This is a genomic window from Spiroplasma endosymbiont of Sarcophaga variegata (assembly GCF_965178695.1).
Classification (GTDB): Bacteria; Bacillota_I; Bacilli_A; order Mycoplasmatales; family Mycoplasmataceae; genus Spiroplasma; species Spiroplasma poulsonii.
Window position 1 is genome coordinate 692,055 of record NZ_CBCXVU010000002.1, and the last position, 115,343, is coordinate 807,397.

103 protein-coding genes, 1 other RNA gene, 13 pseudogenes, 2 riboswitches and 1 other annotated feature (2 of these 120 cut by a window edge) are annotated in these 115,343 nt (G+C 26.3%); of the genes and pseudogenes, 74 read left to right on the forward strand and 43 right to left on the reverse strand.

The annotated features are described in order from the left end of the window. The 10 genes and pseudogenes from ACOBME_RS05370 to ACOBME_RS05415 all read right to left on the reverse strand — a co-directional run. A protein-coding gene (locus ACOBME_RS05370) for an ABC transporter permease (protein WP_419334543.1) crosses the window boundary here: on the reverse strand, positions 1-3,513 show its 5' portion. It extends 648 nt beyond the left edge of the window; the window shows 3,513 of its 4,161 coding nt (coding positions 1-3,513); its start codon is at positions 3,511-3,513; the stop codon falls past the left edge of the window. 111 nt (positions 3,514-3,624) lie between these two features. Continuing rightward, positions 3,625-5,958 (reverse strand): lipoprotein, encoded by a 2,334-nt coding sequence (locus ACOBME_RS05375; RefSeq protein ID WP_338964587.1) that lies wholly within the window; start codon positions 5,956-5,958, stop codon positions 3,625-3,627. A 72-nt stretch (positions 5,959-6,030) separates the two neighbouring features. Beyond that, entirely contained in the window at positions 6,031-6,891 is an 861-nt protein-coding gene (locus tag ACOBME_RS05380) for a hypothetical protein (protein WP_338964590.1), read from the reverse strand. 91 nt (positions 6,892-6,982) lie between these two features. Continuing rightward, positions 6,983-7,348 carry a 50S ribosomal protein L7/L12 gene (rplL, locus tag ACOBME_RS05385; protein ID WP_338964591.1) on the reverse strand — a complete coding sequence of 122 codons (366 nt, stop codon included), beginning with the start codon at positions 7,346-7,348 and terminating at the stop codon, positions 6,983-6,985. A gap of 54 nt (positions 7,349-7,402) precedes the next feature. After that, positions 7,403-7,894 carry a 50S ribosomal protein L10 gene (rplJ, locus tag ACOBME_RS05390; protein ID WP_419334547.1) on the reverse strand — a complete coding sequence of 164 codons (492 nt, stop codon included), beginning with the start codon at positions 7,892-7,894 and terminating at the stop codon, positions 7,403-7,405. 20 nt (positions 7,895-7,914) lie between these two features. Continuing rightward, positions 7,915-8,073: a sequence feature (ribosomal protein L10 leader region), on the reverse strand. A 278-nt stretch (positions 8,074-8,351) separates the two neighbouring features. Then, positions 8,352-8,609 (reverse strand): hypothetical protein, encoded by a 258-nt coding sequence (locus tag ACOBME_RS05395; protein ID WP_338964596.1) that lies wholly within the window; start codon positions 8,607-8,609, stop codon positions 8,352-8,354. Between the two features lie 23 nt (positions 8,610-8,632). Beyond that, complete coding sequence (locus tag ACOBME_RS05400; protein WP_338964598.1) at positions 8,633-8,818, reverse strand: hypothetical protein; 186 nt, start codon at positions 8,816-8,818, stop codon at positions 8,633-8,635. Positions 8,819-9,002: 184 nt separating this feature from the next. Further along, a complete protein-coding gene (locus tag ACOBME_RS05405; RefSeq protein WP_419334549.1) occupies positions 9,003-9,494 on the reverse strand; it encodes a hypothetical protein in 492 nt (163 codons plus the stop codon). After that, positions 9,494-9,682 carry a hypothetical protein gene (locus ACOBME_RS05410; RefSeq protein WP_338964602.1) on the reverse strand — a complete coding sequence of 63 codons (189 nt, stop codon included), beginning with the start codon at positions 9,680-9,682 and terminating at the stop codon, positions 9,494-9,496. The genes ACOBME_RS05405 and ACOBME_RS05410 overlap by 1 nt, the downstream gene beginning before the upstream one ends. A gap of 480 nt (positions 9,683-10,162) precedes the next feature. Further along, positions 10,163-11,134: pseudogene (locus ACOBME_RS05415) on the reverse strand (IS30 family transposase). Between the two features lie 119 nt (positions 11,135-11,253). Between ACOBME_RS05415 and ACOBME_RS05420 the strand changes: the two are divergent. Both ACOBME_RS05420 and ACOBME_RS05425 read left to right on the forward strand, forming a co-directional pair. Next, entirely contained in the window at positions 11,254-11,361 is a 108-nt protein-coding gene (locus ACOBME_RS05420) for a lipoprotein (protein ID WP_338963303.1), read from the forward strand. Next, positions 11,342-13,081: a spiroplasma phage ORF1-like family protein gene (locus ACOBME_RS05425; RefSeq protein ID WP_419334551.1), complete on the forward strand. Its 1,740-nt coding sequence runs from the start codon at positions 11,342-11,344 to the stop codon at positions 13,079-13,081. Before ACOBME_RS05420 ends, ACOBME_RS05425 begins: the two co-directional genes overlap by 20 nt. 20 nt (positions 13,082-13,101) lie before the next feature. Here ACOBME_RS05425 and ACOBME_RS05430 read toward each other — a convergent pair whose 3' ends face one another. After that, positions 13,102-13,536 (reverse strand): lipoprotein, encoded by a 435-nt coding sequence (locus ACOBME_RS05430; protein WP_419334554.1) that lies wholly within the window; start codon positions 13,534-13,536, stop codon positions 13,102-13,104. 119 nt (positions 13,537-13,655) lie between these two features. Here ACOBME_RS05430 and ACOBME_RS05435 point away from each other — a divergent pair. Further along, positions 13,656-14,627 (forward strand): annotated as a pseudogene (locus ACOBME_RS05435) (IS30 family transposase). Positions 14,628-15,056: 429 nt separating this feature from the next. On the opposite strand, the gene ACOBME_RS05440 reads toward ACOBME_RS05435, so the two are convergent. Next, positions 15,057-18,545, reverse strand: a complete 3,489-nt coding sequence (locus ACOBME_RS05440; RefSeq protein WP_419334556.1) for an ABC transporter permease — start codon at positions 18,543-18,545, stop codon at positions 15,057-15,059. Between the two features lie 450 nt (positions 18,546-18,995). On the opposite strand from ACOBME_RS05440, the gene ACOBME_RS05445 reads away from it, so the two are divergent. The 10 genes and pseudogenes from ACOBME_RS05445 (at position 18,996) to ACOBME_RS05485 (ending at position 25,395) form a co-directional block, all read left to right on the forward strand. Then, entirely contained in the window at positions 18,996-19,151 is a 156-nt protein-coding gene (locus ACOBME_RS05445; protein WP_338966611.1) for a hypothetical protein, read from the forward strand. A 107-nt stretch (positions 19,152-19,258) separates the two neighbouring features. Further along, a pseudogene (locus ACOBME_RS05450) lies at positions 19,259-19,408 on the forward strand (hypothetical protein). Further along, positions 19,408-19,659, forward strand: a complete 252-nt coding sequence (locus tag ACOBME_RS05455) for a hypothetical protein (protein WP_419334557.1) — start codon at positions 19,408-19,410, stop codon at positions 19,657-19,659. Before ACOBME_RS05450 ends, ACOBME_RS05455 begins: the two are co-directional and overlap by 1 nt. Before the next feature lie 410 nt (positions 19,660-20,069). Further along, positions 20,070-21,032 carry an IS1/IS1595 family N-terminal zinc-binding domain-containing protein gene (locus tag ACOBME_RS05460; RefSeq protein ID WP_338963247.1) on the forward strand — a complete coding sequence of 321 codons (963 nt, stop codon included), beginning with the start codon at positions 20,070-20,072 and terminating at the stop codon, positions 21,030-21,032. Positions 21,033-21,129: 97 nt separating this feature from the next. Continuing rightward, a pseudogene (locus ACOBME_RS11690) lies at positions 21,130-21,267 on the forward strand (DUF3627 domain-containing protein); the annotation flags it as partial. Between the two features lie 151 nt (positions 21,268-21,418). Next, positions 21,419-21,622: a DUF2649 family protein gene (locus ACOBME_RS05465; RefSeq protein ID WP_338964616.1), complete on the forward strand. Its 204-nt coding sequence runs from the start codon at positions 21,419-21,421 to the stop codon at positions 21,620-21,622. Then, positions 21,622-22,634, forward strand: a pseudogene (locus ACOBME_RS05470) (hypothetical protein). The gene ACOBME_RS05465 and the pseudogene ACOBME_RS05470 overlap by 1 nt, the downstream one beginning before the upstream one ends. Further along, positions 22,627-22,887: pseudogene (locus ACOBME_RS05475) on the forward strand (hypothetical protein); the annotation flags it as partial. The pseudogenes ACOBME_RS05470 and ACOBME_RS05475, both read left to right, overlap by 8 nt. Positions 22,888-22,937: 50 nt before the next feature. After that, entirely contained in the window at positions 22,938-23,276 is a 339-nt protein-coding gene (locus tag ACOBME_RS05480) for a hypothetical protein (protein ID WP_338964619.1), read from the forward strand. Next, positions 23,191-25,395 (forward strand): annotated as a pseudogene (locus ACOBME_RS05485) (spiroplasma phage ORF1-like family protein). The gene ACOBME_RS05480 and the pseudogene ACOBME_RS05485 overlap by 86 nt, the downstream one beginning before the upstream one ends. Positions 25,396-25,740: 345 nt before the next feature. Here ACOBME_RS05485 and ACOBME_RS05490 read toward each other — a convergent pair. Beyond that, positions 25,741-25,848, reverse strand: a complete 108-nt coding sequence (locus ACOBME_RS05490; protein WP_338963303.1) for a lipoprotein — start codon at positions 25,846-25,848, stop codon at positions 25,741-25,743. Positions 25,849-25,967: 119 nt separating this feature from the next. Here ACOBME_RS05490 and ACOBME_RS05495 point away from each other — a divergent pair. After that, positions 25,968-26,939 (forward strand): annotated as a pseudogene (locus ACOBME_RS05495) (IS30 family transposase). 420 nt (positions 26,940-27,359) lie between these two features. Then, positions 27,360-28,577: an Mbov_0401 family ICE element transposase-like protein gene (locus tag ACOBME_RS05500; protein WP_419335372.1), complete on the forward strand. Its 1,218-nt coding sequence runs from the start codon at positions 27,360-27,362 to the stop codon at positions 28,575-28,577. 252 nt (positions 28,578-28,829) lie between these two features. Here the strand turns inward: ACOBME_RS05500 and ACOBME_RS05505 are convergent. The 3 genes and pseudogenes from ACOBME_RS05505 to mutM all read right to left on the reverse strand — a co-directional run. Beyond that, positions 28,830-29,337, reverse strand: a pseudogene (locus ACOBME_RS05505) (thiamine pyrophosphate-binding protein); the annotation flags it as partial. Positions 29,338-29,428: 91 nt separating this feature from the next. Further along, positions 29,429-30,319: a class II fructose-1,6-bisphosphate aldolase gene (gene fba / locus ACOBME_RS05510; protein ID WP_338964636.1), complete on the reverse strand. Its 891-nt coding sequence runs from the start codon at positions 30,317-30,319 to the stop codon at positions 29,429-29,431. A gap of 332 nt (positions 30,320-30,651) precedes the next feature. Then, the gene (gene mutM, locus ACOBME_RS05515; protein WP_338964639.1) at positions 30,652-31,485 is read right to left on the reverse strand and encodes a DNA-formamidopyrimidine glycosylase; all 834 of its coding nucleotides are present in this window, start codon (positions 31,483-31,485) and stop codon (positions 30,652-30,654) included. Positions 31,486-31,721: 236 nt separating this feature from the next. Between mutM and ACOBME_RS05520 the strand changes: the two genes are divergently transcribed. From ACOBME_RS05520 to ACOBME_RS05535, 4 genes are all read left to right on the forward strand, one after another. Further along, complete coding sequence (locus tag ACOBME_RS05520; protein WP_419334559.1) at positions 31,722-32,348, forward strand: DUF2278 family protein; 627 nt, start codon at positions 31,722-31,724, stop codon at positions 32,346-32,348. A 149-nt stretch (positions 32,349-32,497) separates the two neighbouring features. After that, positions 32,498-33,025, forward strand: coding sequence for a hypothetical protein (locus ACOBME_RS05525; RefSeq protein ID WP_419334561.1), 528 nt, complete (start codon positions 32,498-32,500; stop codon positions 33,023-33,025). Further along, on the forward strand, positions 32,964-33,383 hold the full coding sequence (locus ACOBME_RS05530) for a hypothetical protein (protein WP_419334563.1): 420 nt from the start codon (positions 32,964-32,966) through the stop codon (positions 33,381-33,383). Before ACOBME_RS05525 ends, ACOBME_RS05530 begins: the two co-directional genes overlap by 62 nt. A 76-nt stretch (positions 33,384-33,459) precedes the next feature. After that, positions 33,460-34,014 carry a GNAT family N-acetyltransferase gene (locus ACOBME_RS05535; RefSeq protein WP_419334565.1) on the forward strand — a complete coding sequence of 185 codons (555 nt, stop codon included), beginning with the start codon at positions 33,460-33,462 and terminating at the stop codon, positions 34,012-34,014. Between the two features lie 2 nt (positions 34,015-34,016). Here the strand turns inward: ACOBME_RS05535 and polA are convergent, their stop codons facing one another. The 4 genes from polA to rnmV all read right to left on the reverse strand — a co-directional run bounded on the left by polA (position 34,017) and on the right by rnmV (position 38,808). Continuing rightward, positions 34,017-36,623: a DNA polymerase I gene (polA, locus tag ACOBME_RS05540; protein WP_419334566.1), complete on the reverse strand. Its 2,607-nt coding sequence runs from the start codon at positions 36,621-36,623 to the stop codon at positions 34,017-34,019. Positions 36,624-36,690: 67 nt separating this feature from the next. Further along, positions 36,691-37,434, reverse strand: a complete 744-nt coding sequence (locus tag ACOBME_RS05545; protein ID WP_419334569.1) for a GHMP family kinase ATP-binding protein — start codon at positions 37,432-37,434, stop codon at positions 36,691-36,693. Continuing rightward, positions 37,434-38,285 carry a 16S rRNA (adenine(1518)-N(6)/adenine(1519)-N(6))-dimethyltransferase RsmA gene (gene rsmA, locus ACOBME_RS05550; RefSeq protein ID WP_338964653.1) on the reverse strand — a complete coding sequence of 284 codons (852 nt, stop codon included), beginning with the start codon at positions 38,283-38,285 and terminating at the stop codon, positions 37,434-37,436. The genes ACOBME_RS05545 and rsmA overlap by 1 nt, the downstream gene beginning before the upstream one ends. Before the next feature lie 4 nt (positions 38,286-38,289). Continuing rightward, positions 38,290-38,808, reverse strand: a complete 519-nt coding sequence (gene rnmV, locus ACOBME_RS05555; protein ID WP_419334571.1) for a ribonuclease M5 — start codon at positions 38,806-38,808, stop codon at positions 38,290-38,292. 127 nt (positions 38,809-38,935) lie between these two features. Between rnmV and mreB (ACOBME_RS05560) the strand changes: the two genes are divergently transcribed. The 4 genes from mreB (ACOBME_RS05560) (at position 38,936) to ACOBME_RS05575 (ending at position 43,380) form a co-directional block, all read left to right on the forward strand. Beyond that, positions 38,936-39,985, forward strand: coding sequence for a rod shape-determining protein (gene mreB, locus ACOBME_RS05560; protein WP_338964657.1), 1,050 nt, complete (start codon positions 38,936-38,938; stop codon positions 39,983-39,985). Between the two features lie 249 nt (positions 39,986-40,234). Then, on the forward strand, positions 40,235-41,293 hold the full coding sequence (gene mreB / locus ACOBME_RS05565; protein WP_338964659.1) for a rod shape-determining protein: 1,059 nt from the start codon (positions 40,235-40,237) through the stop codon (positions 41,291-41,293). A 102-nt stretch (positions 41,294-41,395) separates the two neighbouring features. Continuing rightward, complete coding sequence (locus tag ACOBME_RS05570) at positions 41,396-42,358, forward strand: IS1/IS1595 family N-terminal zinc-binding domain-containing protein (protein WP_338963247.1); 963 nt, start codon at positions 41,396-41,398, stop codon at positions 42,356-42,358. A 572-nt stretch (positions 42,359-42,930) separates the two neighbouring features. Beyond that, positions 42,931-43,380, forward strand: a complete 450-nt coding sequence (locus ACOBME_RS05575; RefSeq protein WP_419334574.1) for a type 1 periplasmic-binding domain-containing protein — start codon at positions 42,931-42,933, stop codon at positions 43,378-43,380. Positions 43,381-43,385: 5 nt separating this feature from the next. Here the strand turns inward: ACOBME_RS05575 and ACOBME_RS05580 are convergent, their stop codons facing one another. Further along, the gene (locus tag ACOBME_RS05580) at positions 43,386-44,348 is read right to left on the reverse strand and encodes an IS1/IS1595 family N-terminal zinc-binding domain-containing protein (protein ID WP_338963247.1); all 963 of its coding nucleotides are present in this window, start codon (positions 44,346-44,348) and stop codon (positions 43,386-43,388) included. A 238-nt stretch (positions 44,349-44,586) separates the two neighbouring features. Here ACOBME_RS05580 and mreB (ACOBME_RS05585) point away from each other — a divergent pair, with 238 nt between their 5' ends. Next, positions 44,587-45,633, forward strand: a complete 1,047-nt coding sequence (mreB, locus tag ACOBME_RS05585; protein WP_338964661.1) for a rod shape-determining protein — start codon at positions 44,587-44,589, stop codon at positions 45,631-45,633. Positions 45,634-45,703: 70 nt separating this feature from the next. Then, complete coding sequence (gene mreB, locus ACOBME_RS05590) at positions 45,704-46,762, forward strand: rod shape-determining protein (protein WP_338964663.1); 1,059 nt, start codon at positions 45,704-45,706, stop codon at positions 46,760-46,762. Between the two features lie 65 nt (positions 46,763-46,827). Here the strand turns inward: mreB (ACOBME_RS05590) and ACOBME_RS05595 are convergent, their stop codons facing one another. From ACOBME_RS05595 to guaB, 7 genes are all read right to left on the reverse strand, one after another. Then, complete coding sequence (locus tag ACOBME_RS05595) at positions 46,828-47,598, reverse strand: TatD family hydrolase (RefSeq protein WP_338964665.1); 771 nt, start codon at positions 47,596-47,598, stop codon at positions 46,828-46,830. Positions 47,599-47,607: 9 nt separating this feature from the next. Beyond that, on the reverse strand, positions 47,608-48,951 hold the full coding sequence (gene mnmE, locus ACOBME_RS05600) for a tRNA uridine-5-carboxymethylaminomethyl(34) synthesis GTPase MnmE (protein ID WP_338964667.1): 1,344 nt from the start codon (positions 48,949-48,951) through the stop codon (positions 47,608-47,610). Between the two features lie 54 nt (positions 48,952-49,005). Next, on the reverse strand, positions 49,006-49,422 hold the full coding sequence (locus ACOBME_RS05605; RefSeq protein ID WP_419334580.1) for a hypothetical protein: 417 nt from the start codon (positions 49,420-49,422) through the stop codon (positions 49,006-49,008). Beyond that, positions 49,422-50,699, reverse strand: coding sequence for a membrane protein insertase YidC (gene yidC / locus ACOBME_RS05610; RefSeq protein ID WP_338964670.1), 1,278 nt, complete (start codon positions 50,697-50,699; stop codon positions 49,422-49,424). The genes ACOBME_RS05605 and yidC overlap by 1 nt, the downstream gene beginning before the upstream one ends. A 15-nt stretch (positions 50,700-50,714) precedes the next feature. Next, positions 50,715-51,032: a ribonuclease P protein component gene (gene rnpA / locus ACOBME_RS05615; protein ID WP_338964673.1), complete on the reverse strand. Its 318-nt coding sequence runs from the start codon at positions 51,030-51,032 to the stop codon at positions 50,715-50,717. 42 nt (positions 51,033-51,074) lie between these two features. Beyond that, a complete protein-coding gene (gene rpmH, locus ACOBME_RS05620; protein ID WP_338964675.1) occupies positions 51,075-51,209 on the reverse strand; it encodes a 50S ribosomal protein L34 in 135 nt (44 codons plus the stop codon). Between the two features lie 148 nt (positions 51,210-51,357). Further along, positions 51,358-52,803 carry an IMP dehydrogenase gene (gene guaB / locus ACOBME_RS05625; protein WP_338964677.1) on the reverse strand — a complete coding sequence of 482 codons (1,446 nt, stop codon included), beginning with the start codon at positions 52,801-52,803 and terminating at the stop codon, positions 51,358-51,360. Between the two features lie 61 nt (positions 52,804-52,864). After that, positions 52,865-52,963: riboswitch (purine riboswitch) on the reverse strand. Between the two features lie 260 nt (positions 52,964-53,223). On the opposite strand from guaB, the gene dnaA reads away from it, so the two are divergent. The 18 genes from dnaA (at position 53,224) to ACOBME_RS05715 (ending at position 73,908) form a co-directional block, all read left to right on the forward strand. Beyond that, complete coding sequence (gene dnaA, locus ACOBME_RS05630; protein ID WP_338964680.1) at positions 53,224-54,576, forward strand: chromosomal replication initiator protein DnaA; 1,353 nt, start codon at positions 53,224-53,226, stop codon at positions 54,574-54,576. 159 nt (positions 54,577-54,735) lie between these two features. After that, positions 54,736-55,857, forward strand: a complete 1,122-nt coding sequence (gene dnaN / locus ACOBME_RS05635) for a DNA polymerase III subunit beta (protein ID WP_419334586.1) — start codon at positions 54,736-54,738, stop codon at positions 55,855-55,857. A 240-nt stretch (positions 55,858-56,097) separates the two neighbouring features. Beyond that, positions 56,098-58,020, forward strand: a complete 1,923-nt coding sequence (gyrB, locus tag ACOBME_RS05640; protein WP_338964684.1) for a DNA topoisomerase (ATP-hydrolyzing) subunit B — start codon at positions 56,098-56,100, stop codon at positions 58,018-58,020. Positions 58,021-58,035: 15 nt separating this feature from the next. Further along, positions 58,036-60,489: a DNA gyrase subunit A gene (gene gyrA, locus ACOBME_RS05645; RefSeq protein WP_419334590.1), complete on the forward strand. Its 2,454-nt coding sequence runs from the start codon at positions 58,036-58,038 to the stop codon at positions 60,487-60,489. Between the two features lie 54 nt (positions 60,490-60,543). Further along, entirely contained in the window at positions 60,544-61,773 is a 1,230-nt protein-coding gene (gene serS, locus ACOBME_RS05650; protein WP_419335373.1) for a serine--tRNA ligase, read from the forward strand. Positions 61,774-61,843: 70 nt separating this feature from the next. Next, an RNA gene (ffs, locus tag ACOBME_RS05655) (signal recognition particle sRNA small type) lies at positions 61,844-61,934 on the forward strand. Positions 61,935-61,950: 16 nt separating this feature from the next. After that, complete coding sequence (locus tag ACOBME_RS05660) at positions 61,951-62,394, forward strand: deaminase (protein ID WP_338964689.1); 444 nt, start codon at positions 61,951-61,953, stop codon at positions 62,392-62,394. A 60-nt stretch (positions 62,395-62,454) separates the two neighbouring features. Further along, complete coding sequence (gene dnaX / locus ACOBME_RS05665; RefSeq protein WP_338964691.1) at positions 62,455-64,530, forward strand: DNA polymerase III subunit gamma/tau; 2,076 nt, start codon at positions 62,455-62,457, stop codon at positions 64,528-64,530. A gap of 179 nt (positions 64,531-64,709) precedes the next feature. Then, positions 64,710-64,928 carry a toprim domain-containing protein gene (locus ACOBME_RS05670; protein WP_419334595.1) on the forward strand — a complete coding sequence of 73 codons (219 nt, stop codon included), beginning with the start codon at positions 64,710-64,712 and terminating at the stop codon, positions 64,926-64,928. 46 nt (positions 64,929-64,974) lie between these two features. After that, the gene (locus tag ACOBME_RS05675) at positions 64,975-65,937 is read left to right on the forward strand and encodes an IS1/IS1595 family N-terminal zinc-binding domain-containing protein (protein ID WP_338963247.1); all 963 of its coding nucleotides are present in this window, start codon (positions 64,975-64,977) and stop codon (positions 65,935-65,937) included. Positions 65,938-66,061: 124 nt separating this feature from the next. Beyond that, a complete protein-coding gene (locus tag ACOBME_RS05680; protein WP_419334598.1) occupies positions 66,062-66,268 on the forward strand; it encodes a toprim domain-containing protein in 207 nt (68 codons plus the stop codon). A gap of 21 nt (positions 66,269-66,289) precedes the next feature. Next, positions 66,290-66,934: a dTMP kinase gene (gene tmk / locus ACOBME_RS05685; protein WP_338964696.1), complete on the forward strand. Its 645-nt coding sequence runs from the start codon at positions 66,290-66,292 to the stop codon at positions 66,932-66,934. Next, complete coding sequence (locus ACOBME_RS05690) at positions 66,927-67,763, forward strand: DNA polymerase III subunit delta' (RefSeq protein ID WP_338964698.1); 837 nt, start codon at positions 66,927-66,929, stop codon at positions 67,761-67,763. The genes tmk and ACOBME_RS05690 overlap by 8 nt, the downstream gene beginning before the upstream one ends. Position 67,764: 1 nt before the next feature. Continuing rightward, positions 67,765-68,487, forward strand: a complete 723-nt coding sequence (locus ACOBME_RS05695) for a tRNA1(Val) (adenine(37)-N6)-methyltransferase (RefSeq protein ID WP_338964701.1) — start codon at positions 67,765-67,767, stop codon at positions 68,485-68,487. Positions 68,488-68,496: 9 nt separating this feature from the next. Next, a complete protein-coding gene (gene tilS, locus ACOBME_RS05700) occupies positions 68,497-69,804 on the forward strand; it encodes a tRNA lysidine(34) synthetase TilS (protein WP_338964704.1) in 1,308 nt (435 codons plus the stop codon). A 73-nt stretch (positions 69,805-69,877) separates the two neighbouring features. Then, positions 69,878-71,899: an ATP-dependent zinc metalloprotease FtsH gene (ftsH, locus tag ACOBME_RS05705; RefSeq protein WP_419334603.1), complete on the forward strand. Its 2,022-nt coding sequence runs from the start codon at positions 69,878-69,880 to the stop codon at positions 71,897-71,899. An 89-nt stretch (positions 71,900-71,988) separates the two neighbouring features. Next, a complete protein-coding gene (locus tag ACOBME_RS05710; RefSeq protein ID WP_338964709.1) occupies positions 71,989-72,858 on the forward strand; it encodes an Hsp33 family molecular chaperone HslO in 870 nt (289 codons plus the stop codon). A gap of 114 nt (positions 72,859-72,972) precedes the next feature. Then, positions 72,973-73,908, forward strand: a complete 936-nt coding sequence (locus tag ACOBME_RS05715) for an ABC transporter ATP-binding protein (protein WP_338964711.1) — start codon at positions 72,973-72,975, stop codon at positions 73,906-73,908. A 189-nt stretch (positions 73,909-74,097) separates the two neighbouring features. On the opposite strand, the gene ACOBME_RS05720 is transcribed toward ACOBME_RS05715, so the two are convergent. The 5 genes from ACOBME_RS05720 to ACOBME_RS05740 form a co-directional block, all read right to left on the reverse strand. Continuing rightward, positions 74,098-74,589 carry a hypothetical protein gene (locus ACOBME_RS05720; protein ID WP_419334608.1) on the reverse strand — a complete coding sequence of 164 codons (492 nt, stop codon included), beginning with the start codon at positions 74,587-74,589 and terminating at the stop codon, positions 74,098-74,100. A 569-nt stretch (positions 74,590-75,158) separates the two neighbouring features. Then, positions 75,159-76,121, reverse strand: coding sequence for a transposase (locus ACOBME_RS05725; RefSeq protein ID WP_419334611.1), 963 nt, complete (start codon positions 76,119-76,121; stop codon positions 75,159-75,161). Positions 76,122-76,208: 87 nt separating this feature from the next. Next, positions 76,209-76,775, reverse strand: coding sequence for a hypothetical protein (locus ACOBME_RS05730; RefSeq protein WP_338964714.1), 567 nt, complete (start codon positions 76,773-76,775; stop codon positions 76,209-76,211). 78 nt (positions 76,776-76,853) lie between these two features. Further along, the gene (locus ACOBME_RS05735) at positions 76,854-77,168 is read right to left on the reverse strand and encodes a hypothetical protein (RefSeq protein WP_338964716.1); all 315 of its coding nucleotides are present in this window, start codon (positions 77,166-77,168) and stop codon (positions 76,854-76,856) included. Between the two features lie 87 nt (positions 77,169-77,255). Then, complete coding sequence (locus ACOBME_RS05740) at positions 77,256-77,549, reverse strand: hypothetical protein (RefSeq protein WP_338964717.1); 294 nt, start codon at positions 77,547-77,549, stop codon at positions 77,256-77,258. Between the two features lie 244 nt (positions 77,550-77,793). On the opposite strand from ACOBME_RS05740, the gene ACOBME_RS05745 reads away from it, so the two are divergent. The 3 genes from ACOBME_RS05745 (at position 77,794) to ACOBME_RS05755 (ending at position 80,844) form a co-directional block, all read left to right on the forward strand. Then, positions 77,794-78,192: a hypothetical protein gene (locus tag ACOBME_RS05745; RefSeq protein ID WP_338964719.1), complete on the forward strand. Its 399-nt coding sequence runs from the start codon at positions 77,794-77,796 to the stop codon at positions 78,190-78,192. Continuing rightward, entirely contained in the window at positions 78,185-79,042 is an 858-nt protein-coding gene (locus tag ACOBME_RS05750) for a phage terminase large subunit (RefSeq protein ID WP_419334616.1), read from the forward strand. The genes ACOBME_RS05745 and ACOBME_RS05750 overlap by 8 nt, the downstream gene beginning before the upstream one ends. A gap of 131 nt (positions 79,043-79,173) precedes the next feature. Further along, on the forward strand, positions 79,174-80,844 hold the full coding sequence (locus ACOBME_RS05755; protein WP_338964725.1) for a hypothetical protein: 1,671 nt from the start codon (positions 79,174-79,176) through the stop codon (positions 80,842-80,844). Positions 80,845-81,531: 687 nt separating this feature from the next. Here the strand turns inward: ACOBME_RS05755 and ACOBME_RS05760 are convergent. Beyond that, positions 81,532-82,035 carry a lipoprotein gene (locus ACOBME_RS05760; RefSeq protein ID WP_338964728.1) on the reverse strand — a complete coding sequence of 168 codons (504 nt, stop codon included), beginning with the start codon at positions 82,033-82,035 and terminating at the stop codon, positions 81,532-81,534. Between the two features lie 441 nt (positions 82,036-82,476). On the opposite strand from ACOBME_RS05760, the gene ACOBME_RS05765 reads away from it, so the two are divergent. From ACOBME_RS05765 to ACOBME_RS05790, 6 genes are all read left to right on the forward strand, one after another. Then, positions 82,477-82,905 carry a hypothetical protein gene (locus tag ACOBME_RS05765; RefSeq protein ID WP_338964731.1) on the forward strand — a complete coding sequence of 143 codons (429 nt, stop codon included), beginning with the start codon at positions 82,477-82,479 and terminating at the stop codon, positions 82,903-82,905. Between the two features lie 52 nt (positions 82,906-82,957). Then, positions 82,958-84,322 carry a hypothetical protein gene (locus ACOBME_RS05770; RefSeq protein WP_419334621.1) on the forward strand — a complete coding sequence of 455 codons (1,365 nt, stop codon included), beginning with the start codon at positions 82,958-82,960 and terminating at the stop codon, positions 84,320-84,322. A 6-nt stretch (positions 84,323-84,328) separates the two neighbouring features. After that, positions 84,329-85,267 (forward strand): hypothetical protein, encoded by a 939-nt coding sequence (locus ACOBME_RS05775; RefSeq protein ID WP_338964734.1) that lies wholly within the window; start codon positions 84,329-84,331, stop codon positions 85,265-85,267. Further along, positions 85,257-86,468 carry a hypothetical protein gene (locus ACOBME_RS05780; RefSeq protein WP_338964737.1) on the forward strand — a complete coding sequence of 404 codons (1,212 nt, stop codon included), beginning with the start codon at positions 85,257-85,259 and terminating at the stop codon, positions 86,466-86,468. Before ACOBME_RS05775 ends, ACOBME_RS05780 begins: the two co-directional genes overlap by 11 nt. Positions 86,469-86,470: 2 nt before the next feature. Next, complete coding sequence (locus ACOBME_RS05785) at positions 86,471-87,160, forward strand: hypothetical protein (protein WP_338964740.1); 690 nt, start codon at positions 86,471-86,473, stop codon at positions 87,158-87,160. A 123-nt stretch (positions 87,161-87,283) separates the two neighbouring features. After that, positions 87,284-87,427: a hypothetical protein gene (locus ACOBME_RS05790; protein WP_419334625.1), complete on the forward strand. Its 144-nt coding sequence runs from the start codon at positions 87,284-87,286 to the stop codon at positions 87,425-87,427. Positions 87,428-87,543: 116 nt separating this feature from the next. On the opposite strand, the gene ACOBME_RS05795 is transcribed toward ACOBME_RS05790, so the two are convergent. Beyond that, on the reverse strand, positions 87,544-88,515 hold the full coding sequence (locus ACOBME_RS05795; protein ID WP_338964743.1) for an IS30 family transposase: 972 nt from the start codon (positions 88,513-88,515) through the stop codon (positions 87,544-87,546). Between the two features lie 119 nt (positions 88,516-88,634). On the opposite strand from ACOBME_RS05795, the gene ACOBME_RS05800 reads away from it, so the two are divergent. After that, complete coding sequence (locus ACOBME_RS05800; protein ID WP_419334628.1) at positions 88,635-88,760, forward strand: lipoprotein; 126 nt, start codon at positions 88,635-88,637, stop codon at positions 88,758-88,760. 329 nt (positions 88,761-89,089) lie between these two features. Here ACOBME_RS05800 and ACOBME_RS05805 read toward each other — a convergent pair. Continuing rightward, positions 89,090-90,472: pseudogene (locus ACOBME_RS05805) on the reverse strand (spiroplasma phage ORF1-like family protein); the annotation flags it as partial. An 81-nt stretch (positions 90,473-90,553) separates the two neighbouring features. Here ACOBME_RS05805 and ACOBME_RS05810 point away from each other — a divergent pair. Then, the gene (locus ACOBME_RS05810) at positions 90,554-91,516 is read left to right on the forward strand and encodes an IS1/IS1595 family N-terminal zinc-binding domain-containing protein (RefSeq protein ID WP_338963247.1); all 963 of its coding nucleotides are present in this window, start codon (positions 90,554-90,556) and stop codon (positions 91,514-91,516) included. Between the two features lie 95 nt (positions 91,517-91,611). On the opposite strand, the pseudogene ACOBME_RS05815 reads toward ACOBME_RS05810, so the two are convergent. From ACOBME_RS05815 to ACOBME_RS05845, 7 genes and pseudogenes are all read right to left on the reverse strand, one after another. Beyond that, positions 91,612-92,445: pseudogene (locus ACOBME_RS05815) on the reverse strand (spiroplasma phage ORF1-like family protein); the annotation flags it as partial. Further along, complete coding sequence (locus ACOBME_RS05820; RefSeq protein WP_338964619.1) at positions 92,360-92,698, reverse strand: hypothetical protein; 339 nt, start codon at positions 92,696-92,698, stop codon at positions 92,360-92,362. The pseudogene ACOBME_RS05815 and the gene ACOBME_RS05820, both read right to left, overlap by 86 nt. Positions 92,699-92,748: 50 nt before the next feature. Then, positions 92,749-93,009 (reverse strand): annotated as a pseudogene (locus ACOBME_RS05825) (hypothetical protein); the annotation flags it as partial. After that, positions 93,002-94,015, reverse strand: coding sequence for a hypothetical protein (locus ACOBME_RS05830; protein ID WP_419334631.1), 1,014 nt, complete (start codon positions 94,013-94,015; stop codon positions 93,002-93,004). The gene ACOBME_RS05830 and the pseudogene ACOBME_RS05825, both read right to left, overlap by 8 nt. Next, positions 94,015-94,218, reverse strand: coding sequence for a DUF2649 family protein (locus ACOBME_RS05835; RefSeq protein ID WP_338964616.1), 204 nt, complete (start codon positions 94,216-94,218; stop codon positions 94,015-94,017). Before ACOBME_RS05835 ends, ACOBME_RS05830 begins: the two co-directional genes overlap by 1 nt. Before the next feature lie 151 nt (positions 94,219-94,369). After that, a pseudogene (locus ACOBME_RS05840) lies at positions 94,370-94,804 on the reverse strand (DUF3627 domain-containing protein). Positions 94,805-95,126: 322 nt separating this feature from the next. Further along, a complete protein-coding gene (locus tag ACOBME_RS05845) occupies positions 95,127-96,089 on the reverse strand; it encodes an IS1/IS1595 family N-terminal zinc-binding domain-containing protein (RefSeq protein ID WP_338963247.1) in 963 nt (320 codons plus the stop codon). Between the two features lie 673 nt (positions 96,090-96,762). Here ACOBME_RS05845 and ACOBME_RS05850 point away from each other — a divergent pair. The 20 genes from ACOBME_RS05850 to ACOBME_RS05945 all read left to right on the forward strand — a co-directional run. Further along, on the forward strand, positions 96,763-97,725 hold the full coding sequence (locus ACOBME_RS05850; RefSeq protein ID WP_338963247.1) for an IS1/IS1595 family N-terminal zinc-binding domain-containing protein: 963 nt from the start codon (positions 96,763-96,765) through the stop codon (positions 97,723-97,725). Between the two features lie 127 nt (positions 97,726-97,852). Continuing rightward, entirely contained in the window at positions 97,853-99,256 is a 1,404-nt protein-coding gene (locus tag ACOBME_RS05855) for an ABC transporter permease (protein WP_419334634.1), read from the forward strand. 93 nt (positions 99,257-99,349) lie between these two features. Continuing rightward, positions 99,350-100,078, forward strand: a complete 729-nt coding sequence (locus tag ACOBME_RS05860; RefSeq protein ID WP_419334636.1) for an FtsX-like permease family protein — start codon at positions 99,350-99,352, stop codon at positions 100,076-100,078. A gap of 173 nt (positions 100,079-100,251) precedes the next feature. Then, positions 100,252-101,250 carry a tRNA dihydrouridine synthase DusB gene (dusB, locus tag ACOBME_RS05865; protein ID WP_419334638.1) on the forward strand — a complete coding sequence of 333 codons (999 nt, stop codon included), beginning with the start codon at positions 100,252-100,254 and terminating at the stop codon, positions 101,248-101,250. A 16-nt stretch (positions 101,251-101,266) separates the two neighbouring features. Continuing rightward, entirely contained in the window at positions 101,267-102,769 is a 1,503-nt protein-coding gene (gene lysS / locus ACOBME_RS05870) for a lysine--tRNA ligase (RefSeq protein WP_338964759.1), read from the forward strand. An 8-nt stretch (positions 102,770-102,777) separates the two neighbouring features. Then, positions 102,778-103,782, forward strand: coding sequence for an asparagine synthetase AsnA (locus ACOBME_RS05875; protein WP_338964760.1), 1,005 nt, complete (start codon positions 102,778-102,780; stop codon positions 103,780-103,782). After that, a complete protein-coding gene (locus tag ACOBME_RS05880) occupies positions 103,783-104,469 on the forward strand; it encodes an IspD/TarI family cytidylyltransferase (protein ID WP_338964762.1) in 687 nt (228 codons plus the stop codon). It abuts the gene before it with no gap. 113 nt (positions 104,470-104,582) lie between these two features. Further along, positions 104,583-104,972 carry a 30S ribosomal protein S6 gene (gene rpsF / locus ACOBME_RS05885; RefSeq protein WP_338964765.1) on the forward strand — a complete coding sequence of 130 codons (390 nt, stop codon included), beginning with the start codon at positions 104,583-104,585 and terminating at the stop codon, positions 104,970-104,972. A gap of 81 nt (positions 104,973-105,053) precedes the next feature. Further along, positions 105,054-105,497, forward strand: a complete 444-nt coding sequence (locus tag ACOBME_RS05890) for a single-stranded DNA-binding protein (RefSeq protein ID WP_040092439.1) — start codon at positions 105,054-105,056, stop codon at positions 105,495-105,497. Positions 105,498-105,512: 15 nt separating this feature from the next. After that, entirely contained in the window at positions 105,513-105,740 is a 228-nt protein-coding gene (gene rpsR, locus ACOBME_RS05895; protein WP_370281048.1) for a 30S ribosomal protein S18, read from the forward strand. An 85-nt stretch (positions 105,741-105,825) separates the two neighbouring features. After that, on the forward strand, positions 105,826-106,662 hold the full coding sequence (locus ACOBME_RS05900) for a YhgE/Pip domain-containing protein (protein ID WP_419334642.1): 837 nt from the start codon (positions 105,826-105,828) through the stop codon (positions 106,660-106,662). Positions 106,663-106,734: 72 nt separating this feature from the next. After that, positions 106,735-107,670, forward strand: coding sequence for an ABC-2 transporter permease (locus ACOBME_RS05905; protein ID WP_338964779.1), 936 nt, complete (start codon positions 106,735-106,737; stop codon positions 107,668-107,670). Positions 107,671-107,777: 107 nt separating this feature from the next. Further along, complete coding sequence (locus ACOBME_RS05910; RefSeq protein ID WP_338964781.1) at positions 107,778-109,319, forward strand: dicarboxylate/amino acid:cation symporter; 1,542 nt, start codon at positions 107,778-107,780, stop codon at positions 109,317-109,319. A 74-nt stretch (positions 109,320-109,393) separates the two neighbouring features. Further along, the gene (locus ACOBME_RS05915; RefSeq protein ID WP_338964784.1) at positions 109,394-110,737 is read left to right on the forward strand and encodes an FAD-dependent oxidoreductase; all 1,344 of its coding nucleotides are present in this window, start codon (positions 109,394-109,396) and stop codon (positions 110,735-110,737) included. Positions 110,738-110,848: 111 nt separating this feature from the next. Further along, positions 110,849-111,310, forward strand: a complete 462-nt coding sequence (locus ACOBME_RS05920) for a nitroreductase family protein (RefSeq protein ID WP_338966576.1) — start codon at positions 110,849-110,851, stop codon at positions 111,308-111,310. Continuing rightward, on the forward strand, positions 111,274-111,405 hold the full coding sequence (locus ACOBME_RS05925) for a hypothetical protein (protein WP_338964786.1): 132 nt from the start codon (positions 111,274-111,276) through the stop codon (positions 111,403-111,405). The genes ACOBME_RS05920 and ACOBME_RS05925 overlap by 37 nt, the downstream gene beginning before the upstream one ends. A gap of 84 nt (positions 111,406-111,489) precedes the next feature. Beyond that, the gene (gene rpmE / locus ACOBME_RS05930; protein WP_419334645.1) at positions 111,490-111,783 is read left to right on the forward strand and encodes a 50S ribosomal protein L31; all 294 of its coding nucleotides are present in this window, start codon (positions 111,490-111,492) and stop codon (positions 111,781-111,783) included. 81 nt (positions 111,784-111,864) lie between these two features. Next, a riboswitch (cobalamin riboswitch) is annotated at positions 111,865-112,055 on the forward strand. Between the two features lie 95 nt (positions 112,056-112,150). Beyond that, positions 112,151-112,603: a hypothetical protein gene (locus ACOBME_RS05935; RefSeq protein WP_338964788.1), complete on the forward strand. Its 453-nt coding sequence runs from the start codon at positions 112,151-112,153 to the stop codon at positions 112,601-112,603. Between the two features lie 52 nt (positions 112,604-112,655). Next, a complete protein-coding gene (locus ACOBME_RS05940; RefSeq protein WP_419334647.1) occupies positions 112,656-113,540 on the forward strand; it encodes a hypothetical protein in 885 nt (294 codons plus the stop codon). Between the two features lie 107 nt (positions 113,541-113,647). Next, positions 113,648-115,343 carry the 5' portion of a hypothetical protein gene (locus ACOBME_RS05945; RefSeq protein WP_419334649.1) on the forward strand. 230 nt of this gene lie beyond the right edge of the window, so only the first 1,696 of its 1,926 coding nucleotides appear in the window; the start codon lies at positions 113,648-113,650; its stop codon lies beyond the right edge, outside the window.

Below are 115,343 nucleotides of genomic sequence, written 5' to 3' on the forward strand. Positions count from 1 at the left end.
AAGAATTTTGTTAGCTAAAATTTGATTAACATATGCTCGTGGTACATCATAAGAATTTTGAATTCCAATGATTTGATACTTAACATTTTTGGTTGTGGTACCAATTTTTAACAAGCCCTGACGAAGTGCTTCACGATATCAATTAGTTGGAAATCCACTAGTTAAATCACCAATCCCATTAATCTCTTTATCAAATTTATTGTCAAATGGATGAATAACATAATAATCCCCAACTTGTTTCACTACCTGTTGGTCTTTTTGAACCGGATTAGGATCCAATAATCCTGGTAGAGTTCGTCCTGTTGTCGCTGAAGTTGTGGTGTTCATGAATTCACCGGGTTTAAAAGCATTTACTGGTAACTTTAACACAAAGTTTTTAAAATTATAATAGTCTTGCACTGTGCCATTTTTACCCACAAAACCAAACCGGTTTTGTTGCCCAATTGTCAATTTTGTTAAATCAAGGGTAAACGGATCAATGTTATCGTCAACAAAACCATTTGGAAGCTCATATCCTCAATTAGCGGTCGGAACAGCACATTCATTTGCATCTTCACAATACTGTAATTGTTTAACATTAGTTGTCGTATTAACTATGTTATTTACTTGTAAATTATATTTACTCTGGGCAGATTTATTAACAACCATAGGAATTGGATCTGATTTAATATTTAAGTTTTTACTATCATCCAATGCTTTTTTTAATTTTTGATTAGGAAAAACAATTGTTTTATTATTTTCATTAATTCCATATGTTGAAAGACTAAAACTTGAATCCAGTATTTTTGCCATATATCCTGTATAAACATCTTCATTTTTAGAATTATAAGTTGAAGTTCCAAAAGTAAAATTAAATTGTTCTTTTGCTAATTCATTTTTTAATCGCATTGCCCTAATTTTACCGGGCATAATATCACTTGTCGCATATTGTGCACAATAAGTTCAACGATCAACAATATTGGGGTCTGTTGGATGAACGGGTTGTTTTCCAAAAGCCCGTGGCATTGTTGAACATAATAATGTATCAATTTGATTTCGAATATCAACATTTTGACCATAACGATTGTACATATCATAAAAGGTTCCAATTGACAAACTAGATCCCTTCCCAACCATAAAATTAAAAATAATCATATTATTTAATTTTTGGGCATATAAGTTGGCATTATTAGCATTAATATCATTTGTTGTTGAGAGTCATTTCCCACTATCATACAAATAATCACTAACGAGAGAATTTTTTGCCAGTGGATATACTGAACTATTTGAATATCCTGGTCCATTTCAATCATACATTTCATACCGGCTAAACGGGATGTTCCCAACAACATTTGTATATTCGTATTCGTTGTTATAATTTAAATTAGTATAATAATCTTTACTAAACTTATTGATTGCTGTTGGAATTAAAGTTGCAAATGTTAACGAAAGACTAGCAATAAAAAACGTTAAGAAAAACCACCCAATCTTTTTCGTCGATACTGCCATCATAACAAATCGAAATTTAGTTGTAAATTTTTTAAATGAAAAACTATTACTAATTGAATTTACTAATTTTGAAGTTTTAACATTCTTATTTGGATTTAATAAATCTAATGGACTAATGATTAACTGACGAATTGCTGTTGTTAGAATTGATAAACTACTAACTAAACCAATAATTCCAAAACAAATTGCAAATGGAATTAATGAAAATGAATAATTTATTGGAATAACAAAATAGTTATTAAAAACACTCATAATCGGAAATTGCAAAACAACACCAATAATTCACCCAAGGGGAACCCCAATTCCCGTAACAACAATGGCGTGGGCCAAATAGGAACTAGCAATTGTTAAACCACTATAACCATTTGCTTTTAAAATTCCATTTTCAATTTTTTGTTGATTAATAATTTTTTTAATTAAAATTACTAAGGTAAAAATTAAAATAATCAAGAAAACTATTGATAAAACAATGGTAATTGTTCGATAAACATCAATTGTTCTTCCTAACAAACTATAACGAAGATAAACTAATCTTGTTGAATCGCGACTTTGTAAACCGGAATTTTTATCACTCGGTTCATCTAAACTTCGAAAATCAGTTGCTAAATATTTTTTAAAAGTTGCAACATCTGCTGTTTCATCTTTTCCTGTATGTGCAATATACAGCGTTGAACTCTCATCGATTTCGGCATTCGCAATAATACTTTCTCCCCGATAAACACTTTCAGAAACATAAATAATTCCATCTGTTTTTGGATCAGGAAAAATATCAGTATCATAAATTGTTGGATAGATATTCGCTGGATCACCACCAATTGCACCAACAAAGAAATTAGAATTTTCCCCAATTTTAATTGAATCCCCAACTTTTAACTTTTGACTACGGGCAAATTGTGGCGTTATAACAACATAAACATCATTAGTTGGGTTGGTTGGATCAAATGATGAATATTTTTCAATAATTTTTAATTGATTATTGTCAATTAATGGTTGTCAATTAATTATTTTATACTTAAGGTTAGAAATTAAATCTCAATATGCATATTGTTCACGCATTTGGTATGAAAAGTTAGAAACTTTTGCAACTAAAGCATAATAAGATTTTGTAAAGCCATATGGTCCATATGGTTGATTCTTAAAAACAGTATTATTATTTTGATTATAAAAATCATTAACACTAAAAACGGCGTTTTCAATATTATTATTATACACAACATCAACATTGTTATTAGTAGTTGGTGAATAATAAAGATTAATCTTAACTAAAGGTTGTGATATATCCTTTGTTAAAAAACTTAAATCACCATTTAAACCATTGTCAAACAATTCTTGCTCAATGTTTTCTCTTGTTGGAATATTAGACGGATCACCCTGTTGTAAATCAACATCTTTATCTCATTTTTTATTTCCCTCACTTACAAACTTACGAACTTCCTCTTTTAATTTTTTTGCACCCTCACTTTTAGGATCAACAAATTTTTTATTTAAATAAGCGATAATTAGATTTACTGTATTTTGTGAAATATCGCTATGCGTAAAATTATTCATAAATGATTCAATTAAACCTAAATTATTATAATCAAAAAGGTTACCATTTTGATCATATAATTGTCCAATTAAAGATTTTTGAAAAGCTTCGCTTTGATAATTAAAACGATATAATCCATTATTTCAAAAAACAGGTGCTTTAGAATCGAGGTTTTTAAATTCAATACCGTTAACTTTATTTGTTGATGCATAATTGAATGTAATTTCAACATTCTTATCATCTAATGCTTTTAAAGCACCATTTAAACCAAGATGCGCATAAGGCAGTGTTGTTTTTTCATCATTAACATCAGTAATCAAATGATAATCATTACTAAAAGCAAATCAGGGTGTAATTGTTTCAACATTAGACCCTGTTTTCTTTTTACCATTAAACTTTAATAAATAATCATAGTTAAAAGTTCCTTGTCCCATAAATGAATATGCATCTGTTAACCGTGTGTTAACAATTCATGATGAAGTGGCTAACAATGTCAAAAGAGCAGCCAATACTATAAAAATAGTTAGCTGTGCTTTTTGCTTAAACATACTTTTTAATGTTTGCCAAAATAGCAGCATTTTTTAACCTCTCCTTCTTTCATTTAACTATTAATAATAACGTGTGTTGTTATAATATCAGGCAAAATCACTTAATAAATATGAATTTTTTGTTAAATCATCTTTAATTCCTGGATTGTATAAAAAGCGGGCCTGATTATCAAATTCAACAACATAACTATATTTAATCTTTTCACTATTTTCTAAATAATTATCCCCTAGTCCGTCATAATCAAGCCAGTCCTGGTCAGTTCATGTTTGTCCCTCTGGCGCGATATTATGACGTTTTGTTGGATCGCTTTGCTGTTCAACCACATATTCTGGTGAATTTCCCGATGCTGGATCAGTATATCCTAACGGTTTTGTATGACGTGCTAATTTTGTTGAAGCGTCTTTTGGACCATAATAGTCTAATTGATATCTAACTCCCGTTACACGACCATTAGTGACTACTGCCCCCAGCGCTTTACCATCAACACCTTTGCCAGATGCTGTGATGTATCATTTTCGATCTAAGAATATATTATCAAACCAATCATTTGCCATAACTTGATTAATTTTATTTGTTAATATTCCAATATAACCATTTTGTGAATCCAGAATCTGAGTTATAAAGTCATGCATTGCTTCATAATCAGGATAAGTGTTATTTCCCCCATGTGTTCAAATATTAATTATGTCAAATAATGACCCCGATTCATATTGATTTTTTTGTTCATTAAAACCATAATTATCTAAAATAAATTTAGCATACTCACTTTTTGGATCAACAGCCATTAAGTCATCACTATAGCCAGCTTTCTCAGGACCTTTATTATAAACATCATCAATTTTTTGAACATTTTTGACATTTAAATTATAATGCCCTTCACCATCGCTAATATAGAATCAGTTTGCAAATCCAGCAACTCCTTTTAATAAACTAAACATATCAAAACCACCTGAGTTTAACATCTGTAATAGTGTTCGCATTAAAGCAACAACAGTATCTTCGGCGAACATTCCTATTAGTGTTTGTAATTTTGAAACACCTTCATAGATTGTTTCTGACATTACCTTGTTAAATTTCTCTTTATCAAATTTTAAACCTTCTTTTGCCAAAGCTGCTGTAAATCAATTACCTAATACTGAATATCATTTTAAAAAGGCATTTTTGTGGTCTTTGTTACTACTTGTTAAATCCAAATATTGTGGTTGTTGTTGTGTAATGACACTCATTGCTTTTGCCATTACAGGACTTGATAAAATACCATATAAATTCATATTTTCAATTTTTTTCGTAGGATTTGCAACCTCTCCATCGCTTTGGTCTTCGACTTTTAGTATCGTATTATCAATCGTATCACGATCAAAAACTTCTAACAATGGACTATCATCTTTAACTTTTCCAATACTAGAATCAAATAATTTACTTTTAATAGTACTTAAAATAACAAAAGGTGCAGCTAAGAAAATTCCTGCTGTTTTTTCACCATAACGATTATTTTGAACAATTGGCAATAACTGTGCTAGAGAATATGAAACTGGTAACTCAACTCCCGGCCCAAATTGCCCTAACATTGTAATTGCTTCATCAAAATATTTTAAACCAAATAAGTCATATAATGAACTTGACTGATTTGCAATCATTTTTCCAAATTTAGTTTCAGATCCACCATCTTTATACGAAAGCTCTGACGTCGTTGGTGGATTGCTTAAAGAATTGTGGTATAAAATATTCGAAACATATGGCCCTGATGATGAATCATAATATTCACTTCATCCTTTTGTTCTTTTAATATAAGCTTTAACTGAATCTGATTTTTGTGATAAGGTGTTTGCTAACGCTCCAGTATCATATTGAGCTCATCCTAAATTTTGATTTACTTCAAATTCAGGATAACGATTAGTCGTTGGATCTTTATCCTTATTAGGATGTCCTTGGTTTTCTTCCGTGTTTCATTTTGAAAAATTTGACATTGCAACAAGAGAAGACATTAAATTATAATTATTACGCTCTGGTTGATAATTTGTATTTCTTGCTTTTCAAGGATTATAAGTAATACTATTTATTTTCTTATATTCTTCAACATAATCCTTAATTGGAACTTCTTTTCCACTTTTTGTCTTAAAAGTAACTTTTAAATTTTTTCCAACATTATTTAAAAAATATTGTAAAGTTGGAAAAGCATATGTATTCATATTCTCATGACGTGATGCAATTAAAATTTTTGCAATTGTACTAGTATATTTAACTTGGTTCCTAATTGTTGGATCAATTTTATTAATTTCGCTATCAAAATAATCATCATTTGTTCCTGTTTTTCCTTTTGCACAAGCGTCCACACTAAAAACACTTGTTGTTGTTAATGTTGTCACTCCTAAAATAGAAAGTAATTTTTTCATTTTTATTCACTCCTTTTTATTTAATTGTTATGATTATTATAAATAATAATTTATTAAAATTAAGTTAAAAGGCTAAATTATTAGAACCTGCTTATAACCATTAAGAATAATTGTTGTATATTTAATTGTTTTATTCATTATTAAAGAATCGTTTTTAATTGCTAATACAAAAAACTTTAAATCCCCTTCATTTTTGTTTTCATTTTGAACCTCTGAATCGTTATTTTTCATTAACACAACATTTCAACCTCAAATTCAAAGTAAAATAAGCATAAAAATATTACTAAAAATTGTTGATAATTTAATATCTTTTGTATTCTCAATAAATTGTAAATTTAAAATTAAAATTAATACGATTAAAATAAAACCAAAAAACAAACGACGGAAAATTTGTTTTAACTCTGTTGTATTGTTATTAACAATAATAGTCCCAATTAAAGTCGCATAAGAAAACGCTCATAATATTAAATAAAATAAATTATTTTCTGTTTTGATTATTGTTTCAAAAATCAAGGTAAAAATAATTGGGGCAAAAGCAACCAAGAAGAAAGCAGCAATAATTTTATTAAAAATCACAATAATATCAAAATATTTTGTTTTTGTAATAATAAAGAATATTACCAAAATAGAAAAAATAATATTTAGTAAAACAATCGTTGATCCTGCAACCCAAACTAAATAAAGCTGCGCAATAATATTAAGAGCACTTAATATTAAAATATTACTAATAAAAGTAGAAATAAAAGCAACAATTTCAATTTTATTAAAACTATTATTAATAGTTTTAAGAGATTTTGCTTTTAAAAAAGTAATACGGATAAAAATGCTAATACTAAAACAAATAAAAATTCAAAATGTTATTGATGAAAAAATATTATTCATTAGAGTAATAAATTTATAAAACTTAATATCAAATAAAAAATCTGTTAACATTTTTATCGCTCCCATTTTTACATAATATAATTTTACAAAAAAAAAAAAAAAAAGCAAAGGGATAACCCTGCTTTATTTTAATAAAATTAAACTATTTAAGTTCAACTGAAGCACCCGCCGCCACTAATTGACCTTTAATTTCTTCAGCTTCTTCAGATTTTACTTTTGATTTAATTACTGCTGGTAATTTATCAACAATTGCTTTCGCTTCCATTAATTCTTTTCCAGTAATTTCTCTTACTAATTTAATAATTGCAACTTTAGATGCTCCTGGATCTGTTAAAACAATATCAACTTCTGAAGGTCACGCTGCTGCTCCACCTTCTGCTGGTGCTGCGGCAACTGCTGCTGCAGCAACAACGCCAAAATGATCTTCAATTGCTTTAACTAATTCATTTAATTCTGATAATTTCATTTCTTCTAATGCTTTAATAATATCATCTTTTGATAATGCCATAATATTTTCCTCCTCATTAAGAATTACATTTTTATAAAATATTGAATAAATTAATTACTCACTTTTCGCTTTAGCAATTTCTTTAACCGATATCGCTAACATAAGTAATGGGTATAATAAGCTTGATGCAAACATTGCAAGTAATTCGTCTTTTGTTGGCAATAAAGCAATTTCAATAATTGCTTTTGTATCCAAGACTTTACCTTCATAAATTCCGGATTTTAATTTTAAAGCTGGATGCGTTTTTGCAAATTTTGCCAAAGTTTTTGCGGCAGCCATCTGTTCTCCTACACCAAACGCAAAAGCATTAGGACCTGTTAAATAATGATCTAATTCTGCAAATCCCGCTTCTTTAGCAGCCAAGCTCACTAAGTTATTTTTATATATTTTAATGGTTACATCCTGTTTTGTAAGCATTCTTCTTAGTTCTGTAAATTCAGCAACTGTTAATTTTTGATATTCAACAACAACTGCTGAGTTAGCAGTTTTGAAGTTATTAACAATTTCACTAACAACTGCTGTTTTAATTTTCATTGCTGGCTTCATTCTTTGCCTCCCCATAATAATTCAATAAAACAAAGGCAATTAACCAAATAGATTAATTGCCTGAAACATTATAATAATATAAAAACATGTAACTGTTCAATATCTCAATAATGCCTCGGCAACATAATTAAGATTTAATAAAAATCCGTTGCTGTCTCTGGTATTTTGATGACTAAGGTATAATACCAAGAATTATCATATTATAATTTTTCTTAAAAGTCAAATAATTATTATCATAATAAAAACCTTTTTCCATATATTGTACTTTCTTCATAAACAAGTAAGTATTTATTTTAAACAGAAAAAGGTCTTATTATCAGCCTTACAATATCACAATGTAAAACTTGAAAATATTTTTTATATGATTATTAATTTTCTTTATAAGTTTTTACACTAGCAAGATTATAAATTAAATTTTAACTAAATTTTGATAAAAAGTTAAAAATATCTGGAGTAACTAATAACTCTCAATCTTTGAATTTTTTCCACTTATTTCTGTTGTTTTATAAAAAACATCTTGCACAACTCATCCACCAGTAATAACAGATCTTCTCTCGTATTTGTTTACAACATAAGTTATCAAAGCGCGTCCTCATTTATGTACTGGTGATCCATCGGGTCCAGACCTAATAGATACATATAAATAAATATGTGCTATTTTTGAAATTTGGAAAGAAACTGATTCCCCTAATGAACCAACATCTGGTTTAGCCACATTACGAACCACAAAACATTCATTTAATAATTGCATGCTAATTTGGTATTATCCATAATTTTTTTAATCATAAATGCGTTTACATTAACTCATTTGTGTTCATTTTCAATTACTTCATTTTGTGAATTTTGTTGAATTTTTGTGACAATCGTGATAACTCCAGAAGCGGTTAAACCCATAGTACCTAAAATACTCAATAACGTCTTCATTTTAAAGTACCTCCTTAATTAACATTAAAAAAATATAATATTTAAAATAATATTAGTAAGTTATAATTGATAAATTTATATTATGTTTTTCAATAGTTTCCTCAAGATATAGGCATTTACGCTTATATTATTATTATACTATAAATAAAAATTATTTCAAAATTAATACTTATTAAATAATTTTTTATCTTCGGCGATTATTTTTATAACGATATTTATTTCATAAATAAGTCCCTAAACAAGATATCCCAACAGCACCAGAAGTACCTAAAAACACATAACCCAAAACTTTTGCAACAACTATGTCTTTTGGCTTAACAACTGGGTCAGGGATAATTGGTGGATTATAAATTTGAAAGATAAAAGAACCCTCATTGTTATTAACAAAAATATTGGCATTAGCATCAACAGCAATGGTTTGAACTTCTCGACCAAATAAATTGGTTTTAATAACTTGGTCTGCTCCCTTTTTTAAAAAATAAACACCATCTAAAAAACTGCAATAATAAATATTATCATTGGTATCAACAGCAATTGAATATATACTTCGATCCCGTAAATTAATTTGATTTAACTCATTTGTTTTGGTTTGATAAATGTAATTCCCTAAATAAATATTATTGGTTTGGTCAATTGCCATTGTATAAATTAATTCATTTAAATTTTGAATCAACACTAGTGTGTCTTCTTTATTTCGTTGGTAAGAAAAAAATCTCGTTTATTAGTTGTAAAATAAACATCATCTTGATCATCAATTATTAATGCAAAAATAACATAATCTCCTCAACTAACTTTTTCAACAACAGTTTCCCCTGCTGGTAAATAATAAATTCCAGCAAGCGTTCCCAAATATAAGTTATTCATACTATCTAAAGCAAGCGCAGTGACATCAGCATCAGCCTCAACCCCTTCAATTTTAACAATTGAAGTATCATTCTTATAAATAAAAATATCATTATCTTCTGTTGCAAAATAAATGTTATTATCTTGATCAATTGTTAAAAAAGGACTTTATCATCAATACCTTTAATTTTAGTTGCCTTAATATCATCGGTCGTTAAAGCATAAAGACCCCGCGTGAAGAACCAAAATAAGTTTTTTCCTTCCCAAAGGTAATTGCATTTCGAAAAATATTATCAAGCCCTTCAATTCTCGTTTGAACATACTGTTTATTAGGAATTATGTAAAATGAAGTGCAACAAATCTTATTAGTCAAATAATACAATAAAAATCATAAAAAATCAATTATAAATTTTTAAAAATCAAAATATTTATAGTTTTTATTTTATTTTAAGGAAAATTAAGCACACTAAAAAATAATTTATTAAATTACTTCAAATAAACCTATTTAAAATTATCTGAAAATACCTCTTTTGCTGTTTTTCAATTAAGAACAGGCCTTAATTTATCATTTATAACATTAACTACTCAATTTATTTTTTGTTGACTAACATTATTAAAATCAGTTCCCTTAGGAAATCATTGTCTAAGTTCAGAATTCATATATTCAATTAATGGTTTTTGTTGTGGTTTACCGGGGTCACAAAAATAAACTTGTGTTTCAGCAAATATTTCTAATTATCTTCATTTACTAAATTCTTTTCCTCTATCAGTTATTATTCCTTTAATTTTCCCAAATAAATTATTACTTATAACAATATCTTTAAACTTTTCCACAACTTCATTAGCAGTATGATTTTTTAATTTCATAACAAAATAACTTTTACTATTTTGTTCAACTAAAACCAAATTACTAGATTGATGCTCTTTTCCAACTATGGTATCCATTTCAAATCAACCAACATCAGTCTCTTTATTCTCAATATCTCATATTGATTTAAAATTAATTAATTTACCACGATTATCAAATTTTCCTTTTGTTTTATATTTTTTACCACAATGACATAAATTATGTTTTAAAAAACCATAAAAACCCAAACGAATTCATTTATACAATGTTTTAACACAAACAGGAAATTTAATACCAAACTTTAGAAAATAACGATGAATAGGTTGTGATGGAGAATCACGATAAACATTAAATCTTATATTAATAAAATTTAATTGTTCTTCTGTAAACTTATATCTTTTATTATTCTTTTTTCTTTTCTCATAATACATTTTATCTGACTTATAAGCACTATATTCATCAATAGTTTTAAAACGCTTAATTTCTCGCAAAATAGTACTACGATTTCTGTTCAAACATTTAGCAATTTGTGAAATATTTATTTCACCATTCTTTTTTAAAAATAATTTTGATAATAATAATTTTTCCAATTTAACCTTATCAATAAAACTTAAATGACTATACATAACATTTATATACCTTTCATTAATTTATAAATTTAATATTAAAATTATTTAATACATTATTGATATATGATAAAATCAATTATAGCATTCAAGTAATTTTAATAAAGGAGAAGTAAAATATGAAAAAGTTACTAAGTATTTTAGGAGTAATCGGATTAACAGCAACAAGTACAACAACATTAATTAGTTGTGAAAAACCAAATAATAATGAAAACGGGGGGGGGTAATAAACCTACACCAGAACCACAACAACTACCAGAAAATAGCAAATGAACTAATATTCCTAGAACACAGGCGCCTAATAAAGAATTTTTAACTGCTACTAATAAATGATATTTTTATGGAGAAAAAAGAAATGGTCAATATTTGCTTACAAAATTTTATTTTGATAATAATTTTATTAAAAATCAAAACACTTGATGACAACACTTAAAAAATGATTCAGATTTTATTTGAAACTATAATTTAGTATATCGTTGAGATGGAAATGGTGAACCAGAATTACCCGTTGTTGATAATGATGGCAAATTAAAATGATATACTGAATATTATCAAAATGTTCGTTCTTTTTTGCTTAAATATATTGATGTTATTGTACAAGAAAATATCCGAATTCAGCAAGGTGGTAATCCAAACTATGATGACCCAAATTTGGGTAGTGAAAGAATAATTTTTGATTTTGAAATTATTAATAATATGGAAAAATTAGATTGAAAACCTGATGTTATTTTAACTAGAAAATCAATTTATCGGATGATTTTAACAATTGATGAAAATAAAAATATTATTGCTGGTAGTTTAGAATTAACACATTTTAAACAATATTGGGATGGTAATAATGCAAATAGTTATTGGTATACTGATGATTTAGGTTTTTTATTTTCTTTCATAAAAGAAAAAGAAGATACTTTTAATTTTAGTGCTGAAACTTATAATTATTATCAAGGTAATTCTCCTAATATTGGTAAAATGGTTTTTGAACAGATGAAAGGTCAAATTGATATTAATAAATTTTTAAAAGCCTTTTTTACCTATGCTTTGGTACCTGTATTTCAAAATCGCAGTAATTTTATTGAAAGTGGTTATATTGATAATTTACAGTATGATACTGTTTTAATTAATTTTTTTGGTTTAAAATTGATTAATTTTAGAGATGTTTTAATTGATGAAACTAATACTAATAAAAATCAATTTGAAAAACTATTAAATAGTATGTTTACGGTTTCCCAAAATTTTTATAAAGATTATTTACGAACAATTTTTGATTTAGAAAATGATACTTATGTACAAGGATATAATAAAAAATATGGTTTATTAGCAAATAATGGTTTTAAAATTTATCCTCGTTATTTTTATTTTTCTGATAAATACAATCAATTAGACATTAAATTGTATTCAGCATTTAAAAATCGTTTTTATAATACTAATTATGGTAATGTATTTAATTATGATTTTTCAGTTGCAAATAATTATAATATTAATCAAAATGAAGGTTATATTTTTGAAGGTGCTTTAAAAGATAAATACGGTTTAAAATACAAAAAAATTGAAGAACAAAAAATCGGTTATAATGTTTTTGAATTACAAGCCCAAAAAGAAAATGATATGTACCGTTATTATGATTTTAATTTTGGAATTTATAACTGACAAGAAATAAATAATGGCGGATTGTTTCCTGATGGACAATGATGACAAGCCCAATATGAAAGTTGTAGTTGATATAATTTAGCGTGTCATATAAAAAATGCTGCAATTTTAATTGTAAATAATATTCCCGGTGTTAAACAAGTAAAAGAATTAGCAAGCGGTGTTGGTAAAATATTTCAAACAATATATAGTTTTTTTAGTCAAACATTTGAGGTATGAAAATTTAGTCCAGCATTATATAATACAATAACAAATATATTCCTATTAATTATCTTTATGAAGTTTGTTCGATTAATTTAAAAAAGGACTTGTTAGTCCTTTTATTCTTTTCAATCAATTATTAGTCCTGTGTCTTTATTAATTTCTGGTATTTGTGGTTCATTGTTTTTATTTCAACGATATACTAAATTATAGTTTCAAATAAAATCTGAATCATTTTTTAAGTGTTGTCATCAAGTGTTTTGATTTTTAATAAAATTATTATCAAAATAAAATTTTGTAAGCAAATATTGACCATTTCTTTTTTCTCCATAAAAATATCATTTATTAGTAGCAGTTAAAAATTCTTTATTAGGCGCCTGTGTTCTAGGAATATTAGTTCATTTGCTATTTTCTGGTAGTTGTTGTGGTTCTGGTGTAGGTTTATTACCCCCCCCCCCGTTTTCATTATTATTTGGTTTTTCACAACTAATTAATGTTGTTGTACTTGTTGCTGTTAATCCGATTACTCCTAAAATACTTAGTAACTTTTTCATATTTTACTTCTCCTTTATTAAAATTACTTGAATGCTATAATTGATTTTATCATATATCAATAATGTATTAAATAATTTTAATATTAAATTTATAAATTAATGAAAGGTATATAAATGTTATGTATAGTCATTTAAGTTTTATTGATAAGGTTAAATTGGAAAAATTATTATTATCAAAATTATTTTTAAAAAAGAATGGTGAAATAAATATTTCACAAATTGCTAAATGTTTGAACAGAAATCGTAGTACTATTTTGCGAGAAATTAAGCGTTTTAAAACTATTGATGAATATAGTGCTTATAAGTCAGATAAAATGTATTATGAGAAAAGAAAAAAGAATAATAAAAGATATAAGTTTACAGAAGAACAATTAAATTTTATTAATATAAGATTTAATGTTTATCGTGATTCTCCATCACAACCTATTCATCGTTATTTTCTAAAGTTTGGTATTAAATTTCCTGTTTGTGTTAAAACATTGTATAAATGAATTCGTTTGGGTTTTTATGGTTTTTTAAAACATAATTTATGTCATTGTGGTAAAAAATATAAAACAAAAGGAAAATTTGATAATCGTGGTAAATTAATTAATTTTAAATCAATATGAGATATTGAGAATAAAGAGACTGATGTTGGTTGATTTGAAATGGATACCATAGTTGGAAAAGAGCATCAATCTAGTAATTTGGTTTTAGTTGAACAAAATAGTAAAAGTTATTTTGTTATGAAATTAAAAAATCATACTGCTAATGAAGTTGTGGAAAAGTTTAAAGATATTGTTATAAGTAATAATTTATTTGGGAAAATTAAAGGAATAATAACTGATAGAGGAAAAGAATTTAGTAAATGAAGATAATTAGAAATATTTGCTGAAACACAAGTTTATTTTTGTGACCCCGGTAAACCACAACAAAAACCATTAATTGAATATATGAATTCTGAACTTAGACAATGATTTCCTAAGGGAACTGATTTTAATAATGTTAGTCAACAAAAAATAAATTGAGTAGTTAATGTTATAAATGATAAATTAAGGCCTGTTCTTAATTGAAAAACAGCAAAAGAGGTATTTTCAGATAATTTTAAATAGGTTTATTTGAAGTAATTTAATAAATTATTTTTTAGTGTTCTTAATTTTCCTTAAAATAAAATAAAAACTATAAATATTTTGATTTTTAAAAATTTATAATTGATTTTTTATGATTTTTATTATATTATTTGACTAATAAGATTTGTTGCACTTCACTTACACGATGCCTTATTAAAAGAAAATGGAACATTTTGAAGAATATTATTTGAGCGTATAAAATTATGAAAAAAAACAGAATTTATAACTACTATCCATACAACTATTTTTATCATTTTACCCCTGCACACTTTTTTAATAACATTTTAATCAGAAACTACTTTATAACAATAACTATATAATTAGTTTAGCAAAAAATAAGACATAATCTAAAATTTAATAACTTTTTAATAAAAAATGTTATCCATTTTTTAAATTGGATAACATTTAGTTTTACTCTGATGTAATATTTGTTGGTTTATTTTTCTTAATTTTTCAAATTCCAACCGTAATAACTAATAATAGAATTATTCCAATTGCTGCTGTTGCAATTGAAACAACATAAGTAGAAAAGGAAGGTATTAACAACATTCCGGTGCTTTTAAAGACAACATTAGCAATTAAACTCCATAATAACTGTGCAATCACGTAACTTAAGATATAACCAATAATGATAGCTAATAAATAAAATCCTAGCACAATTGAAATAATTTTTCATGTTGGATATCCAAGCACTTTTAAGGTCAATATTGTTCGTCGGTTTTCATCAAGCACCATTGAAATTAAAACAGCTAGAATTAAAGCAACAATAACAATCGTTAGTCCCTCTAATACATTAAGAACATCGCGGACGGTTCGCATTCCTTGCGAATAATTTTCTCGTAATGTATCAAACGGTCAAATCTTATGCAACCCATTTAATAATTTTAAATTTGTTCTTAAATCCAGTGCATTAGTAAAATCAATCTTTTTATTATTATCAAACATTGTAAAATCATAATTATCTGTTAATGAAAACGAGGACATAATACGATAAGGTTGTAAAGCCATTCCGCTCGGACCGGCACGAGAAGCAACAACATTATAATATGAACCAAGTCGGAACACGATTCCCTTCCTTGTCACATTAACTCATTGGTTCATAACAGTAACTAACGAATCTTGATTCATATAAATATTCCCCGAACTAATATCGGCATCATCTGAACCAACCACTTTAAAAGCAACCGGAACATAGCCAATCGCATTTGTGATTCGGACATTTAATTTAAAAATATCTCCCGGATTAATATCCATTGATTGATAAACTCGTTTTGCTAAAATAACTGGGATTGGTTCATTAATTGGCATATTTAAATCATGATTTACTGGGTTGTCACTAATTTTATAACCAAAAACTTCTTTTTGGGCAACATCAACTGGCGTATTTTGAGAGCGATAGTTCAACAATTGATTTCGTTGTGTTTCATCACTTGATAAACCAACAACATTTAATTGTGAAACAGGATTTTTAGCATTTTTTACATCATCTGGACTTCAACCGGCCGTTAGAAAGACATACGGGAAATCATAAGCTGGATCATACACCATATATGGTCCTAAGTAAATATCAGAGTACTGACCATTAGTTGATGAACCCAAACTATTAATCATATTAATTCCAGTAATAATAGTTTGAATATCTGCTTCGGATAGACCTTGACTAATTAAACTTGGTTTTATAATATTTATTATTTCAATTAACCAATCTCATCCATTAATTCATTCCCCAGTTTTATTATCTTTAACTTTATAGTTAACAATTGCCTTAACTGTTTCAGAATTTAAATAAGGGTATTTGTTAGTCTTAGCATCATATTTAATCTTACTTTCAACAAGATTTGGCCCACTTGGATCACCAATAATATTTAGTAAATCACCACAACTTTGTTGTGCCCCAGCGGAATTATGACTTGATAATTTTAAGAAACACATTAATGGATCTGGAAAATTAAAAGTTTTATCATCCTCTAAGACTTGTGCTCGATAATAATATTGATCACGTTCATTGGTTGTAATTCAATTATAAGGTTTACTATTGTTTGCTTCTTGGGCAATATCTTGTTGATCAGAAGATGCAATTAAATACGATTTTATATCATCTTTAAAATATCGGAAAGAATCATCAACAATGCCTTGGGCCATAACACCGGCATCTAATTGGAAAATTAATAAGAAGGATGAAAAAGCTAAAACAACTAACACCATTACTCATTTTCCGAATGATTTTAAAGCAAAGGTAAATGATAAATGAATATTAAAGGATAATCCAAAGTGGGCATATTTTCTTACTTTTCTTACTCTTTTAGCACGGAAATTTAAATTTGACCCTTTTAAATCATAAATTAAATCTAAAGCTGTTCTGCTTAAAAGAACAAATGAAATTAAAAACGCCACCGCAACAAAGATAAGGGGAATAATAATTGTTGCGGTAATAAAAATAACTGGATTAAAATAAAAGAGTGCTAATGGTAGACCAACTGAATATAAGTTTGAAGAAGTAAAATACATTTGTAATGGTAAACTCATAACCCACCCCAATAAACAACCAATTAGCGTTGTAAAGACAATATTAAAAGTAAAAACAAAAGATAATTCCCAACGTCTATATCCTAAGGACTTTAAAACCCCAATTTGGCGTTTTTGATGAGTAATATCCTTTTTAATAAAAAAGGCAATAATAATTAAAATAATAATTGAACAGGCAACCGCAATTGAGGTATTAATAATAAAACCAGTATTTGTTAACATTACCACTTGGCCTGGTAATGATGATTCAAAAGCAACAATCGCATTATCTGGAGCAACAAAATAATTACCTAAAACCTTGCGCAACAATGCAACTTTTTGAGGATCAGTTAAGTCGCCATTAACATTAATAAAGCCAGTAAACTTTTCTTCACCATTAGAAAAGTTTTGTTTAATCATATTATAATTTATGTCATTCATAAATAATAATGAACCATTCCTTAAATCAATTATTTTACTACCACTAGCAACTGTTGATAAGCTTGCTAAACTAGGATAAATATTACTATACTTAGCACCATAACCTGCAATCTTAAATTGTAAATTTGAATTATTTCCTAAATTAAAATTTCCACCAACATTTAACGAATTATAGTCTGCATATTGCTTACTTAAAATAATATTGTTTTTTGCTATCTCAGTAACGGCCCCACCAATTGTTACATCATAAACACGATTAAATGGAGTATAAAAAATATCATTTCCTCGTCACCCATCACCATTAAATAATAAATTTTTATCTTTATTAACAGCAACAGCATTAAAATATTGGGTGTCTTTAGCTAAATTATTAGCAACAAACTGATAACTAACATCGTAACTAAGATCTAAAGTAACATTATCATTATCAATTAAAGCTTTTAACTGGCTTTTATCGGGATGATGAATAATATAACTTAAAAATGCCAAAGGAAGATTACCATTAAAATTCTTAACTAACGCAGCAAAAGATGCTGTCCCTGTTTGTTTATTTAAATATGATGGTTCTTTTGATCATGTACAAATTTGATTATTTGTTAAATCACAATTTAAACCTAAAACATCTGCCTTAATATTATTAAAAGTTAACCGATTGGTATCAATTTTAGTATCATCATAAAATTGTGCTAAAAAAGCACGATTATTTCCATTAATTTTTCAATCCGGATTTCTCTTATAAACATTATTATCAATATTCAAACTATCCACCCCAATTTCATAATGATACGGGATACTATTTCTTTTAACATCATTTAATCCATTTTTAACTTGAAAAACAGTCGAAAAAAGTGCTGTAAAGGTTAATACTGCTCCAATGATAAACAAAATCAACCCAATAAATTGCGTTATTTTTTTTGTAAATCCCCGCGTAGCCTCTTTTGCAAGATTTAACATATGTTCCACCCATTTCAAATATATATTAAATTTATTATATAAGAAAAATAAAATATTTTTAAAAAAATATTCCAAATCTTTAATCAACTAAATAAGCACAACTAAATCGTTTAATTTGGTAAATCATTCGTACTAATTCAAAACCAATATCTGTTAACCGATATGAAGAATATGTCACATTATTTTTAAGATAGACCTTTTTCTCAAAAATATTTCTTTTAATTAAATTATTAAGGGTTTATGTTAACACTTTTCTAGTGCATTCTTTTAAATGGTGATGTAATTCATTAAAACCACATTCTTGTTCATTGAAAACATTAATTATTTTTAAAGACCATTTTTGTGAAATAATTTTAACAAAACTTTTAATCGTTGCCACATTGTGATCACAACAGCTACTCTCACAACGACAGTCATTTCCACAGCAAATTTCATCATGGCATCGTGTAAGTGAAGTGCAACAAATCAACTCAGAAAGGAGTTGATTTTTTAATGGAAAGAAAACATTATTTTATTTTACGGTCCTTAGTAACTAAGTATGGAAAAGATAATGTTATTAATACGGTAAATAATATTGTAATTAATAATGAAAAAGAAGATGAATAAATTATCCGCGTAATTTATTAGCGGTAATTTATTCAATATAGTTTATTTTGAGCGTAGCGAACACGCGAAGCGTGCCGCGAAAATTAGATTTTTAGGAGGAATAAGTTATGCCAGTTTGATTAACGACAATTTTTAGTGTTGTTATTATATTAGGTATTTTTGCGTGAATTGGTTTATCAATTTATTAAAAAATTCGCCAAATTCGAGGAAAGAAAAAAGATAAAAAAGAAATTGAAAATAGGGGGGATAAAAAATAATGTTAGGTATGTATTTAACAACAGCAATTAATTTTTTAGCAGTTGGTGATAAACCTACTATTTCAGATGAAATGGGTTCTATTTGAAGTGGTTTAGGGCAAGCAATGATGAAAGTTAAAGAAGCAATTTATGCTGTATTACCACAATTAATGACCTTTTTAGGTGATGCGTGAATTATTTTAATTCCATTTGGTATTTTTGTTATCATTAAGATTTTAAACTTTTTCCGTGTTATGGTTAAAGTATTTTAATATTTATTATTACTGATCATATATCTTAGCTATGGCACACTAGCTTTTATGTGAGTTGATTAAATAATTTTGTTGTTTATTTTTGTATTACACACTGTCTATAAGTTATTATTGAAATTATTAGTAATGAAATAATTGTTTTAAAGTAGGATTTAATAAAAATAAGAATATTTTTATTAAGGGTCATATTAATAGTAGTTTTGGAATATAAATTTTTATAATATTCTTTATAAATATATCTACTTTCTTTTTAAAATTTGTAGGCAGTGTGTAGTGCAAAAATATCAATTTAATTATAAATGATTAATTTTATATTTTAATAACTATTATCTTTAATTTTGTCGAAAACTCTTGATATTTATAAAATATACCTAAAATTAGGTATATTTTTAATATATAGAGGTAAATAAATGATGAAAAAAATAATTACAGAATTAATAAATAGCTTAACAGATGATCAATTTTTAGAATTTTATGAAAAAATAAAACAACAAGCAGACTTAATTAAAAAACAAAAACGTTTAAATGAAATTGATCAAAAATTTAGAGATAAAGGCATTATATGTCCTAATTGCAAATCTTTTCATTGTGTTAAAAATGGTCATAATTCCGAAGGAAAACAAAAATATTTATGTAAAAAATGTCGTGCTAGTTTTGATGCATTTCGTCATCATTTTACTTATTGAAGTCATTTAAATTATGAACAGTGAAATTTATTAATTCAAATTTCATTGTTAGGACAATCTAGTAAAATAATTTCTCGTTTTATTAAAACAACCCCAAAAACCGCTTGATATAATCGACAAAAATTAATGCAATCAAAACAATTAGAAAATACACAGTTAAAATTTAAAAAATTAAATGGTCAAATCCAAATGGATGAAACATTTATTAAAGAAATTCATAAAGGCAATTTTAAAGATAAATTTGATAAACGAAAAACTCATCTCGATCCATTTTCAACTGATACCAAATGCTGTATTCAAATGGCAGTTGATAGCAATAATAATATTTTTGTTCAATCCACCAATACCAAAAGATTACAAAAACAATGGATTATTGAAAATATGAATAAGCAACTAATTAAAGAAAAATCAATAATTATTTCTGATATGCAACCACTATATTTATTAGTAGCAAAACAAACAAATTCTACTCTATATTCCACCAAAACTAGTACAAACCCTGATACTAGTTATCAAAAGTTAAATAAGATTAGTAAATTACAATCCAGTCTTAAAGAAGCCTTAATTCATTATCATGGTTTGGGTTTCACTAATATTCAAAATTATTTAAAGCTCTGAAAATGAAAATACCAACACAAAGGTTTAACACCAAACCAACAATCAACGGTATTATATTTTAACGTTTAAAAAATTTAAAGCAAAATCATAATCTTACACAAAATTAGTTTTCAAATTGTCATATTGATGATTTTTTTTATTTCATCAAGAGTTTTCGACAAAATTAAAGAATTATTTTACACAAATGAAAAAAGCAATATTTCCTGGTGAACCTCAAAAAGTAAAAACAACTAACAATAATTTAACAAATTGAAGTGATGAAAAAGTAGATAAATTAATTAATGACTTGAAGGACTTAAATTAATGGGTTTATATGATTATTGAGTTCAATTTGTTAGTTATATTATTGGTTCAAATGCTCATGAATTTTTATATGTCATATCATTTGTATTATTTATCGTTTTATTTTTGGGGATGTTTTTTAAACTTATTCAGAAAATGTGGAGTTTTTAAATATGCAAAATGATTGAGAAAAATTAAAAGAGTTTTTTATTTATGTATTTTTGTTTATAGATAAAACTAATGTTGAAATTATTACAACTTGAAATTTAAATCAAAATGAATATTTAACTCTTATGATTGGTATTTGAATTGTGATTTTATTTTTAACGTGGTTTTTATTGTGAATGGTTTTTAAAATAGTTGGGTATTTTAAGTAATGAAAAAATTTATATTTTTCTTAAAAAATTATTGTTATATTGGTGGTTCAATGATTTTGTTTAGTTTAATTGATTTATTACTTTGAATAATTTCATTAAATTATACCGGTTTAGTATTTTGATTATTGTTTGCTTTGCAATGTGTTTATTTTGTCTGATGAGTTTGAAAAAACATATTTTATCAGTTGAGTGCTTTTCGTTTAGTTAATTTTGTTTGAGATAATCCGTTATCAGTAATTATTGGTAAGTTAGGGACGGGAAAAACTTTACTTTTAAATTATTTATCACAAACTATGAAACTATTAACAGATAAGATTTATAGTAATTATCCGTTAGAAGATGATAAAGTTAAAGTTTTAACATTTAAAAATTTAGATTTTACAGATAGAACAAAACCAGTTCCCCCAGATGATAGTGTTATTTTATTTGATGAAAGTTATTTATATATTGATGGAACTAGTCCCCACGATGAGAAAAAAGTTCGTAGTGGTAAAATTCCGTGAATTGTATTAGCAAGACATTTTGGTAATCGTGCTTTATTTACTGCTCAGCGTGAGGGTATGATTTGAAATAATATTCGACAATTAGCAAGTGGTATTATTATTCCAATTTCATTGAAAAAACCTATTGCTAAAAAGGATTTAATTTTTTTAATCGTTTCTTTATTATGCGAATTGGTATTTTTCAAGATATTACAGATTATGAAATTTGAAAAACAAAATCAGTAGAACGAACAGCCGAAGGTAAACGAGCAAAACATAAGTCGGATGTTGGGTTAGGAATTCGGTTTTTTAAAATAATTATTCCATTAGAATTTGCACAGAAATATGATAGTAAATGATTAAAGTTTGTTCGTGATTTAAAAAATGATGAAATAGTTAATTATAAAGAATATTATTGGTCAGAAATTACTAAATTAAGTGTTAAAGAGCGTTTAGCATTGTTTGATATTGATATTTTGAAAAAAAATTTAAAACCTAAAAAAGAAAAAGGAAGTGATAAAGATGATTAATTTATTATCAGAAAGTAATAATTGAGATAAGATTTTTAGTTTGATTTTTGATGTATTTTTGTTTATTTTTGATGTAATTTGAAATACTAAATTACCAATGACAAATACAACTATTGCTTATTTTATTATCTTTTTTATGGTTGTTAAGTTATCAATTTATGCTATCCACGGAACAAGAACACAATATAATGAATTAGGTTCAACTGTTAAAAACAATACATCAAAATTGTATGCTTCAACAGTACGTGGTGTTAAAAAAGCACATAAGGCTAATAAAAATGGTCGGTGAAAGGAAACAGATTAATGATTAGATTAGTTTTATTAGTTGCTGCAATTGCTATTTTTGGTACTAGTTTTATTACGGTGATTATAAATCAATTAACATCAGCAAAAAATATCATTATGGATTTATATAACTCAGATACTTTTTTACTTTCTTTGTTTGGTAAAATGGCAATTTTGTTTAGTCATCCATTAATGTTAACAATATCAAGTTTATATATTGTTGGGTTTATTGTTTCAAAAACATTGTATAGTTGGGGGTTGAATTATAAATATGAAAAAATCATTATCTTTATTTGCCATATCTATTTTAGGTATTTTAGGTTTAATTATTCCATTTATTACTTTAACAGCATTTAAACCCTTAAATCAGCAGAATTATACTGTTAATTAACAAACAATGGGAATGAATGAAACTGATTTTATTAATACAATGTTTTTACGCAGTAGTTTTTTTGAAAACTGGTCTGAAACAAATTACTTTATTAATCCAACTCTAAAAACATCACAAACATTAACTTATAATGATAAATGATATTTAGACTTTTTAAAGGATAGTTATTCAACGGGAATTTCATTTGATAAGCCTAGTGATGAGTTTATGGATTTATATAAAAATTGAGATACTTATGCTAAACAATATAATATTGATAAATTCTATGATGTTGATAAAAAACAATTTTTAAAAGAATTAACTAATTTTTCTTATTCTTTTGCTAAGTATTTTAATACTGTGGAAGTTATTAATAAATTAGAAAGAGGTATTGATAATTTACAATTAGTTAAAATGATTAATGAGTTTTGAATACAAATTCCTAGAACACAGGCACCTAATAAAGAATTTTTAACTGCTACTAATAAATGATATTTTTATGGAGAAAAAAGAAATGGTCAATATTTGCTTACAAAATTTTATTTTGATAATAATTTTATTAAAAATCAAAACACTTGATGACAACACTTAAAAAATGATTCAGATTTTATTTGAAACTATAATTTAGTATATCGTTGAGATGGAAACGGTGAACCAGAATTACCAGTTGTTGATAATGATGGCAAATTAAAATTATATACTGAATATTATCAAAATGTTCGTTCTTTTTTGCTTAAATATATTGATGTTATTGTACAAGAAAATATCCGAATTCAGCAAGGTGGTAATCCAAACTATGATGACCCAAATTTGGGTAGTGAAAGAATAATTTTTGATTTTGAAATTATTAATAATATGGAAAAATTAGATTGAAAACCTGATGTTATTTTAACTAGAAAATCAATTTATCGGATGATTTTAACAATTGATGAAAATAAAAATATTATTGCTGGTAGTTTAGAATTAACACATTTTAAACAATATTGGGATGGTAATAATGCAAATAGTTATTGGTATACTGATGATTTAGGTTTTTTATTTTCTTTCATAAAAGAAAAAGAAGATACTTTTAATTTTAGTGCTGAAACTTATAATTATTATCAAGGTAATTCTCCTAATATTGGTAAAATGGTTTTTGAACAGATGAAAGGTCAAATTGATATTAATAAATTTTTAAAAGCCTTTTTTACCCATGCTTTGGTACCTGTATTTCAAAATCGCAGTAATTTTATTGAAAGTGGTTATATTGATAATTTACAGTATGATACTGTTTTAATTAATTTTTTTGGTTTAAAATTGATTAATTTTAGAGATGTTTTAATTGATGAAACTAATACTAATAAAAATCAATTTGAAAAACTATTAAATAGTATGTTTACGGTTTCCCAAAATTTTTATAAAGATTATTTACGTACCATTTTTGATTTAGAAAATGATACTTATGTACAAGGATATAATAAAAAATATGGTTTATTAGCAAATAATGGTTTTAAAATTTATCCTCGTTATTTTTATTTTTCTGATAAATAAAATCAATTAGACATTAAATTGTATTCAGCATTTAAAAATCGTTTTTATAATACTAATTATGGTAATGTATTTAATTATGATTTTTCAGTTGCAAATAATTATAATATTAATCAAAATGAAGGTTATATTTTTGAAGGTGCTTTAAAAGATAAATACGGTTTAAAATACAAAAAAATTGAAGAACAAAAAATCGGTTATAATGTTTTTGAATTACAAGCCCAAAAAGAAAATGATATGTACCGTTATTATGATTTTAATTTTGGAATTTATAACTGACAAGAAATAAATAATGGCGGGTTGTTTCCTGATGGACAATGATGACAAGCCCAATATGAAAGTTGTAGTTGATATAATTTAGCGTGTCATATAAAAAATGCTGCAATTTGAATTGTAAATAATATTCCCGGTGTTAAACAAGTAAACGAATTAGCAAGCGGTGTTGGTAAAATATTTCAAACAATATATAGTTTTTTTAGTCAAACATTTGAGGTATGAAAATTTAGTCCAGCATTATATAATACAATAACAAATATATTCCTATTAATTATCTTTATGAAGTTTGTTCGATTAATTTAAAAAAGGACTTGTTAGTCCTTTTATTCTTTTCAATCAATTATTAGTCCTGTGTCTTTATTAATTTCTGGTATTTGTGGTTCATTGTTTTTATTTCAACGATATACTAAATTATAGTTTCAAATAAAATCTGAATCATTTTTTAAGTGTTGTCATCAAGTGTTTTGATTATTAATAAAATTATTATCAAAATAAAATTTTGTCGTTATATAATTATTTTCATATTTATTTATATAAAAATATCATTTATTAGTAGCAGTTAAAAATTCTTTATTAGGCGCCTGTGTTCTAGGAATATTAGTTCATTTGCTATTTTCTGGTAGTTGTTGTGGTTATGGTGTAGGTTTATTACCCCCCCCCGTTTTCATTATTATTTGGTTTTTCACAACTAATTAATGTTGTTGTACTTGTTGCTGTTAATCCGATTACTCCTAAAATACTTAGTAACTTTTTCATATTTTACTTCTCCTTTATTAAAATTACTTGAATGCTATAATTGATTTTATCATATATCAATAATGTATTAAATAATTTTAATATTAAATTTATAAATTAATGAAAGGTATATAAATGTTATGTATAGTCATTTAAGTTTTATTGATAAGGTTAAATTGGAAAAATTATTATTATCAAAATTATTTTTAAAAAAGAATGGTGAAATAAATATTTCACAAATTGCTAAATGTTTGAACAGAAATCGTAGTACTATTTTGCGAGAAATTAAGCGTTTTAAAACTATTGATGAATATAGTGCTTATAAGTCAGATAAAATGTATTATGAGAAAAGAAAAAAGAATAATAAAAGATATAAGTTTACAGAAGAACAATTAAATTTTATTAATATAAGATTTAATGTTTATCGTGATTCTCCATCACAACCTATTCATCGTTATTTTCTAAAGTTTGGTATTAAATTTCCTGTTTGTGTTAAAACATTGTATAAATGAATTCGTTTGGGTTTTTATGGTTTTTTAAAACATAATTTACGTCATTGTGGTAAAAAATATAAAACAAAAGGAAAATTTGATAATCGTGGTAAATTAATTAATTTTAAATCAATATGAGATATTGAGAATAAAGAGACTGATGTTGGTTGATTTGAAATGGATACCATAGTTGGAAAAGAGCATCAATCTAGTAATTTGGTTTTAGTTGAACAAAATAGTAAAAGTTATTTTGTTATGAAATTAAAAAATCATACTGCTAATGAAGTTGTGGAAAAGTTTAAAGATATTGTTATAAGTAATAATTTATTTGGGAAAATTAAAGGAATAATAACTGATAGAGGAAAAGAATTTAGTAAATGAAGATAATTAGAAATATTTGCTGAAACACAAGTTTATTTTTGTGACCCTGGTAAACCACAACAAAAACCATTAATTGAATATATGAATTCTGAACTTAGACAATGATTTCCTAAGGGAACTGATTTTAATAATGTTAGTCAACAAAAAATAAATTGAGTAGTTAATGTTATAAATGATAAATTAAGGCCTGTTCTTAATTGAAAAACAGCAAAAGAGGTATTTTCAGATAATTTTAAATAGGTTTATTTGAAGTAATTTAATAAATTATTTTTTAGTGTGCTTAATTTTCCTTAAAATAAAATAAAAACTATAAATATTTTGATTTTTAAAAATTTATAATTGATTTTTTATGATTTTTATTGTATTATTTGACTAATAAGATTTGTTGCACTTCATTTTACATAATTCCGTTCATAACTAATAATTCGTTTTTTGTTATTAATTTTTGTAAAATCTTGCATTTTTAATTAACCTCCTTTTTTTGATAAAATTATTTGAAGTATTAAATATTGTAATTTAAAAAAATTGTTTAATTACGAAAGGAAATATAAAATGGAATTAAAACAAAATTTATTAGGAAATTATAAATAAAATAAAAGAATAGAAACAAACAATGAAGTTAAAAATTTATTTATTAATAGAGATAATGAGATATTTAAATTATATCAACAAGGACAAATATTACAAGGATATAAGGTGATGTCAAAATTGCCAAAAACAATTAAAACAGAATATGGAGATTTTCCTATTAAAAGAAGATTATATGTTAAATATGATGAAGAAAAAAAAGAAAATATAAATCGTTATCCTTTAGATGAAGAATTAGGCTTAAAAAAATATGAAATAATCGAAATAAATTTAAAAGATAAATATATGTCTTTTATGGTCGATGGAAAAAGATATAAAGATATTTTGCATACAACAGAGAATGCAAATATTAGCGAAAGAACAATATCTAATATTTTTAAAAATGCCGATTTAGAAAAAGTTGACTATATAAGCAACAAAAATAACAATAAAATTAAAATTCCAAATAATGTTTTATATATTCAAATTGACGGAGCTTTTGAACCAATGCGAGAAAATAAAAAAAGAGTTGAAAATAAAATATTTCTTGCTACTATGCATGTTGGTGTTGATAAAGAAAAGTCAACAAAAACCAAAATAAAAATGAAAAAGAAAAAAGGCGTTTTCCAAATGATGAATAAAAATCATAATAATAAAAATAATAAATCTAATATTGATAATTTTATTGATAAAATTTTTAAATTAATGGATACTTATGATATTAATGAAGATACTAAAATATTAATATTAAGTGATGGTGAAAAACAAATTAAAAAAATTTATAGAGCAGTAAAAGCAAAATATAAAAATAACAAGGTATCATATAGCTTAGATAAATTTCATCTTACAAGTATATTTAAAAAAATATATCCCTTTCAAAATAAAAATAAGGAAAATAGAGAAGCATATCATAAAGCTGTTGATTATTTTTTTAATGGTAAATATGAAGAATTATTACAGTGTTTAGAAGATAGTAAATTTTTTATAAGCGATTTTAAATTAGATTTTTTGAATAAAGCTATTAGATTAATTAAAAATAATAAAGAAGGCATTAGAAATCAAACATTATGAAATAATGTTGGTTGTCATATGGAAGGTGACATTTCTCATTATTGAAAAGGAACTATGATTAAAAAAGCAATTTATAGTGAAAAAACTATTAAAAATAAATTAAATGCTAGTATGATGGGATTAAAAAATAGAATTAATTTATTTAATAATAATGAACAACCGCTAGAAGAAAATAGAATTAATTATTTAGTTAATAATTTTGTAAATAATAATTTACAAAGAAATTTATATTTTTATTAATTTTATCTAATAAATTAAATAACTTTAATAAACATGTATTTTTAGTCTGGAAAAATTTAAAAAATTAGAAAAAAGTGTTGACAATAAAATTAAAAGTAATACAATTTAACTAAGTAAGTGGTATATTATTCCACAATTTCTAAGAAATTAATTTAAGACCCCAAAATAATTTATTCGACCTAATTTTCTCATCATATGCTGAACCTAAATCATAATTTGATGAAAGAACTAACGCCTCATGCTGAATATCTTCGGCATTGACAATATCTTGGGGTAACGAGACAAAAGCAGCCCCTTTTCGTCCTGTTGTTGCTTCTCGAAAAGCATTCGCCAATGCTTATGAAATATTATTTGGATGAACTACTTCTTTACTATACTTTGTAATTGGTTGAAACAAAGCAGCATTGTCCATTGCCTGGTGTATTCTTTTTAGACTATCTTCGCGACCAACATTCCCGGCAATCGCAACAACGGGATCACCTTCAGAGTTAGCTGTCACCAAACCTGTTGCAAGATTTGAAGCCCCCGGCCCACTTGTAACTAAAGCAACTCCTGGCTCACCAGTAATTCTTCCAACTGCTGCCGCTATAAAAACAACATTTTGTTCATGCCTTGTTAAAATTAATTCCGGACCATGATCAACTAAAACATCAAAAACCTTATCAATTTTAGCTCCTGGAATCCCAAAAATATATTTGAAATTTTGGTTGATTAAAGTATCAACCACAATATCAGCACCTGTTTTTTTATTTTTACTCATTTCTATCCCTCCTGAGTTCTATAGTAAATATAACACCAGTATCATTTAACAATGAAACCTCAGAAAAAACATTTCAGATTTGAAATGTTCTTTAAGCTTTACCTTTGCAACCAAATCATGCTGTTAATTCATCAAATGTTGTTTTGATTGCTTCATAACCTGGCTTCAATAATTTACGTGGATCAAACCCTTTCCCATTTTCTGGTTTATCTTTCCCCGCTTCAATATATTGTCTTGTTGCCGCAGCAAAGGCAATTTGTAATTCAGTATTAACATTAATCTTGCTAATTCCTAATGAAATCGCTTTTTTAACTTGTTCTTGCGGAATACCACTTCCACCATGTAAAACCATTCCAATTTTAGCAGCGGCTTGAATATCTTCTAATGCTTGAAAATTTAATCCTGGCCATCCTGTTGGATATGGTCCATGAATATTTCCAATTCCTGCTGCTAATAAATCAATCCCTGTTGCAACCATTTCAGACGCTTCTTTTGGATCACCGATTTCACCAGCACCAACAACACCGTCTTCTTCACCACCAATTGTTCCAATTTCAGCTTCAACTGAAACGGCATTTGGTTTGGCATAAGCTACCACTTCTTTTGTATTTATCACATTTTCAGCAAACGGATGATGACTACCATCATACATTACTGAAGAAAATCCAGCATAAATTGCCTTTTTACAACTTTCTACTGATTGACCATGATCTAAATGTAATGCTATTGGAACCGTAATTTCCAATGAATCTAATAACGCATTAACCATTGCAACAACTAAGTTATAACCTCCCATATATTTAATTGCTCCTTCTGAAGCACCTAAAATAATTGGTGTATTTGTTGCTTGTGCCACTTCTAATAATGCTTTGGTTCATTCTAGATTATTAATGTTAAAATGACCAACCGCATATTTATTCTGGTGTGCTTTTTTAATCATTTCACTAGCATTAACTAGTTTTTTATGATATTTTTGTTCCATAATTTTTTTCCCTTCTAAATATAAAATCTCACGTTATTATTATAAACTTTTTATTATAAAAAATCGTACAAAACAAAGCATTTTCTTAATTTTATCCAATTTACCAAAACTTACCAAAAAAAGTAGAAAAAAGTAATGATTTTTAAAAATTTTACTCACTTTGCAAAATCCTATGTTATTATGAAATTACTATATGGCAACATATAGTAAACAAACAGAACTTATCATTACCTGATGGATGGGCCTCCTAAAAGGTAATACCCAAAGATAGGTATCCGTTAGTAAATAGTTTTTTTATAAAGGGTACTCCTTATCAAAGGAGTACCCTTTTTTTATTTTAATTTTTGACAATAATTGCAATAGTAGGTTCCGCGTCCATTAACAAAAATTTTATCAACTTCGTTTTGACAATTAACACATTTCATTTTATTTCGCCCATGAACTTTTAACTGCTGAACAAATTTTCCATCCATTCCTGGTTCAGGATGATAAGTTGCAATTGTTGTTCCACCTTCATTAATTGCTTGTTGAAGAACAACTTTTGTATTATCAATAATATTTTGATAATCTTGATCAGTTAAGTTTTTTGTCTTTTCACCAGGATGAATTTTGGATGCAAATAAAACTTCGTTTGCATAAATATTTCCAATTCCAACAATGACATTTTGTTCTAATAATGTTGTCTTAATTGGTTGTGATTTATTTTGCCAAGCATTTTTTAAATATGAAACAGTAATTCTTTCATCAAATGGTTCATATCCCAATTTATTTAATGGGGCTTGTTCTAAATAAGTTCTTTTATCATATAGATGCATTGTCCCAAATTTTCTGGTATCGTGGTAACGCAATTGAAATTGATGATCAAGTTCAAATAAAACCATAATATGTTGTCATTCTCCCGGTTCATCTTTTTTTGTAAAAAAATATTTTCCTTCCATTCGTAAGTGACTAATTAAAACATAATCATCTAAAATAAAAAGTAAATGTTTTCCCATTCGATCAATTTGATTAATCTTTTGGCCAACAACTTCTTTAATAAAAATTTTTGAATCAGTTGTAGCTTTTATTATTTTATTTCAGAAAATTTGACAATCAGTAATTGTTTTTCCTACGACATATTTTGTTAAAATTCGACGGACCGTTTCTACTTCTGGTAATTCTGGCATATTCTTCCTTCTTTCTTATTAATAATTTAATTTTATTTTTATATACTATAAAAATCAAGATATTAGTTTAAGAACATTTTGAAACCTGCAAATAATTTACAAGTCTTTAAATTAATATGCAAATAATTTGATACAAATGGTTGCTAATGGTATTTTAAATGTTTTTCGCATAATATAAATATATGGTCCACAGAAAACATTTAAAATATTAAGAATGATGGGGGGGAATTATAAATATGAAAAAAAATGATTATTTTTTTTTAAAAGGAATCCTAACTAACTGTCATCCCACAGTACAAGGTAACCCCCATTTTGATTTAGAAATTACTGATAAAAATAACTGAACATATACTGTAAACATTAATGTTCGTTCACGAATTAAACCACATGATGTTTTATATTTTATTAAACAAAATTATCAAAATTATATTGTTGATCGCTGTTTTAGTTTAGATGATACCGTTCATTCCAATTTAACAACAGGAGACGATGGATACTGCTTAGATTATTTAAAAGGTAAGTTATTTGACCATAATTTTGTTACTGTCTTACCATACGTTGGAGAAAAAGAGACAAGTGCATTAGAAACGTTATTTAGTCAGATGATCTCACCAACTTTAAATAATTCAAAATATAGAATTGGGATTTGAGGAATGAGTTATGGTGACCCAATTGATGGTGTTCACGATGTTCATATGAATCAAGGAAATGAACACAAATTTGCAAAAGAAAATGGAACATGACAAGACGGAGCATTTGCCATATACAATACTGAAACAGAAACTGTTGAAAATATTATCTTTATTATGTTCCAATCACAATGTACAACAACAGATGATGCTGGAAATTGTTTAAATAATTAATAAAAGACATTATAAAATAATCCAATGTTTTTTAACTATAAATATATCAAAAAAAAAACAAAAACTAATTTATTTAAAATCTATATTATACTATACATTAATTTAAGAACATTAAGATATAATAAAATTAAGAATTAGGAGGGATAGTTGTGCCAGAATGAGGAATCATTGTCTTAGTTATTAGTGTTATTATCATCTTTGCAATTGCTATTTATGTTCCAATTATGTATCGAATTAGAAGTGCAAAATTTAAAAAAGAACGAACATTTGATCGTCGAATAACTGTTGATAAGCTTAACGATAACCATCGCCACTTACTATTAGAAAAATCACTTAATCGTCCTTTTTACAATAAATATTTTACTAATTTAATAAACGAATACGAAGTTAAACCATTAAAAACAAAGATTGTTTTTAATTTAGATCTTTTTGAAAGCGATTATGCAAACATTATTGAAATGTTAGTTAAAGCAAGTGATAAGAAATATCAACCACTAATTAGTTATTTAATTGATAATGACTTAAACTTGTTAATAACAAATATTTTTTCAGAAGTTGCTAATCACTTTATTATTCCTAATTTGGAAGCTTTAAATGAACAATGAGAAATTATAAATGATGTTTCCGGATGAATATTATGCCCAATGAATTTTAGATTACCGCCAACAAACAATTAATTTTATTTGTAATACTTATTTGCCGCTTGTTTATCAAAATATTCTTGAATTAATTAAAACTACCGATGCTACAAAATATACTGATGAAATTGAAACAATTATTTCAACAAAATATCAAACAATAATTTTTAATAGTTTAGAAAAGAAATTTGTTAGTTTAGCAAACGAAATGATTACAAAGTTTGAAAAAATTGATAATGGCATTGATAATGAACAAGCAAAAGCAGATTTATTAGCTGTTGCTCAAAAATTTAGAGTTAATCTTGAAAAAATATATAATCAAAATTTTAATATTAATAAAATTGAAAAAATGCTTGGCAAAATAAAAAGTACAATAAAAATACTAATTATTAATTAGTATTTTTAATTTTTATGCAAAAACAATATCTTAAAACCATTTTTTAAATACAATATTCAAAAAGGAGTCGCTTATTATGCAACAATATTATTTAATTTTAGAACAAAACAAAATCATTGAAACTGAACGTTTAATTCTGCGTCCAATTACCCCCGCAGATGCCAGTAGCATCTTTGAATATAGCAAAAATATTGAGAACATAAAGTTTCTAGAATGAGCTCCCCACCAGAATATTATGGAAACAAGAAAAATAATTGCACAACTCTTTTTGAGCCAACCACTAGGAAAATGGGCTTTAGAGTTAAAAGACACCCACCAAATGATTGGAATTATTGATTTACGGTTAGATTCAATGATGCCAAATGCAAAAATGGGCTATATTGTTAATAAAAAATATTGAGGAAACAATTATATTTTTGAAGCAGGGAAAGCAGTTATTACCCTAGCTTTTGAAAAAATGAAGTTAAAATGAATTTTTGCTGAATGTGATATTGAAAACACCAATTCAGAACAAGCAATGATTAAAATGGGAATGGAATACTTAGGAATCTTACCGTGTCAAATTACAACAAATTATGGTCAAAATAAAAATCATAAAAATTACGGCATAAAAAATGCTGATATAATTTAATTTTATTTTAAATTATATCAACTTAAACCTGCTTTCATATCAACTAATAGTTTAACATCTAACGCTGTTGAATCTTCCATTAAAGTTTTAACAATTGATTTAACTTGCGCTAATTCATTTTGTGGAATTTCAAAAATTAGTTCATCATGAATTTGAGCAATTATTTTTGCTTTTAAATTTAATTTTAGAAATTCTTGATCAATATTTTTTAAAGCAATTTTAATGATATCGGCCGCACTACCTTGAATTGGCATATTCATAGCAATTCGTTTCCCAAATTCTCGCTGAATATAGTTAAGATCATTGATTTCAGGAACATATCGTTTTCGATTAAAAATAGTTATAACATAACCATTTTGTTTGCAAAATTCAACTTGACTATCAATAAAAGCTTTAATTGTGGGAAATTGCTGATAATAATTATTAATAATTTCTTTTGCTTTATAAACAGGAATATTTAAATCAGTTGCCAATCCAAAATCACTAATTCCATAAATAATTCCAAAGTTAACAGCTTTAGCGCTGCGGCGAATATTAGGCGTGATTTCTACTTTTGATAAATTAAAAATTTTCATTGCCGTATTAGTATGAATATCTTCATTATTATTAAATGCCCTAATTAAATCGGAATCTTTTGACATATGAGCTAGAATTCTTAATTCAATTTGTGAATAGTCACATGATAATAAAATATTATCTGTTGTTGAAACAACAAAAATTTTTCGAACTTCTTTTTGAACTTCATCACGAATACTAATATTTTGCATATTTGGTTCAACCGATGAAAGCCGTCCGGTATTTGTTAACGTTTGTTTATAAATAGTATGGACTTTGCCATCATTAAAAATATACTTTTCCATTCCCTTTAGATACGTTGAATATAATTTTTGATACTTACGATAATCTAAAATCTTAGGAATAATTTGATGAGTATCCTTTATTTCCTCTAAAACTTCTTGGGCTGTTGAACCTTTTTTTCGATCAGGTAAAGAAAAATCACAATATAATAATTCTGATACTTGTTTTGGTGAATTGGGATTAATCTCTTTTTGAGCAATGGCATTAATTTCATTATTTAATTCTTGCACAATTTTTTCAATTCGTAATGTTTGAGTTGTTAACTCATGTTGGTCAACCTTTACACCATTAATTTCCATTCGTGCTAGTGCAAAAGCCGTTGGTAGCTCAATATTGTAATATAAATCATATTGTTGATTAGCCTTTAATAATTCAATAATCTTTGGCTGCAACTTATTAATATAAAATGCTTTTTGTCCAATAAACTGACTTAATTTAACAATATCAATTGGAATTTGTTTTTTAACCCCTTTCCCATAAAATAAATCATCGGTTAAAATTTGTTTTTTTTCAAATAAATTAATATACGTATCAAGGGTATTTTTTGCGTTAGAATTATAAACATATCCCGCCAACATCATATCATAACTAATATTTTGCACAGTAATATTATCACGCGCTAAAGCTAAAATTAAACTTTTGGCATGATAAGTTATCTTTTGATAATTTTGGTTGTATAAAAACTGATGTCATAATTTATCATATTTAGCATGAATATAATCAAAATAAAAAATTCCTTTGGAATTAACGATCCCAAAACCAATAATTTCTGAAATGTGATAATTTTCATCAAATAGTTCTAAATAAACAGTAGTGTTGTCTTCATTATATTCTTCTTTTCATTCCTCAATAATTTCAACTTTTAACTCTGAATTTTGTAAATCATCTTTGTTATTAAATAATTTTGTAATAAAAGAATTCATATTATATTTTAAATAAAATTGCATTAAAACATCATAGTTCGGTTGAAATGGCGTAAACGCAAATTGCTTTAAATTAATATCACAAAAAATTGTGGCAACTTTTTTACACAATAATGCATCCCCTTTACTATTTAATAATTTTTGCTGTAATGCCCCTTTGATTTGATCAAGATTATCATATAAGTTTTCAATTGAATGATATTCTTGAATCAATTTTATTGCTGTTTTTTCACCAACACCAGTAACTCCTTTCAAGTTATCAGAAGGATCGCCCATTAATCCTTTTAAATCAGGAACTTGTAATGGTTCAACCCCTCATTTTTCTGCTAAAGCCGTCTTATCAATAACATAGGCTGTATCACCTTGACGCGGGACCAAAATATTTGTTTTATCACTTATTAATTGATACAAATCTTTATCACTTGAAAAAATATCAACATAAAAGTTCTCTTTTTCTGCTTGTTGCGCCAAACATCCTAATAGATCATCCGCCTCATACCCCTCTTGTTCTAAATATGGGATTTGATAACTATCTAAAAATTCTTTTACAATTGGAAATTGTACGATTAGTTCTTCTGGTGTCTTACTGCGTCCATCCTTATAATCAGTTAACAAATCATGACGAAAATTCTTTTTTCCTTTATCAAAAGCAACAACAACGCTATAATAATTATTTGATTTTAAAATTTTATTTAACGTATTAGCAAAAGCATAAACAGCATTAGTTGGAGTTCCATCTAAACTTTTTAACATTTTAACATTATAAGCTGTAGCATAAAATGCTCTAAAAAGTAACGCATTCCCGTCAATTAACAATACTTTATTCATTTTATAATCTCCTCATTTATGTTAAATTATAGCCTAAATTAATTTTAAAATATACTTTAAAATTAATTTATCATACTAAAAAAGCACCCCCACTACCTGATAGCATAACATTTTGGTGTTCTTTTTTTAAAGTCATATAAAATTTTTTTAACTTTGAATTAATTTTAAAAGCAGGTTGTTGCAGAATATTATAGTAGGTATTAGTATTTTTCTTTGTTTTATAATAGTTATAATTATAATCAAACTCTTGATAAACATCTTTTGTAATTGATGAAATTTTTGAATCAATAACTTTAAGATTAGGAATTTCATATTTTTTAATTTGTTTAGATGTTAAATATGTAATTTTATTACCACAGCCAGAAATAATTGCTGGTTTTTCTAAGTAAAAAAATAAAGCATCTGAACTAAGACTTTTAATTAACTTTTTAACTTTTTTTGAATAATAATTAATCTTAAAAAAATTACAAATTAGTTTAATAACAGCAACAGCATTACTAGCCGAATAACCTAAACCAGAACCAATTGTTGTGTTTTTAATTAAATTAATATGTAACGGAATTGTTTTAAATTTAGGAAATACTATCAAGAACTTATGATAAGCATCTAAAACAGTATTATTATTTCAATCAAGTTCTTTTTTATTACAAGTAAAAATTGTTTGTACGCCTTGATAAGGCAAAACCTCAACCATATCATATTCTAATTTATAAGGAAAAATAATACTTTGAATTCGATGCATTTTTTTTCATCGATTTCTACGAAAAACTTTTAATGTTAAATTAAATTTACCATATGATTTAATTTGCATTATTGACCTTCTTTCTCATTTTGTTTAACTTCATTATATAATAAATAAAAATCATTTACGGTTAATCTTTCTGATCGTAAAGTTAAAGAATAATTTAATTTTAATAAAATATTTTGTGCCAATGTTTTATCATATAAAATAGTTGCTAGATTATTTAAGATTGTTTTTCGCTTTGTCGCAAACATTGCTCGAATAAATACAATAAAATCTTCTTCATTTTTTAAATCAGGATATTTTCGATTTAGTTTAAATTTTAGAACAACACTATCGACTTTAGGAACAGGAACAAAATTATTGCGTCCAACTAAACAAACTTTTTCAATATCACTATAAAGTTGACAAACAATCGAAAGATTATTATACGCCTTTGAATTTGGTTGAGCCATAATTCGATCACCAACTTCTTTTTGCATCATTAAAACAACTTCTTTTACTTTTGGATTCTTTATTTTTAATAATTTAAAAATAATTGGAGAAGTAATATAATAAGGAATATTTGAAATAATATTAATTGGATTATTATCTGGAAATTCAGTTGCAAACAATGTTTCTAAATCAAGTGTTAAAATATCTGCTTCAATAATTTTAAAATTTTGATTTTGAAATTTTACTGTTAAATATTTTACTAAATCAGGATCAATTTCAACACAAACAAATTTATTTGCTTTTAATAAAATTTCATTGGTTAAAGCTCCCATCCCCGGACCAATTTCTAAAATATTGGTTTTTGGAAATTCAAATGCACTATTAACAATTTTATTGATAAAATAAGAATTTGTTAAAAAATTTTGGCCTTTACTTTTTTTGGCAATAATTCCTTCTGCCCACATTTCCTGATTTTGTTTTTTCATATTATTATTTCTCCTCTAAAGTTTTAATTAAATCATCTTTTGTTATATTCATATAGTTTAAATATTTAAATGTTGTTTTATTATTTGTGAGAGCTAAATTATAATAATTAATAATTTTTTGACGTTTTAATTTTGAATCAACAAGATTAATATAATCACTTCATAATAAACTATCACCAGTCTTGTTACTAAAGGTAATAAGATTGATAATACTATTTTTAATTGCGGAGATAGAAGCTTCTGCAACCCCCACCTTTTTTCCTCTAATTGCATCAACTTTATCAATAAAAGCATGAATACAATTATTGTCTAAATAATCACTAATGATTTGTCGCAATTTTTGACCAGGATGATCAGGGTCGGTAAAAATTATTATTTTATTATGTAAACTAATTTTTTTAATTAATGCTAACTTTTCTGTTGTAATTCCACTCCCCCCAGTTTCAATTATTTCAAGATCAGGAAAAATGCTTTCCAATTTTGCCGCATCTGTTTTGCCTTCTACAATAATGAATGTTCCCACTGTCGCCTTTTCCCCCATAAAAATCTTTTTGGTTTAATTTATCATAATTTTATAGTATAATTATACTAGACTGTTATATTAAAATAATGATAAATTTTAAATATAGGAGTAGGAGGCAAAAAGAAATATGGCTAATTATAAATTTGGAAAAGATTACTCATTTTTAGCTCTAGACCTAGGTACAGCTAATACAGTAGCATATGTTTCGGGACAAGGGATTGTTTATAACGAACCTTCAATAATGGCATATGACACCTTAAGTAACTCATTAATTGCCTTAGGGAACGAAGCATACAAAATGGTTGGAAAAACACATGAACATATTAGAATGGTAACACCTTTAGTTGATGGCGTTATTTCAGATATGGATGCTGCCCAAGATTTATTAAAACACATTTTTAGTAGATTAAAATTATCAGGAATTTGAAAAAATTCACTAGTAATATTAGCATACCCAAGTGGAGTTACAGAATTAGAACGTGGTGCTTTAAAAGCAATCGCAAAAGATATGGGAGCAAGTTACGTTTTAGTTGAAGAAGAAGTTAAACTAGCAGCATTAGGGGCTGGTTTAAACATCGGATTAGCACAAGGAAACTTGGTAATCGATATTGGTGGAGGAACAACTGATATAGCAATTATTTCAGCAGGTGATATTGTAATTTCAAAATCAGTTAAAGTTGCTGGAAAACACTTAGATCAAGAAATTCAGAAATACATTCGTGCCGAGTATAATGTTTTAATTGGAATTAGAACTGCCGAACAAATTAAAAAAGAAATTGGAGCATTAGTTAAAATAATTAATGAAAAACCAGTTCGTGCCTTTGGGCGTGATATTATCACTGGATTACCACGTGAAGTAATGATTAAACCTGAAGAAATTAAAAACGTTTTATTAGCAACATTTTCAAGAATTACAGACTTATTAGTTGAAGTATTAGAACAAACACCACCTGAATTAGCAGGAGATGTTATTAGAAATGGAATTACAATTTGTGGAGGCGGAGCTTTAATTCGTGGAATTGTTAAATATTTTGAATCAATTTTCCAATTAAAAGTAAAAGCTGCAAATGATCCGTTAATGTGTGTAATTGATGGCGCTAAAACATATGAAAAAAACTTAGGTGCTGTAATTGAAAGAATCCAATTGTTAGAAGCAAATGAATACAAAATTGCATAAAAATTAAAAGTATATTAAGATTATACTTTTTTTCTAACAAGAGCATAAAATAAAACAAAACACCAAAAAAAAAAAAAAATTAAATTGTTGTTTTTAATTGCAAATTGCTCTTAATTTTATATATAATAAAATTACTTGATATTGAATTTTTTATTACTATTAGGGGGTTTAATATTTAAGAAAATTATTATGTTATTTATTATTGCTATGTTTTTAAATAAGCAATAAACGGAAGGAGACATTTTAAAGATGGCAATATCAGACGTATTGAAAAATACATTCAACATCTCACCAAAGCCACCTCGTAAATTTATCGCTATAGATTTGGGGACAACTAATTCGATCGCTTATGTTGCAGGGAGAGGTATTATTTTCAACGAAGCATCAGTAATGGCATATGAAATTGGAACTAATAAACTAATTGCATTAGGAGATGGTGCTAAAAAGTTGATTGGGAAAACTCATAATAAAATTGAAATTTATACACCATTACGTAATGGAGCAGTTACAGACTTAGCTATTGCTGAAGAATTTATTCAGCAAATAGGAAAAAAGGCAAGGGTGACTGACTTATGAAAGAATGCTATTGTTTTAATTGCATGTCCAAAAAATGTTACAGACTTAGAAAAACGAGCAATAATCCAAATGTGTAAAAATATTGGTGCAGATTTTGTTAAAATTGAAGAAGATTCATTAATGGCTGCTCTAGGAGCCGGAGAAAACATTTTTGCACCAAAAGGAACTTTTGTTTTAGACATTGGTGGTGGAAAAACAAGTTGCGCTATTATTTCAGCTGGTGGAATTGTTGAAAGCAAATCAATTAAAACAGCCGGAAATTATATTGATGAAGAAATTTTAAAATACATCCGCGCTAAACATACAATTTCAATTGGAGTTGTGACAGCAGAACAAATCAAAAAACAAATTGGATCATTATATAAAACAAAAGAAAACAAAAAAATGATTATTTTTGGAAGAGACGTTGTAACAGGAATGCCAAAAGAAGCGGAAATTTTAGATTCAGAAATTAGAAAGTTATTAATAAGTGTTTTTTCATCAATTACACAATTAATAACTGAAGTGTTAGAACAAACACCCGCTGAATTAGCTGGTGATGCTGTAGCTAACGGTATTTTAGTTACTGGTGGATGTGGACAAATCGCAGGAATTAAAGAATTTTTATCAGATTATTTCCAAATTCCAGTTCGTATTGCTAAAAATGCCGAAACATCTGTTATTGATGGTTGCATTGCATATGAGAAAAAAATTAGAGATGGATTAATTGAAGAAAACAAAAAAAATAGATAAACAAATGTTTATCTTTTTTTTACTTTAATTTTGTCGAAAACTCTTGATATTTATAAAATATACCTAAAATTAGGTATATTTTTAATATATAGAGGTAAATAAATGATGAAAAAAATAATTACAGAATTAATAAATAGCTTAACAGATGATCAATTTTTAGAATTTTATGAAAAAATAAAACAACAAGCAGACTTAATTAAAAAACAAAAACGTTTAAATGAAATTGATCAAAAATTTAGAGATAAAGGCATTATATGTCCTAATTGCAAATCTTTTCATTGTGTTAAAAATGGTCATAATTCCGAAGGAAAACAAAAATATTTATGTAAAAAATGTCGTGCTAGTTTTGATGCATTTCGTCATCATTTTACTTATTGAAGTCATTTAAATTATGAACAGTGAAATTTATTAATTCAAATTTCATTGTTAGGACAATCTAGTAAAATAATTTCTCGTTTTATTAAAACAACCCCAAAAACCGCTTGATATAATCGACAAAAATTAATGCAATCAAAACAATTAGAAAATACACAGTTAAAATTTAAAAAATTAAATGGTCAAATCCAAATGGATGAAACATTTATTAAAGAAATTCATAAAGGCAATTTTAAAGATAAATTTGATAAACGAAAAACTCATCTCGATCCATTTTCAACTGATACCAAATGCTGTATTCAAATGGCAGTTGATAGCAATAATAATATTTTTGTTCAATCCACCAATACCAAAAGATTACAAAAACAATGGATTATTGAAAATATGAATAAGCAACTAATTAAAGAAAAATCAATAATTATTTCTGATATGCAACCACTATATTTATTAGTAGCAAAACAAACAAATTCTACTCTATATTCCACCAAAACTAGTACAAACCCTGATACTAGTTATCAAAAGTTAAATAAGATTAGTAAATTACAATCCAGTCTTAAAGAAGCCTTAATTCATTATCATGGTTTGGGTTTCACTAATATTCAAAATTATTTAAAGCTCTGAAAATGAAAATACCAACACAAAGGTTTAACACCAAACCAACAATCAACGGTATTATATTTTAACGTTTAAAAAATTTAAAGCAAAATCATAATCTTACACAAAATTAGTTTTCAAATTGTCATATTGATGATTTTTTTTATTTCATCAAGAGTTTTCGACAAAATTAAAGTTTTTTTATGACAATAATTTTTATAAAAATGATAAAATAACAATATATAAGGTGTGAAGTAAGAATGAAAAAAATACTGTTATTTTTAACAACATTAACAATTACAACATCAGCAACAACTGCTGCTGTTAGTTGTTAAACAATTGATGTTAGAATTCGCCAATCATTTGCAAGTTGAAGTTATACTTCAAAAACTGATCAACCGATATTTGGCGAAGTTTTTAATACTGACAAAACAATTAATGAACCTTATTTTTCATATTGATTTATTCAACAAATTTTAACTTCATCAGGACATATGAATGCTGACAAACTATGAAATCAATTACTAAATAATAATAGTGGCATTGTCTGACCTTATCCTAATACAACAAATATTGAAGAAATTGACAGTAATTGATTTTATTAAACCATTAATACGATTGAAACTGGGAAAATAAACATTACAGATTTAAAAACTTTTTTTATCTATATGACAATCTATAATCCAATTATGATTTTAGAAAATAGTCAAATTTTTAAATATCAATATAGTCGTGAACAATCAACCATTAAAATAAAATATTTATATAAAACAACAAATGATATTGAAAAATATATTGAAACATTAAACAAAACATATACTACTTTTTATAAAGAAACTGTTGAAGTTAAATATCTAAAATTAATTCCATATTTTTTACCAATCGAAGAAGCAAAACAACGAATTAAAAATTTAGTTAATACTTTAATTCGCATTTTAACAATTATGTCCCCTACTTTTGTTGTTCCCTTAAACATTAGTTTTAGAATACTAATCGTTACTAAAACTAACGATCACAATATTTCTTTAATTTTGTCGAAAACTCTTGATGAAATAAAAAAAATCATCAATATGACAATTTGAAAACTAATTTTGTGTAAGATTATGATTTTGCTTTAAATTTTTTAAACGTTAAAATATAATACCGTTGATTGTTGGTTTGGTGTTAAACCTTTGTGTTGGTATTTTCATTTTCAGAGCTTTAAATAATTTTGAATATTAGTGAAACCCAAACCATGATAATGAATTAAGGCTTCTTTAAGACTGGATTGTAATTTACTAATCTTATTTAACTTTTGATAACTAGTATCAGGGTTTGTACTAGTTTTGGTGGAATATAGAGTAGAATTTGTTTGTTTTGCTACTAATAAATATAGTGGTTGCATATCAGAAATAATTATTGATTTTTCTTTAATTAGTTGCTTATTCATATTTTCAATAATCCATTGTTTTTGTAATCTTTTGGTATTGGTGGATTGAACAAAAATATTATTATTGCTATCAACCGCCATTTGAATACAGCATTTGGTATCAGTTGAAAATGGATCGAGATGAGTTTTTCGTTTATCAAATTTATCTTTAAAATTGCCTTTATGAATTTCTTTAATAAATGTTTCATCCATTTGGATTTGACCATTTAATTTTTTAAATTTTAACTGTGTATTTTCTAATTGTTTTGATTGCATTAATTTTTGTCGATTATATCAAGCGGTTTTTGGGGTTGTTTTAATAAAACGAGAAATTATTTTACTAGATTGTCCTAACAATGAAATTTGAATTAATAAATTTCACTGTTCATAATTTAAATGACTTCAATAAGTAAAATGATGACGAAATGCATCAAAACTAGCACGACATTTTTTACATAAATATTTTTGTTTTCCTTCGGAATTATGACCATTTTTAACACAATGAAAAGATTTGCAATTAGGACATATAATGCCTTTATCTCTAAATTTTTGATCAATTTCATTTAAACGTTTTTGTTTTTTAATTAAGTCTGCTTGTTGTTTTATTTTTTCATAAAATTCTAAAAATTGATCATCTGTTAAGCTATTTATTAATTCTGTAATTATTTTTTTCATCATTTATTTACCTCTATATATTAAAAATATACCTAATTTTAGGTATATTTTATAAATATCAAGAGTTTTCGACAAAATTAAAGCAATATTTTTGAAAGAAAAGTTTAAAAATATGTTATAATTATTTTGTATTGTATTCTTTATTTACAATCAAATACAGAATTGCAATTCATTTTTACTGATTAATCAAATATATTAATCTAACAAAATAAATTAAGAAGAAACAGGAGGACAAAATTACATGGCTTTATTTAATAATAGCACAAAGAAACCAGCTTTCGTTTCTATGGACTTAGGAACTGCTAATACATTAGTGTATGTTTCGGGTTCAGGAATCGTTTATAACGAGCCTTCAATTGTTGTTTACAGAATTAAAGAAAACAGAATTATTGCTGTAGGTGCAGAAGCTTACAAAATGATTGGAAAAGGAAACAAGTCAATTCGTATTGTTAGACCAATGGTTGATGGAGTTATTACCGATATTCGTGCAACAGAAGCACAATTAAGATATATTTTCACAAAACTACGTATTACAAAACAATTAAAACATTCAATTATGTTATTGGCTTGTCCAGCAGTTATTACTGAATTAGAAAAAGCTGCCTTGAAAAAAATTGCAATGAACTTAGGAGCATCTAAAGTTTTCGTTGAAGAAGAAGTTAAAATGGCTGCTTTAGGTGGGGGTGTTGATATTTACAAACCTGCTGGAAACTTAGTTGTTGACATGGGTGGAGGAACAACAGATATTGCTGTTATGGCCTCAGGAGACATCGTATTATCTAAATCAGTTAAAGTTGCTGGAAACTATTTAAACGATGAAGTACAAAAATTCATCCGTTCACAATATGGTCTAGAAATTGGATCAAAAACAGCTGAACAAATTAAAATTGAAATCGGATCATTATCGAAATATCTTGATGAAAGAAGAATGAAAGTTTACGGACGTGATGTAGTTTCAGGATTACCAAGAGAAATCGAAGTAACACCAGAAGAAATCCGAGAAGTATTAAAAGTACCTGTGTCAAGAATTATTGACCTAACAGTACAAGTGTTAGAAGAAACACCACCTGAATTAGCAGGAGACATTTTCCGTAATGGAATTACAATCTGTGGGGGTGGAGCCTTAATTAAAGGAATTGACCGTTACTTTACAGATACATTACAATTACCATCAAAAATCGGTGAACAACCATTATTAGCCGTTATTAATGGAACTAAAAAATTCGAATCAGACATCTTTGATATCTTAAGATTAGAATCAATGCATGTAAAAGAATTAAATTACTAAAATAGGCTATTAATAAGTTATTATTAATATAACTATGAATAGTTATTAAATTGTTAAGGAGGACAAAAACGTGAGACCAGAAACTAGACCATTTATTTCTCTTGACTTAGGAACTGCTAATGTTTTAGCGTATGTTTCAGGACAAGGTATAGTCTACAATGAACCATCATTAATGGCTTATAACAATAAAACTAATAGTTTAATTGCCTTAGGAAAAGCTGCCTATGATATGGTTGGAAAAACACACGGGGATATTAGAATGGTAACACCATTAGTAGATGGAGTTATCGCAGATATGGAAGCTGCACAAGATTTATTAAAACACATCTTTTCAAGAATGAAAATGATGAACATTTGAAAAAATGCTATTGTATTATTAGCATGTCCAAGTGGAGTTACAGAACTTGAAAGAGACGCTTTAAAAAATGTTGCTAAAGAAATGGGTGCTGAATTAGTTATTATCGAAGAGGAAGCTAAAATGGCCGCTTTAGGAGCAGGAATTAATATTGAATTACCTCAAGGACACTTAATCATTGATATTGGTGGGGGAACAACTGATATAGCAATTATTTCAGCAGGTGATATCGTAGTTTCAAGATCAATTAAAGTTGCTGGAAACCACTTTGACGATGATATTCGTAAATACATTCGTTCAGAATACAACATTGCTATTGGGCAAAAAACAGCTGAAGATGTTAAAAAATTCATTGGTTCATTAGTTAAATACCATAACGAAAGATCAATGCAAATCTATGGACGTGATATTGTTTCAGGATTACCAAAAGAAGCAAAAATTAGTTCAGAAGAAATCAGAAATGTCTTATTAAATGCATTTTCTAAAATTACAGACTTAGTAATTGAACTATTAGAAAATACACCACCTGAATTAGCAGGAGACATTATGAGAAACGGAATTACAGTTTGTGGCGGAGGAGCTTTAATTAGAAATATTGATAAATACTTCTTTGATATCTTCCAATTACCAACAAAAACTGCTTCAGATCCATTAAATTGTGTTATTGAAGGAACAAAAATCTTCGAAAAAACAATTAAGAAAAATATCGAAAATGGTTTGTATAATTTCCAAGAAAAAGGATTATTATCATCATTAGGTAAAAAAAGAAAATAAATTGAAACAAAAAAAATATTAGAGCAATCTAATATTTTTTTTGTTTCAATTTTGTTATTTAAAAATTATTCAATATTAAATAATTTACGGGCATTCTTATTCGTAATACGAATCATTTCTTCAACTGGCATACTTTTTAATTCTGCTAGTTTTTTAACTGTATACATAATGAATTTAGGATAATTTTTTTGCCCACGGTATGGATCAGGAGTTAAATATGGCGCATCTGTTTCAACCAAAATTTTATTTAATGGTACCATTTTAGCAACTTCACGTAACCGGTCGACATTTTTAAAAGTAATATTTCCTGCAAATGAAAGATAAAATCCTAAATCTAAAAATTTTTCTGCCATTTCAATTGTTCCATTATAACAATGCATCAAACCATTTTTAATTTTTTGTGTTTTTAATATTTCATAACAATCTTCATAAGCATCACGACAGTGAATTGCTACAGGAAGGTTGTGCTCCTTTGCTAATTCAAGTTGTTTGATAAATCAATGTTTTTGCAAGTCTGGTGAAACATTCTTATGGTAATAGTCCAATCCAATTTCACCAACAGCAATTACTTTATCGCTATTTAATAACTGATCTAATTTTGTTAAATCTGTCGCACCATATTCAGCAACACCTGTTGGATGAATTCCAATTGTTGCAAAAACATTATCATATTGCATTGCATGGCGAACTGCTGCTTTACTCGTTTTTAAATCATATCCAACATTATTAAGCCGGTAAACACCACTGATTTTGGCATCAGCAATAATTGCTGAAGTCTCTTCGTTTTCATATTCATGTGACATTAAATGACAATGTGTATCAAAGATTCCTTGCATATTTTCCTCCTATTTTCCTAGGCAATATCTACTAAAAATTGTTGTCAATAAATCATCTTCATAATTTTCGCCTAGAATCTCACCCAATATTTCCCAAGCCTCATGTAAGTCAACATTAATAATGTCAACCGGAAATCCACTCGTAGTATTATTATATGCATTTTTTATTGAATTTGCTACCTTCTCTAACAAAGAAATTTGTTTTATATTTGACAAAACTAACTGATCATCCTTAATAAGATGTTCAGTGTTATATAATATTAAAATCTTATCAATTAATGCTTTAATATCCCGGTTTAAAGCAGAAATACCAACTAAACGCTTATCTACGTTGGGTTTATTAACATTAGGTAAATCAATTTTATTTAAAACTAATAAATACTCTTTGTTTTTAATTAATGCTTTGACGTCAGCATCTAATTCAACTAAATCCAAAACATTATCGGCAACAACTAAGACTAAATCAGCATTTTCAACTTGTTGTCGTGCTTTTTCAATTCCAATTTGTTCAATTTTATCAACTGTTTCACGTAATCCAGCAGTATCAATAATGTTTAATGTTAGCGGTCCTAAGTTAATTTTTCCTTCTACAATATCTCTTGTTGTTCCTGGTATCTCCGAAACAATCGCTTTATCTTCATTCATTAAAGCATTTAGTAATGAGGATTTTCCCACATTTGGTTTTCCAAGAATTAACACATTAATTCCCTCATTAATAATTTTCCCAACTTTACTAATTTTAACTAAATCATTGATTTTTTGTTCTAAAACAAATAACCGTTGATTTAATTCTTGTGTTGTTAAGTCACCAACTCCATCATACTCTGGATAATCAATATTTACTTCAATGTTGGCAATAATATCTAACAATTCATCACGATAAGCACTAATTAAGTGTGTATTTTTATTCTGTAAATTATTTAAAGCTATTTTAGCACTCGTATCATTTGTCGCGTTAACCAAATCGTTAATTGCATCGGTTTGGACTAAATTAAGCTTCCCATTTAAAAAAGCTCGTTGGGAAAACTCCCCGCGGTTAGCTAATCATGCCCCATTCTTTAACAATAACTTAATAATTTTATTAGTAACCAAAACACCCCCATGACAATTAATTTCAATAATATCTTCACCAGTAAATGAATTTGGCTTTTCAAAACAAACTAAAATAACTTGATCAATTGTTTCTTTACCATTGATTAAGTAACCATAGCAAACCTGGTTTCCACTAGGAACTACTGCTTTTGAAAAGATTTTATTAATAATTTTATAACTATCAGGCCCTGACATACGAATAATTGAAATTGCTTGTTTTACCATCGCCGTTGCTGGGGCAACTATTGTATCTTCAAACATTTTTTTGAAACTCCTCTTTGCTGTGCTAAATTATATCAAACTTTAAAACAGAACCTAACCATTATTTCTTATTGCTATATTTAATAACAATTTGACGGGCATTTTCTGGCCCAATTGATTTTGAAATTTTCGACTAATATATGTATGTAATAGATTTTCTAAGATAAAAATAAACTCAAAGACATTAATATTAGGGGTTAAATCTTTGACATCTAACATAATTAGAATTTGTTTATTATGATATGAAAAAGACATCTCATAATCTTTTGATAATAAGATATCTTCAATGATAATTTTTAAACGCTCTTCACAAAAAGTAATAATATCATCAATCTCAAAAAGAGTTACATGTAATCGTTCAAAAAAAATGTTTTTTGTAAATAATTCCGTTTTATAAAAATATGTTTTCGATGAACTATTTAAAAATTTTTTGAATTTTTTTTGTGATTTAAATTCTTTAACAAAAAGCATTATTCTTTATTTTTCTTCTTACTATGTAAAGAGAATTTTGATTTTTTTGGTTTTGTTTTTATTGGGTTATAAGAAACTTTATTAGCTTCACTTGTTTTTATTGGTTTTGTTTTTGTTACTTCAACAACTTCTGCATTACCAATTGTTGTTAATTTTGGTTTACGAATAAATAAATTCTTAATTTTTTGTCATAATGATTCACTATTTTTATTTTTTTTGCCACGTTTTTTAATTCGTAAGAAATGAAACCCTAAAGTCTGTAAAATTTGAATTACCGCAGAGAAAATCCAATAAATAGCAACCCCTGACGCAATCGAAATTGTAACTACAAAGAAAACAATAATCATTACCCCTTGCATGATAAACTGACGCTTACGGGCCTTTTTCTGTTCTTTTGTAATAACTTTTGTTTTACGAAGGTTTAAAATCGTTGGTAAGATCATTGACAGAACTTGAATTGGTAAATAAACAAATAATAACGCTAAATATACATAATTTCCACTCGTAATCATATCTCAGGGCTTTTCAATTAAAGAAATTTGCCCAATTGTTGCCATTTTTAACTCGCGAGTTGCTCGCACAACGGTATACATCGCAATTAAAAATGGAATCGATAAGAATGACGAACCAATTGTCGATAAGGGGGAAAATCCTTCCTTCCGATATAATTGCATCATTTCCATTTGTTGTTTTTGTTTAGCAGCAGGATCCTTTGAACCTTTATATTTTGCTTGGATTTCTGCTTGTTTAATTTGCATTAACTGCATTTTATCTTGATTACGCTGGGCTTTTCAACTAAACATTAAAGTAATTAACCGAACAATTAACGAAGTTAAGAAAAGTGCTCCAATGATTCCAGCTCCATTATCTAAACCACCAAATCCATAAATTAAATTAACTAAAATTCAGGCAACTGGAAAAACAAAACAACCATAAAACGGTGACGTTGTTTTTACAAAAGCATCACCCCATGTTCTAATAGCTAAATAAGGATATTCAAATAATTGTCCATTTTCAAAATGAAAAAAGTGTTCTTTTCCGACATTAGTTTTTCCTAAAATAATTTCAAAGAAAACTCCTGGTTTATATACTCTTTGGCCAGAAACATCTAAAATTTGGGCTGTTCCAAACTTAGGAACCATCATTTGTCCACAGCCTCATAACATTGATATAATTAAAAAAAGATACAAAATTAATTTTGTTCATTTTCAGGCAATTGAATATCAAGGTTTTCGTGTTCTTTTCCCATCTGAGAAAATATAATCACGATAGTTCACTATTACGCCTCCTTTTTACATCTTGATTTGGTTTAATAAAACTTTTTTATTAACTAAGTAACTACTACTAAAATATGGTTTTCTAACAATAATAATTTGATCATAACCTTCTGTAGTTGAAAAATCAAATGATAGCATAGTTCTAATTTGTCTTTTTGCTTTATTTCTAACAACAGCATTTCCTAATTTTTTACCAACGGATATTCCAAAACGATGATAATTAAGATCATTTTTTTTAAAATAAATAAAATAAGTGTTAGTTTTAATAAAAGAACGATTATTTATTATTTTTTGAAATTCATAATTCTTTTTAACAATAAATTTTTTTTTCACATTTTTACACAAATAGAAAAATAAAGTATATTACCAACTAAATTAAGCTGATAATACTTTTCTTCCTTTCGCTCTTCTTCTACTTAAAACTTTAGGGCCTGAAGCTGATTGCATTCTTGCTCGAAAGCCATGTGTCCGCTTATGTTTAATTTTGCTTGGTTGTCATGTTCTTTTCATTGCTAGCACCTCCTTATAATACAAATTATTAAGATATCACATAAATAATATATGAATTAAAAAGAAATATCAATTAAAATAATATTTTTTTAAAAATATTAGATATTTTAAAACCTGATTTAAAAAAATCAGGTTTTAAAAATTAATCTTATTTTGTGTAATTTGGTGGTTCTTTTGTAATTGCAATGTCATGGGGATGTGACTCTTTTAAACCATTATTTGAGATTTCAACAAATTGTGCTGTTTTTTGTAATGTTGCAATATTTTTGGCACCACAGTAACCAAACCCACTTCGTAACCCACCAATAAATTGGAAAAGAATATCACTTAATTTTCCTTTTAATAAAACACGACCTTCAACCCCTTCGGGCACTAATTTACGGTTCTTATCTTGAAAATAACGATCAGCACTACCCTTTTTCATTGCTGCTAAAGAACCCATTCCCATATATGTTTTATATTTTTTACCTTCAACAATCATTTCTTCACCAGGTGCCTCCAGAGTTGCCGCAAAAACTGACCCCATCATAACCGCAGCACCGCCAGCTGCTAAAGCTTTAACAACATCACCAGAGTATTTAATACCGCCATCAGCAATAATGGGAACCCCTTTTGGTGCACAAACTTCATAAACATCATTAATAGCTGTAATTTGGGGAACTCCAACGCCAGCAACAATTCTAGTTGTACAAATGCTTCCTGGCCCTACTCCTACTTTAATTGCATCAGCACCAGCAGCTATTAAATCTAGTGCTCCCGCTCCTGTCACAACATTTCCAGCAATAAGTTCCGGGGTTGGAAAAGCCTTTTTGATTTTGCTAACCATCGTAATAATTCCTTGACTATGCCCATGAGCAGAATCAACAACAATCACATCAACACAAGCAGCAACAAGTTTTTCAACTCGTAACAAAGTGTTTTCATCAATTCCAACAGCAGCGCCCACTCGTAACCGTCCTTGATCATCTTTACAAGCATTAGGATACTCATCACGATTATTAATATCTTTAATTGTGATTAATCCTTTTAAAATATTTTTAGCATTAACAATCGGTAATTTTTCGATTCGATTATTTAATAAGATTTCTTTTGCTTGCTCTAAATTAATTTTTTCATGAGTTGTAATTAAATTTTTTACTGTCATAAAATCAGCAACTGGTGCTGATAAATCATGGCAAGCTCGAATATCACGATTTGTAATAATCCCTAATAATTTATTTTCTTCATCAACAATTGGCAATCCTGAAATGCGATATTGTGCCATAATATTTTCAGCATCTTGAACAGTCATTGTTGGTTTTAAAGTAATTGGATTAATAATAAAACCTGATTCATTTCGTTTTACTTTTTCAACTTCTGCTGCTTGTTCATCAATTGATAAATTTTTATGAATAATTCCAATTCCACCTTCACGAGCAATTGCAATTGCCAATTTTGATTCAGTAACCGTATCCATTGCTGAAGATAAAAAGGGAATATTTAATTCAATATTTTTTGTTATTTTAGTTCTTAAATCAATTTGATAAGGTAAAATATCTGATTTTTGTGGAACTAATAATAAATCATCAAAAGTATAAGATTTTTTAATTTGCATGTTTTTCTCCTCCAAAAGATTTAATACAAAATTGAATAAAAGAAACATAGTCTTAACAAATTAAAAATAAATTAAGAACTATAGTTAATTAATTTAGGGTTGACTGTAGAGACACCAGACCATATTTCTAGTATATATAGGAAAATATATTATAGTATTAAATTATATTGATTATAACAAAAAATTAGAAGGGAACCAACAAAATCTACATTTAAATTGTTTTCCACAAAGAAAAATTTTAAATCACAAAAATTGTTAATAATGTGGAAAAAGATATAATTATTCAATAAAAATAAGCGTTTTATAAAAAAATATTATATGTGGAAAACCCTTAATATTTCTTAAATTGAATTATTTTTTGCGACTTTTCCACATCTTTTATTTATAATTAATAAGATAAAAACTAATGGAGATGAAGTAATGAACACAAAAGAATTATGAAGTGAGGTTAAAGACATCCTATCCCGTGATGAATCAGTTTCACCTGAAATTTACAATTATTACATTAGTGATACTAATTTATATACTGTATCTGACAATAATTGCTTAATTACAACAAAATCAGAAATTGCAATTGGGGTTTTTGAAGCAGGCTTAAATGATAAAATTAAAAATATTTTAAAAAAACTAACGGGGATCGAATATAACATTTCTTTTGAATTAGAAAAAAATATTAATAAACAAGCATCTGTCATTAACAATATTGATACTTTAAAAGAAAACAATAATAGTAACTATTATGAAAATTATACTTTTGAAAACTTTGTTCGTGGTGATTCTAATCGTGAAGCAATGCAAGCAGCATTGGCTGTTGCTTTAGATTTGGGAAAAAAATGAAATCCACTGTTTATTTATGGTGATTCTGGATTAGGAAAAACCCATTTACTACATGCCATTGAAAATAAAGTAAATGAAATTTATAAAACAAATACCCGTGTTAAATATTTAAAAGCTGATGAGTTTGGAAAAATTGCAATGGATATCTTAAATCAGGGTCATGAAATCATTGAAGCTTTTAAAACATCATATGATATTTATGATTGTTTACTAATTGATGACATTCAATTATTAGCGAAACGAAATAAAACAAATGAATTATTTTTTCATATTTTTAATTCATATATTGAAAAAAACAAACAAATTGTTATTACTTCCGATAAATATCCTGATGATCTTGGTGGATTTGAAGCTAGAATTATTTCACGTTTTTCATATGGTTTAAGTATTGGTTTAGATTCACCTGATTTTGAAACTGCTCTTAAAATATTAGAACAAAAATTAAAATACCAAAATAACTTAGCATTATTTTCTGAAGAATCATTAGAATTTATTGCCTTAAATTTTAATAGTGATATTCGAAAGTTAGAAGGGGCAGTTAAGCGTTTATTATTTTTAGCAGTTATGAATAAAAAACCAGATGAAATTATTACATTAGTTGACGTTGAAAAAGCCTTTAAAAATGCTCCTTTACAAAATAATGAGAAAATTACCCCTAAAAAAATTAAACAAATTGTTGCTGATAATTATAATATTACTGTTAAAGCAATGGTGAGTAAATCACGAGTTAGTAATGTAATGCAAGCTCGCCAATTAGCAATGTATTTTTGTCGAACATTATTAGATGATCCTTTTACAAGAATCGGAACTGAGTTTGGTGGAAAAGACCATACGACAGTAATGAATAGTGTTAAAAAAGTTGAATCACAAATTGCAACAAACAAAGAATTTAAACATTTAGTAAATACAATTCGTAAGAAAATTGAAGGAAAATAACACAATGTTTTCCACAGTTTTTTTCTAATAAAAATATATATTATTCAAAATTTCATAAAGTTTTCCACATTTTCTACATTATAATAATAATAAATAAAAAACAATTTTAACAATAGTATATAATTTATATATGTTAGATGTTTAGTAAGGAGTAACAAAATGATTGTAAGCATTAAAAGAGATAAAATATTAGATGAATTATTAAAAGTAAGCCGAATAATTTCTCAAAAAACATTAATTCCATCATTATTAGGAATTTTAATTGAAGTTAAAAAAGATAAAATAACTTTTACGACTTCTGATGGTGATACATCAATAAAATCAGAAATATTGGTAGGAAATGATTTAGTTATTAAATCAATTGGAAATGTTTTAATAAAAAATAAATTTATTATTGAAGTTATTCGTAAAATTGAAGACGAATTTATTACCTTAGAAGCAGTAGAAGGTAGTTTAATTAAAATTAAAGCAAATAACTTTGATTCAATTTTAAATACTTTAAATGCAATTGATTATCCACATTTATCATTTGAGACGGAAGGAAAAGAGGTAATTTTTACTAGTGCGTTATTAAAAGAAATTATTTCACAAACAAGTTTTGCAATTGGAGAAAAAGAAAAAAGAATTGTTTTTAATGGTTTAAATATTAAAACTGATCAAAATAATAAGCAATTAGTGATTACAGCAACTGATTCATTCCGATTGTCATGTAAAAAAATTAGTTATAGTAATAGTTATGATTTTGATGTTATTATTCCAGGAAAGTTTATTAATGAAATTGGACGATTAATTTCAGAAAATGACCAAGAAATTAGAATGAAAATTACAGATAAATCAGTTAGTATTATTATTAATAATACAGTTGTCCAAACAAAAATTATTGAAGGAAAATATCCTGACACAAGTAAAGTTATTCCAGAAGATTTTAATATTTCATTAACAATTAATAATCGTGAATTAATCAAAATTATTGAACGAGCTAGTGTTTTATCAAATGAAGCAATGACAACAATTGTAACATTAAAAATTAAAGAACAAAAAGTTTTAGTCACTTCATTTACTCAAGAAATTGGAAATACCGAAGAGGAAATTAAAGAATTTAAAGTTGAAGGTTCAGATCAAACAATTGCTTTTAATTCAAAATATATTTTAGATGCTTTAAAAGCATTTAGAACAAAAGAAATTACTATTAAAATAATTGATGAAACAAAACCATTAATTATTACAGCAAATGAAGATGATTCATTACAACAATTAGTTTTACCAATTCGATCATATTAAAAATTAGAAAAAAGCAATTTAAATGATAGGAAATAAGATTAATAAAAGGTTAAGTTATATTAAAAATAAAAACTTAACCTTTTATTTTTTTATTTTATAAGTTTATACAGGGTAAAATTAGACACTAAAAATAAAAAAATATTTTTTTAAAAAAATATATTTTAAAATATATTTGATAATTTAACCCTAAAATTAGGTAATAATGGTAAAATAAAATTGAACAGAAATGAGGAAAATTATATGAGTGATAATTATAATTCAGGTTCGATTCAAGTTTTAGAAGGTTTAGAGGCAGTTCGTAAACGTCCGGGAATGTATATTGGGGCCACTAATGTAAGAGGTTTACATCATTTAGTTTGAGAAATTATTGATAATTCTATTGATGAAGTATTAGCCAACTTTGCTAATAAAATTACAATTACAATCAATAAAGATGAATCAATTACAATTACGGATAATGGACGAGGAATTCCAATTGAAATTCACCCCAAAACAAAAGTTTCAACGGTAGAAACTGTTTTTACTGTGTTACATGCTGGAGGAAAATTTGATTCAAACACTTATAAAATTTCTGGGGGTTTACATGGAGTAGGAGCTAGTGTTGTTAATGCTTTAAGTAAATATTTAAAAATTGAGATTAAAAAAAATAATAAACAATATTTAATGGAGTTTCATAATGGTGGTCAAATTTTAACACCAATTAAAGAAGTTGGTCCAACTAATGAAACTGGAACCATAGTTACTTTTTTACCAGATGAAAAGATTTTTAAAGAAACAACAATTTTTAGTTTTTCAACAATTCAAAATCGAATTAAACAATTAGCTTTCTTAAATAAAGGGTTAGAGATATCATTAGTTGATTTACGAGAAGAAGATGAAGAAAAATCAGTTGTTTATCAATTTAATAATGGAATTAAAGATTATGTTTTAGAATTAAATAAAACAATCGGAACACCATTAAATGATGTTTTTTATGTGGAAGGAATTGAAGATAATATTATTGTTGAATTTGGTTTACAATATAATGATAATTATTATGAAAATATTTTTTCTTTTTGTAATAACATTAATACTCACGGTGGAGGAACGCACGAAGAGGGAATTAAATTAGCAATTGTGCGAGAATTAAATCATTATTTTAAAAATATTAATAAAAATAATAAGGGAATTGAAGATAAATTTACTTGAGATGATGTAAAAGAAGGAATGACAACAATTATTTCAATTCGTCATCCTGATCCACAATATGAAGGTCAAACAAAAACAAAATTAGGAAATAGTGAAGTTAAAAAGATTGTGTCAAATATTGTTGGGAAAGGGTTAAATAGTTATTTATTGGAAAATCCCGAAGATGCTAAAAATATTATTGAAAAGATAAATTTATCTTTAAAAGCAAGAATTGCGGCACAACGAGCAAAAGAAACAACTCGTCGAAAAACAGTAATGGATAGTTTTTCTTTACCAGGAAAATTAGCTGATTGTGAAACAAAAGATTCTAATATTGCTGAACTTTATATTGTTGAAGGAGATTCAGCGGGAGGAAGTGCAAAGTCTGGCCGAAATCGAAGATTTCAAGCAATTCTACCATTAAGAGGAAAAATATTAAATGTTGAAAAAGCAAAGCAAATAAAAGTTTTTGAAAATAATGAAATTAATTCTATTATTACAGCATTAGGGGCTGGTATTAAAGATAATTTTAATGAAAAAAAACTACGTTATCAAAAAGTAATTATTATGACTGATGCTGATGTTGATGGCGCTCATATTCGAATTTTATTATTAACATTCTTTTATCGCTATATGAAAGATTTAATTGAAAATGGGAATATTTATATTGCACAACCACCATTATATAAAATTCAAAATGGGAATAATATTCGTTATGCTTATAGTGATAATGAATTAGAAACTTATAAAGAAGAATTATTAGCAAAAAATATTAAAAATTATACGATTCAACGTTACAAAGGATTAGGGGAAATGAATCCCGAACAATTATGAGAAACAACAATGGATCCAGAACGACGATTATTATTAAAAGTGTCTGTTAATAATGCATTTGAAGCAAACTTAATTTGTAATGAATTAATGGGAGAAAATGTTGAACCACGTAAAAAATTTATTCGTGAGAATGCAAAATATGTTAAGAATTTAGATGTCTAAGAGGAGGTGAACAAATTGAATTTAGATAATGATACATATGATTATGATGGTAAAATTCGTGATATTGATATTGCTGATGAAATGAAAAATGGTTTTTTAGATTATGCAATGTCAGTTATTGTTTCACGTGCAATTCCTGATGTTCGTGATGGTCTAAAACCAGTTCATCGGCGAATTATCTATGCCATGTGAGATTTAAATATGACGTATGATAAACAACATAAAAAATCAGCACGAATTGTTGGGGAAGTAATTGGGAAATATCATCCTCATGGTGATACTGCTGTATATGAAGCAATGGTGCGAATGGCACAAGATTTTTCTTATCGTTATCCTTTAATTGATGGTCATGGTAATTTTGGATCAATGGATGGTGATGCACCAGCGGCAATGCGGTATACTGAAACAAGAATGAGTAAAATTGCTGGTGAACTAATTAAAGATATTGAAAAAGAAACAACCATTTTTATTGATAATTATGATGGTAGTGAACAAGAACCAACTTTTTTACCAGGTTACTTTCCAAATTTACTAGTTAATGGGGCAAGTGGAATTGCTGTTGGAATGGCAACTAATATTCCTCCCCATAATTTAAATGAAGTAATTGACGGTGTTATTGCATTGACAAAAAATGGCGATATTACAACTGTTGAATTAATGAAAATTATTAAAGGACCAGATTTTCCAACAGGAGCCTTAATTACTGCTGGAAATAGTTTAATTAAAGCTTATGAAACAGGGAATGGGACAATTACAATTCGTTCAAAAATTGATATTGAAGAAAATAACAATAAACGTCGTATTATTGTTTCTGAAATTCCATATCAGGTTAATAAAGCAAAATTGTTAGAACGAATTGCTGAATTAGTCCGTGACAAAATTATTAATGGAATTTCTAATCTTCGTGATGAATCAAATATGGAAGGGGTTCGTGTTGTTTTAGAGTTAAAACGGGATGCTCAAGAAAATGTTATTTTAAATAAATTATATAAATTAACACCATTACAAACTAATTTTTCGTTAAATATTTTGGCTTTATATAAAAACCAACCAAAAGTAATGGGGTTAAAACAAATTTTAAAATATTTTGTTGAACACCAAATTGACATTATTGTTAAACGAAGTCAGTTTGAATTACATAAAAATCAGAATCGATTAATAATTTTAGAAGGATTAAAAATTGCGCTTGATCACATTGACGAAGTGATTACCATCATTAAAAAATCACAAACAACACAGATTGCTTTAGAAGCTTTAATTGATAAATTTAAATTAGTTAATGAACAAGCACGAGCAATTTTAGAAATGCGTTTACAACGTTTAACCGGTTTGGAAATTGAAAAAATTAATAACGAAATTAGTGAAATTAAACTAGCAATTATAGCGTTAGAAGAAATTATTAATAATAGTGAAAAGCAAATTGAAATTATGATTAATGAGTTAGTTGAAATTAAGAAAAAATATGGGGATGAACGTCGTAGCCAAATTATTAAAGAAGAATTAACTGAAATTGATCCGGAAGAATTAATTCGTTGTGAAGATATTTTAATTATGTTAACCCAGGATGGCTATGTTAAACGTGTTGCTGATGATACTTTTAAATTACAAAATCGTGGTGGAAAAGGAATTACTAGTTTAGCAAACATGGAAGATAGTTTGAAAAAAATTGTTGGTGCCAATAGTATTGATTCTTTATTGATTTTTTCAAATTTTGGAAAAGTTTATAAACTACGTGCTTATCAAATTGAAACCTACTCGCGACATGCACGAGGATTACCAATTATTAATTTAATTGCAATTGATAAAACGGAGAATATTCAAACAATTCTAGCCTTATATGAAACAATTATAGAGCAAGATAATTTATTTTTTGTGACAAAAAAAGGATTAATTAAAAAAACAAAGTTAAGTGAATTTAATCAAATTCGTCAAACAGGGAAAGTTGCAATTGAATTAAAGGAAAAAGATGAATTAGTAAGTGTTATTATTACAAAGGGAACTGATGATGTTATTATTGGAAACAACATCGGAAAGGTCATTCGTTTTAATGAAAAAGAAATCAGAGCAATGAGTCGGCAATCTGTCGGTGTTAAGGGGATTTCTAACGATGAAACAGGAGTCACAATTGGGGTAAGTTCTGGACGATCCGCAAAATATGTGTTATCTGTGACAGAGAATGGTTATGCAAAAAAAACACCAATTGAAGACTACCGGTTAACGGGGAGAAATACAAAGGGTGTTAAGTCTATGAACTTAACAGAAAAAACAGGATACTTAAAATTTGCCCAAACAATTGTTGGAGATGAAGATCTTTTAGTAGGAACAAAGAATGGAAATGTTATTCGCGTTTCATTAGAACAGGTTCCATTGTTTGGCCGAACAACGTCGGGTGTTAAAATTATCCGATTAGATCAAGATGATAAATTAGAAGTTATTGAAATTTTAAAAAAGAAAGACAATAGTGAGTAAGGAGAATACAAAAATGTTAGATCAAAAAAAGTTGTTGAAAATCTTGACGAAGTAATCAAAAAATTAAGTCGTCGCCAAGATGATTTTTCGTATCTACAAGATGTTAAAAAATTATCAGAGCAACGCCGTGAACTTATTGTTAAATCAGAGAAATTAAAAGAACAACGAAATCTTGAGTCAAAAAAAGTTGGCACATTAGTTGCTGAAAAAAAAGACTATGAAGCAGCAAAAATTAAAGAAATAATTGTCACAATGAAAAAGGAAATGGATATAATTGATAATCAATTGAATCAGGTTGAAGAAAAAATTAGAGCAATCTTAGAAGTTACACCAAACATCCCAGATGATTCAGTTCCAACTGGGCAAGATGAGAACGATAATCTTGAAGTTCGAAAATGAGGAAAAGTTACACCAAACCCAAAGATAAAAGAACATTGAGAAGTAGCTTCAAAACTAGATATTATTGATTTTGAAAGAGGGACAAAATTATCAGGGTCACGCTTTGTTGTTTACAAAGGTATGGGGGCTAAATTAGAGCGAGCTTTAATGAATTTTATGTTAGATGAGCACGCAAATCGAGGGTATATTGAAATTGAACCACCAATTTTAGTACAACCACAAATTATGTATGGAACAGGAAATTTACCAAAATTTAGAGAAGATACATATTACATTGAAAAAGATAATTTGTATTTAATTCCAACGGCGGAGGTACCGTTAACTAATTTGTATCGGGAAGAAATTTTAGCTGGAAAAGATTTGCCAATTTATCATACTGCTTACACTCCATGCTTTCGCCAAGAAGCAGGCTCAGCAGGACGTGATACAAAAGGAATTATTCGTTTACATCAATTCCGAAAAGTTGAGATGGTTAAATTTACTAAAGCAGAAAATTCGTTTGATGAATTAGAAAAAATGGTCTTAGATGCTGAAAACATTTTACAATTATTAGAAATTCCATATCGAGTAATCTTATTATGTTCAGGTGATATGGGGTTTTCTTCGGCAAAAACATATGATATTGAGGTATGAATGCCAGGACAAAATAAATATCGTGAAATTTCATCATGTTCAAATTGTCTTGACTTTCAATCACGAAGAATGAAAATGCGTTATCGTGACGATAATAATGAAACAAACTTTGTTCATACGCTAAATGGCTCGGGATTAGCGGTTGATCGTTTAATTGCTGCAATTTTAGAAAATTATCAAAATGAAGATGGAACTATTAGTATTCCTAAAAGAATACAAAGTTATTTGCAAGGACAAACAGTTATCGCTTAAAATGTTTCACGTGAAACATTTGACTATTTTAATAAAAGCATAGTCAAACAAAAATTATATGTTATAATTACTTATGTCATTACAATAGTTACATTTGAAACTGGTCAGGACCGGAAGGTAGCAGCCATAAGACTAAGGACTATGTGTAATGACATTTTTTATGATAAGGGTGAGTTTATGAAAGAAAGCGAACTAATTTTTAATAAATTATATAAATTATCACAACGAGCATATAAGAAAAAACATGTTCCAATTTCTGCAGTAGTTGTTGATCAAAAAGGTAAAATCATTGCGATTGGTTATAACAAAACAACAAAAAACTCAGTTACAACACATGCTGAGATTTATGCTTTAAATAATGCATGTCGCAAAAAAAGAACAAATAAAATTAGTGATTGTTCAATTTGAGTTACTGTTGAACCATGTATGATGTGTTTAGGAGCAACAATTAATTCAGGAATTAAAGTTATTAATTACTATTTATCAAATAAAAAATTTGGTTTTGTAAAATCAAATCATACTTTTGATTTATCAAAAATGAAAGTTCACCATGTTCGAAAAAATGCAGAAAATATAGTGTTTAAAGATTTAATGAAAAAATTCTTTGAACAATTAAGATAGAATATTTCAAATTAAAGGAGTAAAATAAAATTATAAATTATAAGTTATGGGGGTAAAAAAATGGATTATATTTCATTATATCGTAAATATCGACCAAATACTTTTGACAAAATTGTTGGTCAAGTTGAAATTAGAAAAGCTTTGAAAAATGCAATTAATAATAATACTTTTTCACATGCATATTTATTTTCTGGTCCACGTGGTACAGGAAAAACTTCAATTGCAAAAATATTTGCAAAAGCAATTAATTGTACTAATTTAAATGATGGTAATCCTTGTAATACTTGTCCAAGTTGTAATGAAATTAATCGTGGTGGAGCAGTCGATGTTTTTGAAATTGATGCTGCTTCAAATAATGGTGTTGATGAAATCAGAGAAATCAGAAATAATGTTCAGTTGTTACCAACAATGGCAAAATATAAGGTTTACATTATTGATGAAATTCATATGTTAACTAATTCAGCTTTTAATGCGTTATTAAAAACATTAGAAGAACCGCCTCAACATATTGTCTTTATTTTGGCAACAACAGAGAGTCACAAAATTCCAGCAACAATTATTTCACGTTGTCAACAATATAATTTTCGAAAAATACCTAAAGTTGAATTAGAAAATAATATAATTGAAATTTTACAAAAAGAAGAAATTAAATATGATTTAGTTGCAATTAAAGAAATTGCAATTTTAGCGGATGGAAGTGCTCGTGATTCGTTAAGTATTTTAGAACAAGTAATTATGTTTTCTGATCGTAATATTACGTTAGAGAATGTTAATATTATTTTTGCAACAGTTTCAAAAAATATTAAATTAAAATTATTAAAAGATATTTTAGAATTCAAAACAGAAGCGGTCTTACTAACTAGTAAAAAAATTTATGAGGCTGGTTCTGATTTTGAAATTTTAACATTAAATTTATTAGACATTTTAAAAGAAGTGTTTGAATATAAACAAACTGGGAATCTTGTTTTTTTAAATTTATTATCTGAAAACCAAGCAAAAATATTTGCAGCAAAATTAACTGTAGAAGAATTATTAACATTACTTGATTTATTTACTGAAGCGTCGACAAAGATGCGTAGTAGTAGAACACAAGAAATGTATTTTGAATTAATCTTATTAAAAGCGTTATCAATGTTTGAAAGAAATGTTAAAAGTTTAGATGACCTGGAATTAAGTGATCTTACGATTGTTACTAAAACAGAAAAAAACAAAGATAACAAAGTAGATAATTCGGATATAATTACCAAAAATATAGAAATAATGGAAAATAATTCTGTTGATAATGAAGAAAATATTGAAGCAGTTTCAAATTTGCAACAAGTTGAAGAAAAAAATGCTGAACATCTTGAACCGGGTACTGAAAAAAAAATACCAAATTCACAACCATTATTCCGTAATTTTTCATTATTTGATGATGAAGAATCAAACAATGTTTCTTTGTCACAACCATTGACAACAACATCAGAAAAAGTAACTGATGACGTTGTGCCCGAATTTGATGTTAGTAAAGGTTCTCAGCAGGAGAGCAGTTTTCCGACAGAATTAGAACAAACTCCACACGGGAAAGAGTTAGAAGGTATAACTGATCTGCAAAAGTATCGTGATGATATGAAGAATAAAATTAATATTTATGAACCTAGTAATATTAATTATTCAATTAATCAAATTTTTAATATTTTAATTAAGGCTAATAAAGAAGACCGCGAAAAGTTTGAGAGTAAGTTTATGGAATTAATTAACGAAAAAGGAAAAGTTGTTCAATTAGATAAGCTAATTAGTTTTTATGATGTTAAATATGCTGCCGCATCAGAACAAGGTTTAATTATTGTAACAAATACTAAACCAGAAGCAAATTGAATTAGTTTTGAAATGTGCGATTGAGAATTTCGCAATAAAATTTTCCATGCATTTGATTTTGATTTTATTATCATTGCTTTAAGCGAAAGTGAATGAAATAATGTTCGTGATGATTATGCCAAAATTCGACAAGCAAATAAGTTACCAGAAGTAATGTTAACGGATGTGGAAGAATTTTATCAAAATTTATTAGTTAAAAAAATTGATAATTATGATGATCATAAAGAACTTCTTGAGACGGGAAAACAAATTTTTGATAATATTAAGATAATTGATTAATTTATAGGAGACTTAATCATGACTTATGAAGAATTGGTTATGGAATTAAAGACTACTTTAGGTGTTGGCAAAAAAGTGGCAGAAAGAATTTTTAATAAGTGGAATTATTTGACTCATTAGAGAATGTTTTTAAGGAAATAAAAGATAATTTTCATCAATGCCCAATATGCTCAACATTAATGCAAAATAATGTTTGTTTATTTTGCCAAAATGATTTACGGGATCAAACAAAACTTTGCGTGGTTAGCAATTTTTTTGATGTAATAAAAATTGAAGCAAAAAAATTTTTTAATGGTGTTTATCATGTTTTGAATGGCGAAATTAATGTTAAAAATGGTATTACACCGGATAAATTAACTTTTCCCTTTAATTTTGTCGAAAACTCTTGATATTTATAAAATATACCTAAAATTAGGTATATTTTTAATATATAGAGGTAAATAAATGATGAAAAAAATAATTACAGAATTAATAAATAGCTTAACAGATGATCAATTTTTAGAATTTTATGAAAAAATAAAACAACAAGCAGACTTAATTAAAAAACAAAAACGTTTAAATGAAATTGATCAAAAATTTAGAGATAAAGGCATTATATGTCCTAATTGCAAATCTTTTCATTGTGTTAAAAATGGTCATAATTCCGAAGGAAAACAAAAATATTTATGTAAAAAATGTCGTGCTAGTTTTGATGCATTTCGTCATCATTTTACTTATTGAAGTCATTTAAATTATGAACAGTGAAATTTATTAATTCAAATTTCATTGTTAGGACAATCTAGTAAAATAATTTCTCGTTTTATTAAAACAACCCCAAAAACCGCTTGATATAATCGACAAAAATTAATGCAATCAAAACAATTAGAAAATACACAGTTAAAATTTAAAAAATTAAATGGTCAAATCCAAATGGATGAAACATTTATTAAAGAAATTCATAAAGGCAATTTTAAAGATAAATTTGATAAACGAAAAACTCATCTCGATCCATTTTCAACTGATACCAAATGCTGTATTCAAATGGCAGTTGATAGCAATAATAATATTTTTGTTCAATCCACCAATACCAAAAGATTACAAAAACAATGGATTATTGAAAATATGAATAAGCAACTAATTAAAGAAAAATCAATAATTATTTCTGATATGCAACCACTATATTTATTAGTAGCAAAACAAACAAATTCTACTCTATATTCCACCAAAACTAGTACAAACCCTGATACTAGTTATCAAAAGTTAAATAAGATTAGTAAATTACAATCCAGTCTTAAAGAAGCCTTAATTCATTATCATGGTTTGGGTTTCACTAATATTCAAAATTATTTAAAGCTCTGAAAATGAAAATACCAACACAAAGGTTTAACACCAAACCAACAATCAACGGTATTATATTTTAACGTTTAAAAAATTTAAAGCAAAATCATAATCTTACACAAAATTAGTTTTCAAATTGTCATATTGATGATTTTTTTTATTTCATCAAGAGTTTTCGACAAAATTAAAGACTTTTCCTGTCTTAGAATCTCGAATGAATGATAAAATTATAAAAGAGGTTATTATTGCTGTTGGTGCTACTTTTGAAGGTGAAGTAACAGCACAATACTTAAAAACAGTCTTACAACCTTTTAATGTGAAAATATCACGTTTAGCACGAGGAATTCCAATTGGCGGATCATTAGATTATGTTGATGAAGTAACTTTAAAACAAGCGTTAGAAGGTAGAAAAGATATTTAAGAACGGAGAGAGTGGGTAATAATGCTATTTATAACATTAGAAGGAATTGATGGTTCTGGAAAGACAACAATTTCAAAATTACTAAAAGAAATACTACGTTCAAAGGGGTACCAAGTTGTTTTAACAAGAGAACCAGGGGGCAATGAAATTGCTGAACAAATTAGAGATGTTATATTAAGTAAGCATAATTTAGGAATGGATCCGTGAACGGAAGCTTTATTGTATATTGCTGCACGAAAACAACATGTTATGGAAGATATTTTACCAGCGTTAAAAGAAGGGGCGATTGTTATTTGTGATCGTTTTATGGATTCAACGTCAGCTTATCAGGGTTATGCTCGTGGTTTAGGAATTCGGACATTAGATGAAGTTCAATCAATTGTCTTAGGAACAACAAAACCAGACTTAACTTTATTTTTTGATATTGAACCAGCAATGGCAAATGAAAGAATGAAAATTAGAAATGAAAATGAAATGAATCGTTTAGACTTGGAGCAAGAATCATTTCATGAAAAAGTATATGAAGGGTATCAGGTATTAATTAGTGAACATTCTGAACGAATTAAAGTAGTTGATGCTCGCAAGTCAGTTAATGATGTTTTAGAACAAGTTTATTATTATGTTGATGAAATAATTCAAAAAATAAAGGATAAGGAAAATGAATAATTTATTTTCACAAAATGATGTAGAAAAAATTGCATTGTTTAAAAATTTAATTTTAAAAAATAATTTATCAAATCAACTTTTAATTTCTTGCAATAATAAAATCAAGTTAGAAACTTTTGCAACTGAAATTATTAAGTTTTTACTATGTCAAGAAAAAAAAGATTCTGATTGTCAATGTGAAACTTGTCAACGCATTAATAATAAAACTTATTATGATTTAAAAATTGGGGGAGATTTTGAAACAACAATTAAAAAAGAAACAATTCAAGAAATTATTCAAACTTTTAGTTATTCAGCATTAGAACAAACGGGAATTAAAGTATATGTTATTAATGGAGCAGATTTATTAACATTAGAAGCCGCTAATTATTTATTGAAGTTTTTAGAAGAACCTAGTAAAAATACATATGCTTTTTTATTAACAAGAAATAAAACAAAAGTCATTGATACAATCAAGTCACGTTGTTTAAATGTTATTTTAGAAAATACAACTAATGAATTAAATATTGATGAATTTAAAACAAAGTTTATTCAAACTTTTTTTAGAAATTTTGCAAGTACACCAGAAAATAATTTTATTCATATTCGAAAATTAAATGGTTATGATCATTTAGAGTCTCATCAACTTTTCTTAGAAATTGCTAATGTTTTGAAACGAAAAGAATGAAGTAAATATGAAATTACAGATCAGACTTTGATTAAAAAACTAAATGATAAAAATACCAAACTAATTGAAATTTCTTATACAATTGCTAATTTATTATTAGAGAATTTAAATAAGGAATTAGTTTTAGAAAAAGGAATGATTGATTTATATAACGAGGTGTAAAGTGAAGGTTTTAAATGATTTATTAGATTATGAGGGAATTAAAATTAATCAACGAACAGATATGTTTAATTTTTCCTTAGATACTGTTTTGTTGGCACGATTTGCAACCTTGAATGCTAAAACAAAAAACATTCTTGATATTGGAACCAATAATGCTGCGATTCCATTAATTTTATCAACATTAACTTCCGCAGCGATTATTGGGATTGAGTTACAACAAGAAGCGGTGCAGTTAGCAGAAGAAAATGTGCTATTAAATCAAAAAACCGCACAAATTAAAATTGTTCATGATGATATTAACGAGTATGTTAAGACAGATACTAATTTTAAATATGATTTGATTTTATGTAACCCACCATTTTTTAAAATTGGTGAATCAAAATTAAACGAAAAAAGCAAATTGTTAGTTCCTGCTCGCCATGAAACAACTTTGACATTAGAAGATATTATTTTTGTAGCAAAAAAATTAATTGCTAATCGTGGTTATTTTGCAATAATTCATCGTACGACAAGATTATTTGAAATTACTGCATTATTAATTAAATATGGTTTTAATATTAAACGGTTGCAATTTATTCATCCCTTTCAAGAAAGCGAAGCCAACAATGTTTTAATTGAATCCCGTTTTCAAGGCGGTGAGGGTCTTATTATTGAAAAACCAATTGTGGTTCATAATAATGATTATCAATATAGTGATACAGTTTTAAAATTATTTCGAAAATAGGTGATTAAAATGGATGACAAACTTTTAAATCGTAATGAAAAATATATTATTGGGGTCTCGGGTGGTCCGGATAGTATGTTTTTACTTGATAACATTTATCATAATCCTGAATTAGATATTAATAATTTTATTGTTTGTTTAGTCAACTATCAAAAACGAGCGGATAGTGATCATGATGAACAAATTGTTCTTGAATATTGCAAAAAACAAAATATTAAAATTTATGTCAAAAAAGTAACATCAGCAGATTATGACAAGTATCAAACAATTTCTCATAATTTTCAAAATGTTGCGCGTGATATTCGTTATGATTTCTTTTTACAGATTAGTAAAAAATATCACTGTCATGGTGTTTTAATTGCGCATAATTTAACTGATCATATTGAAACATACATTTTACAAAAACAACGGAACGGAATTGTTGAATATTATGGTTTAAACCAAATTAGTTATTATCATTCGCACTTATTGGGATCTGAACTTAAAATAATCCGAATGATGTTAAAGATAACTAGAGAAGAGATTATTGAATATCTTTTTCATAACCAAATTAACTATGCAATTGATTCAACCAATATTTTAGGAATTTATAACCGTAATATTATTCGAAATGAAATTCAACAAATTAATTTACAAGATATGTTATTAGAAATTAACCAAAAAAATAATGAGAATAAAGAATTAAAACTATTAGCAAAAGATTATTTAATTGATAATTTTGGACAAATTAATGTTATTAGTTTTAATGCTATCAATAATGTACAGTTACAAAAAATTATTATTTTTAATTATTTTAAAATAAATAAGTTTGTTCAGTTAATTAGTAATAAAAAAAGAAAATTTTTAGATGAAATAATTAAAGAACTAAAAAGTACAAAACCCAATATTATTATTAAAGTTAATAATGATTATTCTTTAGTTAAATTATATGATGATGTTGAAATTATTAATAATAATGTTTTGCAGCCAACAACTGTTAAAGTTACAGCAATAACAAATCTTCCAATTAAATGAAAAGAAAAAATAATTTTGCAAGGAACAAAAAATAGTTATAATTTTAAAATAGCGGCAAACCAATTTCCATTAACAATTACAAATGATGTTCTTTTTTTACAAAAAGTAATTGTTACAAAAACATCTTTGAACCGATGGTTTATTAAAAATAAAATTCCAATTATAGCTCGGAAAAGTTATTTTATTTTAGATGCTCAAAATCAACTTGTTTTTGTTAACAATTTGGTTGATTTAAAGATTAATAAATTTATTAATAATACTTGACCGGAAAAACACGATTTATTTTTTTTTATGATAAAATAGTTTAGAATTGGGTCGTTATTTTAAATGACTTAAAAAGATTAGTTTCAAAGTCTTATATAGAGAGGAAATGATTATGAATAAAAAAAGAATGTGATTTTCGATCATAAGTGCATTTATTTTTATTGGTTTGATTGTCTTAACAATTCTGTTATGAAAAGGATCAGATGAAACAAAAATTAGTGAAGGTAATATGACTACTATTGGTAATTCGAAACGGTATAACGATAAAGACATTGATGAAATTACCATTAAGGCGGAAGTTGGTCGTAATAGTGTTGTAATGTCTGGGGTTATTAAGTATGTTGAAAATGGTGTTTCAAAAACTGTTCGTTATAGTTCAGAATGAAGTCGCGAAGGATTTAACAATTATACTTATAAAGTGGGTCAAGATCAAAACACTTGAGATCAAAACTTTGGTCCTAAATTAAAAGGTGGTCTTGTTTCAATTGACCGTGAATTTGTACCAGTATGACAAACGGTGTTAATTCAGTTAATTCTATGGGTATTGTTAATAGGAGTTGCTGTCTTTATGATTATGCGGTTGTCAAAAATGGGTGGCGGAATGGGCGGCGCAAATCCATTTTCAATGGGGAAAAATAAAGCTCGTCAAATTCAATCAACAGTTAAATTTTCAGATGTTGCTGGAATTAACGAAGAAAAAACAGAATTAGTTGAATTAGTTGATTACTTAAAAAATCCACAAAAATATTCAAGTATGGGTGCTCGTGCTCCCAAAGGAGTATTAATGGAAGGGCCACCAGGGACAGGGAAAACCTTGTTAGCAAAAGCTGTTGCTGGTGAAGCAGGCGTACCATTTTTTTCAATCTCAGGGTCTGAATTTGAAGAAATGTTTGTTGGGATTGGTGCTTCAAGAATTCGTGAGATGTTTATTGCAGCAAAAAAAGCAGCACCATGTATTATCTTTATTGATGAAATTGATGCTGTTGGACGAAAAAGAACCGTTTCAATTGGGAGTGGGGCTAATGAACAAACATTAAACCAATTATTAGTTGAAATGGATGGATTTGGAACTAATACCGGAGTTATTGTGATGGCAGCAACTAACCGTGTTGATGTTTTGGATTCAGCATTATTAAGACCTGGTCGTTTTGACCGTCAAATTCAAATCTCATTGCCAGATATTAATGAACGTGAAGCAATCTTAAAATTACATGCCCGTAATAAAGCGGTTTCAACTGAAGTTGATTTTAGACGAATCGCTGAAAGAACACCCGGTTTCTCAGGGGCACAATTAGAAAATGTGTTAAACGAAGCAGCAATTTTATGTGTTCGTAAGAATTTAAAAATTATTACAATTAATATTATCGATGAAGCGATTGATCGTGTTGTTGGGGGACCAGCAAAAGAATCACGTAAATATTCAGTTATGGACAAGGACATTGTTTCATATCATGAAGCTGGACATGCTTTAATAGGATTAAGATTAGAAGCAGCTAGCAAAGTTCAAAAAGTAACAATTATTCCACGTGGTCAAGCTGGTGGATATACAATTATGACACCAAAAGAAGAAACAATGTTCCATAGTAAAGAAAATTTATATGCAACAATTACTGGTTATTTAGGTGGACGTGCGTCAGAAGAAATTATTTTTGGAAAAACTAAAATAACAACTGGTGCGCATGATGACTTAGAAAAAGCAACAAACATTGCACGTCATATGGTTACTGAATATGGAATGAGTTCGTTAGGATTAGTACAATTTGAATCACCAAAAGACGAATATACTGGGGCAACAAAACGTTATTCAGAAGATGTTGCTGCTAAAATTGATACGGAAGTTCGTAAAATTTTAGATGACTGTTATGTTACAGCCAAAGCGATAATTTCAGAAAATCGTGAGTTATTAGATTTAATTGCTGAAAGTTTAAAAATATTAGAGACAATTACTGCTGAGCAAATTGAATATATTAATAAATACAATAAAGTACCAGATGAAGTAGTTCGTGAAAAAGAACGAGCAGCTAGACATAAAGAAAAAGAAGCAAAAGGTGAAATTTTAGAAGTTAAACCAAAAGAACGTAAAAAAGACCATCCTGAAGAAGAAAATAATAATGATTCAGATGATAAAGAGTAGGAATAATCAAACCCTACTTTTTATTTTACTTTTAAAAATAGTTGTACTATAATTGCAGAGTGAACATAATTATGAAGGAGTTTGATAAAATGAATAAAGATAGAGTAATTAAGGCGATTAGCAATTCTCACAATGTAAAAATGACGGTTGTGGATGCAACTGAATCGCTAAATAACATTATCAAATTACATGAAACCAATCCATTAGCAACAATTGCATTGTCAAGAGTTGTTTTGGCAACAATTTTAATTGGTAGCGATATGAAAAATGCAACTGATAAAATGACAGCTATTATTAATGGAAATGGTCCAATTGGAACAATGATGGCTGAATATACTGGCCATAAAGTTCGTGCTTTTTGTGGGAACCCACAATTTGAAGTTGAACAAATTGATCGTAGTAAAAACGTAATTTCACAGGTAGTAGGAACTGATGGTTATTTGCGAGTAATGAAAGACTTGGGAATGAAAGATAGTTTTTCTGGTCAAATTGAATTGATTTCTGGTGAAATTAATTTGGATTTTACTTATTATTTAGCACAAAGCGAACAAATTAAATCGGTAATTGCTTGTTCAATTAAAATGAATGATGACAATACAATTGCTAAAGCAATTGGTTTTTATGCACAATTATTACCAGAACATAAGGATGAAGATATTGATTATTTAGAAGAAAAAGTTGGTAATTTAGAAAGTATTAGTCATAAGTTAATTGCTGAAAGTGATCTAACGAATGTTTTTAAATTAATTGATGAAAATGCAAAAGTATTAGAAACTGATTCTGTGGCATTTGAATGTAGTTGTTCATATGAAAAAGCCTTGGCATCAGCTAAATTATTAGGTGATGAACAATTGAATGAAATTTTAGAAAAAAATAGCGAAGTTGAAATTGTATGTGATTTTTGTCGTAAAAAATATACAATTAAAGCCGCTGACTTAAAAGGATTGTTAAAAGAATAACTTTAATAAATATAAATAAGTTGATAAAATTAAAATAATTTTGTTATTATATTATTATGATAAAAATTAATTGCAAAATGTAATGTGATATTTACCAGGGGAGGAAAAAACAAAATGGCTGAAATGGGAAAAACACCTAGTACAGAAGAAACAAAAGCTAAAGCAAAGCAGTCTAAAGTAAAAGAACCAAAGGAAAAGAAAGAAAAAATCGATTATACTGCAGTTAAAGAATTTAAACAAAAACTAAAAGAACAAAAGAAACAAACTAAATTATATTCAAAACGAATTTTAAAAGGGGAAGTAATTTCAACAACCAAAACAAAACCAGATACAAGTAAATATGTTATTGAATTAGTAGGTGTTAAGAAATCATATATTACAGGAGAAGTTGAAACACCAGTTTTAAAAGGAATTGATTTAAAATTAGAAAAAGGAGACTTTATTGTTATCTTAGGTCCTTCTGGATCAGGGAAAACAACCTTGCTAAATATTATTTCAGGATTAGATAAAGTTTCAAGTGGTGATGTTTTTGTTATTGGTTATAATTTGTCTTTATTAAAAGATGTTGATTTAACCAAATTTAGAAGAGATAATGTTGGATTTATTTTTCAACAATATAACTTATTAACTAATTTAACTGCAAAAGAAAACGCTGAAGTTGGTGAAAACCTAAGTAAAAATAAAAACAAAGATATGACAATTAAAGATATTTTTGAGACAATTGGAATGGAAGAACAAATGAACAAATATCCTCATCAAATGTCAGGTGGTCAACAACAACGGGTTTCAATTGCTAGAGCATTAGCCAAAAATCCTGACATTCTATTTGGTGATGAACCAACGGGAGCTTTAGATGAAGAAATGGGTCGAAAAGTACTTGAAATTTTAGTCGATGTTAATAAAAAATATAGAACAACAGTCATTATTGTTACCCATAACCCCAATATTGCTGATATTGCAAATACAGTTATTCATGTTCGTAATGGATTAATTGATCAAATTAAGAAAAATACCCATCCAAAAAAACCAAGTGAAATTGATTGGTCTTAATCTATGAAACGGGTTGTATAAATTATTTTAGGGTTTTTATATATCTCAGAAACTGTGGAATAAAAATACCACTTACTTAATTAAAGTATATTATTTTAAATTTTATTGTCAATACATTTTTGTATTTTTTTAATTTTTTTCATAACAAAAAAATATTTTTATTAAAGTTATTTAATTTATTAGATAAAATTAATAAAAATATAAGTTTGATTGTAAATTATTATTTATAAAATTATTAACTGAATAATTAATTTTATTTTCTTCTAATGGTTCATTACTTTTAAATAATTTAATTTTATTTTTAAAATTACTCATACTAGTATTTAATTTATTTTTAATAGTTTTTTCATGATAAGTTGCTTTTTTAACAAAAACACCTTTACAGTAATGTGATATATCACCCTCAATATGACAACCAATATTATTTGATAATGACTGATTTTTAACACCATCTTCATTATTTTTAATTAATCTAATTGTCTCTTTTAATAATTTTATTTTTGTTTCTCTTATAAAAGATGTATCACTTTCTAAGCAATTTAATAATTCTTCATATTTACCATCATAAAAATAACTAATAGCATCATTGTATGTTTTTTTATTTAATTTATTTTTATGTTGAAATGGAAATAAATCTTTAAATCTTTTTGTAGGGTGAAATTTGTCTATTGTGTAATTCACCTTATTTTTAGGAAAATATTCTTGAATAAATTTTGCAATATTTTTAATTCAAGGGGCGCCATCACCTAACACCATAATTTCAATATTATCACTAATTTCATAATAACTTGTAATTAATATAAGTAATTTATTAACAAAATTAGTTAATTTACCATCTTTTTTAATATATTCTGGTATATTATCTAATTCTATAACACCTAATTTATTTGCAATTACTGGTCTTTTTTCAGTTGATTTTTCATCATCAAAACCAGTATGAACAGTTGAAAAAATACTGTGTTTTTTTTTGGTTGTATAAATTATTTTGGGGTCTTAAATTAATATCTTAGAAATTGTGGAATAATATACCACCTACTTACTTACATTGTATTACTTTTAATTTTATTGTCAATACACTTTTCTATTTTTTTAAATTTTTCCACGACAAAAATACATTTTTATTAAAATTATTTAATTTCTTAGATAAAACCTTTAATTTTGTCGAAAACTCTTGATGAAATAAAAAAAATCATCAATATGACAATTTGAAAACTAATTTTGTGTAAGATTATGATTTTGCTTTAAATTTTTTAAACGTTAAAATATAATACCGTTGATTGTTGGTTTGGTGTTAAACCTTTGTGTTGGTATTTTCATTTTCAGAGCTTTAAATAATTTTGAATATTAGTGAAACCCAAACCATGATAATGAATTAAGGATTCTTTAAGACTGGATTGTAATTTACTAATCTTATTTAACTTTTGATAACTAGTATCAGGGTTTGTACTAGTTTTGGTGGAATATAGAGTAGAATTTGTTTGTTTTGCTACTAATAAATATAGTGGTTGCATATCAGAAATAATTATTGATTTTTCTTTAATTAGTTGCTTATTCATATTTTCAATAATCCATTGTTTTTGTAATCTTTTGGTATTGGTGGATTGAACAAAAATATTATTATTGCTATCAACTGCCATTTGAATACAGCATTTGGTATCAGTTGAAAATGGATCGAGATGAGTTTTTCGTTTATCAAATTTATCTTTAAAATTGCCTTTATGAATTTCTTTAATAAATGTTTCATCCATTTGGATTTGACCATTTAATTTTTTAAATTTTAACTGTGTATTTTCTAATTGTTTTGATTGCATTAATTTTTGTCGATTATATCAAGCGGTTTTTGGGGTTGTTTTAATAAAACGAGAAATTATTTTACTAGATTGTCCTAACAATGAAATTTGAATTAATAAATTTCACTGTTCATAATTTAAATGACTTCAATAAGTAAAATGATGACGAAATGCATCAAAACTAGCACGACATTTTTTACATAAATATTTTTGTTTTCCTTCGGAATTATGACCATTTTTAACACAATGAAAAGATTTGCAATTAGGACATATAATGCCTTTATCTCTAAATTTTTGATCAATTTCATTTAAACGTTTTTGTTTTTTAATTAAGTCTGCTTGTTGTTTTATTTTTTCATAAAATTCTAAAAATTGATCATCTGTTAAGCTATTTATTAATTCTGTAATTATTTTTTTCATCATTTATTTACCTCTATATATTAAAAATATACCTAATTTTAGGTATATTTTATAAATATCAAGAGTTTTCGACAAAATTAAAGGATAAAACTAATAAAAATATAAATTTTTTTGTAAATAATAATTTACAAAATTATTAACTGAATAATTAAATTTATTTTCTTCTAATGATTTATTACTATTAAATAAATTAATTTTATTTTTTAACCCCATCATACTAGCATTTAATCTATTTCTAATAATTTTTTCACTATAAATGGCTTTTTTAATCATAGTACCTTTTCAATAATGAGAAATGTCACCTTCCATATGACAACCAACATTATTTCATAATGTTTGATTTCTAATGCCTTCTTTATTATTTTTAATTAATCTAATAGTTTTATTTAAAAAATCTAATTTAGCATCGCTTATAAAAGATTTACTATCTTCTAAACACTGTAATAATTCTTCATATTTAGCATTAAAAAAATAATCCACTGCTTTATGATATGTTTCTCTATTTTCCTTATTTTTATTTTGATATGGATATAATTTTTTAAATCTACTTGTAAGATGAAATTTATCTATTGTATAGTGAATTTTATTTTTAGGAAAATATTGATGCATAAAAATTTTAGTATTTTTAATTAAAGGAGCACCATCACCTAAAATCATAATTTCAATATTAGGTATCATATTTAAATGAGTTTCAATTAAAGAAAATAATTTTATAAGAACTGGTTTTAAATTTGCTTATTTTTTAAGATAATCTGGAATATTATCCATTTCAAAAACACCTAATTTATTTGCGATTACAGGTCTTTTTACAGTATATTTTTCTTCATCATACCCAGTATGTACAGTACATGCTATCGTATGTTTTTTTATCTTTTTTCTTCCTTGCTTTGTTGAATCTAACATTTTCAAATAAGTACCATCCATTTGAATATATAAAGTGTGTGGAATATCTATTTTTTTATTACTTTTATTAAAGTAATATTCTTCGTCAGTTTTTGCATTTTTCATAATATTAGATACTGTCATTAAACTAATTTTTACATGTTCCATAGTATCTAAAATATCTTTATATCTTTTGTTCTCAGTAATAAATAATAATATTTTTTCTTTAACAGAATTATCTATTCTTTGTCATTTTTAAATTCCTAAAATTTTATCCAAAGGAAAAATATATTCTTCTTTACCTGTTTCTGAATTAATTTTATAATATCTTCTTCTCTTAAAAGTTATTTTTCCATTTAAAATTACTAATGTTCTTTCAATTTTATCTTTTACTTTATAATTTTTAAATTCTTTTAAAGTTTCATCAATTTTATAATTTTTAAAAATTCATTTATCATAATCTTCTAAACTTTGTTGAATAATTTCAATACTCTGTATATATAATAAATTAATAAAATTCTTAAAAAAATTATTATCAACATTTATCATTTTCTTACCATCTTTCTTAGTTTACGACTTTATCACAAAAATAATAAAAATGCAAAAAAAGGATAGTAATTTTTATTTAGTATGTTACAATTTGAATGTATTTAATAAATTAATTAACTGAAAGTAAAGTAATTTACTTTTTTTTATTTTGATGTAAAATATAGATAATAAAAAAAAGAACCGTGTCAAGTTCTTCTGTACATGTTTTTCTCTACTTATATTTAACCATATAAAAGGAGTAAAAATGAAAGAATTTAATCCAAAAACAGCAAGTTTGGCGACTTTTTATCGTAAAATAGAGCAATTTTGAGAAAATAAATCACCTAATAAACCATATACTTTGAATGATTTAACCAATGAATTCAACCTTTCTCGTCATTGAAGACAAGAAATTTATCGGAGCGAAAAGATAGTTCCTTTGCTTGAAAAACAAGTTGATAGAATTGAAAGTGAAATAATTAATTTTATGATGAAAACACCTGATGGTGCTAAATTATATTGACAACGAGCCTTTAATTATAAATATTCACTACAAGAAAAAGAACTTGAAAAAGAATTAAACTTAAATAATCAACAACCAATAATTTTTAATTTACAAACTGATATTAGAGATATTAAAAAAGAAAGTGATAATAATGCTTAATCATTTTACTTATTTGTTAGAAACCCCTTATTGATTATTACAAAATAGTAGTATTGGTAATAAATATCCCTTTGCTAAAAAATATGAATTAGTTAATGAAATTAATCAAATTGGAACACGATATAGTGGTAAAACTATTTCAAATATTAAAATGTTTGGTGAATTATTAAAAATTAGTTTATTAATTAAAGAACCAATTTGTATTATTGCTAGTATGTATTGAAGTAAAGATTTAAAAGATAGTGTATTTCAAAATATCTGAAATATGTTAGATGAAAATAATATTTCTTATACTATTAATTTATCTAATTTTACTTTTACTTTATCGAATGGTAGCAAAATATATTGTAAAGGTTTACATTCACCAAGTCGAAAAGAAAAATTAAAAGCTTTTGCTGATTTAAATAAATATAAATTAGTTATTGATTGAAGAGAAGAATGTGATCAATTTCAACAAAAAGATTTAAGTGATTTAGAATTTGCTATTCGTGGTTATCAAAATAAAATAACAATTAATACATGTAATCCTGAAAGTTTAAAAAGATATATTGTTGGTTATTGTAATGAATTATTACCTTTTAATGAAGAAATAATGCGTAGTAAATATGAAAAAATTAATTATATCGAAAAATGAAATATGAAGATTATTATTCATTATTCTAGTTGAAGACTTAATTATGAATTACCACAAGATAAAGTTAATGAACAATTAAGATTAGAGCAATTAGATATTGAAAGAGCAATAGTATGGAGTTGAGGTTTACCAGGCAATACTAGTGGGTCAATCTTTGCAAGATATATTGATAAGATAATAATTCTGAATTTTATTGATCTAAAAGTTGAAAAATAACACCACCAAATAAAGTAAAAGTAAATAGTGGTAATGTTGATAATATTATTAGTACACAAGCTTCATCTTATTTTAGAAGAAAAGATGAATTTGGTAATACAGTTGGTCAAGTTCAATTTGAATATAATAAAATGAGTTCATATAATGTTTGAGATATTTTAAATATGAATAATTTTATTAATCGCCAAATTACCGTATTACCTTTAAACTATACGCAAAAGTTAGTATTTAATCTTTTTACTATCTCATGCGGAGTTGGTAAATTCTCAAATTTTATTTCATTTGGTATTCCATGAGGATGAGTTATTAATCAAGATAAAAAAACTTGACCTAATTTTCAATTTCTTAATGGTTTTATGAGTTCTAATGTTTATAGTTTTTATAATGATGCTTTTTGGTCTGAAAAATCAAAAGGAAAAGGTTATTTACCATTTGAAATATTTAGAGAACAAGGAAACGACAAAGTTAGTGCTATATTTGGTGCAAATGCTACTAGTTTAGGTTTTACTACTTTATTAACTGATAAATTTAAAGGGACTGTTTTAACTAATGATGGTAAACCAACCGAAGAATTAGTTTATTCAACTTATAATTTAAAACAATTAAATCCTAAAACTAATCGAGTTTATTTAATTAATGAAAAAACCAAAGCAATAGATGCTCAAACACCAGTTAGTGATAGTGAAAAAGATAATGATTTAGAATTCTTACAAACACCAGATGGAACAAATTGTAGTTATATTATTGATATGTTTTCAATTCAAGCATTATATAAAGGTAATTTTGAAATTATCTTTTATGCAGATAACCCATATACAAATAATGAAGAAGATTATTTAAGATTATCAGTATGAAGTTTCAGAGGTAAAACAAAAAGTACACTAAATAATTATTTACGAGATATGACAACTAATTATAAAAATAGTTTCTTATTACCACACGACTATGAAATACCAACATTTAATTACCCACAATATGTATTACCACCAGTACCATATAACTATGAACCTTATACCAAAGATATTTGAGATGCTAAAACAGGACAAGCATTAAAAACTAAAATTACAGCACCAGCACAATGTAAGAAAACAATAAATTCTCAAAGTTATGCTAATTTATTTTCTGATGAATTTAATGAAGGTTATTGTGAAACTGAAATTGATTTAAGACAAATTGACCCAACAATTCAAAGTATAGATAAATTTATTAATTCTTATAAAACAATAGAAATAAGTAATCTTAATAATTTACAAGTTAGATGTTTTAGACCTGATATAGAGCGATTTATTTATGATAGAAATATTAATCTTTTAGGTGGGGCTAATAGTTGCAATTTTAGTGGTGGTTTATTATCTAATATAACTTTACAAAAATCAGGTTTAGAACAAAAAGATAATGTTAATTTTGAAAATACAATAAATTTATATACAGATAATATAAAAGTAAATGATGTTCAGACATTTGCTACTGCTTCTACTAATGGTTTACCTAGTGGGGATTATACAAATAAATATTTATCTGAACAAAATCATTGAAATATTAATTTTTTGCTTCAAATAACAAAATTATCTAATAATGATAATGGAAAAATTACAGAAACATATTTACAAGCATATTATACAAATGATTTAAAATTAAAAATTAGATTTACAAAAACATTATTTGCTCAATTATTATTGGGAACTGGTTTTAATTATTTTGGTAATGATAAAAATATAACAATAGATTTAAATGCTTTGGGCGTATTGAATATGATAAATAAAAGTGATAACCCTATTAAAATCACAATTAAACCAAGATAAAAATTTACCTATTTACAAAATAAAAAAAATTTATTATAATATTAAATAAATTCAATATTATAACCCTTGATAAATAATTTAATTTTTGTAAAATATTAATGAGGAAATATTTACTCCCTATTTTCAGGCCACTGATTTATCTTTCGGCCATACCCTCCTTTGAGAGGGCTTGTTTTTTATATATTAAAATTTTATAAATAAAATAGGAAGATTAATGTTAATGATGATAAATTCAATTAGTTTATTTAGTGTTATAAAATATCATAAAATACATTATAATGCTTTTCATAATCATTTTTTTGTAAGAAAAAATAAAAGTTTATTTTTAAAAAATGGAATTGATATAAAAAAAGAACATTTAATAATAAATTTATTAAAACTAGACCAGCAATTATTTTAAGTAGTACGTTATATTCATATTTTATAGTTCCGACAACCTCAACGCCTCCTAAATCAACAGTAGTTGCAAAAAATAGGACAGAAATTACATTAAATTGTGAAAAATGTTATATATGTTGAGACCAAATTAATCATATTAATAAAGCACAAATGACAGGATATTGATGAGACAATAATAAAAAAAGAATTTCTTTTAATGGTTCAGCAAAAAAACTTATTAAAAAAGAATTTAATATAAAAGTTAAAAAAATAATGTTTAAAAATTAGACATTATTTTTTTATTCTCCATTAACTTTGTTTGATATTACCTTTATCATCAACTATTAAATTTGGCTCGGTTGTGTTTAAATTTCAACGATAAACTGATTTAATATAATTTTTATAATCATTTTGTCCCCATTCTCTAAAAACATCATTGTTGTAATAATATAATGAAGCATTATTTTCTGGATATTTAAAAAACTTTAATTCGTAATTATCATCTTTATAAATATTATATTCTTTTCCTGCTTCTATTGAATAATCTTTAAAAGTTTTAGTTATTACTCAATTTTGTTTTTTTCATACGATATAATATCACTTATTGTTTTTATCATCAAAAGGTTTTTCTTGGGGTGCTATTCATTCTAAGTTATCTCTAATAGTTTCATCAGTTGTATTTATTTTGTTTTCTTCTTTTAGTTTTGCTAATTCTTCAGGTGTATATTCATGTGGTGTATTACAAGCAACTAAACTTGTTGTACTTGTTCCTACTAATGTAATTGCACCAATAATACTTAATAATCTTTTCATATGTATATCTCCCTCTTTTTATTAATTAAATTATATAATAAAAAATAAAAAAGAGATTATTAAATCTCTTTTTTATATTGCTTAATAACTATTATATCTAGTTTTCATTCAATAGTTAATTTAAAGGTTTAAATAAGTAAAATCCCTTTTGGTTTACGATTAAAAGCAATAGAACACCGTATAGTCTTGTCTTACAACTAGAAACATAACTTATTTTTATAATTTAATTATATATAAATATAATTGTTTGTAAATACCTTTATTACGCGTTTTAAGGCATAAATTAGTAATAAATTATATTAATATTATTTTTGTATAAAAAAGTATTGTATTGTCAAAATAATAGTCTATAATCAAGTTATAGGTTTAATCTTTTTCCATAAAAAAGAGTTTATGCTGACTTGTTAATCGGACAAGAATAAAAAAAAGAGGTTTATAAAAATGGCACTTACAAAAGAACAATTAATAGAACAAGGTTTAAGTGAAGAGATTGCTGAAAATATCTTAAATCAGTTTAATAATGAAGCAAAGCAAATTAGAGAAAGTGTGCAAAAACGCGAAGATGTTATATCAAAAGAAGACTTTATTAAATTATCTAATGAATTAGATGAATTAAAAGCATTTAAAGATATTCCATCAACTAAAATTGAAGATATTAAAACTAATTTAGATAAAGTTAGTGGTAATTCTTTAAGTGAAAGAATGCAAACTTTAAAAGAATTAAAACCTGATTTGTTTGTTGAAGAACAACAATCAATTTCACCAACTAATTTTATTAAAGATATGATTGAAAATTCGGTTGAAAATAAAAATGATGAAATTGAAACTATTAAAGAAAAAGGAGCATATACATACTCCTGAGGAAATTAAAAAATTAACTGATTATACACTTAAAAACCTTAAATAATAAGGGAGTGAAATTATGGCAACAATTAATTTGCCACAAGTACCTTTTACATTGGAAGGTAATACAACAGACCAAAAAGCGTATGTTGATATGGTTAATGCTTTATTGCGTGGACATTTATATAATGAATATGCAAGTATTATGCAATATGCAACAGCAACTGCTGAACAAGTTGCTTGATTACCTAATGCGGGACAAGCATTATATAATTTAACTCATCGTGTGGTATGACAAAATGATTATTCATTACCAAATGGTGGAGCAACTCAAACAATGGGATTAACAAGAATTCCAGTTCCGATTGATAAGAGATTTAATTTAAAATTAATGAATGAGGCTTTTGACTTGGCATTAATAGAACAAAATATTAAAAATGGTGTTATTGCTGATGCTATTTCTAGTGTTGTACAGAATAAATTTGTTAATTTAGAATGTGAATTAATTCAGGCTATTTATGATTATTGTTTAGCAGATGGTCAATATGAAGTAATTCCATTTCGTAGTTATACAGCAGAAAATGCTGATGATGCAAATAAGGCATTCTTTACATTAAATGAAACTTTGATTGAATTAACAAATCAAATTAGTAATTTATATTTTGGATTGCCAACTGATAAAATGTTTATGGTTTTAGGTCGTAGAGCCTATTTAGGATTAACACCTGCGTATTTAAAAGTAATTGGTTCACAAGCCCAATTAAAAGCAATGGTTAATGGTGAATTATATGAAAATACAGCAATGGGTATTCCTGTATCTAAAAGTTTTCATTTAGAAAAAACATATACAAAAGGACAAGTTGACCGTGATAAAGGTTATAATTTTACTAATGTAAATGGTTTAATTATTAATAAACAAGTATGAGCTTATCCAATTAATATGGATACTATTCAACAAGTTTTAGATAATGATACGGCTAACCCTAAATGAATTGGTAAAGTACAATATGCAACACCAACAATTTTATATCCAAAAACATGTAAAATTATTTTAGAAAAAGCGCCAACCCAAGATGAAATTAATACTGCTAAAAGTAATCTTAATAAAACATTTAGAGTTCCTGTTGATTATGTAATTCCATCATCAAATAAAATTGATATTAGTGGAATTAATAAATTAAATAAACCAACTATTCACGTTACAGACCCAACACAAACAACAGCAGAACAATTAAAACCACAATTTAAAGATGTTGTTTTAAAATCAGTAAAAGCGGTAAATAATTTTTTAACAGAAAATGATTATGATTACTTTATTGAAAGTAAAGGTGAAGACTGACCAATTAATATTACAAATGACAAAACTGTTGAAGTTCAAATTGAAGGTAAAAACAATGCTACTGGTCAAACAAACCCCATTGATGTTGTAATTAAAAATTCTTAATAAACAATGAATTTACTAATATTACGCGTTTTAACTTTATTAGTATCTAATTTAGAAAATAAACCTTTAATAAGTAAATTTGTAAATTTAATTAATAGAGTTAATCAAGTTCAAAATAAAATATTAAAACCAATTAATTATATTACTGATAAATATAATAAAATTACAAGTAAAGTTGAAGATATTTATCAATGATTAAATCCCTTTACTTATTTAGATTTAATTAAAAAAGGTCATAAAAAAGAAATACAACAAATATTAAGTCAATTAGAAAAAGATAATAATATTCAAAATAGAGAACAATTTAAAAATGAAAATTATCTAAATACTAATTGAAAGCCTTTAAATAGTAGTTGACTTGATAGTGGTATGTTTAATATTACAAATAAGTTAACTTTAACAGGTAATTTAACTATTTTAATATATACAAAAACAGCAAAACATCCAAAATTTTATGGTCCATATGTTTATCCTGGTGTTCCAGTTGAAATTTGAAAATTATTAAGTAATGCTGTATCTAATGCTGGGACTTTATTTTGGCGTTATTGATTAAGAAAATGATTACCTAGTCATTTAAGAAATTATATTAAAAAACGATTACCACAAACATTAAAAGAAAAATATCCCAAAGGAACTACTAAATTAACATTACCAACAGTTCAAAAATTACAACAAATTAAAAAGTTTATTAATAATTTAAAGATTGGACATTTTAATTTTAATTTTGCTGGTGAAATTAATAATAAAAAATGATATAAAGAGCGAATTGCTGATGTTAAAAATATTAAGAATTTATATAAAACACCAGTTAAAAATAAATTTTATCAGGTTAATAAATCTATTAAAGCAATTAATAAAACCAAAAGAAAGGTTAATAGTTATAAACCAAATAATTTAAAAAATAAATATCGTAATCAATTAAGGGGTGTTTTATATGGAAAATAATTTAAGTAATTTGTTATTTATAACAGTTGAAGATGTTAAAGCAAGTAAACTTTGACAACCTATTAATGATAGAAAACAATCTGCTTATAATGATAATTTAATTTATAATGCTATTTTAAAAACTAGTTTATGAATGGATAGATTATCAGGTGGAACAATTTCCGATAAAATAAATAAAAAAGATTTATTTCCCTGAGTAAAAAAAGATAATACTGGTTTAATTGAATATGATAAATGATTAAGTTATATTCAATCTGCTTGTTTATTAGCAGTTATAAATTGATATTTACCAAAAGGAGTTAATGATTTAACTGGTAGTGCTTCATTTTCACAAGGTGGTGTAGCATATTCACAAACTAATGACCCAGAAGCAAATGAAAATATTACTCGTGATGTTAAAAATGCTTTAAAATTAGCAGGTGAAATAATTGATATTATATCTAGTAAAACAGTACCTAGACCTTATAATTATAGTTTAGATAATTATGCTCATCCATGAGAAGAAGAATATAAACATATTAGTAAAAAAACTTTTTATCCAACATTATTATTTTGATTAAAAGAACGATTACAAACTGATAATTCAATAAATATTACTTATCCAATTATTAATGACTTTTCTAAAATTGATTATAACGATTATATTAAATTAATAGTTCCATTTGACAATGATACAATTTATTATGAAAATAATGTTTGAAAAGCAAAACAAGGTGGTGATGTTCCATCTGATGTTATTAAAGATAGTGATTTAAATAAAAATTATATTGTTAAAGAAAATGGTCAGTATATTGTAAAAACATCACAAGATATTATTCTTAAACAAGATAAATTAATAAGTGGTGAAAATATTAAAACTATTAATGGTAATTCATTATTAGGTAATGGTGATATTTCTATTAGTGTTGGTAATGATTGAGAATTTGTTGATACTAGTGATTTTAAACCAGCAACTGAATATCAAATTAAAAATTTTGATAAATCAAAATATATATATCAATTATGAGTAGCACCCAATTTATATCCATCTTGTTATATAAAAACAAATATTAATTATACTGTTAATTGTGCTGCGGGATATTTCATTATAGACCAAGGAATAACTGCAGTGATTGATTTAAGTGGAAAAGTTCAATTAGCAAATAATGCAGGAGCAGTTGAATTAAATAGTATATATATTGAAAGAAAATTGGTGAATTAATTATGAGACAAGATAAAACAACTTTATTAAAGGGTGCTTTACCTTGAAATTGATTTAAAAAAGATCCTATTCCAACTTATAATTGAACTCATAAAGATATTAGAGAATGAGAAAGAAAATATAAAATTCGTAGTTGAGTAGTTAGTTTTTATACATTGATATTTTTAGCATTAAATTGTTGATTAGAATATGGTATGATTAATGCAATAAAAGATAATATTAATTGATATAATTATGGTCAATATTGAGGTAATGGAATTTCAATATTATTAACACCCTTATTTACACATGGAATTCAAGGTATATTTGTTGCTAGTAGTAAACCAAAAGTAGATATGAAAATTGATATTCCACGATTAAAAGTTTCTAAACTGGGATTAGTATTTACAATTTTACCTTTAATTACTTTAATAATTTCTTTAATTATTATTTGAATTGATAAATCAAAATGAAAAAAAGACCATTTAAGACATTGTTTAGATTGTCGGATTAATTCTAGTGTTATTCAACCACGAATAGCAAAACAATGAAATAATTTAGATGGTATAACAGAAGAAATATTTAAAAATATGCAAAGTGAATTTATTAAAAAACAACAAGAAGAGTTAAAAAATAAGCAAAATAAATCAGAAGAAAAAGAACAAAAAACAGTAATAGAAACAGCAAAAGAAATATTAAATAGTAAGGAATAAAATAGACTATATTAGGGGTGGTTGATATTTTTGGGTGGTTATATAGTTTAATTTATAAATTATTTTGTTCTGAAAAAATGGATGGCCACTGTTTGAGTAAGGATAAGAAAGGAATTAAATAAAATGAATGAAACATTAATGATTGCTTTACTTGTATTAGCTGGTGCTGGTGGAATTGGTAGTCTTGGTATTCTTGGATTATCTGCTAAAAAAAGGAATTATGTAAAATGAAGTGCAACAAATCTTATTAGTCAAATAATACAATAAAAATCATAAAAAATCAATTATAAATTTTTAAAAATCAAAATATTTATAGTTTTTATTTTATTTTAAGGAAAATTAAGCACACTAAAAAATAATTTATTAAATTACTTCAAATAAACCTATTTAAAATTATCTGAAAATACCTCTTTTGCTGTTTTTCAATTAAGAACAGGCCTTAATTTATCATTTATAACATTAACTACTCAATTTATTTTTTGTTGACTAACATTATTAAAATCAGTTCCCTTAGGAAATCATTGTCTAAGTTCAGAATTCATATATTCAATTAATGGTTTTTGTTGTGGTTTACCAGGGTCACAAAAATAAACTTGTGTTTCAGCAAATATTTCTAATTCTCTTCATTTACTAAATTCTTTTCCTCTATCAGTTATTATTCCTTTAATTTTCCCAAATAAATTATTACTTATAACAATATCTTTAAACTTTTCCACAACTTCATTAGCAGTATGATTTTTTAATTTCATAACAAAATAACTTTTACTATTTTGTTCAACTAAAACCAAATTACTAGATTGATGCTCTTTTCCAACTATGGTATCCATTTCAAATCAACCAACATCAGTCTCTTTATTCTCAATATCTCATATTGATTTAAAATTAATTAATTTACCACGATTATCAAATTTTCCTTTTGTTTTATATTTTTTACCACGATGACGTAAATTCTGTTTTAAAAAAACATAAAAACCCAAACGAATTCATTTATACAATGTTTTAACACAAACAGGAAATTTAATACCAAACTTTAGAAAATAACGATGAATAAGTTGTGATGGAGAATCACGATAAACATTAAATCTTATATTAATAAAATTTAATTGTTCTTCTGTAAACTTATATCTTTTATTATTCTTTTTTCTTTTCTCATAATACATTTTATCTGACTTATAAGCACTATATTCATCAATAGTTTTAAAACGCTTAATTTCTCGCAAAATAGTACTACGATTTCTGTTCAAACATTTAGCAATTTGTGAAATATTTATTTCACCATTCTTTTTTAAAAATAATTTTGATAATAATAATTTTTCCAATTTAACCTTATCGATAAAACTTAAATGACTATACATAACATTTATATACCTTTCATTAATTTATAAATTTAATATTAAAATTATTTAATACATTATTGATATATGATAAAATCAATTATAGCATTCAAGTAATTTTAATAAAGGAGAAGTAAAATATGAAAAAGTTACTAAGTATTTTAGGAGTAATCGGATTAACAGCAACAAGTACAACAACATTAATTAGTTGTGAAAAACCAAATAATAATGAAAACGGGGGGGGGGGTAATAAACCTACACCATAACCACAACAACTACCAGAAAATAGCAAATGAACTAATATTCCTAGAACACAGGCGCCTAATAAAGAATTTTTAACTGCTACTAATAAATGATATTTTTATATAAATAAATATGAAAATAATTATATAACGACAAAATTTTATTTTGATAATAATTTTATTAATAATCAAAACACTTGATGACAACACTTAAAAAATGATTCAGATTTTATTTGAAACTATAATTTAGTATATCGTTGAAATAAAAACAATGAACCACAAATACCAGAAATTAATAAAGACACAGGACTAATAATTGATTGAAAAGAATAAAAGGACTAACAAGTCCTTTTTTAAATTAATCGAACAAACTTCATAAAGATAATTAATAGGAATATATTTGTTATTGTATTATATAATGCTGGACTAAATTTTCATACCTCAAATGTTTGACTAAAAAAACTATATATTGTTTGAAATATTTTACCAACACCGCTTGCTAATTCGTTTACTTGTTTAACACCGGGAATATTATTTACAATTCAAATTGCAGCATTTTTTATATGACACGCTAAATTATATCAACTACAACTTTCATATTGGGCTTGTCATCATTGTCCATCAGGAAACAACCCGCCATTATTTATTTCTTGTCAGTTATAAATTCCAAAATTAAAATCATAATAACGGTACATATCATTTTCTTTTTGGGCTTGTAATTCAAAAACATTATAACCGATTTTTTGTTCTTCAATTTTTTTGTATTTTAAACCGTATTTATCTTTTAAAGCACCTTCAAAAATATAACCTTCATTTTGATTAATATTATAATTATTTGCAACTGAAAAATCATAATTAAATACATTACCATAATTAGTATTATAAAAACGATTTTTAAATGCTGAATACAATTTAATGTCTAATTGATTGTATTTATCAGAAAAATAAAAATAACGAGGATAAATTTTAAAACCATTATTTGCTAATAAACCATATTTTTTATTATATCCTTGTACATAAGTATCATTTTCTAAATCAAAAATGGTACGTAAATAATCTTTATAAAAATTTTGGGAAACCGTAAACATACTATTTAATAGTTTTTCAAATTGATTTTTATTAGTATTAGTTTCATCAATTAAAACATCTCTAAAATTAATCAATTTTAAACCAAAAAAATTAATTAAAACAGTATCATACTGTAAATTATCAATATAACCACTTTCAATAAAATTACTGCGATTTTGAAATACAGGTACCAAAGCATGGGTAAAAAAGGCTTTTAAAAATTTATTAATATCAATTTGACCTTTCATCTGTTCAAAAACCATTTTACCAATATTAGGAGAATTACCTTGATAATAATTATAAGTTTCAGCACTAAAATTAAAAGTATCTTCTTTTTCTTTTATGAAAGAAAATAAAAAACCTAAATCATCAGTATACCAATAACTATTTGCATTATTACCATCCCAATATTGTTTAAAATGTGTTAATTCTAAACTACCAGCAATAATATTTTTATTTTCATCAATTGTTAAAATCATCCGATAAATTGATTTTCTAGTTAAAATAACATCAGGTTTTCAATCTAATTTTTCCATATTATTAATAATTTCAAAATCAAAAATTATTCTTTCACTACCCAAATTTGGGTCATCATAGTTTGGATTACCACCTTGCTGAATTCGGATATTTTCTTGTACAATAACATCAATATATTTAAGCAAAAAAGAACTTTAATTTTGTCGAAAACTCTTGATATTTATAAAATATACCTAAAATTAGGTATATTTTTAATATATAGAGGTAAATAAATGATGAAAAAAATAATTACAGAATTAATAAATAGCTTAACAGATGATCAATTTTTAGAATTTTATGAAAAAATAAAACAACAAGCAGACTTAATTAAAAAACAAAAACGTTTAAATGAAATTGATCAAAAATTTAGAGATAAAGGCATTATATGTCCTAATTGCAAATCTTTTCATTGTGTTAAAAATGGTCATAATTCCGAAGGAAAACAAAAATATTTATGTAAAAAATGTCGTGCTAGTTTTGATGCATTTCGTCATCATTTTACTTATTGAAGTCATTTAAATTATGAACAGTGAAATTTATTAATTCAAATTTCATTGTTAGGACAATCTAGTAAAATAATTTCTCGTTTTATTAAAACAACCCCAAAAACCGCTTGATATAATCGACAAAAATTAATGCAATCAAAACAATTAGAAAATACACAGTTAAAATTTAAAAAATTAAATGGTCAAATCCAAATGGATGAAACATTTATTAAAGAAATTCATAAAGGCAATTTTAAAGATAAATTTGATAAACGAAAAACTCATCTCGATCCATTTTCAACTGATACCAAATGCTGTATTCAAATGGCAGTTGATAGCAATAATAATATTTTTGTTCAATCCACCAATACCAAAAGATTACAAAAACAATGGATTATTGAAAATATGAATAAGCAACTAATTAAAGAAAAATCAATAATTATTTCTGATATGCAACCACTATATTTATTAGTAGCAAAACAAACAAATTCTACTCTATATTCCACCAAAACTAGTACAAACCCTGATACTAGTTATCAAAAGTTAAATAAGATTAGTAAATTACAATCCAGTCTTAAAGAAGCCTTAATTCATTATCATGGTTTGGGTTTCACTAATATTCAAAATTATTTAAAGCTCTGAAAATGAAAATACCAACACAAAGGTTTAACACCAAACCAACAATCAACGGTATTATATTTTAACGTTTAAAAAATTTAAAGCAAAATCATAATCTTACACAAAATTAGTTTTCAAATTGTCATATTGATGATTTTTTTTATTTCATCAAGAGTTTTCGACAAAATTAAAGAAAAAGAACGAACATTTTGATAATATTCAGTATATAATTTTAATTTGCCATCATTATCAACAACTGGTAATTCTGGTTCACCGTTTCCATCTCAACGATATACTAAATTATAGTTTCAAATAAAATCTGAATCATTTTTTAAGTGTTGTCATCAAGTGTTTTGATTTTTAATAAAATTATTATCAAAATAAAATTTTGTAAGCAAATATTGACCATTTCTTTTTTCTCCATAAAAATATCATTTATTAGTAGCAGTTAAAAATTCTTTATTAGGTGCCTGTGTTCTAGGAATTTGTATTCAAAACTCATTAATCATTTTAACTAATTGTAAATTATCAATACCTCTTTCTAATTTATTAATAACTTCCACAGTATTAAAATACTTAGCAAAAGAATAAGAAAAATTAGTTAATTCTTTTAAAAATTGTTTTTTATCAACATCATAGAATTTATCAATATTATATTGTTTAGCATAAGTATCTCAATTTTTATATAAATCCATAAACTCATCACTAGGCTTATCAAATGAAATTCCCGTTGAATAACTATCCTTTAAAAAGTCTAAATATCATTTATCATTATAAGTTAATGTTTGTGATGTTTTTAGAGTTGGATTAATAAAGTAATTTGTTTCAGACCAGTTTTCAAAAAAACTACTGCGTAAAAACATTGTATTAATAAAATCAGTTTCATTCATTCCCATTGTTTGTTAATTAACAGTATAATTCTGCTGATTTAAGGGTTTAAATGCTGTTAAAGTAATAAATGGAATAATTAAACCTAAAATACCTAAAATAGATATGGCAAATAAAGATAATGATTTTTTCATATTTATAATTCAACCCCCAACTATACAATGTTTTTGAAACAATAAACCCAACAATATATAAACTTGATATTGTTAACATTAATGGATGACTAAACAAAATTGCCATTTTACCAAACAAAGAAAGTAAAAAAGTATCTGAGTTATATAAATCCATAATGATATTTTTTGCTGATGTTAATTGATTTATAATCACCGTAATAAAACTAGTACCAAAAATAGCAATTGCAGCAACTAATAAAACTAATCTAATCATTAATCTGTTTCCTTTCACCGACCATTTTTATTAGCCTTATGTGCTTTTTTAACACCACGTACTGTTGAAGCATACAATTTTGATGTATTGTTTTTAACAGTTGAACCTAATTCATTATATTGTGTTCTTGTTCCGTGGATAGCATAAATTGATAACTTAACAACCATAAAAAAGATAATAAAATAAGCAATAGTTGTATTTGTCATTGGTAATTTAGTATTTCAAATTACATCAAAAATAAACAAAAATACATCAAAAATCAAACTAAAAATCTTATCTCAATTATTACTTTCTGATAATAAATTAATCATCTTTATCACTTCCTTTTTCTTTTTTAGGTTTTAAATTTTTTTTCAAAATATCAATATCAAACAATGCTAAACGCTCTTTAACACTTAATTTAGTAATTTCTGACCAATAATATTCTTTATAATTAACTATTTCATCATTTTTTAAATCACGAACAAACTTTAATCATTTACTATCATATTTCTGTGCAAATTCTAATGGAATAATTATTTTAAAAAACCGAATTCCTAACCCAACATCCGACTTATGTTTTGCTCGTTTACCTTCGGCTGTTCGTTCTACTGATTTTGTTTTTCAAATTTCATAATCTGTAATATCTTGAAAAATACCAATTCGCATAATAAAGAAAAGATTAAAAAAATTAAATCCTTTTTTAGCAATAGGTTTTTTCAATGAAATTGGAATAATAATACCACTTGCTAATTGTTGAATATTATTTCAAATCATACCCTCACGCTGAGCAGTAAATAAAGCACGATTACCAAAATGTCTTGCTAATACAATTCACGGAATTTTACCACTACGAACTTTTTTCTCATCGTGGGGACTAGTTCCATCAATATATAAATAACTTTCATCAAATAAAATAACACTATCATTTGGGGGAACTGGTTTTGTTCTATCTGTAAAATCTAAATTTTTAAATGTTAAAACTTTAACTTTATCATCTTCTAACGGATAATTACTATAAATCTTATCTGTTAATAGTTTCATAGTTTGTGATAAATAAGTTAAAAGTAAAGTTTTTCCCGTCCCTAACTTACCAATAATTACTGATAACGGATTATCTCAAACAAAATTAACTAAACGAAAAGCACTCAACTGATAAAATATGTTTTTTCAAACTCATCAGACAAAATAAACACATTGCAAAGCAAACAATAATCAAAATACTAAACCGGTATAATTTAATGAAATTATTCAAAGTAATAAATCAATTAAACTAAACAAAATCATTGAACCACCAATATAACAATAATTTTTTAAGAAAAATATAAATTTTTTCATTACTTAAAATACCCAACTATTTTAAAAACCATTCACAATAAAAACCACGTTAAAAATAAAATCACAATTCAAATACCAATCATAAGAGTTAAATATTCATTTTGATTTAAATTTCAAGTTGTAATAATTTCAACATTCGTTTTATCTATAAACAAAAATACATAAATAAAAAACTCTTTTAATTTTTCTCAATCATTTTGCATATTTAAAAACTCCACATTTTCTGAATAAGTTTAAAAAACATCCCCAAAAATAAAACGATAAATAATACAAATGATATGACATATAAAAATTCATGAGCATTTGAACCAATAATATAACTAACAAATTGAACTCAATAATCATATAAACCCATTAATTTAAGTCCTTCAAGTCATTAATTAATTTATCTACTTTTTCATCACTTCAATTTGTTAAATTATTGTTAGTTGTTTTTACTTTTTGAGGTTCACCAGGAAATATTGCTTTTTTCATTTGTGTAAAATAATTTTATTTGTATTGATTATACAAATTGATTAGTTCTGCTCCAGTTAAATATTTTCACACATGACGTTTTAAATTTTCATCATATTTTACAATAGGATAAGAATTATCATAAATCAAACAGATTGCTACTTGTTCTGAGTGTTTTTCACTCAGATAAATAAATTTATTACTCAACCAAAAACCAATATGACGATTATGATTAGGTAAATTTATAAAAATTGCTTTTTCTGTTTCAAAAACTATCAACTCTTTACGAATAAAATAATTTTCTATATTTTGATTTTTCTTAACAAAATTACTCAATTTTATCAACCCCTAACTAAATATTTATTTAATAAACAATGTTATATTTAATGTTTATATATTGTTTACTTATTGATAAAAACACTGATTATTAACAATGTTATACATAATGCTATATATTGTTTATTTAATGTTTAATAAACAATGTTATTAACAATGTTAAATATATAAAATAATAAAAATTGACACACTGAAAAATACTATTTAATTTTTAATAATAGTCTTTAATTTTGTCGAAAACTCTTGATGAAATAAAAAAAATCATCAATATGACAATTTGAAAACTAATTTTGTGTAAGATTATGATTTTGCTTTAAATTTTTTAAACGTTAAAATATAATACCGTTGATTGTTGGTTTGGTGTTAAACCTTTGTGTTGGTATTTTCATTTTCAGAGCTTTAAATAATTTTGAATATTAGTGAAACCCAAACCATGATAATGAATTAAGGCTTCTTTAAGACTGGATTGTAATTTACTAATCTTATTTAACTTTTGATAACTAGTATCAGGGTTTGTACTAGTTTTGGTGGAATATAGAGTAGAATTTGTTTGTTTTGCTACTAATAAATATAGTGGTTGCATATCAGAAATAATTATTGATTTTTCTTTAATTAGTTGCTTATTCATATTTTCAATAATCCATTGTTTTTGTAATCTTTTGGTATTGGTGGATTGAACAAAAATATTATTATTGCTATCAACTGCCATTTGAATACAGCATTTGGTATCAGTTGAAAATGGATCGAGATGAGTTTTTCGTTTATCAAATTTATCTTTAAAATTGCCTTTATGAATTTCTTTAATAAATGTTTCATCCATTTGGATTTGACCATTTAATTTTTTAAATTTTAACTGTGTATTTTCTAATTGTTTTGATTGCATTAATTTTTGTCGATTATATCAAGCGGTTTTTGGGGTTGTTTTAATAAAACGAGAAATTATTTTACTAGATTGTCCTAACAATGAAATTTGAATTAATAAATTTCACTGTTCATAATTTAAATGACTTCAATAAGTAAAATGATGACGAAATGCATCAAAACTAGCACGACATTTTTTACATAAATATTTTTGTTTTCCTTCGGAATTATGACCATTTTTAACACAATGAAAAGATTTGCAATTAGGACATATAATGCCTTTATCTCTAAATTTTTGATCAATTTCATTTAAACGTTTTTGTTTTTTAATTAAGTCTGCTTGTTGTTTTATTTTTTCATAAAATTCTAAAAATTGATCATCTGTTAAGCTATTTATTAATTCTGTAATTATTTTTTTCATCATTTATTTACCTCTATATATTAAAAATATACCTAATTTTAGGTATATTTTATAAATATCAAGAGTTTTCGACAAAATTAAAGATAATAGTTATTAAAATATAAAATTAATCATTTATAATTAAATTGATATTTTTGCACTACACACTGCCTACAAATTTTAAAAAGAAAGTAGATATATTTATAAAGAATATTATAAAAATTTATATTCCAAAACTACTATTAATATGACCCTTAATAAAAATATTCTTATTTTTATTAAATCCTACTTTAAAACAATTATTTCATTACTAATAATTTCAATAATAACTTATATACAGTGTGTAATACAAAAATAAACAACAAAATTATTTAATCAACTCACATAAAAGCTAGTGTGCCATAGCTAAGATATATGATCAGTAATAATAAATATTAAAATACTTTAACCATAACACGGAAAAAGTTTAAAATCTTAATGATAACAAAAATACCAAATGGAATTAAAATAATTCAGGTAGTATACATTATTTTGAGGTTTTTAATAAAATTAAGTAATTAGAAACAAATTAAGTTTCGCTTATAATTAAATGATAACAAAATTTATAAAAAATTCCTTTAATTTTGTCGAAAACTCTTGATATTTATAAAATATACCTAAAATTAGGTATATTTTTAATATATAGAGAGGTAAATAAATGATGAAAAAAATAATTACAGAATTAATAAATAGCTTAACAGATGATCAATTTTTAGAATTTTATGAAAAAATAAAACAACAAGCAGACTTAATTAAAAAACAAAAACGTTTAAATGAAATTGATCAAAAATTTAGAGATAAAGGCATTATATGTCCTAATTGCAAATCTTTTCATTGTGTTAAAAATGGTCATAATTCCGAAGGAAAACAAAAATATTTATGTAAAAAATGTCGTGCTAGTTTTGATGCATTTCGTCATCATTTTACTTATTGAAGTCATTTAAATTATGAACAGTGAAATTTATTAATTCAAATTTCATTGTTAGGACAATCTAGTAAAATAATTTCTCGTTTTATTAAAACAACCCCAAAAACCGCTTGATATAATCGACAAAAATTAATGCAATCAAAACAATTAGAAAATACACAGTTAAAATTTAAAAAATTAAATGGTCAAATCCAAATGGATGAAACATTTATTAAAGAAATTCATAAAGGCAATTTTAAAGATAAATTTGATAAACGAAAAACTCATCTCGATCCATTTTCAACTGATACCAAATGCTGTATTCAAATGGCAGTTGATAGCAATAATAATATTTTTGTTCAATCCACCAATACCAAAAGATTACAAAAACAATGGATTATTGAAAATATGAATAAGCAACTAATTAAAGAAAAATCAATAATTATTTCTGATATGCAACCACTATATTTATTAGTAGCAAAACAAACAAATTCTACTCTATATTCCACCAAAACTAGTACAAACCCTGATACTAGTTATCAAAAGTTAAATAAGATTAGTAAATTACAATCCAGTCTTAAAGAAGCCTTAATTCATTATCATGGTTTGGGTTTCACTAATATTCAAAATTATTTAAAGCTCTGAAAATGAAAATACCAACACAAAGGTTTAACACCAAACCAACAATCAACGGTATTATATTTTAACGTTTAAAAAATTTAAAGCAAAATCATAATCTTACACAAAATTAGTTTTCAAATTGTCATATTGATGATTTTTTTTATTTCATCAAGAGTTTTCGACAAAATTAAAGGTTTATTTAGCAAGTAGTGGTGTTCTAATGGCATATAATTCATTAGGACCAATTTCAAAGATCAGTTCAATGAAAGTAACAACAACAATTTATACCTTATTAGGAATTGGAATGATTGTTTTAGCATTTATTTTTATTAGTTTTGTTATGAAAAAAGAAATGAACAAAACAAGAAAACAATTAGGGATTTTTAAAGCACTAGGATATCGTACTAGTGAGTTGGTGTGAATTTTCACTGTTAAAACATTAATAACAATTATGGGTGGTTTAATTTTTGGATATTTACTTTCAATTCCATTGCAAATTTACATGTATGGACAATTTGAAACAATGGTAACGATTAGTTATGATAAGGTTTATGCAGGATGAGGATTTATGACAATAATTTTTATAGTTGTTCCTGTTTTCTTTACGATTGCTTCATATATTACAACATTTTTATATATTAAAGAACCAATTCTATCATTAGTAAATAATGTTGCAAAAAGTAATAAGGCTGTTCGTGCTGGTTTAATATCACGGTCATTATCAAAACATGGCAAAGCATTTACTTGGTGTTTACAACTTGCTTTTACTTCTCGAAATAAAGGTAAATTTACTTTAACAATTATTTTATTTTTCTTTTCATCATTATTGTTAATCTTAATGTTAGGAACAACAAATATTGCCAAATCAATTACCAGTGGGATGTTTAATATGTTAAATAGTAAATTAGATCATACTTTAACATTTAATAATTTTCCCCGAATTAACGGGAATGGACAAGCAAACGGACAATTGACTATTAGCGATCAAGATTATCAACAATATGATTTTAAGTTTAAGTCTTATCATAATCTTAGTGATATTACAAAAACTAATCAGACTGCCACAACCTTTCATAACGCCTTTAATAAAATTGATCCAACTTCACCAACGGCAGGACAACAATATATTGCTTTACTACAAAAATATAAAGTTCAAGATCAAAGCGGGGATAATCAATATTTGTATCTAAAAGATTTAAAAACAATTTTCATTCTAATGAGTACGAATAATACTTTTTATCAAAATAAATTTGATCCAAGTATTTATCCAAATTTAATGAGCTTAATGTTAAATGCAATTATGATGGATGATAATGCTAATTCAGTTGTAACTTTTAATGACTTCTTATATAACCCCAATCAAGAAACAACTTTCTATTCGCTTCCAGTTATTTTAGATAGTAATCTTGATGAACCGGGAATGACAATTAAAGGAATCAATAACAATGGTAATATTGGAGGATACTATAATAATGCATTGAATTGAGAAGGAATTTCGCAACAACAAATCGATGAAATTTTTAATCCAACAAATACACCAAATAAAATTAAAGGATTAATTTCTTATAAATTAGCACGGAATGCTAATTATAAAATTGGTGATACTTTCAAAGTAAAAACATAGACACCAAATAAAACTAGTGTTGAAGTTGAGATTATTGGGATTATTAAAAATAATACGGTTACTGATGACATTTATACTAGTTATGATAATGTTATGCATAATTTGTTTGTTGCAAATACAATTGATCCAAAACAACCAGAAGCAAATATTTACAATGGCTTGTATTCACAACAAAAAATGTATGAGGGTAAAATTGATTTAAAAAACATGGCAGAATCAATTAAAAATTTAAAATTCATTGGGAATAATTTAGTAATTTCTGCTAGTCATAATCAATCAATTTGAGATGCCTTACTTAATATTGATACAAAAACAGTAACCGCAACTCTAATTAGTGGAATGGCAGGAACAGGATCAACAGGAAAAGATTTTGGAATGTTACCGTTAAACATTCTTCGAACTTCAGTTGATGATATGTTAACAAAAATGAACAGTTCAATGTTAATGTTTGAACCATTAGTTGCGTTAATTATTTTAATCTTGTTAGTAGTTGTTGTGATGGTTATTATTGATGAATTAATTCCAATTATTTTAACAATGAAAGCAATTGGATATAATAATGGCAAAATTAACTTTGTTGTTATGGGTAGTTATGTGATCGGGGTTATTATTACCTTTATTGTTGCTTGAGTTGTTTCAATCTTAATTTGGCAAGGCCTTGGGATTTTAATCTACAATCTCTTTAAAATTGTTTTAAATATTCCAATTGATATTAAAGGACCATTAATCGCTTTAGCTATTATTACTATCATTTTATTGACTTTATGATTTACTGCAATGAACTCAATTAAAAAACGCCATGTAACAGAAATTACTAATTAAAATTACTTTGTCATAATTAAAAAACAATCAAAATAACTTTAATAATAGTATTATTAAAGTTATTTTTAATGCTGTTTAAATTAATATTAAAAATAAAGGTAATTTATTGAATTTATAATCATTTTTTATTAATATTTACTTAATGACTATTAATTAAAGAAGGAACTAAAAAGATGAAAATAGGGAATATTGATATTAAAGGGCAAGTTTTCTTAGCACCAATGGCAGGAATTACCAATGAGGCATTTCGGATTATTTGTCATGAGTTAGGAGCGGGATTAGTTTATGCTGAGATGGTTAGTGATAAAGCAATTTTGCAATGAAATGAACGAACTTTGCAAATGATTAAGGTAAATAAATTAGAACACCCAATCTCAATGCAAATTTTTGGGACTGATGTTGAAACATTTGTTGAAGCAGCTAAATATGTTGATCAAAACAGTGATTGTGATATTATTGATATTAATATGGGTTGCCCAGCACCCAAAATTGCAATTAAATCACAAGCGGGTTCATTTTTATTAAAACATCCACAGCGTGTTTATGAAGTTGTTAAAGCAGTTGTTGAAAATGTTAGGAAACCAGTAACTGTTAAAATTCGTATTGGTTGAGATGAAGAAAATATCAATTGTGTGGAAATTGCAAAATATTGTGAACAAGCGGGAGCAAAAGCAATTGCAGTCCATGCTCGAACACGTAATCAGTTTTATTCAGGAAAAGCTGATTGAAGTTGAATTAAAAAAGTAAAAGAGAATGTTAGTATTCCAGTGATTGTAAATGGTGATGTTTTTAGTTGTGAAGATGCTAAACGAATGTTAGATGAAACGGGTTGTGATGCCGTTATGCTTGCTCGTGGTGCACAGGGGAATCCTTGGATATTTAAACAAATTCAACATTTTCTTGATACCGGTGAAAAAATTGAACAACCATCGTTAGATGAATGACAAAGCATCATTTTCCGTTATGCGGAATTATTATTAAATTTAAAAGTAGAACGTGTTGCTGCTAGTGAAATGAGAAATAATTTAGCATTTTATTTTAAAGGAAAACCAGAGGCAACAAGTTATAAAACACGAGCTACACAAATAAATACAATATTTGAGTTAAAAACGCTTGTTAATGAATATATTGACTATTATTATTATAATAATAATAGTAATTTTGTTAAATAATAAAAGGAGAGTTAAAATGGAAAAACGCAGTTTTACAGAACAAGAACAAATTAGACGTGATAAATTAGAAAAGTTAATTAAAGATGGCCATAATCCTTTTATAATTGCAAAGTTTGAACGGACACATACTAGTAAAGAGGTTAATGAACAATTTAATAGTTTATCAAAAGAAGAATTAAATGCAATTGATAATAAAGCAATAGTAAAAATTGCTGGACGAATCAAAACATTTCGTGAAGCAGGGAAAGCTACTTTTGCAACCTTACAAGATCAAAATGGGATTTTTCAAATTTATGTTCGTAATGATGAAGTTGGCGATGCAAAATACCATGAATTTGTTGACTTTGATTTAGGTGATATTATTGGTGTTAGCGGAGTAATGATGAAAACGAATACTGGTGAGTTAACAGTTCGTGTAAAAGAATTTGTTTTATTATCAAAAGCTTTACGTCCATTACCAGATAAGTATTATGGAATGACTGATATTGAGGAAAAATATCGTCGTCGTTATGTTGATTTAATTATGTCAGCTGAAGCAAAAGATATTTTTATTAAACGAAGTAAAATAATTGCTTTAATGCGTGACTTTTTTAATAACAAAGGATATTTAGAAGTTGAAACCCCAGTTTTACAACCAATTCATGGTGGAGCTGCAGCAAAACCATTCACAACACATCATAATGCCTTAGATATGAATTTCTATTTACGTGTAGCAACTGAACTACCATTAAAACGATTAATTGTTGGTGGTTTTGAGGGGGTTTATGAAATTGGTCGTTTATTTAGAAACGAGGGGATGGATACTCGTCACAATCCAGAATTTACAACCGTTGAAATTTATATTGCATATCAAGATATGAGTTTTTTAATGCAATTAACAGAAGATACAATTTGTTATATTGCAAAAAACATTTTAAATAAAGATGAAACAGAATATGATGGGGTGACAATTTCATTTAAACAGCCATGAAAGCGCTGACATATGATTGATGCAATTAAAGAGATTATTGGTGTTGATTTTTGAAAACCAATGACTTTTGAAGAAGCAAAAAAAATTGCGAAAGAGAAAAATGTTGTTATTGAAAAATTTCATAATTCAGTTGGACATATTATTAATTTATTTTTTGAAGAATTTGTTGAAGATAAATTAATCCAACCAACATTTATTTATGGTCATCCTGTTGAAGTTTCACCATTAGCAAAAGCAAATGCCCAAGATCCACGTTTTACTGACCGTTTTGAATTGTTTATTAAAGGTCGTGAATATGCTAATGCTTATTCAGAATTAAATAATCCCGTTGAACAATATGATCGTTTTGTTAGTCAGTTAGCAGAACGTGATAACGGTAATGATGAAGCACAAGAGTTGGATATTGATTTTGTTGAAGCATTGGAATATGGAATGCCACCAACGGGTGGTTTAGGAATTGGGATTGATCGTTTAGTTATGTTATTAACAGGACAAGACTCAATTAAAGATGTCATATTATTCCCTCATATGCGGCCAAGAGGAAAATAGGTGATTATATGGCATACGATATCCAAATTGGATATAGTTCAATTTTAACATTACGAGAAACAGTAGGGGCAATTAGTTTAGTTAAGCTTGAATTGGTTTGTCGTTTTATTATTCAATTTAATCTTTTAAAAGTTGATGCGCCTTTAATTAGTAGCGAAGAAAAAGGTTTAAATGATGATTTTCAAATGACAGAGCGCCCAATTGATTTTGACATTTCACCAAGTAATTTAGTTGGTGAAATTTTGCAATCACACAATAAATGACGAATAAGTGCAATTGTTCGTTATGAATTAAATGAAAATGAAGGAATTCTAACAACAGCAATGGTGCTTCGTCGTGATATTAAACAATCAAATAGCCAGGCCGTAACTTTTAGCGAAATTGGATTTGATTTATTATTGGATGAGGAAAAAATTACACTATTAAAAATTCAAGAAACAATTGATAAAGCGATTAATATTATTAGTGAAGTTGAAGATATTTTATTATTAAAATTTCCACAATTAAATAAAAAATTTGGAAAGAAATTAAATTGAACAAGTAATACTGAATTGCAAAAGGCGATGCGATTATTAAGCCACCATGAACGCTTAAACCGTTATACAAGAGAACATGGGGCGACAATTTTATATGGTTTAAAAAAAGTTATTACTAACAACACAATTGAAATTAGTGAATCACAAGATGTTTTTAATTGAGAATTATATGCAAAAATTTTTGTTTATTATTTTGTTTTAGAAAAAGCAATTTGTATTGGTTATTGTGCCGCTAGTGTTAATCGTGATGTTTTAAAAGAACAATTAGCTGTATCAAAAGAAACAATTAAATTAAAAACAGAATATGATGCGAAAGTAGCAAAAGATGAATTGCCAGTAACATTATCATTTGGTCTTTATAAATCACAGTTAGATTTATTTTTATTAGAAAAACAACATATTGGTGAAGTAATTGCTTCCGTTTGGAGTGATGATTTTTTAGAATATGCTGAAAAAAATGGAATTGATATTTTATAAATGAAAAATTATACGGTAATTATTGTTGCAGCAGGGAATTCATCACGCTTTAAACAAAAAAATAATAAATTATTATATCAAATTAATGATAGTAATACCGTTATTGAAGAAACCTTAGCCCTGTTCTTAGGTGATCCTTTTTGTACGGAAATTATTGTTGGTGTTAATGATGAAATACTAAACTTTTTATTAAAGAAAAATTATCAAGATCAAAGGCTTCAGTTTGTCCTGGGCGGATTAGAACGAGTTGATACAATTCATCATTGTTTAACTAATCATAAAATTAAAAATGAAATGGTAATGATTCATGATGGTGTTCGTTGTTTTGTTAGTTTAGATTTTATTAATAAATTAAATCAAACTTTTTACAAAGAAAATTATGAAGTTTTAATTCCAATGTTACCAATAACAGAAACACTTAAAAAAGTTAATCATTGTTTTGTTGAAAAAACAATTAACCGTGATGAGTATTTTACGATTCAAACGCCACAAGTTTTTAAAACAGCGTTATTATATAATGTTTATGATGAATACTTTCGTACGAAAAATAAAAAAATAATTTATGATGACAGTTATTTAGTTGAATTATTTGCCAAAAATACAAAGATTCATACAATACTGGGGGAAAAGCAAAATATTAAAATAACTTATTTTGATGATTTAAAATTATTAAATTTAGGTAAATAAACCTTACAATTATAACTAATATAAGGTATAATTGACAACGAGTTAATAATGCTTTGATGATGATTATTAGCTCCTTGTCCGAATAGGACCTAGACCAAGAGGAGGAAAATAAAGTGCGTAAGTACGAAGTTATGTATATCTTAAATCCAGAAGCAGCGAATTTAGACGAATTAGAAGGTCGTCTACATAAAATTTTAGAAGCTAATGGTGGAAAAATTGAAGAACACGGTAAATGAGGGATTAGAACTTTAGAATATCCAATTAAAAAGAAAACAAAAGGATACTATGGTGTATTAATTTTTAATACAACCTCAGAAAATATTGATGAGTTTGTTCGTATCAGTCACATTGAGCAAGATGTATTACGAATTTTAGTAATTAATACTGAAAAAGAAAAAGGATATATTCAATCAACTGTTTATGCAAAAACAGAAGTTAAGAATGATAAGCCAGACCGTGAACGTAAACCGGGAAATAAAAGACCAGATTATTATAGAACGTAATGAACAACGCGTTGAAGGTGAAGAACTTAGAACAACAAAACCAGTTGAAGCAAAAGAATAATTTAGGAGGGTGAAAGAGGTATGTTAAATCGAGTTTCATTAGTAGGAAGAATAACACGTGATTTAGAATTAAAAAATTCTGTTAATAATAAACCATTTGTGGCTTTTACCTTAGCAGTAAATAATAATTTTAATGATCAAGCATCATTTATTTCATGTTTTGCTTGAAATAAAACAGCAGAAAATATGGCCCGTTATTTAAAAAAAGGTTCATTAATTGCTTTAGATGGTCGTTTACAAACAAGAACAGATAATGTTAATGGACAAATGACAACAATTATGCAAGTAATTGCAGAAACTGTTTCGTTTTTAGATTCAAGAGGGACAGGGACTACGGCTAATATGGGAACCCCAACACCAAATTCTAATGATCTTAATAATATGACTTCTTTCAATCAAACAGAATCACAAGATAATAATGATAGTATTAGTTTTGATGGTGATGATGCAATTTTATGAGATTAAAAAGAAAGGAACCAAATAATGAATCCAAAATTTAAACGTTTTAAAAAGCAATGTTATTTTACAAAAAATAAAATAACATATATTGATTACAAAGATATTGAATTATTAAAAAAATTTATTTCTGGTAATGGGCAAATCTTGCCGAAGAGAGTTACTGGAACAACAGCTAAAAATCAAAGGATGTTAGCAATAGCAATTAAAAGAGCACGTCAAATGGCATTATTACCATTTGTCATTGATTAAAATACTTATAAAAATAAGTATTTTTTCTTTTTTAGTGTAGAATTAATATGATGTAAGGCATAATAAAAAGTTAAGGGATGACATTATGATAGAGAATCCAAAATTTAGTGATGTTTTTAAAACAGAAGCAAAAGAAAAAATAGGGAAGAATCGGTTGCAAATAATTAAGTACATCTTAATTTGTTTTGTGCCATTTTTGTATGGTTTCTTTTGTGTTTGAGCTTTTTGAAATCCATTCCTTAAAACAGACCAGATTCCAATGGCGATTGTTAATCATTATGCAAATTTATGTGTGATTTATAAACCTAAAAGTGATACTGACAAATCAATTGCAAATGGGACTGATATTCATTATGTTAATGCAAACGATGCAACAAGTTGTAATGCAGCAGTTAAACCAAATGAAATTGCACGTTTTACAAGTGTTAGTGATAATATTGTTACTGGACCAAATTATTATGATAAAGAACATAATAATGTTAAAATCGATGTTAGTACCATTACCTTGAAATTAAATTATCTAAAAAATAAAGATACTAATTTTGAACCAAATGATAAATATTGAGTTCAACTACGAATTCCTGAAAATTATTCTGTTCATTTAATTAACATTTTAAAAAACATTGCAAATTCGTCATTTGACCATGATCAGTTTTTAACGGATGTTACTTGAATGAGCAATAATCCGGTTAACTTGTGAGCAACGTATAAACAAAATTTTTTAATTGGTTATTTTGCAACAACTTTCACTAATTTACGAAAAAGTTTTGTTCGTGAAGCAGTACCGCAATTAATTTTACCAATGCTTTATACCATTCTGTCTAATCCTGATGGGACCGTAAATCGTACTACTTATGATGACTATGTTAAAAGTATTAATACAAGCAATTTAATTAATGAAACAAATAATTTAGTTAGTTAAGGTAAATTAACTTCAGTACAAGGAAAGATTATTACTTCGTTACTAAAGGTATTTTGCTTAGTAAAAGGACCCTTGGTACAATTTATTTTTGGATCAGAAAATGTTGTTAGCAAAGATCAATATTTTACTAATAGTAATGAATTGGGTAAACATTTAAAAGATGTTGGCAGCATTATTGATATTCCATATAACGTGCAAGGTTATCAATACAATAAATATGGTATTGGATTGGGAGAATTATTTATGTTAATTGGTGTTTGAGTTGGGGCTTTAACACAAACATTTGTTTATGATCGTAAAGGTAGAACCAAAAACACATTATCTTATCAACATTATTTTAGTAAGTTACTATTAATGTTGTGTACATCCTGAATTCAGGTCACAGTAATGATGTTTTCACTATTAATTTTAGGTTTTGGGCAAATTGGTCCATCGTATGCTTTGCTATGGTTATGAATGCTCTTTTTAGGATCAGTTTTCAATATTATTATTTGTTCTCTTTGGTTAGCGATTCCCGATGAAATGCTGGGGCGTTTTATTGCTGTTATTTATCTGATTATTAATTTATCAGCTGGATGAGGAACATTCCCATCATTTATGCAAAATAAATTTTTTGATGTTTTATCATATATCTCACCATTCCGTTATGGCTTACATAATATTGGGACAATAATATATGGTTTATCTTCACCAACAAGTATCGGTATTGGTGAATATCAAACTGAGATTGTCAAAAATATGGGGATTTTATTTATTTGGGTTATTGTTTTTGTTATGATTGGACTAGCAGGAACCTACTATCGTTTCTTAAAAATGAAATATGGAACAATTAGAATAAAATTAATTTATCAAGCAATGAATAACATTGAAAATATTAAAACACATGAAAAAAGTATTAGTGCATTGAATTATTTAACAGTAGAAGAACAAGCGTTAATAAAAGCAGAAGTATCAGGGCAATTATTAGCAAAACAGACAAAAAAGAAACTAAAAAAGCAGCCTAAATAATCATAGATATAATAGTAATATTTTTTGCCTTCTTTTTAAAATGAATTATCATCTATTTTATGGTATTATTTAAATAATAATTTATTCTATGAAAGCGAGGAGGACAAATGTATTTAAACTTATTAAATAGTACAGATAATAGTAATCCTTTACATGACTTCTTGTCAATTTCAACTTGGCAATCATTTGTTAGTATTTTTATTTTCTTTGGAATTATGCTTTTATTATGATTTTGAATTAAAAAAACAAAGATGCGTTTTATTTTTCGTGTTTTATTAGGACTAGCTTTTGGTTTAGTTATTGGAATTGTTGTTCAAGCAATTAATAATTTCCCATATAACACAGCTGATCCGTCAGGTTCAATGATTAATCCAATAATTCAAGATCCAAATGACCCCAATAAGAACATTCCAAATGATATTTATGTCTTGTGAGTTCATGATTTTTCAATTTGAGTTAACTTCTTTAGAACGGTCTTTTTAAATGCGATTTTATTAATGACTGTTCCTGTTGTTTTCTTAGCAATTGCACGAGCCGTATCAAAACCAGGAAAAGATGCAGCATCAAAAAAAGGAACAATTATTACAATTGCCATTTTATTGTTAAATGTTGCAGTGATGTTTATTATTACCTTATTTATTGGTATTGCTTTTAATATTGGCAATGGTTTTACAATTTCGGGAAGTGGTAGTTATGATAAAGCAGCATCGAAACCATTACCACAAATTATTTGAGATTATGTTCCTTCAAATTTTGTTGCTCCATTCTTTTTGGGAGCAATTATTCCAGTGATGGTTATTGCAGGATTAATTGGCCTTGCGGTTAAAAAATCATCAAAAAGACATCCCGAAGATATGCAAAAAATCCGTGCTGGATTTGATCGTTGATGGACAGTTATTATGTCATGTTTAATGTTTATTATTAAGTTAATGCCTTATGCCGTAATGTCAATGATTACTTATGCCATTGTTTCGCGTCCAATTGGATATTTAGCACAAATTGGAATTGTAATTGGGGTTGGTTACTTATGTCTAGTAATTGCCTTGATTTGACATTCGTTATTATTAACATTATCAGGAATTAATCCATTTAAATGATGAAAATTTGCTATTAAGCCAGTAATTCAAGGATTTACAACCCAATCTTCAAATGCAACCTTACCTTTAACAATGGAAGTCTTGAAAGATGATATAAAAGTAAAAGAAAATTTAGTTAGTATTTCAGTACCATTAACAACAACAATGGGATTAACTGCTTGTGCTGGGGTACAAGCGGGAATTATTGTTTCATTTATTGTAACAGCAGGATTATTTGATTTGACAGCCGCTAATTTCTTTATTGCTTTAATAGTTGTTGTTGTTGCGTCATTAGGAATTGCTGGTGTTCCAGGAACAGCTAGTGTTGTCACAGCCGGGGTGCTGGGGGGGCTTGGTTTAGGGACTTTATATGTTCCTGTTTATGCAATTATTGGAGCGTTAGATGGCTTATTTGATATGGGTCGAACAGCAGTAAATGTTGCAGGAGGATTACAAGCAACAACAATTGCTGCCCGGTTAACAAATTGTTTAGAAAACGAAGATCTCATGCTTTTCAAATGATCACGCCTACGGCGAAAACGAAAGAGAGAAAAAGCGTCAAAACAAGAATAAAGGTAACACCTTTATTTTTATTTTAAATTTGAAAGGTTATAATATTACTAAGAAGACAGAAAGAAGGGGAAAAGATGAAGGTAATTGTAATTGGTGGGTCAACTGCTGGAATGACAGCAGCTAGTAAGTTAAAACGTATTTTAAAAGATGATGTTGAAATAGTTGCTTATCAAAAATTAAAATATCCATCGTTAGGTAGTTGTGGAATTCCTTATTATGTTGGAAAACATTTTGATAAACCAGAAAGTATGATTGCACGAACTGTTGAACAATTTAAAGATAATGGAATTATTGTAAAAACTTCGTGTGAAGTAACAAAAGTTGATTTTAAGGCAAAAACAGTTTATGGAATTAATCTTGCAACAAACGAAAAATTTAATGATACTTATGATAAGTTGATTATTAGTGTTGGAGCAACACCACGCAAATTAAATTTGGCGGGAGAAGAAGCATCAAATGTTTTTACAGGAACAACTTTAGAATCGGCAGTAGTTCTTCGCGATAGTTTAGCAACAATTAAAAATGTTGCCATTATTGGTGGCGGTTTCATTGGTTTAGAATTTTGTGAAAGTTTTGGTTTAGCAGGAAAAAATATTACATTAATTGAAGCCGACAAATGGGTTTCACGAAAATTAATTGATGAAGATATTGCCCAATTATTAGTGGCAGATTTAGAACATAAAGGAATTAAAATTAAGACAAATGAGAAAGTAGCAGAGTTTATTGTTAAAAACAATAAAGTAACAAAAATTAGATTATCATCAGAAGAAGAGATTCCAACAGATTTAGTTTTAGTGGGAATTGGAGTTATCCCAAGCACTGATTTTTTAAAAGAAACAGAGCTAAAAATGAATGAATTTGGGGCGATTTTAGTTAATGATCAGTTTGAAACTAATATTAAAAATGTTTATGCTGTTGGTGATTGTGTTACGACAAAAAATATGATTGATAATAGGTTACAATATATTTCATTAGCAACTGTTGCGGCAAAAAACGGAAAGGTTTTAGGTAATATTTTAGCAGGGAAAAAAGATCATTTTCCAGGGGCGATTGGAACCGCTATTATCCAAGTTTTTGATAGTGAAATTGCTCGAACAGGGTATACGAAAGAGCAAGCAATTGCAAATGGTTTTAATACTAAAGAAGTGGTTATTACGGGAACTGATCATACTCATTATGTAGCCGATGCTAAACCAGTTACCGTTAAGGTTATTTATGATCAAAACACAAAAGTTATTGTAGGGGCACAAATCTTTGGTTATAATAAAGCTAGTTTAAGAATCAATGCTTTAATCCCATTAATTTGGACAAAAACTAAAATTAATGAGATTGAATATTTGGATTTACCATATTCACCACCATTTGCAAAAAGTGTTGATGTATTAAATGTTGTTTTAACGAAGATTAATGAAGACTAAAAATAAAGGAGAAAAAATTATTAAATTACAGTAAAAAATGCTATTAATTGACGAAAAACAATTAAAAAATATGATAGTAGCAAAACTCTTAACGATAATGATTTATTAACAATTATTGAAGCGGGGCGTTTAGCACCATGCTCATTAGGGCTAGAAGTTACTAATGTTTTGACTATTACTAATAAAGAATTAAAAACTAAATTTGCAGAAGAGGTAATGAGTGGTTCGAATCAGGAAAAAGTTCAGAATGCAAATTGTATTATGATTATCGCTGGGATTAATCCAGAATATTTAGTCTCAACGGAATTTTTGACAACACGGTTAGAACGAAATATTGCACAACCTGATGTGTTAAAAAAGACAATTGATAAATATCAAACTTTTTTAACGCAAAAAAAAGATTTATTTACCTTTGTGTCTGAACAAGCACATATTGTAACTAGTTTTATTACCCTGCAAGCTGCTGATTTAAAAATTGGGTTAACAATTATAGGGGGTTTTGATGTTAAAAAATGTAATGATTTATTATCAGAACATTGTTTTTTAACCAAGATAAATTATATTCGGTATTAGTCTTAGCTTTAGGATATTATGATGAAACAGATGAAAAAACAAGTTTACCACGGGTACGCATTGATTTTAATGAATTTGCAAAGATTATTAAATAATTTTTGTTTTTATTGATAATATGTGTTATCATTATTTACGTGCAAATAATATGCATCCATATTATTAAAAGAGAGGTGAATTATATGGCAAGAGAAGGAATCCATCCAAAATATTTTGATACTAAAATCATGTGCACAACTTGTGGAACAGAGCGCATAACTGGTTCTACTAAGGGGAAAGAATTAAAAGTTGATACTTGTTCTTCATGCCATCCCTTCTATACAGGTAATCAGCAATTTGCTAATGCAGCAGGACGTGTTGAACGCTTTAAATCTAAATTTAATAAAAAAGAAGAATTAGTAAAACAAACAGAAGAAGCATCAAAAGTACAAAAAGAACTTAATAAAAAAACAGCAAAACCAAAATCTGATAATTAAAAAGCAGAATAATGGTAGAGAACTTTTATCTTATTAAGATAAAAGTTTTTTTTAATAATAATTCTAGGTCATTTTGTTTTTTTCGTTATAATGAAAATAGACTACTTTAAAAGTTTATAAAGGATAAAAGGGAATTAAGTGCAAGTCTTAAGCTGTCCTAGCAACTGTAAAACTGACGAATGTTAATGAGTACCACTGAATAACATATTTGGGAAGGATTAACTAGTAGGATTAAGTTAAGCCAGTAGACCGGCCTGATAAATTTAATAAGAGTCCTACTAGGTAAATAGGATTAATTTATTTTGTAAATAAGATAAAAATATAAATATAAAAAACAAAAGGAGAAGAAAAAATGGTTAAAAATATCTTGACGTTAGTAACAAGTTTAACAGTTGGTACAACAACTATTGCAAATGTTGCATTGCAACAATTAACTTCATCAAACAGCGAAAAAGTATCACAAAATAGTATTGATGGATATCATGTTAATAGTGTTAAAATCACAGTAAAAAATGAAAGTGGAAGAGTTATCAATACAATTACGTTTTATAATTCATTAGTAAGTTTAGGTGATATGTTAGCATCGGATTCCGATTCTTTTGGGCTTAACGAAACATCATTTGGCCGTTTATTGATCAGAGTTGATGATATAATAACAGATTTTAATAAAAATTATTGAGCAGTTTTTTCAAGCACACATCCATTCTGCAAGTTTAGTACTAGTCCAGCAAATTATTGTTCAGTTGGAATTGATGGTTTAGTTTTTCGTGACGTTTGAGAACAAGACCAATTATTTGATTTTGTCTTAACTAAGATTTAAGTTAAGTAATAATCCTATTTATCCTTTTTTTGAGAAAGGAGTTTCTATAATTATGAAAAAAATATTAGCTAATTTGCTAGTTTTATTGTTGACCGTAACATCAACAACAAGTTTAATTAGTTGTCAAAATTTAAGTCAAAATAATAAGAGCGAAGAAGATTTGCCAACCTTACCAAATAATTTTACAATTATGCAAGGTGATATTTATCCATCCTTTGGTATTAGCAAACAAGAGGGAAACCAAAAATACTTGTTTAAACCCACAAGTGATCAATTGAGTACACTTTTTTTAAATTTGCCACAACGCAAAATTGCTCCATTAGGGTTTGCAAAGGATGTATCAAATATTCCTGATTTTTGATTTTATTTAGCATATCCATTTGCGGCAACTTTTACAATTCTTAGTTGTCAAGAATTGACACTTGACGAAAATCAAATGGTTAATGTTACCTTGGCTGTGAAATGCTTAAAAGTAGCGGAAAAATGGTTAGAGAGTGGTGCTTGAAAAATGCGTTTTACTGATATGAATGTTGAACAAAAAATAATTTTTAAAATTCCAATTATTCCAAATGAAACTGATGAATTAAATCGATTTGTTTTAAAAAAATATAATGCATATATTGCGCAAAATGATATTGAAATTAATAATAGTAAGTTAGATTTTAATGATGTAAATAATGTCGCAAATATAAATTATTTACAAGAAAAAGCAGCTACTTTTATTGCTAGTTTTATTAGTGAAAATCCGGGTCTTAACAAAAAACTTAATCTTAAAAAAATTATTCCACCAAAGGGTAATCAAATTAAGAGTTTAGATGAACCTGCAAATAGTTTAGTAAAAATTAGTACAACATTTAATTTTACGTTAAATATTGAGGGGTTAGATTATCATCCACGATTAAATTTGGGGATGCCAATTAGATATAAAATTATGTAATTTATATAAAACACTATGGGGGTTAATAAAATTATTAACTTAAGAATAAGTGTTTTTTATTATTTTTATTTGGGTATAATAAAAATGATTAGAAGAGTGGTGTTTGAATGGGACTAAAAATTAGTAATTTAAAATATAAACGCTATAAAAAAAATATTTTTACTGATTTAAACTTTGATGTCAACAGTCAAGAAGTTCTAGGAACTTATTTTGAAAATAAATTTTCACAGTTATATTTTTTAAAACTTCTATTAGGAAAGAAAAAACCACATAGTGGAAAAATTTATTTAAATAATCAAAACATTACTGCTTTACTGCCAAAGGAACGAAAAATTGGTTATGTTTCACCGGGGACATTACGGTTAGGTTTTTTGCCAACGAAATTACGATTAGCTTATCATATTCTAAAAATACCAAAATTTTTGCATGATAGTTCTTTAAAATACATTAAAAATAAATATCGTTATAAAAATTTAGTTTTTATAGGTAATGACTTAAATAAAAAAGATTTAATATTGAAAACAGATAAAATCATTAATGAATATTTTCATAATTCAATTAGGATTAAGGAAGAATGAATTGAAACATATTTAACACAAATTAGTGAATTTCATAAAAAGGAAATTGCCAAAATTTTAGAAGATGATAAGGATTCAATTCTAATTCAAAGTTTACATACCTACACTTATAAAAAAGAAGAGATTCGTGTTTACGAAGGTTTTCTTGCGTTTTTACAAGCCTTATGAGATAAGATTTATTATATTTCTGAATTGGATTATTTATGTGATTGTTATGAAATTGCCAAAAAAAGAAAGATTAAAAATAAAAAATTTGGATTTATTGGAGATAAACTTGTTTGTGAAAAGTATTTAAAAACTTTACAAACTAAAATTCTTTATGAACGATATAAGCTAATTAAAGCAAGAAAAGCTTTAAAAAAATATCGTCTGAACGTTCTTAATACTGTTATGCGTGATAGTGAACGAAAAAATATTATTAAAGGGATTTTACATAAAAGTAATTCAATTAATGTTGTTACTTGATTGAAACTAGCAGAAGATCAATGGTTTAATTATAATCAAAAACAAGAACAACTAATTTCAAATTTGTTGCCAGATGAAGCAACAATTGTTAAAGGAAAAGTTCTTGAATATTTTCATAAGTACCATTTAGCGTTATTAAATGATAAATTAATCCAACGTGAAGAAGATAATTCCCTTGTGATTGCTGCGGCAAATGAAAAAATTGTTACAGTTTATAATCAAGCATTTGAACAAGTAAAAGAACTAATGAGTAATTTAAATATTAAAATGAACTGATTTAAAATTACCAAAAATCTAAGTAGTTTTGATCATACAAAGATTAGATTAATTAATGCGATTTTAACAAATAAAGAATTGATTATTTTGCATAATACTTTTGATAATTTAACACATAATGAAGCAATTGAATTAAATGATATTTTATTAACGTTAAAAAACTATAATCCGCAAATGACGTTTTTAGTTTTGACAAGAAACATTGAAAATATTAAAAACTATGTTACTAAGTTATTGTTCTTTGATGAAAATAATAATTATAAATTAATGACAAAAGAACAGGCTGAGTTTTTCCCCGAAACAATGCATTTATATCAAACAATGTACAATAGTTCTGAAAATATTTTTTCAATGCAGTATTTTGAAAAAGATCATATCCTCATGAATGAAAAAGTTAAAATTAAGCTACCAAAAGAAATTAAGTTAGTTGACCAAAAAGAATGTTGATTAGCGATTAACCCAAATTTAATTTCCTTTGAAAAAA